The 112341-nt window shown below is 41.1% G+C and carries 129 protein-coding genes, 4 tRNA genes and 1 pseudogene (2 of these 134 only partly in view); 74 read left to right on the plus strand and 60 right to left on the minus strand.

Annotated features, from left to right (window positions below; translation table 11 throughout):
- From ydiJ to HFU86_RS07825, 9 genes are all read left to right on the plus strand, one after another.
- Positions 1-1038, plus strand: partial view of a D-2-hydroxyglutarate dehydrogenase YdiJ gene (gene ydiJ, locus HFU86_RS07785; RefSeq protein WP_187129012.1) — the final stretch only. It extends 2019 nt beyond the left edge of the window; the window shows 1038 of its 3057 coding nt (coding positions 2020-3057); its start codon lies off the left edge, out of view; the stop codon is at positions 1036-1038.
- On the plus strand, positions 1035-1451 hold the full coding sequence (locus tag HFU86_RS07790) for a hotdog fold thioesterase (RefSeq protein WP_036950426.1): 417 nt from the start codon (positions 1035-1037) through the stop codon (positions 1449-1451). Before ydiJ ends, HFU86_RS07790 begins: the two co-directional genes overlap by 4 nt.
- 383 nt (positions 1452-1834) lie before the next feature.
- Complete coding sequence (gene sufA / locus HFU86_RS07795) at positions 1835-2203, plus strand: Fe-S cluster assembly scaffold SufA (RefSeq protein WP_036950521.1); 369 nt, start codon at positions 1835-1837, stop codon at positions 2201-2203.
- A 16-nt stretch (positions 2204-2219) separates the two neighbouring features.
- Positions 2220-3719 (plus strand): Fe-S cluster assembly protein SufB, encoded by a 1500-nt coding sequence (gene sufB, locus HFU86_RS07800; protein WP_132494846.1) that lies wholly within the window; start codon positions 2220-2222, stop codon positions 3717-3719.
- A gap of 45 nt (positions 3720-3764) precedes the next feature.
- Positions 3765-4511: a Fe-S cluster assembly ATPase SufC gene (sufC, locus tag HFU86_RS07805; RefSeq protein WP_036950422.1), complete on the plus strand. Its 747-nt coding sequence runs from the start codon at positions 3765-3767 to the stop codon at positions 4509-4511.
- Positions 4486-5793 (plus strand): Fe-S cluster assembly protein SufD, encoded by a 1308-nt coding sequence (sufD, locus tag HFU86_RS07810; RefSeq protein ID WP_187129013.1) that lies wholly within the window; start codon positions 4486-4488, stop codon positions 5791-5793. Before sufC ends, sufD begins: the two co-directional genes overlap by 26 nt.
- Positions 5794-5797: 4 nt before the next feature.
- On the plus strand, positions 5798-7036 hold the full coding sequence (gene sufS / locus HFU86_RS07815) for a cysteine desulfurase SufS (RefSeq protein ID WP_132494850.1): 1239 nt from the start codon (positions 5798-5800) through the stop codon (positions 7034-7036).
- 72 nt (positions 7037-7108) lie between these two features.
- Positions 7109-7525, plus strand: coding sequence for a cysteine desulfuration protein SufE (gene sufE / locus HFU86_RS07820; RefSeq protein WP_132494852.1), 417 nt, complete (start codon positions 7109-7111; stop codon positions 7523-7525).
- 250 nt (positions 7526-7775) lie between these two features.
- Positions 7776-8831, plus strand: coding sequence for a L,D-transpeptidase family protein (locus HFU86_RS07825; RefSeq protein WP_132494854.1), 1056 nt, complete (start codon positions 7776-7778; stop codon positions 8829-8831).
- A gap of 107 nt (positions 8832-8938) precedes the next feature.
- On the opposite strand, the gene HFU86_RS07830 is transcribed toward HFU86_RS07825, so the two are convergent.
- The 6 genes from HFU86_RS07830 to HFU86_RS07855 all read right to left on the minus strand — a co-directional run bounded on the left by HFU86_RS07830 (position 8939) and on the right by HFU86_RS07855 (position 13340).
- Entirely contained in the window at positions 8939-9175 is a 237-nt protein-coding gene (locus HFU86_RS07830; RefSeq protein WP_004263789.1) for a major outer membrane lipoprotein, read from the minus strand.
- Positions 9176-9632: 457 nt separating this feature from the next.
- Positions 9633-11045, minus strand: coding sequence for a pyruvate kinase PykF (gene pykF / locus HFU86_RS07835; RefSeq protein ID WP_036950412.1), 1413 nt, complete (start codon positions 11043-11045; stop codon positions 9633-9635).
- 448 nt (positions 11046-11493) lie between these two features.
- A tRNA-Val gene (locus tag HFU86_RS07840) sits at positions 11494-11570 on the minus strand.
- 42 nt (positions 11571-11612) lie between these two features.
- Positions 11613-11689 (minus strand) — tRNA-Val (locus HFU86_RS07845).
- Positions 11690-11730: 41 nt separating this feature from the next.
- Positions 11731-11807 (minus strand) — tRNA-Val (locus HFU86_RS07850).
- Between the two features lie 159 nt (positions 11808-11966).
- The gene (locus tag HFU86_RS07855; RefSeq protein ID WP_036953546.1) at positions 11967-13340 is read right to left on the minus strand and encodes an MATE family efflux transporter; all 1374 of its coding nucleotides are present in this window, start codon (positions 13338-13340) and stop codon (positions 11967-11969) included.
- Between the two features lie 283 nt (positions 13341-13623).
- On the opposite strand from HFU86_RS07855, the gene HFU86_RS07860 reads away from it, so the two are divergent.
- Positions 13624-14301 carry a riboflavin synthase subunit alpha gene (locus HFU86_RS07860; protein ID WP_132494856.1) on the plus strand — a complete coding sequence of 226 codons (678 nt, stop codon included), beginning with the start codon at positions 13624-13626 and terminating at the stop codon, positions 14299-14301.
- Positions 14302-14382: 81 nt separating this feature from the next.
- Here the strand turns inward: HFU86_RS07860 and HFU86_RS07865 are convergent, their stop codons facing one another.
- The 3 genes from HFU86_RS07865 to punC all read right to left on the minus strand — a co-directional run bounded on the left by HFU86_RS07865 (position 14383) and on the right by punC (position 16832).
- Complete coding sequence (locus tag HFU86_RS07865; protein WP_036953541.1) at positions 14383-14655, minus strand: putative quinol monooxygenase; 273 nt, start codon at positions 14653-14655, stop codon at positions 14383-14385.
- A 24-nt stretch (positions 14656-14679) separates the two neighbouring features.
- Positions 14680-15435, minus strand: a complete 756-nt coding sequence (locus HFU86_RS07870; protein WP_036953538.1) for a helix-turn-helix transcriptional regulator — start codon at positions 15433-15435, stop codon at positions 14680-14682.
- Between the two features lie 173 nt (positions 15436-15608).
- Entirely contained in the window at positions 15609-16832 is a 1224-nt protein-coding gene (punC, locus tag HFU86_RS07875) for a purine nucleoside transporter PunC (protein ID WP_187129014.1), read from the minus strand.
- Between the two features lie 122 nt (positions 16833-16954).
- Between punC and punR the strand changes: the two genes are divergently transcribed.
- Positions 16955-17860 carry a DNA-binding transcriptional activator PunR gene (punR, locus tag HFU86_RS07880; protein WP_132494860.1) on the plus strand — a complete coding sequence of 302 codons (906 nt, stop codon included), beginning with the start codon at positions 16955-16957 and terminating at the stop codon, positions 17858-17860.
- A gap of 15 nt (positions 17861-17875) precedes the next feature.
- Here the strand turns inward: punR and purR are convergent, their stop codons facing one another.
- Entirely contained in the window at positions 17876-18901 is a 1026-nt protein-coding gene (gene purR, locus HFU86_RS07885; protein WP_006660078.1) for an HTH-type transcriptional repressor PurR, read from the minus strand.
- A gap of 267 nt (positions 18902-19168) precedes the next feature.
- On the opposite strand from purR, the gene cydH reads away from it, so the two are divergent.
- Positions 19169-19252: a cytochrome bd-I oxidase subunit CydH gene (gene cydH / locus HFU86_RS20295; protein ID WP_108479009.1), complete on the plus strand. Its 84-nt coding sequence runs from the start codon at positions 19169-19171 to the stop codon at positions 19250-19252.
- Between the two features lie 88 nt (positions 19253-19340).
- Here the strand turns inward: cydH and sodB are convergent, their stop codons facing one another.
- Positions 19341-19919, minus strand: coding sequence for a superoxide dismutase [Fe] (gene sodB, locus HFU86_RS07895; RefSeq protein ID WP_036953529.1), 579 nt, complete (start codon positions 19917-19919; stop codon positions 19341-19343).
- Positions 19920-20518: 599 nt separating this feature from the next.
- Between sodB and HFU86_RS07900 the strand changes: the two genes are divergently transcribed.
- Positions 20519-20866, plus strand: coding sequence for a Grx4 family monothiol glutaredoxin (locus HFU86_RS07900; RefSeq protein ID WP_036953526.1), 348 nt, complete (start codon positions 20519-20521; stop codon positions 20864-20866).
- 90 nt (positions 20867-20956) lie between these two features.
- Here the strand turns inward: HFU86_RS07900 and rnt are convergent, their stop codons facing one another.
- Entirely contained in the window at positions 20957-21601 is a 645-nt protein-coding gene (gene rnt / locus HFU86_RS07905; RefSeq protein ID WP_132494862.1) for a ribonuclease T, read from the minus strand.
- Between the two features lie 128 nt (positions 21602-21729).
- Positions 21730-22137, minus strand: a complete 408-nt coding sequence (gene gloA / locus HFU86_RS07910) for a lactoylglutathione lyase (protein WP_132494864.1) — start codon at positions 22135-22137, stop codon at positions 21730-21732.
- Between the two features lie 184 nt (positions 22138-22321).
- Between gloA and HFU86_RS07915 the strand changes: the two genes are divergently transcribed.
- Positions 22322-22561 carry a DUF1289 domain-containing protein gene (locus tag HFU86_RS07915; protein WP_132494866.1) on the plus strand — a complete coding sequence of 80 codons (240 nt, stop codon included), beginning with the start codon at positions 22322-22324 and terminating at the stop codon, positions 22559-22561.
- A 507-nt stretch (positions 22562-23068) separates the two neighbouring features.
- Positions 23069-23503 (plus strand): transcriptional regulator SlyA, encoded by a 435-nt coding sequence (gene slyA / locus HFU86_RS07920; RefSeq protein WP_036953515.1) that lies wholly within the window; start codon positions 23069-23071, stop codon positions 23501-23503.
- 455 nt (positions 23504-23958) lie between these two features.
- Here the strand turns inward: slyA and HFU86_RS07925 are convergent, their stop codons facing one another.
- The gene (locus HFU86_RS07925; RefSeq protein WP_036953512.1) at positions 23959-24426 is read right to left on the minus strand and encodes a glycine zipper 2TM domain-containing protein; all 468 of its coding nucleotides are present in this window, start codon (positions 24424-24426) and stop codon (positions 23959-23961) included.
- Positions 24427-24949: 523 nt separating this feature from the next.
- On the opposite strand from HFU86_RS07925, the gene anmK reads away from it, so the two are divergent.
- The 4 genes from anmK to pdxY all read left to right on the plus strand — a co-directional run bounded on the left by anmK (position 24950) and on the right by pdxY (position 29158).
- Positions 24950-26074: an anhydro-N-acetylmuramic acid kinase gene (gene anmK / locus HFU86_RS07930; protein WP_255425954.1), complete on the plus strand. Its 1125-nt coding sequence runs from the start codon at positions 24950-24952 to the stop codon at positions 26072-26074.
- A 20-nt stretch (positions 26075-26094) separates the two neighbouring features.
- The gene (pdxH, locus tag HFU86_RS07935) at positions 26095-26748 is read left to right on the plus strand and encodes a pyridoxamine 5'-phosphate oxidase (RefSeq protein ID WP_187129015.1); all 654 of its coding nucleotides are present in this window, start codon (positions 26095-26097) and stop codon (positions 26746-26748) included.
- A 160-nt stretch (positions 26749-26908) separates the two neighbouring features.
- Positions 26909-28183 carry a tyrosine--tRNA ligase gene (gene tyrS / locus HFU86_RS07940; protein ID WP_187129016.1) on the plus strand — a complete coding sequence of 425 codons (1275 nt, stop codon included), beginning with the start codon at positions 26909-26911 and terminating at the stop codon, positions 28181-28183.
- 111 nt (positions 28184-28294) lie between these two features.
- Complete coding sequence (gene pdxY, locus HFU86_RS07945; protein ID WP_132494874.1) at positions 28295-29158, plus strand: pyridoxal kinase PdxY; 864 nt, start codon at positions 28295-28297, stop codon at positions 29156-29158.
- Positions 29159-29244: 86 nt separating this feature from the next.
- Here the strand turns inward: pdxY and gstA are convergent, their stop codons facing one another.
- Positions 29245-29859 (minus strand): glutathione transferase GstA, encoded by a 615-nt coding sequence (gstA, locus tag HFU86_RS07950; protein WP_036953499.1) that lies wholly within the window; start codon positions 29857-29859, stop codon positions 29245-29247.
- Positions 29860-30149: 290 nt separating this feature from the next.
- Between gstA and HFU86_RS07955 the strand changes: the two genes are divergently transcribed.
- The gene (locus HFU86_RS07955; protein ID WP_222717608.1) at positions 30150-31016 is read left to right on the plus strand and encodes a DUF817 domain-containing protein; all 867 of its coding nucleotides are present in this window, start codon (positions 30150-30152) and stop codon (positions 31014-31016) included.
- A gap of 49 nt (positions 31017-31065) precedes the next feature.
- On the opposite strand, the gene sapF is transcribed toward HFU86_RS07955, so the two are convergent.
- From sapF to pspF, 6 genes are all read right to left on the minus strand, one after another.
- A complete protein-coding gene (gene sapF / locus HFU86_RS07960) occupies positions 31066-31869 on the minus strand; it encodes a putrescine export ABC transporter ATP-binding protein SapF (RefSeq protein ID WP_036953493.1) in 804 nt (267 codons plus the stop codon).
- The gene (sapD, locus tag HFU86_RS07965) at positions 31869-32864 is read right to left on the minus strand and encodes a putrescine export ABC transporter ATP-binding protein SapD (RefSeq protein WP_036953491.1); all 996 of its coding nucleotides are present in this window, start codon (positions 32862-32864) and stop codon (positions 31869-31871) included. Before sapD ends, sapF begins: the two co-directional genes overlap by 1 nt.
- Positions 32864-33754, minus strand: coding sequence for a putrescine export ABC transporter permease SapC (gene sapC / locus HFU86_RS07970; protein ID WP_036953488.1), 891 nt, complete (start codon positions 33752-33754; stop codon positions 32864-32866). Before sapC ends, sapD begins: the two co-directional genes overlap by 1 nt.
- Complete coding sequence (gene sapB / locus HFU86_RS07975) at positions 33741-34706, minus strand: putrescine export ABC transporter permease SapB (RefSeq protein ID WP_132494878.1); 966 nt, start codon at positions 34704-34706, stop codon at positions 33741-33743. The genes sapC and sapB overlap by 14 nt, the downstream gene beginning before the upstream one ends.
- Positions 34703-36388 carry an ABC transporter substrate-binding protein SapA gene (sapA, locus tag HFU86_RS07980; RefSeq protein ID WP_187129017.1) on the minus strand — a complete coding sequence of 562 codons (1686 nt, stop codon included), beginning with the start codon at positions 36386-36388 and terminating at the stop codon, positions 34703-34705. The genes sapB and sapA overlap by 4 nt, the downstream gene beginning before the upstream one ends.
- A gap of 373 nt (positions 36389-36761) precedes the next feature.
- Positions 36762-37763: a phage shock protein operon transcriptional activator gene (pspF, locus tag HFU86_RS07985; RefSeq protein WP_132494882.1), complete on the minus strand. Its 1002-nt coding sequence runs from the start codon at positions 37761-37763 to the stop codon at positions 36762-36764.
- Between the two features lie 285 nt (positions 37764-38048).
- Here pspF and pspA point away from each other — a divergent pair, with 285 nt between their 5' ends.
- The 8 genes from pspA to HFU86_RS08025 all read left to right on the plus strand — a co-directional run bounded on the left by pspA (position 38049) and on the right by HFU86_RS08025 (position 44794).
- The gene (gene pspA / locus HFU86_RS07990; RefSeq protein ID WP_006660058.1) at positions 38049-38714 is read left to right on the plus strand and encodes a phage shock protein PspA; all 666 of its coding nucleotides are present in this window, start codon (positions 38049-38051) and stop codon (positions 38712-38714) included.
- Positions 38715-38787: 73 nt separating this feature from the next.
- Complete coding sequence (gene pspB / locus HFU86_RS07995; protein ID WP_132494884.1) at positions 38788-39018, plus strand: envelope stress response membrane protein PspB; 231 nt, start codon at positions 38788-38790, stop codon at positions 39016-39018.
- Positions 39018-39374, plus strand: coding sequence for an envelope stress response membrane protein PspC (gene pspC / locus HFU86_RS08000; protein WP_036953477.1), 357 nt, complete (start codon positions 39018-39020; stop codon positions 39372-39374). Before pspB ends, pspC begins: the two co-directional genes overlap by 1 nt.
- A gap of 92 nt (positions 39375-39466) precedes the next feature.
- Positions 39467-40864, plus strand: coding sequence for a YcjX family protein (locus tag HFU86_RS08005; protein ID WP_187129018.1), 1398 nt, complete (start codon positions 39467-39469; stop codon positions 40862-40864).
- Positions 40861-41916, plus strand: a complete 1056-nt coding sequence (locus HFU86_RS08010) for a YcjF family protein (protein ID WP_187129019.1) — start codon at positions 40861-40863, stop codon at positions 41914-41916. Before HFU86_RS08005 ends, HFU86_RS08010 begins: the two co-directional genes overlap by 4 nt.
- 231 nt (positions 41917-42147) lie before the next feature.
- Positions 42148-43713 carry a transcriptional regulator TyrR gene (gene tyrR / locus HFU86_RS08015; RefSeq protein ID WP_187129828.1) on the plus strand — a complete coding sequence of 522 codons (1566 nt, stop codon included), beginning with the start codon at positions 42148-42150 and terminating at the stop codon, positions 43711-43713.
- A 1-nt stretch (position 43714) separates the two neighbouring features.
- The gene (locus HFU86_RS08020) at positions 43715-44146 is read left to right on the plus strand and encodes a hypothetical protein (RefSeq protein ID WP_230082495.1); all 432 of its coding nucleotides are present in this window, start codon (positions 43715-43717) and stop codon (positions 44144-44146) included.
- Positions 44147-44419: 273 nt separating this feature from the next.
- A complete protein-coding gene (locus HFU86_RS08025; RefSeq protein WP_132494892.1) occupies positions 44420-44794 on the plus strand; it encodes an ATP-binding protein in 375 nt (124 codons plus the stop codon).
- A gap of 86 nt (positions 44795-44880) precedes the next feature.
- Here HFU86_RS08025 and tpx read toward each other — a convergent pair whose 3' ends face one another.
- Positions 44881-45381 (minus strand): thiol peroxidase, encoded by a 501-nt coding sequence (gene tpx, locus HFU86_RS08030; RefSeq protein ID WP_132494894.1) that lies wholly within the window; start codon positions 45379-45381, stop codon positions 44881-44883.
- A 460-nt stretch (positions 45382-45841) separates the two neighbouring features.
- Between tpx and HFU86_RS08035 the strand changes: the two genes are divergently transcribed.
- Both HFU86_RS08035 and zntB read left to right on the plus strand, forming a co-directional pair.
- Entirely contained in the window at positions 45842-47464 is a 1623-nt protein-coding gene (locus HFU86_RS08035; protein WP_132494896.1) for a peptide ABC transporter substrate-binding protein, read from the plus strand.
- 362 nt (positions 47465-47826) lie between these two features.
- Positions 47827-48810 carry a zinc transporter ZntB gene (gene zntB, locus HFU86_RS08040; protein WP_036953465.1) on the plus strand — a complete coding sequence of 328 codons (984 nt, stop codon included), beginning with the start codon at positions 47827-47829 and terminating at the stop codon, positions 48808-48810.
- Between the two features lie 267 nt (positions 48811-49077).
- Here zntB and ttcA read toward each other — a convergent pair whose 3' ends face one another.
- The 6 genes from ttcA to HFU86_RS08070 all read right to left on the minus strand — a co-directional run bounded on the left by ttcA (position 49078) and on the right by HFU86_RS08070 (position 56637).
- A complete protein-coding gene (gene ttcA, locus HFU86_RS08045) occupies positions 49078-49992 on the minus strand; it encodes a tRNA 2-thiocytidine(32) synthetase TtcA (protein WP_154627965.1) in 915 nt (304 codons plus the stop codon).
- A 404-nt stretch (positions 49993-50396) separates the two neighbouring features.
- Positions 50397-51047, minus strand: a complete 651-nt coding sequence (locus HFU86_RS08050; protein WP_132494988.1) for a DUF421 domain-containing protein — start codon at positions 51045-51047, stop codon at positions 50397-50399.
- 8 nt (positions 51048-51055) lie between these two features.
- The gene (locus tag HFU86_RS08055; protein ID WP_036953459.1) at positions 51056-51502 is read right to left on the minus strand and encodes a DUF3290 domain-containing protein; all 447 of its coding nucleotides are present in this window, start codon (positions 51500-51502) and stop codon (positions 51056-51058) included.
- Positions 51503-51824: 322 nt separating this feature from the next.
- On the minus strand, positions 51825-53144 hold the full coding sequence (locus HFU86_RS08060; RefSeq protein ID WP_132494990.1) for a cytochrome c: 1320 nt from the start codon (positions 53142-53144) through the stop codon (positions 51825-51827).
- An 11-nt stretch (positions 53145-53155) separates the two neighbouring features.
- Positions 53156-53722, minus strand: a complete 567-nt coding sequence (locus tag HFU86_RS08065) for a (2Fe-2S)-binding protein (protein ID WP_036953454.1) — start codon at positions 53720-53722, stop codon at positions 53156-53158.
- Entirely contained in the window at positions 53719-56637 is a 2919-nt protein-coding gene (locus HFU86_RS08070) for a molybdopterin cofactor-binding domain-containing protein (RefSeq protein WP_187129020.1), read from the minus strand. Before HFU86_RS08070 ends, HFU86_RS08065 begins: the two co-directional genes overlap by 4 nt.
- A gap of 559 nt (positions 56638-57196) precedes the next feature.
- Here HFU86_RS08070 and HFU86_RS08075 point away from each other — a divergent pair.
- The 3 genes from HFU86_RS08075 (at position 57197) to HFU86_RS08085 (ending at position 59597) form a co-directional block, all read left to right on the plus strand.
- Positions 57197-58192 carry a YbgA family protein gene (locus tag HFU86_RS08075; protein ID WP_187129830.1) on the plus strand — a complete coding sequence of 332 codons (996 nt, stop codon included), beginning with the start codon at positions 57197-57199 and terminating at the stop codon, positions 58190-58192.
- A 390-nt stretch (positions 58193-58582) separates the two neighbouring features.
- Positions 58583-58795 carry a transcription antiterminator/RNA stability regulator CspE gene (gene cspE, locus HFU86_RS08080; RefSeq protein WP_036954791.1) on the plus strand — a complete coding sequence of 71 codons (213 nt, stop codon included), beginning with the start codon at positions 58583-58585 and terminating at the stop codon, positions 58793-58795.
- Between the two features lie 346 nt (positions 58796-59141).
- Complete coding sequence (locus HFU86_RS08085; protein ID WP_187129021.1) at positions 59142-59597, plus strand: Hsp20 family protein; 456 nt, start codon at positions 59142-59144, stop codon at positions 59595-59597.
- 772 nt (positions 59598-60369) lie between these two features.
- Here HFU86_RS08085 and HFU86_RS08090 read toward each other — a convergent pair.
- Positions 60370-60603: a DUF1161 domain-containing protein gene (locus HFU86_RS08090; RefSeq protein WP_036954782.1), complete on the minus strand. Its 234-nt coding sequence runs from the start codon at positions 60601-60603 to the stop codon at positions 60370-60372.
- Between the two features lie 169 nt (positions 60604-60772).
- Positions 60773-60904, minus strand: coding sequence for an entericidin A/B family lipoprotein (locus tag HFU86_RS08095; RefSeq protein WP_036954779.1), 132 nt, complete (start codon positions 60902-60904; stop codon positions 60773-60775).
- 365 nt (positions 60905-61269) lie between these two features.
- On the opposite strand from HFU86_RS08095, the pseudogene HFU86_RS08100 reads away from it, so the two are divergent.
- Positions 61270-61437 (plus strand): annotated as a pseudogene (locus tag HFU86_RS08100) (DUF4113 domain-containing protein); the annotation flags it as partial.
- Between the two features lie 43 nt (positions 61438-61480).
- On the opposite strand, the gene HFU86_RS08105 reads toward HFU86_RS08100, so the two are convergent.
- On the minus strand, positions 61481-61825 hold the full coding sequence (locus tag HFU86_RS08105; protein WP_036954774.1) for a hypothetical protein: 345 nt from the start codon (positions 61823-61825) through the stop codon (positions 61481-61483).
- Positions 61826-62005: 180 nt separating this feature from the next.
- Here HFU86_RS08105 and HFU86_RS08110 point away from each other — a divergent pair, with 180 nt between their 5' ends.
- A complete protein-coding gene (locus tag HFU86_RS08110) occupies positions 62006-62374 on the plus strand; it encodes an MmcQ/YjbR family DNA-binding protein (protein ID WP_132494996.1) in 369 nt (122 codons plus the stop codon).
- A gap of 163 nt (positions 62375-62537) precedes the next feature.
- Entirely contained in the window at positions 62538-62681 is a 144-nt protein-coding gene (locus tag HFU86_RS08115; RefSeq protein WP_165906925.1) for a hypothetical protein, read from the plus strand.
- Between the two features lie 82 nt (positions 62682-62763).
- On the opposite strand, the gene HFU86_RS08120 is transcribed toward HFU86_RS08115, so the two are convergent.
- Both HFU86_RS08120 and HFU86_RS08125 read right to left on the minus strand, forming a co-directional pair.
- Positions 62764-63000, minus strand: a complete 237-nt coding sequence (locus tag HFU86_RS08120) for a helix-turn-helix domain-containing protein (RefSeq protein ID WP_036954760.1) — start codon at positions 62998-63000, stop codon at positions 62764-62766.
- 131 nt (positions 63001-63131) lie between these two features.
- Positions 63132-63830 carry an aspartate/glutamate racemase family protein gene (locus HFU86_RS08125; RefSeq protein ID WP_132494998.1) on the minus strand — a complete coding sequence of 233 codons (699 nt, stop codon included), beginning with the start codon at positions 63828-63830 and terminating at the stop codon, positions 63132-63134.
- A gap of 391 nt (positions 63831-64221) precedes the next feature.
- Here HFU86_RS08125 and sra point away from each other — a divergent pair, with 391 nt between their 5' ends.
- From sra to HFU86_RS08150, 5 genes are all read left to right on the plus strand, one after another.
- Complete coding sequence (gene sra / locus HFU86_RS08130; RefSeq protein WP_255425955.1) at positions 64222-64440, plus strand: stationary-phase-induced ribosome-associated protein; 219 nt, start codon at positions 64222-64224, stop codon at positions 64438-64440.
- 267 nt (positions 64441-64707) lie between these two features.
- Positions 64708-65487: a YaeF family permuted papain-like enzyme gene (locus tag HFU86_RS08135; RefSeq protein ID WP_132495000.1), complete on the plus strand. Its 780-nt coding sequence runs from the start codon at positions 64708-64710 to the stop codon at positions 65485-65487.
- A gap of 486 nt (positions 65488-65973) precedes the next feature.
- Complete coding sequence (locus HFU86_RS08140) at positions 65974-66402, plus strand: universal stress protein (RefSeq protein WP_006660028.1); 429 nt, start codon at positions 65974-65976, stop codon at positions 66400-66402.
- A gap of 117 nt (positions 66403-66519) precedes the next feature.
- A complete protein-coding gene (locus tag HFU86_RS08145) occupies positions 66520-66858 on the plus strand; it encodes a hypothetical protein (protein WP_036954745.1) in 339 nt (112 codons plus the stop codon).
- A gap of 188 nt (positions 66859-67046) precedes the next feature.
- Entirely contained in the window at positions 67047-67496 is a 450-nt protein-coding gene (locus tag HFU86_RS08150) for a universal stress protein (RefSeq protein ID WP_154627980.1), read from the plus strand.
- Positions 67497-67566: 70 nt separating this feature from the next.
- Here the strand turns inward: HFU86_RS08150 and HFU86_RS08155 are convergent, their stop codons facing one another.
- Positions 67567-67860 (minus strand): DUF5339 domain-containing protein, encoded by a 294-nt coding sequence (locus HFU86_RS08155; protein WP_036954805.1) that lies wholly within the window; start codon positions 67858-67860, stop codon positions 67567-67569.
- A gap of 296 nt (positions 67861-68156) precedes the next feature.
- Between HFU86_RS08155 and HFU86_RS20100 the strand changes: the two genes are divergently transcribed.
- A complete protein-coding gene (locus tag HFU86_RS20100; protein ID WP_255425956.1) occupies positions 68157-68516 on the plus strand; it encodes a hypothetical protein in 360 nt (119 codons plus the stop codon).
- Here HFU86_RS20100 and HFU86_RS08165 read toward each other — a convergent pair.
- Positions 68511-69149 (minus strand): TetR/AcrR family transcriptional regulator, encoded by a 639-nt coding sequence (locus HFU86_RS08165; protein WP_132495002.1) that lies wholly within the window; start codon positions 69147-69149, stop codon positions 68511-68513. The two genes, HFU86_RS20100 and HFU86_RS08165, sit on opposite strands and share 6 nt — an antisense overlap.
- A gap of 148 nt (positions 69150-69297) precedes the next feature.
- On the opposite strand from HFU86_RS08165, the gene HFU86_RS08170 reads away from it, so the two are divergent.
- From HFU86_RS08170 to phoH, 4 genes are all read left to right on the plus strand, one after another.
- Positions 69298-70110, plus strand: coding sequence for a threonine/serine ThrE exporter family protein (locus tag HFU86_RS08170; RefSeq protein WP_132495004.1), 813 nt, complete (start codon positions 69298-69300; stop codon positions 70108-70110).
- Complete coding sequence (locus tag HFU86_RS08175; protein WP_080675670.1) at positions 70110-70571, plus strand: threonine/serine exporter; 462 nt, start codon at positions 70110-70112, stop codon at positions 70569-70571. The genes HFU86_RS08170 and HFU86_RS08175 overlap by 1 nt, the downstream gene beginning before the upstream one ends.
- Before the next feature lie 323 nt (positions 70572-70894).
- Complete coding sequence (locus HFU86_RS08180; RefSeq protein WP_222717669.1) at positions 70895-71860, plus strand: endonuclease; 966 nt, start codon at positions 70895-70897, stop codon at positions 71858-71860.
- A gap of 486 nt (positions 71861-72346) precedes the next feature.
- Entirely contained in the window at positions 72347-73132 is a 786-nt protein-coding gene (gene phoH / locus HFU86_RS08185; RefSeq protein ID WP_036954719.1) for a phosphate starvation-inducible protein PhoH, read from the plus strand.
- A gap of 86 nt (positions 73133-73218) precedes the next feature.
- Here phoH and HFU86_RS08190 read toward each other — a convergent pair.
- From HFU86_RS08190 to HFU86_RS08210, 5 genes are all read right to left on the minus strand, one after another.
- Positions 73219-74573 (minus strand): IS3 family transposase gene (locus HFU86_RS08190; RefSeq protein WP_132497260.1). Its coding sequence is split into 2 segments (ribosomal slippage): positions 73219-74111 and positions 74111-74573, totalling 1356 coding nucleotides; the frame shifts between segments, so codons are not numbered across the junction.
- Between the two features lie 73 nt (positions 74574-74646).
- Positions 74647-75486, minus strand: coding sequence for a siderophore-interacting protein (locus tag HFU86_RS08195; RefSeq protein WP_187129023.1), 840 nt, complete (start codon positions 75484-75486; stop codon positions 74647-74649).
- Positions 75487-75640: 154 nt separating this feature from the next.
- Positions 75641-75820 (minus strand): DUF2474 domain-containing protein, encoded by a 180-nt coding sequence (locus HFU86_RS08200; protein WP_071992173.1) that lies wholly within the window; start codon positions 75818-75820, stop codon positions 75641-75643.
- Positions 75777-76787, minus strand: a complete 1011-nt coding sequence (gene cydB, locus HFU86_RS08205; RefSeq protein ID WP_036954711.1) for a cytochrome d ubiquinol oxidase subunit II — start codon at positions 76785-76787, stop codon at positions 75777-75779. Before cydB ends, HFU86_RS08200 begins: the two co-directional genes overlap by 44 nt.
- Positions 76777-78114 carry a cytochrome ubiquinol oxidase subunit I gene (locus HFU86_RS08210; protein WP_187129024.1) on the minus strand — a complete coding sequence of 446 codons (1338 nt, stop codon included), beginning with the start codon at positions 78112-78114 and terminating at the stop codon, positions 76777-76779. The genes cydB and HFU86_RS08210 overlap by 11 nt, the downstream gene beginning before the upstream one ends.
- A 244-nt stretch (positions 78115-78358) precedes the next feature.
- Between HFU86_RS08210 and HFU86_RS08215 the strand changes: the two genes are divergently transcribed.
- A complete protein-coding gene (locus HFU86_RS08215; protein ID WP_132495012.1) occupies positions 78359-79777 on the plus strand; it encodes an aminotransferase-like domain-containing protein in 1419 nt (472 codons plus the stop codon).
- 46 nt (positions 79778-79823) lie between these two features.
- Here the strand turns inward: HFU86_RS08215 and HFU86_RS08220 are convergent, their stop codons facing one another.
- Positions 79824-80435, minus strand: a complete 612-nt coding sequence (locus HFU86_RS08220) for a LysE family translocator (RefSeq protein WP_132495014.1) — start codon at positions 80433-80435, stop codon at positions 79824-79826.
- Positions 80436-80586: 151 nt separating this feature from the next.
- Here HFU86_RS08220 and HFU86_RS08225 point away from each other — a divergent pair, with 151 nt between their 5' ends.
- A complete protein-coding gene (locus HFU86_RS08225; RefSeq protein WP_051422784.1) occupies positions 80587-81111 on the plus strand; it encodes an Lrp/AsnC family transcriptional regulator in 525 nt (174 codons plus the stop codon).
- Positions 81112-81243: 132 nt separating this feature from the next.
- Here the strand turns inward: HFU86_RS08225 and HFU86_RS08230 are convergent, their stop codons facing one another.
- Positions 81244-81702: a hypothetical protein gene (locus tag HFU86_RS08230; RefSeq protein WP_036954698.1), complete on the minus strand. Its 459-nt coding sequence runs from the start codon at positions 81700-81702 to the stop codon at positions 81244-81246.
- A gap of 294 nt (positions 81703-81996) precedes the next feature.
- Between HFU86_RS08230 and HFU86_RS08235 the strand changes: the two genes are divergently transcribed.
- The gene (locus HFU86_RS08235; protein WP_187129025.1) at positions 81997-82989 is read left to right on the plus strand and encodes a hypothetical protein; all 993 of its coding nucleotides are present in this window, start codon (positions 81997-81999) and stop codon (positions 82987-82989) included.
- A gap of 89 nt (positions 82990-83078) precedes the next feature.
- On the opposite strand, the gene HFU86_RS08240 is transcribed toward HFU86_RS08235, so the two are convergent.
- The 3 genes from HFU86_RS08240 to HFU86_RS08250 are packed head-to-tail and all read right to left on the minus strand — an operon-like array spanning position 83079 to position 87654.
- A complete protein-coding gene (locus HFU86_RS08240) occupies positions 83079-84314 on the minus strand; it encodes a c-type cytochrome (RefSeq protein WP_187129026.1) in 1236 nt (411 codons plus the stop codon).
- On the minus strand, positions 84311-84862 hold the full coding sequence (locus HFU86_RS08245) for a (2Fe-2S)-binding protein (RefSeq protein ID WP_036954690.1): 552 nt from the start codon (positions 84860-84862) through the stop codon (positions 84311-84313). The genes HFU86_RS08240 and HFU86_RS08245 overlap by 4 nt, the downstream gene beginning before the upstream one ends.
- Positions 84859-87654: a xanthine dehydrogenase family protein molybdopterin-binding subunit gene (locus tag HFU86_RS08250; protein ID WP_132495022.1), complete on the minus strand. Its 2796-nt coding sequence runs from the start codon at positions 87652-87654 to the stop codon at positions 84859-84861. Before HFU86_RS08250 ends, HFU86_RS08245 begins: the two co-directional genes overlap by 4 nt.
- A 413-nt stretch (positions 87655-88067) precedes the next feature.
- Here HFU86_RS08250 and HFU86_RS08255 point away from each other — a divergent pair, with 413 nt between their 5' ends.
- Complete coding sequence (locus HFU86_RS08255; protein WP_187129027.1) at positions 88068-89279, plus strand: tyrosine-type recombinase/integrase; 1212 nt, start codon at positions 88068-88070, stop codon at positions 89277-89279.
- Between the two features lie 246 nt (positions 89280-89525).
- Here the strand turns inward: HFU86_RS08255 and HFU86_RS08260 are convergent, their stop codons facing one another.
- From HFU86_RS08260 to HFU86_RS08330, 15 genes are all read right to left on the minus strand, one after another.
- Entirely contained in the window at positions 89526-89843 is a 318-nt protein-coding gene (locus tag HFU86_RS08260) for a hypothetical protein (RefSeq protein ID WP_132495028.1), read from the minus strand.
- Positions 89830-90078, minus strand: coding sequence for a hypothetical protein (locus HFU86_RS20105; RefSeq protein ID WP_132495030.1), 249 nt, complete (start codon positions 90076-90078; stop codon positions 89830-89832). The genes HFU86_RS08260 and HFU86_RS20105 overlap by 14 nt, the downstream gene beginning before the upstream one ends.
- A gap of 236 nt (positions 90079-90314) precedes the next feature.
- Positions 90315-90887 carry a hypothetical protein gene (locus tag HFU86_RS08270; protein WP_132495034.1) on the minus strand — a complete coding sequence of 191 codons (573 nt, stop codon included), beginning with the start codon at positions 90885-90887 and terminating at the stop codon, positions 90315-90317.
- A complete protein-coding gene (locus HFU86_RS08275; protein WP_132495036.1) occupies positions 90887-91309 on the minus strand; it encodes a Lar family restriction alleviation protein in 423 nt (140 codons plus the stop codon). Before HFU86_RS08275 ends, HFU86_RS08270 begins: the two co-directional genes overlap by 1 nt.
- Before the next feature lie 9 nt (positions 91310-91318).
- A complete protein-coding gene (locus tag HFU86_RS08280; protein ID WP_132495038.1) occupies positions 91319-92050 on the minus strand; it encodes a Rha family transcriptional regulator in 732 nt (243 codons plus the stop codon).
- Positions 92051-92052: 2 nt separating this feature from the next.
- Positions 92053-92268, minus strand: a complete 216-nt coding sequence (locus tag HFU86_RS08285) for a hypothetical protein (protein WP_105880979.1) — start codon at positions 92266-92268, stop codon at positions 92053-92055.
- Positions 92261-92554 (minus strand): ANR family transcriptional regulator, encoded by a 294-nt coding sequence (locus HFU86_RS08290; protein WP_132495040.1) that lies wholly within the window; start codon positions 92552-92554, stop codon positions 92261-92263. The genes HFU86_RS08285 and HFU86_RS08290 overlap by 8 nt, the downstream gene beginning before the upstream one ends.
- Positions 92551-92892, minus strand: coding sequence for a hypothetical protein (locus tag HFU86_RS08295; RefSeq protein WP_132495042.1), 342 nt, complete (start codon positions 92890-92892; stop codon positions 92551-92553). Before HFU86_RS08295 ends, HFU86_RS08290 begins: the two co-directional genes overlap by 4 nt.
- 74 nt (positions 92893-92966) lie before the next feature.
- Entirely contained in the window at positions 92967-93377 is a 411-nt protein-coding gene (locus tag HFU86_RS08300) for a hypothetical protein (protein WP_132495044.1), read from the minus strand.
- 4 nt (positions 93378-93381) lie between these two features.
- On the minus strand, positions 93382-93633 hold the full coding sequence (locus HFU86_RS08305) for a hypothetical protein (protein ID WP_132495046.1): 252 nt from the start codon (positions 93631-93633) through the stop codon (positions 93382-93384).
- Between the two features lie 2 nt (positions 93634-93635).
- Positions 93636-93869 carry a hypothetical protein gene (locus HFU86_RS08310; protein WP_132495048.1) on the minus strand — a complete coding sequence of 78 codons (234 nt, stop codon included), beginning with the start codon at positions 93867-93869 and terminating at the stop codon, positions 93636-93638.
- Complete coding sequence (locus HFU86_RS08315; protein ID WP_132495050.1) at positions 93862-94056, minus strand: hypothetical protein; 195 nt, start codon at positions 94054-94056, stop codon at positions 93862-93864. The genes HFU86_RS08310 and HFU86_RS08315 overlap by 8 nt, the downstream gene beginning before the upstream one ends.
- A gap of 420 nt (positions 94057-94476) precedes the next feature.
- Positions 94477-94671, minus strand: a complete 195-nt coding sequence (locus HFU86_RS08320; RefSeq protein WP_132495054.1) for a hypothetical protein — start codon at positions 94669-94671, stop codon at positions 94477-94479.
- Positions 94650-94889 (minus strand): host cell division inhibitor Icd-like protein, encoded by a 240-nt coding sequence (locus tag HFU86_RS08325; RefSeq protein ID WP_132495056.1) that lies wholly within the window; start codon positions 94887-94889, stop codon positions 94650-94652. The genes HFU86_RS08320 and HFU86_RS08325 overlap by 22 nt, the downstream gene beginning before the upstream one ends.
- A 178-nt stretch (positions 94890-95067) precedes the next feature.
- The gene (locus HFU86_RS08330) at positions 95068-95775 is read right to left on the minus strand and encodes a LexA family protein (RefSeq protein WP_132495058.1); all 708 of its coding nucleotides are present in this window, start codon (positions 95773-95775) and stop codon (positions 95068-95070) included.
- 94 nt (positions 95776-95869) lie between these two features.
- On the opposite strand from HFU86_RS08330, the gene HFU86_RS08335 reads away from it, so the two are divergent.
- From HFU86_RS08335 to HFU86_RS08445, 24 genes are all read left to right on the plus strand, one after another.
- Positions 95870-96097 (plus strand): Cro/CI family transcriptional regulator, encoded by a 228-nt coding sequence (locus HFU86_RS08335; protein ID WP_132495060.1) that lies wholly within the window; start codon positions 95870-95872, stop codon positions 96095-96097.
- Between the two features lie 37 nt (positions 96098-96134).
- The gene (locus HFU86_RS08340) at positions 96135-96371 is read left to right on the plus strand and encodes a hypothetical protein (RefSeq protein WP_255425957.1); all 237 of its coding nucleotides are present in this window, start codon (positions 96135-96137) and stop codon (positions 96369-96371) included.
- A 219-nt stretch (positions 96372-96590) separates the two neighbouring features.
- Positions 96591-97352 (plus strand): hypothetical protein, encoded by a 762-nt coding sequence (locus HFU86_RS08345; RefSeq protein WP_132495062.1) that lies wholly within the window; start codon positions 96591-96593, stop codon positions 97350-97352.
- A gap of 117 nt (positions 97353-97469) precedes the next feature.
- Positions 97470-99047, plus strand: a complete 1578-nt coding sequence (locus HFU86_RS08350; protein ID WP_132495064.1) for a DEAD/DEAH box helicase — start codon at positions 97470-97472, stop codon at positions 99045-99047.
- Positions 99044-100021: a DUF7146 domain-containing protein gene (locus tag HFU86_RS08355; RefSeq protein WP_132495066.1), complete on the plus strand. Its 978-nt coding sequence runs from the start codon at positions 99044-99046 to the stop codon at positions 100019-100021. The genes HFU86_RS08350 and HFU86_RS08355 overlap by 4 nt, the downstream gene beginning before the upstream one ends.
- The gene (locus tag HFU86_RS08360; RefSeq protein ID WP_132495068.1) at positions 100021-100824 is read left to right on the plus strand and encodes an antitermination protein Q; all 804 of its coding nucleotides are present in this window, start codon (positions 100021-100023) and stop codon (positions 100822-100824) included. Before HFU86_RS08355 ends, HFU86_RS08360 begins: the two co-directional genes overlap by 1 nt.
- 391 nt (positions 100825-101215) lie before the next feature.
- Positions 101216-101290 (plus strand) — tRNA-OTHER (locus tag HFU86_RS08365).
- A 370-nt stretch (positions 101291-101660) separates the two neighbouring features.
- Complete coding sequence (locus HFU86_RS08370) at positions 101661-101864, plus strand: hypothetical protein (RefSeq protein WP_132495070.1); 204 nt, start codon at positions 101661-101663, stop codon at positions 101862-101864.
- A 115-nt stretch (positions 101865-101979) separates the two neighbouring features.
- Positions 101980-102396 carry a putative holin gene (locus HFU86_RS08375; RefSeq protein WP_132495072.1) on the plus strand — a complete coding sequence of 139 codons (417 nt, stop codon included), beginning with the start codon at positions 101980-101982 and terminating at the stop codon, positions 102394-102396.
- Complete coding sequence (locus tag HFU86_RS08380; RefSeq protein ID WP_132495074.1) at positions 102396-102764, plus strand: hypothetical protein; 369 nt, start codon at positions 102396-102398, stop codon at positions 102762-102764. The genes HFU86_RS08375 and HFU86_RS08380 overlap by 1 nt, the downstream gene beginning before the upstream one ends.
- Entirely contained in the window at positions 102761-103117 is a 357-nt protein-coding gene (locus HFU86_RS08385) for a D-Ala-D-Ala carboxypeptidase family metallohydrolase (protein WP_132495076.1), read from the plus strand. The genes HFU86_RS08380 and HFU86_RS08385 overlap by 4 nt, the downstream gene beginning before the upstream one ends.
- Complete coding sequence (locus HFU86_RS20110) at positions 103102-103491, plus strand: hypothetical protein (protein WP_255425958.1); 390 nt, start codon at positions 103102-103104, stop codon at positions 103489-103491. The genes HFU86_RS08385 and HFU86_RS20110 overlap by 16 nt, the downstream gene beginning before the upstream one ends.
- The gene (lysC, locus tag HFU86_RS20300; protein WP_442959162.1) at positions 103409-103633 is read left to right on the plus strand and encodes an Rz1-like lysis system protein LysC; all 225 of its coding nucleotides are present in this window, start codon (positions 103409-103411) and stop codon (positions 103631-103633) included. The genes HFU86_RS20110 and lysC overlap by 83 nt, the downstream gene beginning before the upstream one ends.
- A 473-nt stretch (positions 103634-104106) precedes the next feature.
- A complete protein-coding gene (locus HFU86_RS08395; RefSeq protein ID WP_132495078.1) occupies positions 104107-104286 on the plus strand; it encodes a hypothetical protein in 180 nt (59 codons plus the stop codon).
- A gap of 440 nt (positions 104287-104726) precedes the next feature.
- A complete protein-coding gene (gene uilS, locus HFU86_RS08400; RefSeq protein WP_132495080.1) occupies positions 104727-105593 on the plus strand; it encodes a UilS family quorum-quenching N-acyl-homoserine lactonase in 867 nt (288 codons plus the stop codon).
- Positions 105594-105674: 81 nt separating this feature from the next.
- The gene (locus HFU86_RS08405) at positions 105675-106235 is read left to right on the plus strand and encodes a hypothetical protein (RefSeq protein WP_132495082.1); all 561 of its coding nucleotides are present in this window, start codon (positions 105675-105677) and stop codon (positions 106233-106235) included.
- A gap of 1 nt (position 106236) precedes the next feature.
- Positions 106237-106575: an HNH endonuclease signature motif containing protein gene (locus HFU86_RS08410; RefSeq protein ID WP_132495084.1), complete on the plus strand. Its 339-nt coding sequence runs from the start codon at positions 106237-106239 to the stop codon at positions 106573-106575.
- 1 nt (position 106576) lies between these two features.
- Positions 106577-106789, plus strand: coding sequence for a hypothetical protein (locus tag HFU86_RS08415; RefSeq protein ID WP_132495086.1), 213 nt, complete (start codon positions 106577-106579; stop codon positions 106787-106789).
- A 110-nt stretch (positions 106790-106899) separates the two neighbouring features.
- Entirely contained in the window at positions 106900-107367 is a 468-nt protein-coding gene (locus tag HFU86_RS08420) for a phage terminase small subunit P27 family (protein ID WP_115164397.1), read from the plus strand.
- Positions 107321-109057: a terminase large subunit gene (locus tag HFU86_RS08425; protein WP_132495088.1), complete on the plus strand. Its 1737-nt coding sequence runs from the start codon at positions 107321-107323 to the stop codon at positions 109055-109057. Before HFU86_RS08420 ends, HFU86_RS08425 begins: the two co-directional genes overlap by 47 nt.
- On the plus strand, positions 109057-110325 hold the full coding sequence (locus tag HFU86_RS08430; protein WP_132495090.1) for a phage portal protein: 1269 nt from the start codon (positions 109057-109059) through the stop codon (positions 110323-110325). Before HFU86_RS08425 ends, HFU86_RS08430 begins: the two co-directional genes overlap by 1 nt.
- A 17-nt stretch (positions 110326-110342) precedes the next feature.
- Positions 110343-111011 (plus strand): HK97 family phage prohead protease, encoded by a 669-nt coding sequence (locus HFU86_RS08435; RefSeq protein WP_115164394.1) that lies wholly within the window; start codon positions 110343-110345, stop codon positions 111009-111011.
- A gap of 3 nt (positions 111012-111014) precedes the next feature.
- On the plus strand, positions 111015-112187 hold the full coding sequence (locus HFU86_RS08440) for a phage major capsid protein (RefSeq protein ID WP_132495092.1): 1173 nt from the start codon (positions 111015-111017) through the stop codon (positions 112185-112187).
- A gap of 36 nt (positions 112188-112223) precedes the next feature.
- Positions 112224-112341 carry the start of a head-tail connector protein gene (locus tag HFU86_RS08445; RefSeq protein ID WP_115164392.1) on the plus strand. Its footprint extends 185 nt past the window's final position, so only the first 118 of its 303 coding nucleotides appear in the window; the start codon lies at positions 112224-112226; its stop codon lies off the right edge, out of view.

Raw genomic sequence — 112341 nt, forward strand, 5'->3', positions numbered from 1 at the left:
TTAGCCTGTAAAGCGTGCTCGACTCAGTGTCCAATTAAAATTGATGTGCCGTCTTTTCGCGCAAAATTTCTTGCGCTATATCATAGCCGTTACTTGCGACCGGTTCGTGATCATATTGTGGCGAATGTGGAGGCCAGTGCTCCGTTAATGTCAAAAGCGCCGGGCATTTTTAACTTCTTCTTACGTCAAACGGTAGTTCAGAAACTTAGCGAGCACGCCATTGGTATGGTGGATTTACCGTTATTTTCTCAACCGACGCTGAAACAGGAGTTATCAGGGCATACAGCGACTTCCATGACATTGGAACAGCTTGAAGGTATGTCTGCCAGCCAGCGTGAAAAACATGTGCTCGTGGTGCAAGACCCGTTCACTAGCTACTATGATGCAAAAGTGGTGGCGGACTTTGTTCGTCTGATTGAAAAGTTGGGCTACAAACCTGTGTTACTCCCATTCTCACCGAATGGCAAAGCACAACATATCAAAGGTTTCTTAAGCCGTTTTGCGAAAACCGCACGTAAAACATCGGATTTTTTAAATCGCGTTGCTAAACTGCAATTACCAATGGTGGGTGTCGACCCTGCATTGGTGCTGTGTTATCGCGATGAATACCATGAAATTTTAGGTGAGGAGCAATGCCAATTTACGGTAATGCTGGCTCATGAATGGCTAATCTCATTACCGGAACAAACCAAGAATGACGGTACAGATGAGCAACCTTGGTATCTCTTTGGTCACTGTACCGAATCAACGGCATTACCAAATAGCGCCAACCAATGGGCGGCACTGTTTTCCCGTTACGGGCGTAAACTCACTAACGTGAGTGTTGGATGCTGTGGAATGGCGGGAACATATGGTCATGAAGTCGCTAACCTTGAGAATTCAAAAGGTATTTACAATCTATCGTGGAAACCTGCGATAGAAAAACTGCCCCTAGAGCGCTGCTTAAGTTCGGGATATTCTTGTCGTAGCCAAGTAAAACGAATGGAAAAAACGGCAATCAAACACCCAATTCAAGCCTTACTGGAGATTGTTTCATGATTTGGAAGCGTCAATTTAACTTGCAACAAATGGCGGCGATGGCTGAAAGCTGTATGTTAGGCCATATAGGGATTGAAATTACAGGCTTTGGTGATGACTACCTTGAGGGTACCATGCCAGTCGACCATCGCACCAAACAGCCTTTTGGTCTGCTACACGGTGGTGCTTCGGTTGTATTGGCTGAATCCTTAGGCTCAATCGCAGGCTACTTATGCAGTGAAGGTGATCAGCGTGTAGTTGGTGTGGAAATTAACGCAAACCATATTCGTGCTGCGCGAGAAGGTGTGGTGAGAGGCGTATGCAAACCGATTCATCTAGGGCGCCGTCAGCAAGTGTGGAATATCGAAATTTTTAACGAAAAAAACCAACTGTGTTGCACTTCCCGTTTAACAACTGCCGTATTGTTTGAATAATCAGCAGTTTGTTTCTTCTGATACCCTCAGTTTATTTGAGGGTATCAATCCTATATTTATCTTTCATATCAATTCTTTATAACTTATCTAATTTATTCATTCTTATTCAATGAATGTGGTACTAAACCGAATATCACTTTATTAATTTGTGTTATTTTTATGTACTCAATAATACATAAAAAATATTATCATGAATGAGATTTATTTCTTAATTATTAATTGGTTAGATATTTCCATAAACTAAAATCCTGTCAGTAAACCGTTCTCATCGCTATAACCTCTTAAAACAAATGGTTGAAGTCATATGGGTAATCATTACCATGTCATATAGAGAAGAAATCGCTGATAACAGGCTGAAAAACCATAAGAAAAGTGAGGTCAATATGACTGGTGGTGTAGAAACATTTTCATTGGATGAAAATTCATGGCAGGGCGTCAGCCTAACCCCAAGTGCCGCTAAACAGATCAATAAGTTAGTTCTTCAAACACCGAATAGTAAAGGTCTATCCCTCGGCGTGAAACAGTCGGGATGTGCAGGTTTTGGATACGTCTTCGAGATGATTGAAAACCCAACCGATGACCACTTAGTGTTTGAACTCGATGGCGCACACCTGTATGTGCCTAAAAAAGCAATGCCATTCATTGATGGCACGGTAGTGGATTATGTCCAAGAAGGGCTTAACCATATTTTTAAATTTAATAACCCGAAAGCTCAACATGCCTGTGGGTGTGGTGAAAGCTTCGGCGTTTAACTTGTGAAGCTAGATTATGTCTCAGAGCAATGTAGAAGTTGGCGAAGATGTTCAAAGCTGGCTTGATGAAAAACGTTATAAAGAAGGCTTTTTTACCCAAGTTGCCACCGATGAGATGGCAAAAGGGCTAAATGAAGATGTGGTTCGTGCTATTTCTGCGAAGCGTAATGAACCTGAGTGGATGCTACAATTTCGTCTTGATGCCTTTAATCACTGGAAAGGCATGGAAGAGCCACACTGGCTGAAAGCCCATTATCCAAATTTGGATTACCAAGATTATAGCTATTATTCCGCGCCATCTTGCGGGTCGTGTGATGATGCCTGTGGTTCACAACCCGGCGCGACGCAATCAACAGGCGCTGCGGAAGAAGCGAATTACCTGACGAGCGAAGTTGAAGATGCCTTCAATCAGCTTGGTGTTCCTGTCCGTGAAGGCAGTAAAGTGGCGGTAGATGCGATTTTTGACTCCGTTTCTGTATCAACAACCTACCGTGGTGATTTAGCCAAGCACGGGATCATTTTCTGCTCGTTCAGCGAAGCTATTCAAGAATACCCTGAGCTGGTTCAAAAATATTTAGGTAGCGTCGTCTCGAGTCACGATAACTTTTTTGCTGCACTAAATGCAGCCGTGGCATCGGACGGAACTTTTGTTTACATCCCGAAAGGGGTGCGTTGCCCTATGGAGTTATCGACTTATTTCCGTATTAATGCGGCAAAAACAGGGCAATTTGAACGCACAATATTAATTGCCGATGAAGGCAGTTATGTGAGTTACATCGAAGGGTGTTCAGCACCAGTGAGGGATAGCTATCAATTGCACGCAGCTGTTGTGGAAGTGATTATCCATAAAGATGCCGAAGTGAAGTACTCGACAGTTCAAAACTGGTTCTCGGGTGGTGATAGCGAAACGGGGGGAATTCTCAATTTCGTGACTAAGCGTGCCCTATGCGAAGGGGAAAACTCTAAAATGTCATGGACACAATCCGAAACAGGTTCTGCCATTACGTGGAAATACCCAAGCGTGATTTTAAAAGGGGATAACTCTGTTGGGGAATTTTTCTCTGTCGCGCTGACCAACGGTAACCAACAAGCGGATACGGGCACCAAAATGATCCACATTGGCAAAAATACCCGCTCAACGATTATCTCAAAAGGGATTTCGGCAGGTAAAAGCCAAAATAGTTATCGTGGGCTCGTCAAAATACTTCCTAGTGCCCATAACGCTCGTAATTTTACCCAATGTGACTCCATGCTGATTGGTACCCAATGTGGCGCTCATACCTTCCCGTATGTGGAAGTGAAGAACAATACCGCGCAACTAGAGCATGAAGCGACAACATCGCGCATTGGTGAAGACCAGCTGTTTTATTGCTTGCAACGTGGGATCAGCGAAGATGACGCTATCTCAATGATTGTTAACGGCTTCTGTAAAGATGTTTTCTCAGAATTGCCACTAGAGTTTGCCGTTGAGGCACAAAAATTATTGGCTATCAGCTTAGAACACAGTGTGGGCTGATCCTAACCGAGTTTAGTTGCGCTTGAGCGCTAAAGGCATGTTGATATGTTAAGTATTAAAGATTTACATGTAAGTGTAGAAGGTAATGAAATCTTAAAAGGGCTGTCTCTGGAAATTAAACCGGGGGAAGTTCATGCCATTATGGGACCAAACGGTTCGGGTAAAAGTACCTTGTCCGCAACCCTAGCAGGCCGTGAAGATTACCAAATTGATAGTGGTGAAGTGACGTTCAATGGTAAGGATTTACTTGAGTTAGATCCAGAGGAACGCGCGGGTGAAGGGATTTTTCTTGCATTCCAATATCCGGTTGAAATTCCGGGTGTGAGTAACCAATTTTTCCTGCAAACGTCAGTGAATGCGGTGCGGGAATATCGCCAGCAAGAGGCGTTAGACCGCTTTGATTTCCAAGATTTTATCGAAGATAAAATCGAATTGTTGGATATGCCACAAGACCTGCTTACTCGTTCAGTTAACGTAGGTTTCTCCGGTGGAGAGAAAAAACGGAATGACATTTTACAGATGGCAGCGTTAGAGCCTAAGTTATGTATTTTAGATGAAACCGATTCGGGTTTAGATATCGATGCGCTAAAAATCGTCTCCAATGGCGTGAATTCACTACGTACACCAGAGCGTTCATTTATTATCGTGACCCACTATCAGCGCATTTTGGACTATGTAAAACCTGATTTTGTTCACGTCCTGTATCAAGGAAAAATCATCAAATCCGGTGATTTCAGTTTAGCGAAAAAACTGGAGGAGCAAGGCTATGGCTGGCTTATTGACCAACAGTGAAAGAGCGGAAAAACGCGCTGCGGTTGATGCTTTAAATCAGCAGGCAATGCGCCGTTTTGAAACGCTATATGAGCAAGGATTAGGTGGAAAATCTCAGCACGCTCAAACCCATTGGAGCCTCGCTAAACACGTAGGGCTGCCCGCTTTTCGTCATGAAGATTGGCACTATACTCCGTTAAATAGTGTGCTAAATACCCTCTACCGTTTTAGCTCGCAAGAACAGCAGGCTCCGCTAAGTGATGCGCTCGCATTAGCTATCGATGCTTATCGTATCGTGCTGGTGGACGGACGTTACAATGCGGAGTTGAGCTCTGTCGATACGGGAGAATTCCAAGTTTCTCTGCTCGATAGCCAAGACTGGCTACCAGATGCGGTGAACAGCGAGATTTTCTTACATTTAACGGAATGCCTAGCGGCTCAACCGCTTATCATCCAGTTAGCTGCCAATAAAGTTGCGACTAAGCCACTCTATTTACTGAATATCTCCAGTGGTAGCCATGATGAAAACTCGATGAACATGAGCCAATATCGCTACCATTTAACTCTGGGGAATAATAGCCAGTCTCAAGTGATTGAACACTTTGTCAGTTTAGATGACCAAGCACATCTCACTGGAGGGCGTTTAACGGTCGAGGTGGGTGATAATGCTCAGCTTACCCATTTCAAGCTGATGACAGAAAATCCACAGTCGCAGCACTTTGCTCATAATGACATTGTGGTGGGGCGTGATAGCCAAGTAAAAAGTAGCAGCTTTTTATTAGGCGCAGGGCTAACCCGTCATCATACAAGTAGCCGTCTTGACGGTGAAAATACGGAATTTGAGCTAAACAGCCTGTTGTTGCCGCAAGGTAATGAAATTGCTGACACACGCAGCTATCTTGAACACAATGCGGGTTATTGTAATAGCCGACAGTTGCATAAAGTGATCGCCATGGATAGCAGCAAAGCGGTATTCAACGGGATGATCAAAGTTGACCCTAACGCACTGAAAACAGACGGTCAAATGACAAACAATACCCTGTTACTGGGTGAAAAAGCGGAGATTGACACTAAGCCTCAACTGGAGATCTATGCTGATGACGTGAAGTGTGGTCATGGGGCAACGGTTGGGCGCATCGATGATGAGCAACTCTTTTATCTACGCTCTAGAGGGATTGATAGTCAAGCTGCTAAGCAGATGATTATCAATGCATTCGCAGCTGAATTAACCGAATCTATTACTATTGATGGGTTAAAACAGGCCGTGATGGCGAGTATTCATCAACGCTTAGCGGAGGTGTAAACCGATGCCATTTGATGTTGAATCGGTCAGGCAGGATTTTCCTGCCTTAGCGCAATCCGTGAATAACCATCCATTGGTCTATTTAGATAGCGCGGCGAGTGCTCAAAAGCCTCAGCAGGTTGTGGATGCAGAGAGTCAATTTACGTTGCATCAATACGCGGCAGTGCACCGTGGGGTTCATACGTTAAGCGCGAATGCCACCACGCTAGTGGAAAATGTTCGCCAAAAAGCCGCGGATTTTTTGCATGCGGCTTCCCCTGAAGAGATAGTGTTTGTCAAAGGGACGACGGAAGGGATTAACCTTGTTGCTAATAGCTTTGGGCGCCAGTTTATCCAGCAAGGTGATAATATTATTATCACTGAAATGGAGCACCATGCGAACATTGTTCCTTGGTTTATGTTGGCGCAAGAGCGTGGTTTTGAAGTCAGAATCCTGCCTATCCTTGAGGACGGTACCCTCGATACCACTCAGCTCGCACAACTCATCGATGCGCGTACAAAACTCTTCAGTTTCACTCATATTTCCAATGTGCTTGGTACCGTTAATCCGGTGAAAAAATTGGTCTCACAAGCGCGTGAAATTGCAGAGCAGTATGAAAATAGGCTGGCTATCCTGGTGGATGGTGCGCAAGGGGCGATGCATCAACAGGTGGATGTACAAGCGCTAGACTGCGATTTTTATGTTTGTTCAGGTCATAAGCTATATGGACCAACAGGTATTGGGATCCTCTACGGCAAGAAGGCATTGCTTGAGAAAATGCCACCTTGGGAAGGGGGCGGAGCGATGATCCGCCAAGTCAGCCTGAAAAAAGGAGTCACATTTGCGGACATTCCATGGCGATTTGAAGCTGGTACACCAAATATCAGTGGTATCATTGGGTTAGGCGCAGCTTTAGACTATCTCAATGAGTTAGGATTAAGCGAAACTTTTGCGTATGAAAAGCAATTGATGCAATATGCGACGGACTTGCTTAAGCAAGTGCCTTCCCTTCATTTATATGGGAATGACCAGCGTGAAGGCGTGATAGCCTTTAATTTAGGTAAACATCATGCTTATGATGTTGGGGCATTTCTGGATAGATATGGGATTGCTATTCGTACTGGACACCACTGTGCGATGCCATTAATGGAACATTATCAAGTTCCTGCGATGTGTCGGGCATCTATTGGTGTTTATACGACTAAGCAGGATATCGATGCTTTGTATAATGCGTTACTGCGCGTTAAACAATTACTCGGCTAGACACCAACGATATATCGAAGTCACCGTATTTCAGCAAATAGAGATTGTAGCAAATAGAGAGAAGGAAATATTATGTCGGCGTTACCCGATGAAGCGAAGCTATTACGCAATTTTGCACGTTGCCAAGATTGGGAAGAACGCTATTTGTATATGATTGAACTGGGTGGGCGGTTACCTGCGTTATCTGAAGCTCAACAGGTGGATGATAACTTGATAGCAGGTTGCCAAAGCCAAGTGTGGATTGATATGCAAAAACAACCGGATGGTCATGTTGTTCTTGCCGGAGATAGTGACGCCGCTATTGTTAAAGGGTTAGTGGCGATTGTGATTATTCTCTTTCAAGGAAAAACACCTGAACAGATCCTTGCTGTGGATGTAAAACACTTTTTCCAGCAATTGGCGCTTGAGCAGCATCTTACGCCTTCTCGGACTCAAGGTTTAAATGGCATGATCAAGTCGATTTTAGAGCGAGCGCACCAACTTCTTTAAGTACTCAGTGGGAAATTGTCAGAATTTCCCACACTTTTCTTTTCTTCCTATTATTCTTATCCTAGAAAATATACCTAAGTAACTCACTGTATTTTATTGCTAAACTAACAATGGCGAGACAAAGTTAGCTCACATTCAAATTATTAGCAGACTAAAATATTTATTAAGTATTAAAGATATTCGAGATAGTTGCTATTATGAGCGATATTGTTTGAATTTTGTAATGAATCTTATTTTCCTTGGAGTAGGTATGAAAAGAGTTTTGACGGCGGTAAGTCTGTTTGTCATGAGTGCGGTGCTGGCACCAGCGCAGGCTAAAGATTATCCATTACCCAATAACAACACACGCCTGATCGGGGAAAATATCACCTATGTGGTGCCTAACGATGGGCGCCCACTGGAAGCCATCGCAAGCGACTATCAGATTGGTTTGTTGGCGATGTTAGAGGCGAACCCAGGAACAGACCCTTATTTACCTGAAGTGGGTAAGCCACTGATTATTCCTGCTCAAATGTTATTACCTTCGACACCGCGTACCGGTATCGTGATTAACTTGGCGGAAATGCGTCTTTATTATTACCCTGAAAATAGCCATAAAGTGGCTGTGTATCCGATTGGTATTGGTCAGTTAGGACGAGATACACCTGAAATGGTGACGTCCATTAGCCAATTGATTAAAGATCCTACATGGACACCAACCACCAATATCCGTAAACATTATGCACAACAGGGGATCACACTCCCGGCGGTGGTGCCTGCTGGCCCAGAAAACCCGATGGGGCTGTATGCGTTACGGCTGTCTTATGGTCGTGGGGAATACTTGATCCACGGTACTAACGCCAATTTTGGTATTGGTATGCGTGTTAGCTCTGGCTGTATTCGTCTACGCCCAGATGATATCAAAGCACTGTTTACTAACGTACCAAAAGGAACGCGTGTTCAAGTTATCGATCAGCCAGTTAAATATGCAAAAGAGCCAGATGGTAGCTATTACATTGAAGTGCATCAGCCATTGTCACGTAAAGACAGTGATGACCCACAGACAATGCCAATCAAGCTGACTGAAGATTTCCAAGCGTTTTTAGCGAGTAACCCAGGCATTGATAAAGCGAAAGTTCAAGCAGAGTTGTCTAGACGTTCAGGATTGCCAGTAAGGGTGAATATTGGGGATGATTCAGAATCGATGAAACGCGATTATCAGCAATTAAAACCAATTGCGCCATTCACGATTACTCAACCACAACCTGTGTTTGAAGGGGAAGTGAAATCTTCTATTCCTACGAAATATCAGTCATTTAAAAGCTAATGACTGCCTACCTTAAATGAGTTTTGAAGTAAAAAATAAGGGCCTATAAAATAGGCCCTCAACAATAATTCAGCTATTAAGCTTTTCTAGATAACATCAAGCCGGACTTATTTTTTGTAAGTACGTACTTGGTTGTCCAGACGTTGGTTTGCACGAGCTGCTTCTTCTTGTGCAGTTTGTACATCAGAACGCAGAGACTGAACGTCGTTGCTCAGTTGGTCAACTTTACCGTTCAGAGTTTGCACGTCTGAAGAGAGCTTTTGCACTTCAGTGCTGTTAGAACAACCCGCCAGTAATGCTGAAGCTAATACGATAGAGCCCAGTACAATTTTAGTACGAATCATTATTTTACCCTCTAGATTGATTTATCTTGAAAATATAAAAGCAAGTAACCAAAAAATAGACTTAAGAGCGTTATCTTAAAGCTACCTCTATCCCTTTAAAACAACCTAATGTAAATTAGGGTATGGTACTTACTAAGTCTTATGCTAGTACGTAATTCAAAGTTTTGCTAGAAATACTTTATATTTAACAGGGTGAAAACGAATAAAAATTTCAATTAAGGGTGATTTAGTTTGAAATTTGAGCGAATGGTTATCGTTTTATGATTTATTTTGTAAATGCCTTGTAATCAAAATCTGGGTGAATTATATCTTCGCGGATCATAACGTAACCTATTGAAATTATGTTTCGCACGGATTGCTAAATTTCAGTTATTCCAGATAATAAAAACCCTACTGTCGTGAAGCAATAGGGTTAATGTCACGCTAGATTATGCAGGACAACTGTGATGCAAGGTAACTACAGAACATGTACTGATGAGGTATTTGTTGTACCACTTTGTACTAATGCTCCGGATACCATCACGACGGCATCACCTTCAACCGCTAAACCACTTTCCAACGCTGCACGTTTGCCTTCACGATAGAAATCATCTGTGGATTCGAAAGGACCCACGATCATCGGAATAACGCCTTTCACTAACAGTAACTGGCGAGCAGTTTCTTCGTTAGTTGTCAGAGCCAGAATCGGTGCGGTAGGGAAGTATTTACGTACTGATTTTGCGGATTTACCACCATAAGTTGCGACAACGATTAATGGCACGTCCAGTTTTTCAGACATTTCAACGGCACCACGGCAGACAGCTTCAGTCACACGTAAGCGCTGGGTTGGTTTTTGATTTTCAATACGTGTTGGCATAACGCGGTCAGTACGTTCACAGATAGTTGCCATGATAGTCACAGCTTCAACTGGATACTTACCTTTCGCACTTTCCCCAGACAGCATAACAGCATCTGTACCGTCTAAGATGGCGTTTGCAACGTCACCAGCTTCTGCGCGGGTAGGGCGTGGATTTTTGATCATTGAATCTAGCATTTGAGTCGCAGTGATAACGACTTTGCGAGCTTTAACACATTTTTCAATCATCATTTTTTGGGCGAAGATAACTTCTTCTACTGGGATCTCAACCCCTAAGTCACCACGAGCAACCATGATACCGTCAGAGGCTTCAAGAATTTCGTCGAAGTTATTTAAACCTTCTTGGTTTTCGATTTTAGAGATAATTTGAATATTTTCGCCACCGTGTTTTTTCAGGTGAGCGCGAATTTCTTCAACGTCTGAACGTTTACGGATAAATGAAGCGGCAACAAAGTCGACGCCTTGTTGGCAACCGAAAACGAGGTCTTCTTTATCTTTTTCTGCCAGCGCAGGTAAGCCAATAGAAACGCCCGGTAAGTTAACACCTTTTTTCTCACCAAGATCGCCATTGTTTAATACTTGGCAAATGACTTCAGTTGCAGTGATGTTGGTTACGGTCATACCGATTAAACCATCATCCACTAAAACGGTGTCACCCACTTTCAGGTCTTTGGTTAAGCCAGGGTAAGTGACTGCAACGCGTTCTTGGTTGCCGATAACGGAAGTATCTGTTGTGAAAGTGAAAGTTTGACCTGCAACGAGAGAAACATCATTGCCGCCTTCCAGTTTCATGGTGCGGATTTCTGGACCTTTAGTGTCCAGCAGAATAGCTGCTTGTTTACCGGTTTTTGCACAGACAGAGCGGAGGTTGTTGATACGTTGACCGTGTTCTTCATAGTCACCGTGGGAGAAGTTAAGGCGCATGACGTTCATGCCTGCATCCAATAACTGAGTTAATTTCTCTTCTGATTCGGTTTTTGGACCGATGGTACAAACAATTTTGGTTTTTTTCATGGCAGTCTATCTAATGGTTATAAAGGAAATCGGTATTGCCGCCGATGCTTAATGCGCAAGATAGTCTATGTTGCGCAACTCATTTATAAGAATAGGCGACAGTCTGGTATTCAAAATCTGGTTATTTAAAAAACGTCACTTTTTGACTCTTATTATAGTGTAGATGACATTTTTCATTAAAGCTAACATGCTGATTTGTCTTTGTTGAAACCTTTCAGCTTGTGGGATTATTATAAACAACATCAAACTGTGAGACAAATCAAATTTTGCTAAATTTGATGCAGAAGTAATTAAGATCAAACAACAGCGAGATTTTCAGTTGAAAGTGGGTTGCGCAACAAAATAAGGGAAAACAAAATCACAATCAAGATAAATATGATATTTGAAAAAAGCACTTTAATCAGGGTAAGTAGGGCTCAGGATAAATAATGATTCGGAATAAGTAGAATGGTGCGTCCGAGTAGACTCGAACTACCGACCCCCACCATGTCAAGGTGGTGCTCTAACCAACTGAGCTACGGACGCACTGAGATGAAGCTTTGGTTTGTCACTGATGACAAATTCAAATGGTGCGTCCGAGTAGACTCGAACTACCGACCCCCACCATGTCAAGGTGGTGCTCTAACCAACTGAGCTACGGACGCACTGAGGTGAAACTTTGTTTGTCGCTAGTGATGAATTTAAATGGTGCGTCCGAGTAGACTCGAACTACCGACCCCCACCATGTCAAGGTGGTGCTCTAACCAACTGAGCTACGGACGCATATCAATTATTACTGCTCTAACGACGGGGACGAATATTAACGTTCTGCTGTCAATCTGGCAAGGGGAAAATGTAATTTTGCGAGAGTTTGCTCGTATTTAAAACTATTCGCAGAAAAACATTTACCGCCTTACCATAAAATGCTGAAAATTACGCCAATTATCGCGTTGAACGTAATAAAACGACGCTGTCAGGTTGGCGATGGATCCACAAAATTCGTGTTGCCATACCAATAGCCGCGGCGGTGAGCCCGATAATAAATCCTAACCAGAAACCTTTTGGTCCCATCGGTTCGGTAATGAAGTCGGTTAACGCTAAAACATAACCAGACGGTAAACCTAGAATCCAATATGCTGTAAAGGTAATAAAGAAGATTGAGCGAGTATCTTTATACCCACGTAACACACCAGCACCAATGACTTGAATAGAATCTGAAAGCTGATAAAGCGCTGCATAGAGCATCAAGCTAGATGCTAAAACAACTACTTCAGGATTCTTGTTATACATCATGGCGATAGGTTCGCGGAACGTACTGGTAAAGATAGCCGTTAAGCAAGCTAAACTTAATCCTACCGCTAAACCAGTATAGGAAGAGACTTTTGCGGCATCGGTAGACTGACGTCCCAAGTTATAGCCAACTCGAATAGTGACGGCGATACCCATTGATAACGGGAACATAAACATCACAGAGCTAAAGTTAAGCGCCACTTGGTGACCTGCGACCGCAACAACCCCTAAAGGAGCGACCAATAGGGCAACAACTGCAAACAGGGTGACTTCAAAGAACAACGCCAGACCAATCGGTGTTCCGAGCACAATAATGCGTTTCAGGATATCTGGATTTGGTGCGCCTAATGGCTGAGCAGGGCGAATATCTCTCTGATTTGGTGCGTGTTTAACATACCATCTCATCATCAGGCACATTGCCCAATACACTGTTGCTGTCGCCACGCCGCAACCAACACCACCTAAGGCAGGTGCGCCAAAGTGACCATAAATGAAGATATAGTTCACTGGAATATTGACCATCAAGCCAAGAAAACCAATGACCATGCCAGGTTTGGTTTTTGATAACCCTTCACACTGGCTACGGTACACTTGATAAAATAGGTAACCTGGGGCTCCCCACATAATCGCGTGTAGGAAACGAACTGATTTATCGGCTAACTCTTGGTCAATATGAGGCATGTTACTAATGATCAATTTACTGTTATACAACAGTAACATGATACTGACGCCTAAAATAAAGGCTAGCCACAAGCCTTGTTGAACTTGGTCGCCAATCAGGTTTCTGCGACCTGAACCGTTCATTTGAGCGATGATTGGCGTGAGTGCCATGAGAATACCTTGCCCTAATAAAATAGCAGGCAACCAAATAGAAAAACCAACAGCCACAGCTGACATTTCGATTTCGCTAACACTTCCCGCCATGATGGTGTCCACAAACCCCATTGCGGTTTGGGAAAATTGGGCGAAGAAGATAGGGATACCGAGAGCCAACAAGCTACGCGCTTCTGTAATATATTTCTGCACGCATACACCTTCACAATAAGTTTCGAATTAAGAAAAAGAAAAAAGCGGAATGAAAATCTATGATTTACTAAAAAATCAGATAGTTAATGCTAACCCCTTATTCTATCTCTTTTATGTAACCAATCCAACATAGTTATAGATAAGAATAATAAAACAGCAGATTAGTATAGAAACCGTTTAAATGTTTTGTGATGGCAGCATAAATATAACCACTCAAATAAGATAGATCTCTGAAAATTCTTAGGTAAACTGAGTTCATTAATTCACTGCACTGAGAGTCATTATGTTTACAGGCATTGTTCAAGGAACCGCTCCAATTATCTCAATCACGGAAAGAGCTAATTTCCGTACTCATGTCATGAAATTCACACCGGAATTATTAGTGGGTTTAGAAACCGGTGCATCCGTTGCGCATAACGGTTGCTGTTTAACGGTGACTAAAATTGAGGGGGAGAACGTTAGCTTTGATTTAATCAAAGAGACATTGCGCCTCACTAATTTAGGTGAGTTAAAAGAAGGGGATGTGGTTAATATTGAACGTGCTGCGAAATATGGTGATGAAATTGGCGGACATGTGGTTTCGGGTCATATTGTAACCACAGCGGAAATTAGCAAAATTTTCACTTCCGAAGATAATCATCAAGTTTGGCTATCTATTTATGATAAAGCCTTGATGAAATATATCTTACATAAAGGATTTGTGGCGATTGATGGAATTAGCTTAACGGTCGGTGATGTTATCAATAACCGTTTCTGTGTGCATTTGATCCCAGAAACGTTGGCGAGAACAACACTGGGTAGCAAGCGACTGGGTCATAAAGTCAACATTGAGATTGACCCACAGACTCAGGCTATTGTTGATACTGTTGAGCGTGTTTTGCATCAAAAAGAGCAAGAAATATTATTGAAGCAGAAACAAGAAAGTGAAGACTCAGTAGACAGCGAGAAATCATCAATCTAGTTTTGATTTGATAAGGTTATAGCTCTATGTAGAGCTATAACCTGTTGAATCGGTAGGTAATAAATTCACCGGGATATTCTATTACTTCTCACTAAAATTGACCGAAAAAATGGCATTGTCACGTTCAATCGCGTCGACAAGTTGTTTGAAATGAGCGCTTTTTTGATACATTTCTAATGCTTGTGCATTTTCCCACTCTTCAAACACAATGTAGCCATTTTCTTTTGCCATTAGGTCATACTGCAAACATCCTTTTTCCATCCGGCTGCGTTTGGCAATTTCGCTAACGATTTTCTTCGTTAAATACCCGTCCTTTTTTTCGGTAGTGATTTGGGCATATACAACAATACTCATACCATTCTCCTTATGTACTCAGAACTATCTTAATGGAGACTTTGTTTTTGTATTGTAAAAAAGCGAATAATTTGACTTTAAAAACGCCGACGGTGTCATGGTAAAGTAACGCTTAAAATCGCGATAAAAGTGGGATTGGTCATAATAACCCGTTTCAAACCAACGATAAGTATCTTGTTCCTTTACCATGGTTTTCATCACTTGCTCTAAGCGACAATTGATCTGGTACCGTTTTGGCGTGATCCCAAATTCTTTTAAAAACTCTTTTTGAACTAAGCGTGCGCTGTAGCCAATATCATCGGCAATTTCGGTAATTTTTTTATTTGGATTGCGATAAAGGGAATCGATAACTTGGTCAATAAAATGGTTTTTTTTAGTTGCTTTAGTGACATAAAAACACGAATTCAACTCTTTAAAAGAAGAATTGGCCAATGCTTTAAACCAGTTATCACTCCAAACTTGGCTAAGCGGAGTAGGGATATCCGTATAATTTAACGTGCGTTGGGGAAGTAAAAAACGTAAGGCATCGTGGCGAATACGTAGAACCATCACGCTGGCATTATTCGGGATAGCCGTAAATATATTGACTCTAGGGATGATTAACTGAAATGGATTGACGGATGTATGTTCGTGAGTCGACATACTGATATTTTCAGTCGAAACCCATATTTCAGCACCTGTGCCTGGGAAGATCTTAATAGCATCAGTAAATTTCTTGATAATCAAAACTGAACTAACAAATTCTTTTAATTCATCAGGAGGATAATACTGTTTCAGCATGGCTCTTCAAAACGTCATAATTGAATATGCTAATAATAGCGTGTTATAGGGAAAAAATTAACTCTATAAACGATATATTCACCAAATAACGTATTTATTAAAAATCAGTTCCGTTATTAATAATAGTAACGGAACTGATTATTATGATGCCAAAAAATAACGTTAACTAACGATTAGTCATGCTGATATTCAGTGTGCTTAATCGCATTATTGGACTTGCTAGCACAACGCTGCATGAAATAGCCTATAATCATTGGGATTACAGTAAATGCCATCACGCCAGTTGTAGCGAGTAAAGGGTCAAATGTAAGAGCAGACACTAATAAACTAGCTAAGAAACATAACCCTAACTGTAAAGCATTTTGTAGTGCAGCAGCCTTACCACTAGCAGATGGGAACGTATTGAGGGCTTTGGCGACTGCAATTGGGTATGATGCTCCGTTCATTGCTGCCATAAAGCAAAATGGAACCAAAATCATGGTTAATGTTGGCTGCGTATAAATCGCCATCACAAAGAGAATAATCATACTAACGGCATAACCCGCTAGCAAGATTGGGAACAACGTTTCAGCGCGAACTTTAGCTAATACGAAGCGGCAGCCGTATCCCCCGACAATAAATGCCAGTGTTTGAGGAATATAACTCAGGCCGATATCCGCAGGGTTAAATCCCATATTACGTAGAATAAACGGCGAACCCGTTAGCCATGCAAAAAAGCCAGCGCTACATGCTGCGTACACAAGTACGTTACCACTGAAAACAGGGGAGCTTAGCAAGGTAGCAAAGGAAACTTTGGTTTGTGGCTGGTTTTCTTCTGCGATGACTTTCGGTGCCACTTTTTTTAGCATCAAAGTCGGTAGCAGGAGTAAAACGCCCACCATCATCAGCACGATGAAGATAAATTCCCAGTTTTTGTGTTCAAGCACCCAGGCACCTAAAAGTGGCGCTAATGCAGGAGAAAGCGCCACTAAAGGCATAATAGAGGCAAATACTTTTTGGGTATCAGCTTCGTTATAGCGGTCGATAACGAGAGCCTGCCATAAAACCGCAGCAGAACAAACGCCAACGGCCTGCAAGAATCGAAGAATTAATAACTGAGTGGCATCGGTGACCCAAATCATTGCTAGACAGCTAACAATGAACAGCGAGAGCCCCACAATGAGGATAGGTTTGCGTCCTAATTTATCTGAAAGGGGTCCCCATAATAGCTGGGCAAACGCGAAGCCCGCTAGAAAGATACTTAATGATGCGCTGATAGCGCCTTCAGTCGTATTTAAGGTTGTTTGCATTGAACCAAAGGCAGGCAGATACATATCGATGGCTAAAAACCCCAGCATACTTAGGCCAGCAAGATAAATCAAAAATCCAGAGGAGTTTTTTGTCGCAGTATTTGTCATAGTTTTTGCTTAATCTATATTTAAAATAATGTTGATAGTTATCTTATTGTATAGGCTATTTTTTTACGTTGTGAAACGGTAATATTTGGACTCTGCTATCAAATAATTTGAAAGGAAAGAAAATGTGGTCAGCTCATGCACTTGAAGTCATAGACGCAGTTGCTCGAACGGGAAGCTTTAGTGGTGCTGCGGATGAGCTGCATCGAGTCCCTTCAGCGATCAGTTACACAGTAAAACAAGTCGAAGAATGGTTAGCAGTTCCGCTATTCGAACGTCGTCACCGTGATGTGGTATTGACGGAAGCCGGGGTTATCTTTATTAAAGAAAGTCGAAGTGTTATCAAAAAAATGATTGATACTCGACATCAATGCCAACAAGTCGCCAATGGATGGCGCGGACAGTTCAGTATTGCTGTTGATTGCATCGTAAAACCGCAGCGTACGGAACAGCTGATTTTGGATTTTTATCGTCATTTCCCTGATATTGAACTGTATATCCACCCTGAAGTGTTTAATGGAGTTTGGGATGCTTTAGCCGATGGACGTGTGGATGTTGCGATTGGAGCGACCCGTGCTTCACCAATTGGAGAGCGCTATAGTTTCCGTGATATGGGCTTTATGTCGTGGCGTTGTGTTGCGAGCCCCGATCATCCATTAGCAAAAATTCAAGGCAAACTGACGGATGATCAAATGCGTGAATATCCAAGTTTGTGTTTAGAAGATACCTCAAGAAGCTTACCGAAAAGAGATACTTGGGCGCTGGATAACCAACGTCGCTTAGTTGTGCCTTACTGGGAAAGTGGTTTAGCGTGCTTGGAAAATGGCCTGTGTGTGGGAATGGTTCCTGAGCACCGTGCAGCGCCATTGTGTGCAGAAGGCAAGCTTGTTGAGCTGAAATTAGCACAGCCGTTTCCTGAAAGCCCTTGCTGCTTAACGTGGGTTGAGAATGATACCTCTCCAGCGTTGAGATGGCTTCTTGACTATCTTGGTGATAGCGAAACGCTCAACGCGGAGTGGTTTACGAGCTAATGTGCTGAGGTAGACTTAGCGGCGATAATCAATAAATGGACCGTCAGCCACGGAACGGCGCTCAACTAAACGCGGATGAACTTCAATCGTTTGCGCATCTTCGCGTTTATTCACAATACGATCGAGCAACATCGCAAACGCCATTTGACCTAAACGCTCTTTTGGCTGGTGGATTGTGGTTAATGCAGGCGTGAAATAGCGTGCATTACGCACGTTATCATAACCAATAATGGAAATATCTTGAGGGACACGTAATCCCATCTCGTCAGCCGCACAGATTGCCCCCATCGCCATGATGTCTCCACCACAGAAGACTGCCGTTGGGCGGTGCTTGTTACTGAGGATCTGCATCATCGCTTTATAGCCTGATTCTGGCTCGAAATCCCCTTGAACAATCCATTCATCTTTTAATGTGACTTTGGCTTCTTCCATGGCTTTTTTGAAGCCGGTTAAACGCCCAATACCTGTATTTCTTTCGAGAGAGCCAGGGATCACGCCAATTTCACGGTGACCACGGTCAATAAGGTAACGACCCGCTAAGTAACCACCGTGGAAAGAGTTATCAATAATACTGTCAGTGAAATCCCCGCGAGAGGTACCCCAGTCCATGACGACCATTGGGATATTTCGGTAATCTTCCAACATACCTATCAAGGTGTCAGGATATTCTGAACACATCACAAGTAGCCCATCGACACGTTTTTGTGCCAACATTTGCAAGTACGCTTTTTGCTTACCTAAGTTATTGTGAGAGTTACATAAAATTAGAGTATAGCCTTTCTCATAGCAACTATTCTCGACAGACTCGATCACTTCTGCGAAATAGGGGGCTTCACTTGATGTTGCCAACAGACCAATTGATTTGGTGTGGTTGACTTTTAAACTACGCGCAACCGCACTCGGAGAATAATTGAGCTCTTTGATGGCGGCCCAAACGGCTGTTTTTGTATCATCAGCGACAAAACGCGTCTTGTTGATAACATGGGAGACGGTTGTGGTAGAGACGCCCGCACGTTTCGCCACATCTTTAATTGTTGCCATGAGAAGAAAAAACTCCTAACCAAAACTTGGTCTCTAAAATAATTCTAGTTAAATAATTACCTGCATATTGATGCATAGTACCTTTGCTGGCAATAATTTAGCGATTTGTTGTCGATTTTGTCTGATCTAGCGCAAAAACGAAAGAAATAATTGATGTTATAACATGTGATATAGACACTGGTTTTACGTTTTTGTGCATGTATACTGAAATAACCTTTTTATTTTATGGTTATTTGATAATTCAATTTCTTTATATGAGAGGGTCTCATGGATACAGATTTTAAATATGGATTGCTAGCTGCGTTTGGCTCTTTAGCTGTAATTATTTTGTTTGCTGTGCACATTTTCTGATTTCATTTCCATCCTATCTACTAAGGATGAGAAATAATTAAGGGCGAGTATTATACTCGCCCTTAGTCATTTTAGATCTGAACTAAAATTAAGCCAGATTTTCTTCAACAAATTTCCAGTTAACCAACGCCCAGAAGTTTTCTAAGTATTTTGGACGTGCGTTACGGTAGTCGATGTAGTATGCGTGTTCCCAGATATCAACAGTCAGAACTGGCTTATCGTCACCAGAAATTGGTGTTGCCGCGTTAGACGTGTTAACGATAGCCAGGCTGCCATCTGCTTTCTTCACTAACCAAGTCCAACCTGCACCGAAGTTTTTAACTGCGGCATCAGTGAATTGCTCTTTGAACTGAGCAAATGAACCGAATGCTTTGTTGATAGCTTCTGCAACTTTACCAGTTGGCTCGCCACCTGCATTTGGAGCCAAGCAGTGCCAGTAGAAAGTGTGGTTCCAAACTTGAGCCGCGTTATTGAATACGCCAGCTTCAGAAGTTTTAATGATTTCTTCTAAAGACAGACCTTCAAATTTGGTGCCTTTGATCAGGTTATTCAGGTTAACAACATAAGTATTGTGGTGCTTACCGTAGTGGTATTCTAAGGTTTCAGCAGAGATATGAGGTTCTAAAGCATCTTTAGCATAAGGTAGAGCTGGTAATTCAAAAGACATTGCGTACTCCTTGATTGCTTTTATTCAGTGTTTAGGGTGTTTGCTCGTAAAATGAGCGAAATTAAATGTACTTCTATTAATTAATCTACTTCTAGTGTAGTGACGTCGAACCGTGGTGAGCTATTGCGCCGCATTGTAAGTCATGATTTATCATAACAGAATACAGGTTACAGTAAGAAAAAACCTGTTCCATGATGCTATTTATGCCTTAATTGTTAGTAAGTTGCATAATAATTATTCCACTGCGTGTCGTTATTGTCATTGGAGAGCAGGGAAATACATCAAGTGTTATTAATTTGCTAATATATTAACAAATAACTCCCATGATTACACGGCAAAAACACCCAGAGTGAATTTTTTATAGTAAAAAGAAAACGTTGCTATTTGCTTTTCACCTTTTGAGTACAGCAAATAGGAGTGCTATAGTATTCACCTTATAAAACTGGCATATTGTATGAAACAATCACGGAACAATTTGCGATGTTTTGACTATGCCGGCGATTACACCGGTCAATGTGTTCTGTCTAATGAGTTGCCTTGCAAATGATTCAAAGTGGCTCAGTGACTGCAAAATCAGCACCCACGTTTTAGGATATAAAATGACAACTATCGAAAAAATTGAGCGCCAAGTTAAAGAAAATCCAATCTTATTATACATGAAAGGCTCTCCAAAACTGCCTAGCTGCGGTTTTTCTGCTCAAGCTGTTCAAGCTCTGTCTTCTTGCGGTGAGCGTTTTGCTTACGTTGATATTTTACAAAACCCAGATATTCGTGCAGAGCTACCAAAATATGCTAATTGGCCAACATTCCCACAGTTATGGGTTGATGGTGAGTTAGTTGGCGGTTGTGACATTATCGTTGAGATGTTCCAACGCGGCGAATTACAAGCTCTGATCAAAGAAACTGCAGACAAATACCGTCCAGCAGATGAAACCATCACTGAGTAATTAAATGGTTGAATAGGCTTTAATGCTTATATTGATGAAAACCGTATTAGCCTAAAACTAATACGGTTTTTTTGTATTTAGGGGGCGAGGTTATTGAGGCTCACTAGGTAGTGGCCATCCACCTAATTTTTTCCATTTATTGACTAACTCGCAAAATAATAGCGCGGTACGGTTAGTATCGTATAGGGCACCGTGGGCTTGCTTGCCATCAAATGGAATACCTGCGGTGACACACGCTTTTGCAAGAATGGTTTGTCCAAAAACTAATCCACTCAGTGCGGCGGTATCAAAGGTTGCGAAGGGATGAAATGGGTTACGTTTTAACCCAGAGCGTTCTGCCGCATTCATAACAAAGCTGTGATCAAAATTTGCGTTATGAGCCACCATGATCGCGCGATTGCAATCGGTATTCTTCATACCTTTTCGAATTGTTTTAAAAATGGCATGTAATGCTTCATATTCACTCACTGCACCACGTAGGGGATTCGAGGGGTCAATACCTGTGAACTCCAGCGCAGAGGGCTCCAAATTCGCACCTTCAAATGGTTCTACATGAAAATGCAGCGTTTCATCAATGGCTAGCCAGCCATCTTTGTCCATTTTGAGTGTAATGGCCGCTATCTCTAATAGACCATCAGTTTTAGGGTTGAACCCACCAGTTTCAACATCTATAACGACAGGGTAGTAACCCCGGAAGCGGTTAACCAGTGAGTTAGGGTTGTTTTTTTCAGACATTAGGCTTTCAATTTACAGTTTCTGGTTGGCTTTCATTATGCCAAAGGGAATGCATTTTTGCAGGTAGATACTGAAGATATTTTAGGTGATGGTTATCACCACCTAAAATATAAAATGTATGTGAGGGATTAATTTCCTAATCCTTTGCTTGCACTTTTGTTTTCGATAAGCTCAATTTTATAGCCATCTGGATCTTCAACAAATGCGATAACGGTTGTACCACCTTTGACTGGACCAGCTTCACGAGTGATATTTCCACCTGCTTGACGAATGTCTTCACAGGTTTTAGCAACATCATCAACACCTAATGCAATATGGCCATAAGCATTACCTAAGTCATATTCTGTTACGCCCCAGTTATAAGTTAACTCGATAACAGCACCTTCACTTTCATCACTGTAACCGACAAATGCTAAAGAATATTTGTATTCTGTATTTTCGCTCGTGCGCAGTAAGCGCATACCTAATACTTTGGTGTAAAAATCAATGGAGCGTTGCATGTCGGTAACACGGAGCATGGTATGTAGTAAGCGCATAATAGTAGTTTCCCTATAAATTCTTCAGGCAATAATACTTAAAGTCGAATCGATTTATCTATTAATATAACGTGACAATATGACTAAATACAGCGATTGAGGTTTATTTTTTAGTCATATCATGGCTATACTCAATTCGAGGGAGTATATCATAATTTTATGTTTATATTACGGGTGGTTAACGATGGCAGAACAACTTGAGTTTTTTGATATTCCAAGCCCTTGCCGTGGGATATGCCAGACCAACGAGCAGGGATATTGCCGAGGTTGTTATCGAACCCGAGATGAACGTTTTGGTTGGTTGCAGCTAACTAACGCAGAAAAACGTCATGTCATCCGTTTATGTCGCCAGCGATTTTTAAGAGTAAATAATAAGAAAGTGGCTCAAGAAGAGATGAATGATCCTCAACAACCTCTATTTTGATTGATAATAAAACTATTAAAAATAAGATAATTCAATCAAAAATCAATTCATTTAGATTAATTCAAGTAGTTACATTTCAATAAAATTTTATTTATTCAAAACGATGATGAAGTTCATTTAAATCAACTGTAAATGACATAATTTTAAGAATAACTATATTACTTTGTTTTTGAAGGGTTTATTTGACATTGCATTTTTTATTGTTAGTTGTAATTACTATAAGGGTTAAAATAGATAGATTCGAAAGAAGAGTAAGGCTATTCTTATTAATAAGATAATTGATAGATTGTCTTATTAAGTGATTATATTGTTTTTATATGAAAAATCATGGAGGAAAGTAAGATGTATATCACTCAATGATTTATTGATGCTCACTATATATAGGTATTTATGAGGTATTGGCTCAATAAAAGGTTGTAAAGATAAAAGGGAGTTAATATATAATTCAAAAAATAATATGTATTTGGTATATTTTTTAGACATTATAATTATATAAAGGAGGGTAAATTGGAATCTCAAATTGGAACTGAATTATCTCGTGTAGTCCGTATGTGGCGAGCATTGATTGACTATCGCCTCAAACCACTTAAACTCACGCAAACACATTGGGTAACACTGCATAATATTAGCCAGTTACCGCCCGAGCAGTCGCAGATTCAATTGGCAAAGGCAATTGGTATTGAGCAACCTTCCTTGGTCAGAACATTGGATCAATTAGAAGAAAAAAGGCTCATTTCTCGTCATACATGTGCGAATGACCGACGTGCTAAGAGAATCAAACTCACAGAGGAATCGGAGCCTTTCATCAAAACGGTTGATCAAGTGATTAATAATACTCGGACAGAAATTTTAAGTAATATTAGTCATGATGAACTAAGTCAGTTATCTTTATTACTGCTAAGATTGGAGAAAAATATTCTACGCTTACAGAATGATTCATAGATTAATAATTGTATTTTATAATTTATTTTTCATTCGATGAATATAATTCGCATAAACATATATTAATCTAATAACTATAGCCACCATTCACATAATATGTGCTTCTATCTAGGTACATGATTTTATTATGTGAGGCGGCTTTGTATTTCACTACTATGAGTTGATTTTTAAATATATGGGATATTAAGGTGTAAAAATATGAATAAAAAATGTGGCTCAAGAAAGATAGAGAATTCAAATTGTATAAATTACATTTTACTTGAATGATATCAATCACAAACATTTAATAAATTTCCGCAGTGGAACTCATAGACAAAAAGATAGTAAAGAGCTCAGATTCGATAAAAAATATTATTAATAAGCTAAAAAGTAAAACGATAATTATGATTTAAATAAAAAATGCGTTCATCGATTAATTAGTCGGTGAACGCATTTTATCTTAAACTTATATCAAATTAGCGGGGTGACACAGTAACTGTATTTCCGCTGTTTGCGATCATAACACGCTGACCTACACGGAAAGCGGCAGGATCTTGTTTTTGAACCACAACAATGTTTTTACCACTGTCTAAACGGATTTCAAGCTGCACACCTTGGCTTTTATTTAGGGCACCTTGTGCTTGTTGACCCGCTAAACCACCCGCGATTGCACCAGCTGCTGTTGCTAGCGTTTTACCAGTACCGCCACCGACGGTATTACCCAATAGACCACCGATAACTGCACCACCAATTGCTCCAATCACGTTACCATCTTCGCCCGCTTGAATGGTAACTGGGCGTGCATTGAGTACCGTACCATAAGTTACAGTTTGGACTTGTTTAGCATCTTGAGCTGAAATAGTATCACCAGAAAGCGTACTTGTATTGACACAGCCAGATAACGCAACAACCGCAGCAACACCTACAAAAACTTTCTTAAGCATAATAACTCCTATGAGACTTGCTGTTCGTGGTAGTAACGTAGTATCGAAGATTTGTTCTTACCATAAGCACAACAACATCAAAATTTGTTTTAGATAACAGAGCCTAGACTACTAATTTTGAATTAAATAATTCATCAACACTAGGTAAAATATCTCAAATTCCACCCAAAATCCCAATTCAAGGCACCCTTTGCTAAAGAGTCATCTATTTGTTGACTATTTTAGAACATCAATTTATGGCAAAGGCTAAATATGGAATTTTCACCTGTAATAAAAACTACTCACCTTAAGGTGTAGCAGATAATTACAGAATGAACCATTATAAATCAAATTAAATAAATGAGAGATAGCAAAGTGACTCATTGCTGCTATTTTGCTCACTATTTTAATCTCTTCTATCAATTATTTATTATTCCTGCGAAGCGCTACGAGAAATTGAATCGATCAGTTGACAAATTTTTCTCTAAAAGCACAATCTTTCCTAGTTTATCTCATCGAGTGAATAGACACGTTAAAGGGAATAATGATGATTAAATCGGGTCGCTATATCGGTGTTATGTCAGGAACCAGCCTAGATGGTGTTGATGTCGTATTAGCTGCAATTAATGATAAGTTTGTTGCAGAGCAAGCTAGCTTGAGCGCCGCATTTCCGATTGAGCTGAAAAAGCGCATTCTCAATATCTGCCAAGGGCAAGAAACAACACTTTCTGAATTGGGAAAAATAGACAGAGAACTTGGCACAATATATGCCGATGCCATTAATCAGCTGCTTCATCAAACGGGTCTATCTCCCGAAGATATTATTGCGATTGGTTGTCACGGGCAAACGGTTTGGCATGAACCTGATAGTGAAACACCATTTACTATGCAGATTGGTGATAACAATCGCATAGCGGCATTAACGGGAATAACGACTGTGGGGGATTTTCGCCGCAGAGACATGGCTTATGGTGGACAAGGTGCTCCGTTAGTTCCTGCATTTCATTTAGCCGTATTAGGGCATCCGACAGAAAAACGTATAGTGCTTAACATTGGCGGGATTGCTAATGTTACTGCATTGCTGCCAAATGCATATGTAAAAGGCTATGACACAGGGCCTGGTAATATGTTAATGGACACTTGGGTCTGGCGTAACAAGCAACAAGCGTATGATAAAGATGGTGAATGGGCAAAAACAGGAACCGTGAACCAAGCATTATTAAATGTGATGCTTAATGATAGTTATTTTAAACGTTCGGCTCCTAAAAGTACTGGGCGTGAATATTTTAATATGCAATGGCTAGAACAGAATTTGGCGCATTTTCAATTGCTATCTCCTGAAGACGTTCAAGCAACATTGTGTGAATTGACCGCCGTATCTATAGTGGATCAAGTTAAGTTATGTGGTGGCTGCGAGCGATTAATTGTTTGTGGCGGCGGCGCTCAAAATAAATTCTTAATGTTGCGATTAGCAACATTACTGCCGGGTATTGAAGTCGCGCCAAGTGATAAATATGGGCTGAGTGGTGATGATATGGAAGCTCTGGCATTTGCTTGGCTTGCCGCTCGCACAGTTTCAGGCTTATCAGGTAGCCTTGCATCAGTAACGGGCGCAAGCAGAGATAGTGTATTAGGTGCGATATACCCCGCGAATGTTGATATAAAATAACCGCTTGAAAGGACAGTAAAATGAACGAACTTGAAGAGATCGATCTTGCTGCGGTACGACGTGAATATACAAAAGGTGGATTGAGACGCAAAGATTTAACGCCAGATCCTATTCCATTGTTTGAGCGCTGGTTAAAGCAAGCCTGTGAAGCGCGATTAACTGACCCGACAGCAATGTGTGTGGCAACAGTTGATGAAACAGGGCAGCCTTATCAACGGATCGTATTATTAAAGCACTTCGATGAAAACGGATTAGTCTTTTATACCAATTTGGGAAGCCGTAAAGCACAGCATTTAGAGCATAACAATAAAATCAGTTTGCATTTTCCATGGTATCAATTGGAACGCCAAGTTCATTTTACAGGTGTTGCTGAGCGTTTAAGCCCTATTGAAGTACTGAAATATTTCCATAGCCGCCCAAAAGATAGCCAAATCGCCGCTTGGGCATCAGCTCAATCTTCACGGATTTCGGCGCGTGGAATCTTAGAAGGGAAATTTTTAGAACTTAAGCAGAAATTCAAAAATGGTGAGGTTCCATTACCGAGTTTTTGGGGGGGCTATCGCGTTGTTTTTAACAGTGTCGAATTTTGGCAAGGTGGCGCTCACCGCCTGCATGACCGCTTTCTGTACCAAAGAGAAGGGGATGGCTGGGTAATTGACCGATTAGCCCCGTAATAAATGGTTTTTTAGCTGGCGCTTAATTGATATGCGCTTTATGCTATAGCCTCGTTTAAGAAAATTGACAAATCATACTGGCGAGCCTTTGAGCTAAGCCTCATTTTGTCAATTTTCTACATTAAAATAGATAGACAAAATTCAACTGATGGAGTCATTGATGTCTAGCAATAACCTGATTAAACAATTGCAAGAGCGGGGCCTCGTTGCCCAGGTAACGGATGAGGATGCGTTAGCAGAGAGACTGGCGCAGGGCCCTATCTCTCTCTATTGTGGCTTCGACCCTACCGCCGATAGCTTGCACTTGGGACATCTGGTTCCTTTGCTGTGTTTAAAACGATTCCAACTAGCCGGGCACAAGCCTGTGGCGTTGGTCGGTGGCGCAACGGGCCTTATTGGCGACCCGAGCTTTAAAGCTACTGAACGTAAATTAAACACCACAGAAACCGTTCAAGAGTGGGTAGAAAAAATCCGTAACCAAGTTTCACCATTCCTTAGTTTTGATTGTGGTGAAAACAGCGCACGCCTAGCTAACAACTATGATTGGTTTGGCAAAATGGATGTGCTGACATTCTTACGTGATATTGGTAAACATTTCTCCGTTAACCAAATGATCAACCGTGAGTCTGTTAAACAGCGTTTAAACCGCGATGATGTAGGTATCTCTTTCACTGAATTCGCCTATAACCTATTACAAGGTTACGATTTTGCGAACATGAATAAAGAAATGGGTGTTGAGTTACAAATTGGTGGTTCAGACCAATGGGGTAACATTACATCTGGTATTGATTTAACTCGTCGTCTGCATCAAAACCAAGTGTTTGGTTTAACTGTTCCACTGATCACCAAAACAGACGGTACCAAGTTTGGTAAAACCGAAGGTGGTGCAGTATGGTTAGATCCGAAGAAAACCAGCCAATATAAATTCTACCAATTCTGGATTAACACAGCGGATGCTGACGTTTATCGTTTCCTGAAATTCTTTACTTTCATGGAATTAAGCGAAATTGATGCGTTGGAAGAAGAAGACAAAAATAGCGGTAAAGCACCACGTGCACAGTATGTATTAGCGGAAGAAGTGACTAAATTAGTTCACGGTGAAGCGGGCCTCGCGGCTGCAAAACGTATTACTGAAAGCTTATTCTCTGGCGCAGTATCTGATTTAACTGAAGCTGACTTTGAACAGTTAGCTCAAGACGGTATGCCGTGCATCACCCTAGAAGATGGTGCAGATCTCCAGCAAGCATTAGTTGATTCAGAACTGGCACCTTCTCGTGGTCAAGCAAGAACGGCAATCAGCTCAAATGCAGTATCTGTGAATGGTCAGAAACAAACTGAACCAATGTATGTATTCACTGATGCTGACCGTTTATTTGGTCGTTATACACTTATCCGCCGCGGTAAGAAAAATGACTGCTTAGTTAACTGGAAATAGCTCTGACGAACCTTTGTAATATATAGCCCGGAAATCTCCGGGCTATTCATATTGGCAAATGGCTACTCACTGATTTCTCTTCATTCGACATAACAATTCTCTGGGTTTCCAATGAAAAGCGTATTATCAATTCAATCCCATGTTGTTTTCGGCCATGCAGGAAACAGTGCTGCTGCATTCCCTATGTGCCGCATGGGCGTAGATGTGTGGCCACTTAATACAGTGCAATTCTCCAACCATACTCAGTATCCACAATGGACGGGCTCAGTATTTCCAGCTCAGCATTTGACAGATATTGTCGAAGGATTAGCAAAAATCCATAAACTGGCAATCTGTGATGCCGTGTTAAGTGGTTATATTGGTTCTGCTGAGCAAGGCAATGATATTCTAGCGATTGTCCAAAAAGTCAAAGCGGCGAATCCGCAGGCACTCTATTTTTGTGACCCAGTGATGGGACATCCAGAGAAGGGATGCATCGTTGCACCAGGTGTCGCTGAGTTTCTTTGCCAACAAGCGCTAGCGGCGAGTGATGTGATTGCACCTAACTTATTAGAGTTAGAAACTTTAGCGAATGAAAAAATCACGACGGTAGAGCAAGCGGTTCAAGCGGCACGTCAATTATGTCAGCAAGGCCCTAAAACTGTATTAGTTAAGCATTTAAGCCGTGCTGGCTATCGTGCAGACCGCTTTGAAATGATCTTAGTCACTGCGGAACACAGCTGGCATGTTAGTCGCCCATTAGTGGATTTTGGTGAAAAACAGCCTGTGGGAGTCGGCGACTTAACGAGTGGTTTAATGTTGGTCAATATCTTAAAAGGTGAGCCACTCGATAAAGGCTTAGAGCATGTTGCCGCAGCAGTCTATGAAGTCATGCTGAAAACCAAAGAAATGGGTGAGTATGAACTTCAGTTAGTTGCAGCCCAAGATTTGATGGTTAGCCCTCAACATAAATTCTGCGCTACTCAGTTAGACTGATTGAGCATAGTAGTAACTTATTAAATATAGTAATAAAAAACAGCACCGAATGGTGCTGTTTTTGTAAATGTATTTCATACAATAGATTACTTTTTCAGTAACCCTTCTGCTTCTAATGCCTCTTGTACTTTTGGACGCTTCGCAATCTTCTCACAATATTCATTCAGATGGCTTAATGCGCTGATATCAACGCCAACTAAACGAGTCCAGTTGGTGACGGTAAACAGATACGCATCAGCAACACAGAAATCACTTTTAGCGACAAAATAAGGCTGATTTTTCAGAATATCATTCACATACTGGAATTTTTTCAGTAAATTTGCGCGAACAACATCTTTATATTCTTCAGGGGTATTTGGCGCAAATAATGGGCCAAAATTCTTATGCAGTTCAGTAGAAATGAAGTTTAGCGCTTCTAACTGATGGTAGCGCTTCATTGAACCAGGCAGGGCAATTAAGTTTCTATTTGGGTTTTGATCTGCAATATATTGAACAATCACAGCACCTTCAGTTAATTGCTCATCATCATCTAAAACAAGAGTAGGAACTTGACCTTTCGGGTTAATCTCTAAGAAGTTTTCACCCGTTTCTGTGATTTTCTCTTTTAAGTTAACACGAACAATACTGAAATCTAATCCTGCTTCACGCAGAATGATATGAGGAGAAAGTGAGCAGGCACCGGGAGCGTAATACAATTTCATCATAAAACTCCTAAGTCATAGAATGGTCATCATTATTGTTCTTCCAAGTATACACCAGATTTAAAAAGAGAATTGCCAAAGGATGCGGGATGGCTCTCAATATCTAAAATCACACTAATATATGGCAAGCTTACGATAGACGAGTATTTCTTAGGGAAATTGTCTATTTAATTGATAATTCATTAAAATTAAGAATGTTACAGGAGAGGTCTCTGAGAGGGTTCTGTTATAATTTTGTCTCTCATTGAGCTATTCTCTCAATCCTTAGTCACATTTTATGAGCTGTCAAAATGGCATCCATTTTTAACAATCTTAATTACTTAACCAAGCTAGATGCCATCTTAATGGCTCATAAACCGAATAGTAGTAAAGGATTAAAACGCTTTATTCTTGAATTTTGGTTTTTTGGTTTAATTAATGCTCGTTCTTGTCTGTTTGCTGGATTCTTCTTTTTGGCTTTATTCCTAGTGCCAGCGAAAGGGATTCTAGGTATTCCTCGATATGATGTTTTGCTGATTTTCGCAGTCTCTTTTCAAGCACTTTTAGTATGGTCAAAGTTAGAAACGTGGGATGAGCTAAAAGCTATTTGTGTATTCCATTTAGTGGGCTTTATGATGGAGTTATTCAAAACCTCGGCGACAATTGGTTCATGGCAATATCCTGATGAGGCGTATACCAAACTTTGGGGAGTTCCACTGTTTACTGGGTTTATGTATGCGGCAGTTGGTAGCTATATCATCCAATCATGGCGTTTTTTTAATGTCAGAATTGAACATTATCCACCTTATTGGATGGCGACATTAGTGGCTTTAGCCATTTATATTAACTTTTTCAGCCATCACTATATTGATGATTATCGCTGGTACTTAACGGCGTTTATATTTGGTTTGTATGCCCGCAGTGTAGTGTTTTACACCCCATTAGATAAAGAACGTAAAATGCCGCTATTGCTTGCATTTATGCTGATAGGGTTCTTTATTTGGCTGGCGGAAAACTTCGGGACGTTCTTTGGTGTTTGGCAATATCCAAATCAAATCGGAGCATGGTCGATGGTACATGCGGGGAAATGGGGGGCATGGTCGTTACTGGTGATCGTGACTTTCACGATTGTGGTGCATCTCAAACACATAAAAAGTTGTGTATCCATAGCGCGCTAGCAATGAACTTTTGTTAAAGACGGAGGTAATTTCCCCCGTCTTTTAGCCATTACAAATCTTGTCGCCACGCATCAATGGATAATGGCTCCCCAAAATGGCTTTCAATCAGACGACGCGTCACATCATGAAGTGGGGCCGCTAATACTTCAGCTGTATTTCCTCGCTCAACGACTTCGCCTTTATCCATCACGAGCATTTTGTCACTAATATGCTTCATCATGCCTAAATGTTGGGTTACGTAAATATAAGCGATATCTTGCTTAGCTTGTAAATCGAGCATTAAGTTGATTATCTGCGAACGCATCGACATATCTAGCGAGGCAAGTGCTTCATCTGCCACGATAATTTCTGGTTGCAGAATTAACGCGCGGGCGAGGGCGATCCGTTGTTTTTGACCCGATGCTAGCATATGTGGGTAATATTCTGCGTGGTCAGCCAGTAATCCTACTTGGCGTAATGTCTGGATAATGCGTCTTTCCCGCTCAATACCAGTAAGGTTAGTATTCAGTTTTAAGGGCAATTCCAGGGTTTGACCAATACGCTGGCGCGGGTTTAATGAAGTACTTGGGTCCTGAAATATCATGCGAATACGTTGGCTTCGGTAGCTATAATCCCCAAAATTTAACCGTTGGCCACGGATCAAAATCTCTCCGCCAGAAGGCTCTGTCACCCCAGACAACATACGAGCAAGCGTGGATTTCCCTGAGCCATTAGCGCCGATGATAGCTAAAGTCTGCCCCGCTTGTAGGTTGAAACTCAGCGGTTTGACGGCTTGTAATTCATGGCGACGAAATAACCCCTCACGAAAACGGAACGTTTTTGTCAGGTTACGTACCTCAAGTAACGTTTCCATTAGGGTTGTTCCTCGGTATTCAGTGGATAATGGCAGGCAACCAGATGCCCCTTAATACTGCGTAGTGGTGGTGCATCGATACAGGTTCGTTGCGCATAGGGGCAACGAGGCCCCAAACGGCAGCCAATCGGTAAGTGTTCCAATGAAGGGATAGCCCCAGGAAGCGTATTTAAACGACCTTTATGAGGGATCGGGCTTTCAAAATCAGGAATAGAGCGAATCAGTGCCTGCGTATAAGGGTGGCGAGGTCGCTGTAAAATATCATTCGGTGTGGCGCTTTCTACAGTCTGACCGCAATATAGGACATTAATTCGGTCAACCAATTTAGACATCATTTCCATATCGTGGCTGATCAGCAAAATTCCCATATTATTGTTTTGGTTTAATTTATCTAATAAACGGAAAATTTGTGCCTGCGTGGTGGATTCCATCGCGTTGGTGGGCTCATCCGCAATCAACAAGCGAGGCTGATTGGCAATCGCAATGGCGATCATCACTTTTTGGCATTCACCATCCGTCAGCTCGTACGGATAACTATGCATAATGTCTTTGTGATCTTTGATACCGACACGGTGCAATAATTCAATTGCGCGGCGTTTTCGCCAATTAAAGCGCTGCCACCAACGCCCTTTGTATGTCCAGCCGGGGATTGATTGAATCAGCTGTTTTCCTATATCGGCAGCAGGGTCAAGACAGGATTGCGGCTCTTGGAAAATCATCGAAATATTATGACCAATCAGGCGACGACGCTTACGTGGGCTGAGCTTTAATAGATCAATGTCTTGGAAGCGAAAACGGTCAGCAGTCACGCGGATATTATCTTTGGTGATCCCACAAATGGCTTTAGCAATTAAGCTTTTACCTGACCCAGATTCACCCACTAAGCCACGAACTTCTCCTTCAGATAAGGTCATGGAGACACGGTCAACGGCTTTGACGGGACCATTAGCTGTCATAAACTCAATAGTTAAATTACGAATATCAAGTAATGGCATTATTCCACCCCCGAATTAATCGCTCGGTGCAGTCCATCACCCAGTAAGTTCACAAATAAGACACTCGACATAATCGCAACGCCGGGCAAAATGACTGTCCACGGTGCCACATAAATCAACTCTAACGTATCGCCTAGCATCGCACCCCATTCAGATGATGGGAGTTGCGCCCCTAAATCTAAAAAGCCTAATGCCGCAATATCCAAAATTGCAATGGAGAGGGCGCGGGTTAATTCAGTGACCAAAATAGGGGTGATATTTGGCAGTACCGTGTACCACAAAATAAAGATGTTTGATGCGCCATCTAAACGTGCCGCCACGATGTACTCTTTATCTAGCTCATCATGCACGGCAACATAGATAGTACGCACCATACGGGGGATCAGCGCGAGGCAAATCGCAAGCATCGCATTGGTTAAGCTGGCACCCATAAATGCTACCACGATGATCGCCAATAGTAGAGAAGGAATCGATAGCAAGGTATCCAAAACGTGGTTAAAGACAGCGGACTTGAGTCCACGGGTCATACCCGCGAGGCAACCTAACACTAAGCCGATTATTGTCGCAATCGCAGTGACCAACAAGGCTGAGCCGAATGTGGATTTAGTACCAATTAAGAGACGGCTTAAAATATCACGTCCTAAATCATCCGTACCAAAGAAGAAAGCCACTTCACCATAGTGTGACCATGATGGTGGCGTAATTTGGTAACCTAAAAATTGTTGGTCGATGGCATAAGGTGCTAAATAAGGGCCCGCAAAACAGAGGACGATTAAAAAAATCACCCCAAAAAAGCCGATCATTGCCAGTATGTCGGAGGAGAAAATATTCCACACCACCCGTGTCGGGGATGGCATTTTCTGTTCACGATAAAAATTATCTGAGGACATACCAATCCTTATGTTTTAACGGGTCCATCATTGCGCCTAAAATATCGGATAACACGTTCACGGTGATCACCAATGCGCCAATTAACATCACGCCAGCAGAAATCGCTGAGTAGTCTCCTTGACGGATTGCAGTGACCAACCAGCGACCTAATCCCGGCCAGTTAAATACTAATTCTGTCACCATGGTTAATGTTAGCATCGTGGAGAATTGCAGCCCCAATTTCGGGATAATTGGCGGTATTGCGTTATGAAAAATATGGCGGCGAATAATTTTAAAGCGAGAAAGCCCACGAGTAGCAGCGGCTTTAACATAGTTACTGCTAGCCACTTCATCCGTACTAATACGGACTAAGCGAATGACTTCTGTGGTTGGCGCTAAGGCGAGTGTGAGTACTGGCAGGATCATATGTTCTAACACATTGATAATCATATCTTTACGGTATGGCGAATCCGAAAGCCATGCATCCACAAGGGCAAAGCCTGTTACTGGCTTCAGGTTATAAAGTAGGTCGATTCGCCCAGAAACGGGCAGCCATCCTAAGTGAAGCGAGAAAAATAGGGTTAGTATTAACGCTAAAACGAATACAGGCACGGAAAAGCCCAATAGGGCGAAAGTGCTGATTGCAATATCAACGGGTTTGTTTCGCCAGAATGAGGCAATCATCCCTAGTGGGATCCCGACAAATAACGCAAATAAAAAGGCGAGAATACACAGTTCCATAGTAGCAGGGAATGTGTCTTTTAGTTGCTCGGTGATAGGCTCCCCATTAATGCTAGAGACGCCGAAATCGAAATGCAATAAACCATCAAAATAGAAGATATATGCATCAATGAGTGATGCGCCGCTAAGAGGCGCATTTGGCGTGAAGTAACTTAAGCTGAAACTGACCAGCGACAAAAAGAAGACCGTCACCAGTAATAGCAGAAATCGTCTCAGTGAGTAGATGATCATGGTTGCGGCTCCTGCTGCCGAGGTGGTGCTTTTTTCGGCTCCTGCATTTCGCGATAAACGCCAGCAAATGAAGTATTGCCGAACGCGCTGATCACCAATCCTTTCATATCAAAACGATAAGCTTGTAAACGCAGCGAGTAAGCTAATGGCAATATAGGCAGTTCTTCCGCGAGAATTTGTTGCGCTTGATGATAGTAATCAATGCGGTCTGCCAGCTCTTGCGTCAGTAAGGCTTTATGCAAAACGTCATCAAATTTAGAATCACACCAATGGCTTAAGTTGGTTTGTGAACCAATGGCGGCGCAACTGAGCAGTGGGCGGAAGAAACTATCTGGATCATTACTGTCCGTTGTCCAACCCGCTAGTGTCATGTCATGGGAGCGATCCATTAATTGATTTTCTTGGAAGCGACCTTCCACTGAGCGGATACTCATGACGATCCCCACTTGGGCAAGGTCTGCTTGAATTAATTCCGCCATTTTCAATGGGCTAGGGTTATAAGACTGGGAGGCGACAGGAACCCATAATTCCAATTTTAATTTTTCTAACCCCATTTCCTGCAGCATTTGTTTGGCAAGTTCAGGATTGTAATCGGTTATTTTTGTTTGATTATCAAATGCCCAAGATGCACGGGGGAGAATCGATGATGCCGTCTCTGCGGTACCATAATAAATGGACTGCATGAGTCGCTCATTATTAATTGCATAAGAAATTGCTTGGCGAACCTTGAGTTGGTCGAGAGGCGGCTTGCTTGTATTAAACGCAAGATACGCAATATTCATTCCCGAACGCATGGAAATACGTAGGCGAGGGTCATCACGTAGCACTTTTAACTGACTTGCGGCTGGGTAGGCGAGGACATCGCACTCACCAGTGAGCAGCTTAGAAATGCGTCCTGTACCACCCGCTCCCATATCCACCACCACTTCTTCCATGCGTGGTTCACCTTTCCAGTAATCTTTATTACGCAATAAACGGACAAACTGTCCAGCTTGGTAATCATCAAAATAGAATGGTCCAGTACCTACAGGGCGCCAATCAATCATCTCTTGGCGATTGCTAGCCGAAAGCTCATCCGCATATTCCGCAGATAAAACGGGCGCGTAGTGAGTCGCCAAGTGCCATAAAAATGAGGCATCTGGGGATTTTAATCGAAACTCAACGGTGTAGTTATTCAGTTTTTTAATACTTTCGACGCTGCTCGCAAATTGCAAACTGTCAAAATAGGGGTAGCGCCCGCCATTAATGAAATGGTAAGGATTGCTGGTTTCAAACATGCGGGAAAAACTGAATACCACATCATCTGCATTCATATTACGCGTTGGTGTAAACCAAGGTGTGGTTTGAAACTTAATGTCCTTTCTCAGATGTAGCCGATAGGTCGCACCATTATCTAAAACTTCCCAGCGGGAAGCCAACTCTGGGATCAGGCGATATGTAAAGGGGTCAACATCCAGTAAGCGGTCATACAGTTGTGCGCCTAGGGGATCAATAATTAACCCGCTACTGGCGAGTTGTGGGTTAAATGTGGTGACAATGCCATTGACGCAGTAAATAAAGCCATTTTGGCGAATATCGGCCGGGACATCATTGGCAATGGTGTCTTTGTAGCTTATGTCTGTTTGCTCTGCCAATGTTGAAAGAGAAACAGTAAATAAAAACCAAAGAGTTAAAAGGCGCATAGAGCTAATATCGTTGACCTGAATTGCCTTATTGTAGCGTAAAAATAGGGTAACAGGGTATAAGCAAAATTTGTGGTGATATTTTGTACATAGCGCTGTGGGTAGTGAAGATTTTTAACTGTAAATGAGAATCAACAAGTTTATATCTAATTGTAATGGTTACTATTATTTTTAATTTAATCTTAATGAGAAATAATCGCATTAAAATGCTTTACAAATGATACTAATAACCATTATCATCAATTCAGTCTCTTGAGTGCTTAGCTTTAGCAGACAAGGCATGACATTGCTCACATTGCTTCCAGTGTTTTATTGCTTTCAGTGTTTTAGTTATATAGCCAGCTCGGGTGCTGGCTTTTTTTTTGCATAAAAATCAGCTTTCCAAGCTAATGTGATGTTTTTTAATTAATCCTCGAAATTGGTCATAACTCAGTGATAAGCATTGGGCTGCTTTACGCTGATTAAAATTGGCTTGGCGTAGCGCCTCTTCAACATATTGTTTTTCCGATTCTAATTGCCATTGGCGTAAGTCAAAGGGAAAAACGGGTGCTAATTTTGGGTTTTCTGATGATGCTGCGGGTATCTCATGAAGCTCTGCTAGTTTCTCACCAAAGGGATCTAAAATAATCGTATCCACCGGTAAGTCACTTTCCCCATGCCGATAAACTGAACGCTCGACAACATTTTTCAGTTCGCGAATATTACCTGGCCAAGAATAGCGCATCAGTGTCTGCTGGGCGTTGTCAGAAAATCCAGTGAAATAATCACGCTTTAGCTCACGTACCATACCAATGGCAAAGTGCTCAGCCAATAACAGAATGTCAGGAATACGTTCACGTAATGGCGGCATGCGGAGCACTTCAAAGGCAATTCTATCTAGCAGGTCAGCGCGAAAAAGCCCTTGGCGAGCCAATTCTGGAAGGTTGGCGTTAGTGGCACAGACCAAACGAACATCCACTTTTAATGACTGACTTCCGCCTACACGCTCTAATTCGCCATATTCAATCACACGTAACAGTTTTTCTTGTACAGACATCGGCGCGGTTGCCAGTTCATCAAGGAACAATGTGCCTTTATCTGCACGTTCAAAGCGACCTTGATGGCGTTTCTGGGCCCCGGTAAACGATCCTGCTTCATGTCCAAATAATTCAGAATCCAGCAAGTTCTCATTGAGTCCGCTGCAGTTTAAGGAGATAAAAGGCTCTTGCCAGCGGGGAGATAGATAGTGAAGGCGATCCGCGATTAACTCTTTACCTGTTCCTCGTTCGCCAATAACAAGGACAGGTTTATTTAGCTTGGCAAGCTCAGAAGCTCGTTCTAGGACATCGAGGAAATTACTCGATACACCAAGAATAGTATTGTTAGTCTCTTTCATGGTTATTTTTACCAAATTTTGGTTAATTTTACCTGTGGTTAACTATAGTACAAATAACCGCCGATAGGTATCGAAATGATATTTTTGTTATTTATTAGCTGGTTATGTAATTCTGGAAAAGTTGGCACGCCAATTGCTATCTTAGAGTTGTAAAAGATTTTGATTGAAATAATTATCGGTTTAATAATTTCAATTTTATATTCATGGAGCATCACGTATTGGTTGGACGCCAACATCGGGTTGAGGCTCTACAGAAAGATAACATCCATCAAGAGGATATAAATTATGGGTATTTTTTCACGTTTTGCCGACATCATTAATGCCAACATTGCTTCACTGCTTGATAAAGCTGAAGATCCGCAGAAAATGATCCGCCTGATGATTCAGGAAATGGAAGACATGTTAGTGGAAATCCGTTCCACCTCAGCACGTACCTTAGCTGAGAAAAAAAGTTTAGAGCGCCGCGTTGAGATGGGCGAAAAACAGATTGCTGAATGGCAAGAAAAAGCGGAGTTGGCATTAATCAAAGATAAAGAAGATTTAGCTCGCGCAGCATTGATTGAAAAACAAAAAGTCAGTGCCATGGTCGATACGCTAAAACATGAACTGATTATTGTTGATGAAACGCTGACTCGCTTAAAAGGCGAAATTACGGAATTAGAAAATAAATTGCAAGAAACGCGTGCAAAACAGCAATCAATGACCGTACGTTTAGAAGCGGCACAATCAAGCCGTAATGTTCGTCGCCAGTTAGACAGTGGTAAACTGGATGAAGCAATGGCGCGTTTTGAACAGTTCGAACGTCGCATTGACCATATGGAAGGCGAAGCGCAAAGCTACGGTATTGGTAAACAACGCTCTTTAGAACAGCAATTTGCTGAGTTAAAAGCGGATGATGAAATTAGTGCACAGTTAGCCGCGCTTAAAGCTAAAATCAATAAAGACGAATAATATTAACACGCAAGGCGCAGTGATTTCATTGCGCCAGTGCGCTAGGCTAAATAACCATAAATAAGGAAATGTGATGGGCTACGTTTTACTGTCTCTCGTATTAATCATTTTTGTCATTTTTGTTCTGCCGATTTGGTTGTGGCTCCATTATGGTAAGAAAAACAATGTGCAGGGAAGTCAGCTTACTGAAAATGAAGTACAACGTTTGATGCAATTGGCAGAGCAGTCATCGCGTATGCAGCAACGCATCAAAACGCTGGAAGATATTTTAGATGCAGAGCACCCAAATTGGAGGCAAAAATAATGACTAATCTACGCAACCGCAAGTTATATCGCTTAACGGATAAACGTGTTTTTGGTGGTGTTTGTTCCGGTCTCGCTGAATATTTAGAGTTACCGGTTGCTTTGGTCAGAGCATTAGCTGTACTTGCCCTGTTTATGAGTTTTGGATTGACCTTGATTGTCTATGTGGTGATGTGTTTCTTTGTGGAAGCTGCGCCAAGCGGTTACCGAAGTGAACAGGACATTGGGCCAGAAGTCACAACCCTATTGAACCAAATTGATGCTCAGCTACAAGCTGGGGAAATGAAACTGCGCCAAATGGAGCGCTATGTCACCTCGGACACTTACGCTGTGAACAGCAAGTTTCGTCATCTATAACAACTGATTTGCACCATCACATAAATGGGAATAGAGTTTAATGACTGTATTCCCTTTATATTTTTATTGGGAGAGCGAGAACTAGGAGCATTATGAAACGGCTACAAAATGAATTAACTGACTTAATGAACCGTAGCGTTGACCGCCATGTAAGGCTTGCTGTCACTGGATTAAGTCGCAGTGGAAAAACCGCATTCATCACTTCTCTCGTTAACCAACTTCTTAACACCACCACGGGGGCGCGCCTTCCGCTATTTTCAGCGGCGAGAGATAAACGAATTTTAGGGGTAAAACGCATTCCACAGCGCGATATGTCAATTCCGCGTTTCGCTTATGATGAAGGAATTGCATCACTTTATGGCGATCCCCCGCAATGGCCGACGCCTACCCGCGGAGTGAGCGAAATTCGCTTAAAAATTCATTACCGTTCAAATGATTCGTTTGTTCGCCATTTTGTCGATAACTCCTCCCTGTACTTAGAAATTGTCGATTATCCGGGGGAGTGGTTACTGGATTTACCGATGCTAGATCTGAACTATTTAACATGGTCTAGCCAAATGAAAGTGCTACTTAAAGGTAAGCGTGGGGAGCTCGCGAATGAATGGCTACAGCTTTGCCAAAAATGTGACCCATTAGCTCCTGTCGATGAAAATTTATTGGCTGAAATTTCCAATGCTTACACCGCATATTTGCATGAATGTAAGCAACAAGGGCAGCATTTTATTCAGCCTGGTAGATTTGTTTTACCCGGAGAATTAGCGGGAGCGCCGGCATTACAATTTTTCCCATGGCCAGATATCGAAAAATATGGTGAAAAACAGTTAGCGCAGGCGGATAAAAACACTAATATCGGCGCATTACAGCGTCGCTATCAATACTATTGTGACCATGTGGTAAAAGGGTTTTATAAGGACCATTTCCAGCGCTTTGACCGACAAATTGTGCTGGTGGACTGTTTGCAGCCTTTAAATAGCGGTGCAGACGCCTTCAACGATATGCGAATGGCGCTAACGCAGTTAATGCGCAGCTTTCATTATGGAAAACGCACATTGCTCAGACGCATGTTTTCTCCATGCATTGATAAGCTACTTTTTGCCGCCAGTAAATCGGATCACGTCACACCCGATCAACATGCAAACTTAGTCTCATTATTGCAGCAGTTAGTCCAAGATGCTTGGCAAAATGCAGCATTTGAAGGGATCAGCATGGACTGTGTAGGGCTGGCGTCTATTCAAGCGACGGAAAGCGGTATTGTAGACTACAAGGGTGAAAAATTACCGGCTTTAAAAGGTGAGCGACTCAGCGATGGGCAACCCTTAACGTTCTACCCAGGGGATGTCCCTAAGCGTTTACCTAATGAACAGTTTTGGCAGCAGCAAGGCTTTCAATTTGAAAATTTCCGCCCTCGGCCAACGCCGTTAGATCAACCGCTACCACATATTCGCATGGACAGTGCTTTGGAATTTTTGTTAGGAGATAAACTGAAATGAGTGAACCTCTAAAACAGCGCGTAGACTTTGCCGATAAAGCCGATAAGCCAGCCATGGAGCCATTAAAACAAGCGCAAACCTTTGATGAGAAAGCGTTTGAAAAATTTGTGCCGGTCGATATACAAGAAGAACAAGATAGCCTAGATGGTGAAGTTGAAAGTCTTATCAACGAAGCCTTAAAACCTAAACGTAGTTTCTGGCGCAAGCTAGTCGGTGCGGCGGCAGGTATTTTTGGGGTGAGCGTTGTCGCTCAATTAGGCCTTTGGATCCATCAATCATGGATAACCCAAGACTGGACAGCGTTAGGCACCGCGGCGGCGGGGGGCTTAATTGTGGTCGCTGGTGTGGGTTCAGTCATCGGCGAATGGCGTCGCTTGTATCGGCTCAGAGAACGTGCAGAGGAGCGTGATTTTGCACGTGAATTGCTTCATAGCCACGGCATGGGGCAGGGTAAAGCATTCTGTGAAAAGCTCGCCAAACAATCTGCATTACCGATGCAACATCCTGCTATTCAAAGCTGGCAAGCCACGGTTCATGATTCGCATAATGACCGCGAGGTTATTGAACTGTATAGCAAATTAGTTCAACCGATCCTGGATGAGCAAGCGCGTAAAGAGATCAGCCGTTCATCAGCAGAATCTGCCTTGATGATAGCGGTCAGCCCATTGGCTATTGTCGATATGGCATTTATCGCGTGGCGAAACATTCGTTTAATCAACCGCATTGCAGCCATTTATGGTATCGAGCTGGGCTACTATAGTCGGATCCGCTTATTCCGTATGGTGCTGATTAATATTGCATTTGCTGGCGCTTCTGAGCTTATTCGTGAAGTCGGGATGGATTGGTTATCTCAGGATATTACCGCACGCTTGTCGACACGCGCGGCACAAGGAATCGGCGCTGGGCTTCTGACCGCCCGATTAGGCATTAAGGCGATGGAGCTATGCCGTCCATTACCTTGGATAGAAGACAAACCGAAACTGGGTGATTTTCGCCGTCAATTAATTGGCCAGCTGAAAAATACCATTCCCTCAAAAAAAGAGAATCCATAAGCTGTAAATTTGGCTGGCAGGATGAGTTGACAGTTTTAATCATTCTGCTAGTCATGTCTAAAAGGGTAATTCCCTGTCGAATTAATCAACAATCCTCATATTAAAGAAAGAAATGCTGCTGATATTTATTAGAAACTAGACGAGTGTCAACAATATGTGACACGGCTCTGTATTACTGCCCTGTTTAACGCTAAAATATGAGTAATTATGTTCTCTACAAAAGGTTTCATCATGCGCCTCGAAGTGACCTGCCAAGACCGTATCGGTTTAACGCGTGAATTACTTGATCTTTTAGTCCTACAAAACATTGACTTAAAAGGCATTGAAATTTCAGCTCAACGTCGAATTTACCTGAACTTTGCACCTGTAGACTTTCAGGTTTTCAGTACGCTAATGGCAGAGATCCGCCGCATAAACGGGGTAATTGATGTTCGTCGTATCTACTTTATGCCATCCGAACGTGAGCATAAAGCGGTGTGGGCTTTACTCAATTCTTTCCCTGAGCCAGTTTTATCCATTGATAATAAACTGAATATTGAGCTGGTTAACCCAATGAGCTTGCAACTTTTTGGGGTTGATGAAACGAAAATCAAACAGAAATCCTTCTCCCAGTTAATCCCTAACCATGGCTTGCAGCGCTGGTTTGAACGTGAGTCACCAGAACCTTACACCGAACGCATTTCGGTCAAAGGCAGCGATTATTTAATGCAGGTCACACCAATTATTCTCGCCGATGAAGATGGGAAATCTCACTGTACAGGTGCGGTGATCTTACTCAAATCCGTGGCAATTCTTGAAAATCAACGTAAGCAAGTGGCTGAAGTTGATATTGAAAACCGTGGATTTAGCCAGATTGTGGCGGTCAGTCCTGCGATGATCCAAGTCGTTGAGCGAGCTAAACGTGTTGCTATGCTGGATGAGCCGTTGCTGCTTGTCGGGGAAACTGGAACGGGTAAAGACATTCTGGCAAAAGCCTGCCATTTGCACAGTGCTCGTGGTAATGCGCCATTTTTAGGATTGAACTGCGCTTCTATGCCTGATGATGTCGTTGAAAGTGAATTATTTGGTTATGCAGCAGGGGCTTATCCAAATGCGGTTGAAGGGAAAAAAGGCTTTTTTGAGCAAGCTAATGGCGGTACCGTCTTGCTGGATGAAATTGCTGAAATGTCCCCTCAAATGCAAATTAAACTATTACGTTTTCTGAACGATGGAACTTTCAGACGTGTTGGCGAAGAACATGAAGTCAAAGTCAATGTACGCGTGATTTGTGCGACACAGAAGAATCTACCTGAGCTAGTGGAACAGAAAAAATTCCGTGAAGATCTCTATTACCGCTTGAATGTTATAACGCTCACGATCCCACCATTAAGAGAGCGTAGCGAAGATATTAAACCGCTCACGAAAGTCTTTGTGTCTAATTTTGCCAAAGAATTGAACATTGATGAGCCAAAAATCTCACCAGCATTAATTGAATCACTCAGCTCTTATTATTGGCCGGGTAATGTTAGACAATTACGCAATGCGTTATATCAGGGGCTATCTCAATTTAATGGTAATATTCTGGATGTTGATGATATTCAACTTCCTGATGCAGTTAACGCGCCTGCGATTGCTTTAGATACATTAAATGGGTCACTGGATGAAATAACCAAACGCTATGAAGCCTCGGTGTTGGCGAGATTATATCGTGATTATCCGAGTACGCGTAAATTGGCTAAACGTTTAGATATTTCTCATACCGCTATCGCGAACAAATTGCGAGAATACGGGCTCAGTACCAAGAAAGAGCAAGATTAACATGATGAAAAAGCTGTTTAAATTGGGTCTACTTAGCGTATTAATGAGTGTGAGTATTAGCACTGTTGCACAAGAAAAACCGAATAATAAGTTAATTGATAAACTCTGTAAAAATGCAGAGCAATCCATGGAAGATGTGTATGAAAATGGCGCATTAACTCAGTGTCATTTCCCTAATAGCTCGCTACTAAGTGCTTATCAAGAATATCGTAATCTGCTTGGTGATGATAAAAAGTTTTTAGAAGCTAAGTTAGAACCAAACAAAAACAAAGAAGTGATTTGCTCGAATGATAACTGTCCATCTATTATTTATCGATGGAGCGGGGACAAAAAACTAGAAATTGAGCAAAGTTTTCCAGGGGGAGAAACGTACCTCCAATTTATTCAAAATAATAAAGGCACTTCGCTCGAAATAAGATATTTTCCTGACTAACGCCCATTCAGTTAGTTCCAATGAAACATGCCAGATAAATAAGCTCACTCATTCAAAATCAGTTAAAAGAATGGAGTGAGCTTACTAGATTAAACTAAATTTACATATTTTTCATCGTAAAACGACGTCCTGATCATTGCGGGTTGGTTGTTTTTTCTGCTATAAAAATGGTGAGCAAAGCTTTAATTTTTAAATTAACGATAAAAAAATGCTTAAGTCGTGCATTGATTATTAATATTAGCAACGCGGGTTTTATACCTTTAAGGAGTTGCAATGGAACAATTTACGATTAATTTTATTGTCAATTTCAAGCTACGTGAATATATGTCTAAATGTCACTATCAAGGTGATATGTTTGAATCCGCGAATACCGCCGCAGAACTTTATTTAATGAATAAGGCTGCTGCCAATTATTTAGCGAAAAAAAATCGTTTTACGTGGGATGCGTTAGTCAAAAATGGCGTTAAACCACGGGATTTGATTATTGATATTCTCACGTCTTGTTGCCCTGTGACCCAAGAGCAGGCTCAACGGATATTAAGTACGTTGTCGCATTCGTTAGTGAGTATGATGAAAGGAAATATGATTTTTACTAATGTGGTCAACGCGAAAAATCACAAACCACTATTTTGGGCTTATGTTGACTAAAACATGATCGATAACCCCACAACCCCTATCAAATGAAGCCACAATCACCGAAAGCATCGGCGATTGTGGTTCTTCATAATATAAGATTATTTCAGGCTATTTAGCGCGTTGTCATAATCAGGTTCTTCAGTAATTTCAGGCACTAATTGGCTGTAAATCACTTTGTCATTCTCATCTAATACAACGACAGAACGAGCCGTTAAACCTTTTAATGGGCCAGTGGTCATTTCAACGCCGTAATCGTGGGCAAAATCACTACGGAATGAAGATAATGTCACCACATTGTCTAAGCCTTCTGCACCACAAAAACGTGCTTGAGCAAAAGGTAAGTCAGCAGAGATACATAACACAACAGTGTTGTCTAAACCGTTGGCTAATTGATTGAATTTACGCACAGAAGCGGCGCAAACACCGGTATCTACGCTAGGGAAAATATTCAGAACTTTGCGTTTGCCTTGGAACGTTTCTAAGGTTGCTTCACTTAAATCTTTAGCAACTAAAGTGAAAGGTTTAGCTTGAGAGCCCGCTTGTAAAAAAGTACCTGCAAGTGAAATGCTATTACCTTTGAGTTTTACTGTCTGTGACATTTGTTTTTCTCCCGTTTATAGGTTGAGTTACAGAAGATGAAAATATTAAATGATTTTTAAAATCAAATTATTACCAGTTTCACATTCTGAGATTTCTGTTTTTAAATCCTATTATTGACCAAATTGCATTGTTGCCTTCTCGGCATGATAAGTAAGAAGGTTACGCTGCATTATACAAGTAATAAGCCCTATTAAGAGTTTATGTTTTTTATTATGTATCATCCTAAAATACCATATTCAACACGATAAAAAGAGCGCTTTGTGCCGTGTTTTACTTGTTATATGATGAAGTGAAAGCTAATTTTAAACTGACAATCAAGTCAATGAGTTATTCGCCTATCACGGCTAATGCCTTGGCATGTCAAATATCAATTTAGCAGTTTGTAATGGGTTAATTCATCAAAGCTTAGCGAATAACGCTGAGCGATCCTCTTTTTGATTAATAGATAGAAATAATAATATGCATAAACGTTCATTGACCTCTTTAGCTGTATTCATTTCATCACTTTTCCTTTCTACACCGGTTATCAGTGCGACGGTTCCTGCTGGTACTGTTTTAGCTGAAAATCAAGAAGTTGTACGCCATCTGAAAGATGAGCCGGCATCATTAGATCCGATAAAATCTGTTGGGTTGACTGAAGCTCAAGTGATGCGTGATTTGTTTGAAGGCTTAGTTAATCAAGATAATCATGGAAAACCGATACCGGGTGTCGCACTAAATTGGCACACCGATGACAATCGAACTTGGATTTTTCAGTTACGCCCTGAAGCGGCATGGTCGAATGGTGAGCCTGTTACCGCTGACGATTTCGTTTACAGTTGGCGTCGTTTAGTCACGCCAGCCAATACTTCGCCATTTGCTTGGTTTGCAGCATTAGCGGGAATTAATAATGCACAGGATATTATCGATGGTAAGTTGCCACCAGAACAGTTAGGGGTGGAAGCTGTCGATAAACACACACTGAAAATTGTGTTAAATAAGCCAGTTCCTTATTTCCCATCATTAACCGCAAACTTCAGCTTATTTCCGGTTCATCGCGGAACCGTTGAACAATATGGCGCAGACTGGATTAAAGTCGGTAATTTAGTTGGAAACGGTGCATTTGAACTTAATGACCGTGTTGTTAATGAGAAAATCGTATTAACACCAAATCCGCACTATTGGGATCATAAAAATACGGTGATCACCAAAGTGACTTTTGTTCCCATCAACCAAGAATCTAATGCGACTAACCGCTATTTGGCAGGGGATTTAGATATTACGGAATCCTTTCCAAAGCAGCGCTATCAAAAATTATTACAAGATATTCCGAACGAGGTTTTTACGCCGGATCAACTCGGTACCTATTACTACGCATTTAATACCCAGCGCGCGCCGACCAATGATGTCAGGGTCCGACAGGCATTATCAATGGCAATTGACCGCCAATTGATTGCTAGCAAAGTCTTAGGAACAGGGGAAAAACCCGCTAATTATTTTACGCCTGATGTGACGGCAGGTTTTAAGCCACAAAAAGGGCTGTATCAGACTCATAAACAAAAAGAGTTAGACCAACAAGCTAAAACGTTATTGAAGCAAGCAGGGTACAGTGAAGCGCATCCTTTGGAATTAACGTTGCTGTATAACAGCTCGGAAAACCACCAAAAAATTGCTATCGCTATTGCTTCTATGTGGAAGAAAAAACTCGGGGTGCAAGTTAAATTAGTTAACCAAGAGTGGAAAACATATATCGATAGCCGTAATACCGGAAATTTTGATGTAATCCGTGCTTCTTGGATTGGTGATTTTAATGAGCCATCTACATTCTTATCACTGCTAACTTCTCAACACAGTGGCAATATTCCTAAGTTTAATAATCCGCAATATGACGCACTAATGACTTCAGCTAGCATTGAAACGAATGATGCGCAGCGTAATGTGTATTACAACCAAGCCGAAGCCATTATTGCAAAAGAAGCGCCAATTGCACCAATCTATCAATATACGAATGCGCGCTTGATTAAGCCGTGGTTAAAAGGTTATCCGATTGAAAATCCAGAGGATGTGGCATACAGCCATAGCTTCTATATGATTAAACATTAAGAATGAAATTTAGCCAGTGCAGGTGTGCTGGCTAAATTTTGGGAGACCCAAAATAAAAAAAACTCCTTCCACTGGAGAGTCAGAAGGAGGACCAAAAAGGAATAAACACTACAGCGCTAATAATAGGAAAAAACTTTGCGGTTTTATTGCTAATTTGTGTCAATCAAATGGGATCTCTCTAGCAAAAATTGAGAAATTTCATTGGGCTATAAATCTTGCATAACATCTTATTTTTATGCTTTTATTTTCCTTTGCTTAACACCTACTTAAACTTTGTATTTTGATTTTGTTATTGAAATCATTGCAATATTCCCTTTAATCAACTAAAAATACCTTACTTTTCAATTTAAGGAGATAATTGCATGGCGTCGACCTATGGATCGCAATTTCAACACTCTAACCCCGTTCATGCCTTTCAGTTAGATGGAGATGGCGGTGTTCTTCCTATCGATTTAAATGCCACTGCAACACAGCAATCTCCATTTTGGCTGCATTACGATTATAAAAATAAAGAGACGTCTAGCTGGATCCAACAGACTGATTTGTTTAATGACCAAGTGAAGTCATCATTGACGGGTAAAATGAATCGTATGCGGATGGTGCGTATTGGTGATGGCGTTCTGCTGACATTACAAACTCTGAATAACACCGCAGGGCAGCGCCCAGAGCAATTGGTGGCATTTCGTATCTTTATGAATAGCCGTTTGATTGTTTCATGTCGTCACCGACGTGTTCACTCATTAGATTCTGTTATTGATGATCTTAAACAAGGCGTCGGTGCGCAGAGTACCGGTGAATGGCTTGCCGATGTCACGGATGCAATGACCGATGAAATTAGTGATTTCACCGATTCTCTTCACGAACGTCTTATTGAAATGGAAGATTTGATATTACATGGCGAAATTCCTGAGCGTGGGGAATTAGCGTTATTGCGTAAACAAATTATTGTCGTGCGCCGTTATATGGCGCCACAGCGGGATATGTTTTCTCGATTAACCGCTGAAAAATTATTATGGCTAGATGATAACGACAGACGTCGTTTACAAGAAATATCAGACAGATTAGGGCGCTGTATTGAAGATTTAGATGGTTTTATTGCACGTACCGCCATTATGTCTGATGAAATTACGAATATGATGACGGAAATGATGAATCGCCGAATCTATACCATGTCATTAATGGCGATGATATTTTTACCAACCACATTTTTAACTGGCTTATTTGGTGTGAACTTGGGGGGTATCCCCGGTAATGAATTTAAGTTTGCCTTCAGTGCGTTCTGTTTATTACTCGCCTGCTTAATCGCTACAGTATTTTGGTGGTTAAAAAGAAGTCGATGGCTATAAGAAAGGTGAATTGTTCTGGATAATGGGCGCTAGTTTGAGATAAATCAATAAAGGGTATAGGGTTTTAAGGCAATATTACTCCCGCAGGTGAATGCAACGTTGAGCGATGAACGTTGTGCTCCATAATTGTAGTTTTTCTCATATTGAGTTCTTATACAGAATAATTGACCACTGTAATGCCGATGTATTTTACATCGGCTTTTTTTTGCATAAACTCTGACGCCACCCCTGAATTTCTCCAGAGGTAGCGGATCAATTTTTATTATCTTACTTAACTTCAATCACATCTAAGCGGTCAGCACTGTAGTCTGGCTGATCATCTTCATCAATCATTGGCTGAGCGGGCAATTCTTCGCGGTCAAAAGCCATATCACCGCCATTGATCACGGCATCACCATGTGAAATATTTTTAAAATCAAATAGTTCAGTATCACATAAGTGGGATGATACGACATTCTGAGTCGCTCTAAACATAGTTTCAATGCGCCCAGGATAACGCTTATCCCAATCGCGCAGCATTTCTTTAATGACTTGGCGCTGTAAATTAGGTTGGGAACCACACAAATTACAAGGAATGATAGGGAATCCTTTGGCTTCAGCAAAACGCTCAATATCTTTTTCGCGGCAATAGGCCAGAGGGCGAATAACAATGTGTTTGCCATCGTCACTCATCAATTTTGGTGGCATGCCTTTTAATTTACCGCCGTAGAACATGTTTAAAAACAGGGTCTGTAAAATATCGTCGCGGTGATGGCCGAGTGCAATTTTGGTCGCGCCTAACTCTGTCGCCGTGCGATATAAGATACCGCGACGTAAGCGAGAGCACAGGGAACAGGTGGTTTTTCCTTCAGGAATTTTTTCTTTTACGATGCCATAGGTGTTTTCTTCGACAATTTTATACTCAACACCGAGTTCGTCTAAGTAAGCTGGCAAAATGTGTTCAGGGAAGCCTGGCTGTTTTTGGTCTAAGTTAACAGCGACCAAAGAGAATGAAATTGGGGCACTTTTTTGCAGGCTTTGCAAAATAGACAGCAGGGTATAGCTATCTTTTCCCCCAGACAGGCAGACCATGATACGGTCGCCTTCTTCGATCATATTAAAATCGGCGATGGCTTGCCCAACATCACGGCGGATTCTTTTTTGCAGTTTGTTTAAGTTGTATTGCTCTTTCTGTGTATTCATTCTGTACTATTCTGTGTTGTCGCTGATAATTTAACTTTATAAAAAATAAAAGAAATTTTGTTTTTTCTGTTATTGCTTTTCAGACTAAAGTCTATAGAGACAAAAGCCACGATGCATAAAGGCATTTACGAAACAGATAAAAAACAGAAGCTCATTTATGGAGGTGAAGTTTTCAGGGGCACATGATAGCAGATGGATGAGGATTTTTGATACAGGTTAGTGAAAAAGGTTCTATCTCATCGTCATACTCTTACCGATTTGAAGGTAAGTTAAGTAGGACAATATCCTGATTTATCACTGAAACAGCCGCAAGACAAGCTTAGAGCGATTTTGGCTTCAGAGCATGACCCAAATACCAAAAGCGGTAAGCATTCCTTCAGTCCTATATAAGGCGTAAATCTAACTTAATCTGCGTTATTCTTTCTTTCATATCCATATAAATTAATCCTGCCAGACAAATACTCACCTAAATATATTTCACTGATTTTATTGAAACCTTGTTTCGAAATATTGTCTTCTAACCACTCAATGTCTTTGCCGATGATTTCGAGTAAGTCATGGTTAGCTAAGCCATCGACGATAATTGGATAACGTATATTCTCATCGCCACTTTGGATAATAGTCAATTGCCCATTTTGTTCGAGAACAACGCGTTTTAGTTGCTCTATTTCGTATATGCCATTTGATCTTAGTTTGAACATCAAATCATTAGCGGAAACACCATTTTTTAGACATTCTTTAACGTTAACGCTGCCATTATGTACCAAGGTTATAGGTTTGCCGTCAATAATTCGTTTAATAAAGGGATTATTCTCTTTTAAAAATTTAAGGGCAAAAACAAGTAAAGTCCATATGATTAACACGAGTATAAATTGCAGTACTGTTATTGATTCATTGTAAATGACACCACCAATAATACCGCCTAGAACATAGTTTTGAACTTGATCCATTGCAGATGAGGGGGCTAAATTTCCTTTGCCCATGAGGTTTATTTGAACAATCAGGCATAGGATCCCTAATCCAAGCTTTATAATAATAGGTGTATAAATAATCATTTTATGCCTTATTTTTTTATGATTTTAATTTCGGGATTTGTTAACCAAACTTTTTCTAAGCTGTAAGTTTGTTGATCTACGCTTAGATGAATACGGTAATAACGGTCATCAATTTTAATGATGATGCCATCGGATAATTGTACCGAGTTAGAAAATATAGAATTTATATCTACGCCTTTTTCTTTTGATAATAACCTTACGAAATTAACCATTTGGGATGATTTTGAGTGTATATTTTGACTATCGGTATAATCTTGATACTGAATGCCTGAAATGAAGAGTAAAAATAAGAAGGCGATAATCGTTAAATCCCGATATTTAGTTTGTAGGCGGTGACGCATATATAGGATGAAAAAAACGATTAAAGCAAATAAAGTGCCAAAAATAATAATATATTTAAAATAATCATTTATATTAGACTGCGCTTGCAAGTAATCTATCCCATAAAAATTCATATAAAAATCATTCCTGATTGTTCACTATATCCATCTTTATTATAGTGACTTATTCGCATTTTAGCTCTGAGATTAAAATCTAATTTTGAGTTATCGGTCATTACCCAAGATCTGTCATTGATTTTTATGTTGAAGTTAAAAATTGTCGATGGTTTCAGTATTTATCAAAGGACGCATTTTGAAAACCTGCTTGTGGGATTAATTCAAGATCGGTTTTTAGATAACAAAAATATTAATTGAGATTTTATTCAAATATCGTAATGAAAATAATAATGTCGCTTCTCTTCAATAAATAAGTCATTTGAAGAGAAGCGATGAGTGATTATTGAGCCGCCTTTTTCAGTTTTTCAACTTGTTCGGCAGTGACGGGTTTACCTTGCCCCCCCCATTCGGCGCGCGCCCATGATATTAAATCAGCCATTTCTTGTGGCGTTAAATCATCGGCAAAGCTTGGCATAGCATACATACGCTGCCCATTAGGGAAAGTGGTGGTTGGAATACCCGTTAACACTACACTGATAAAGGTTTCGGGGCTGTCCATAGCTAAGATGGCATTACCTTTTAACGCTGGAATGCCATTAGGGACTCCTTCTCCGGTGATCCCGTGGCAACCTGCGCAGGTAGACATATACATTAACCGACCCGTTTCCATGATTTGACTGACATTACCCACGTCTGGTGAGTTTGCCTCGGGCAATGGAGCTGGCGGAGCTTCGGCTCCAAGTATTTTTCCTTGTTTATCCGTCATTAAATAAATTGCCATGTCATTAACATCGCTTTTATTCATCTGGCTAGTAGAAAAATGAGTCACTGTGCTCATATCTGCAAATGCAGAGCCTTGCGGGGCATTCCCTGTAAGCAGGAATTGGCGCAAAGAGGCGGTATCGTACCCATGTTTGGAAAGCGCTTCGGCTGTAATATCAGGGATTGCTAAACCGGCTTCTTCACCCCCTTGAAGTGACCGTGAAAACTCGACACCCATCATTAAATTACGTGGTGAGTGACAAGCGCCACAGTGTGCCAGACCTTCAACAATATAAGCTCCTCGGTTCCACTCGGCAGAACGTTGTGGGTCATGAGGCGCATTTTGTTTAGGGAAATTGAGTAAAGTCCAGAAGTTCATAAATGGGCGAACGGGTAGGACAAATACACCTGTATTTTCTTTATTTGGTACATTGATTGGCGGAAGTGACATCACATAAGCATACAGGGCATCAATATCATCCGATGTCGTCATATGGGTAAATACAAACGGCATGGCAGGGTAGAGATTGCCTCTTTCTTTACCAATTCCGTCCTTCAAAGCACGATGGAAATCAGCACGGGTATAGTTACCGATACCAAATTGCTTATCAGGCGTGATATTTGTGGAATAAATGGTACCAAAAGGGGTTCCGATAGCACGCCCACCCGCAGCCAATGGCCCTTCAGGTAATGAGTGGCAACCAAAGCAATCACCAGCAGTTGCCAACTCTTGCCCTCTTGGCAGCAATTTGGCGACTTCTTCTGAGGTCAGCGGTTTATCTAAATCAGGACCGATACTGGAGGTACGAAAAGCACCAAATAGGATCGCAAGCATTAATATGATGAATAATAAGATAATAATATAAATGCTTTTACGTAGAGAGCTGGATTTAGCCATGAGGTTTCTCCCTAGTCGATCACGCAGCCAGGAGTGTCTAGAGCGACTTTCCTCACTGCTTCATAATAGCGAACATAGCCTGTACAACGGCAAATATGCTCATTGAGGGCTTCTTCAATCGCATGTTCGAGTTGGTCTCGTTTCACTGGGTTTTTCTTCAGTTTATCAAGAAATACCGTCGCACCTGTGACGAAACCGGGGGCACAATAGCCACACTGGAACGAAAAGTTTTCGATAAAAGCTTGTTGAATTGGCGTTAATTCAACAACTTTGCCTTGCTCATCCAGTTTGGCTTGCCCTTCGATGGTAACAATATTTTTATTGTTGAAATAATGGGCACCAAAGATACAAGTACGGCTTTCAACCGTTGAGCCATCGGGCTGAATTTCCATAATGGTGCAAGCATGGCAGATCCCTTGCCCGCAACCAAAGTGGGTGCCTGTGAGGTCAAGGTATTCATGTAAAAACTCAATCATTGGCATCCCAACAGGAACATCAATAGGACCAATTTTCTGGCCGTTAATGGTCAGTGTTAGTGGCTTGCGCTCAATAATCGGAACGGCATGGTTGATTTTCATGAGAGTGCCTTTTTAATTTTATCTACCGTGATAGGGAATTCATAGAAACGCTTACCTGTCGCATGGGTTAATGCGTTACTCGTCGCAGGTAAGATAGGGATCATTCCCAGTTCTGCCATGCCTTTTGGTGGCGAAGTTTCTGATAGAGGAGGTAAGTAATCAATGGTTTGTTGCCAAACCGCAACATCTTTTGCGCGTGGCAGAACATAGCGATTAAAGTTCCATGTTCCATTACCTGGCCCATCTTCATACAGTGGCAATTCTTCCATCAATGCGTGACCAATACCCATCGCGGTACCTCCTTGAATTTGGCCTGAAACCAATTCAGGGACAATCATCGTACCGGGATCCATAATCATATGGTGGCGCATGATATCGACCTCACCCGTCATAGTATTGACGTTGAGCTCGACGAGGCAGGAAGCTGGTGTGACCGTAGTTGGGTCAGCTTTTGCGCGTTGTGTTGGTGGGTAATAGGCAATTTTACGTTTAATAAAATGGTAACCGCCAGTTGTCATCTGCTTTTTCAGTTCTTGTGGAGCACCCTCGCCATAACGAACGGATATTGCATCGAGAGGGAGATTTTTCAATCCTACAGTTGGAATATCGAACTCTGCGCGAGCCCACTGCCAGCTTGAATAGCCGTGAACAGCAACTCCGATGATTAGCCCCATCTCATGGGCTCTTTTGGCTAAAATGTCAAAAGGAATGGGCTTCATCCCACCACCGCCAATACCATCTGGTCCGACACGAATATCTGCAAATTCAACATTTAAGCCATTGAACGCTCCTCCGCCAGGACCTTCACTCCAAATGCTTTTGGCCGCAGGCCATAGGGTATTTTCTAATAAAAAATGACCCGCTTGGCGTGTACCAAATCCAATGTAATAAACGCCGCTCGATGAGCTCATGTCAGGGATCAGCGCAGGTGTCCAATAGGGATCAGTTTTTGACAGTTCATCTTGTTTTTTCTGATCTGCCCAACTGGTTTTGAGTGGTAGTTCTGCAAATTCAGTTACCCCAAATTCAACCACATCAGGGGCTTTGCTGAGTGCTTGCCATACCATAACTTGTTGTGCGGTTGTACCACCGGTACCAATCTCTTGCATACAATGGCGCATTGTTAGCTTGCCATTCGCATCAAATTCAAGAGAAAGAATCGTTGGAACACCGCTAGAACCATAAACTTGCTGCACTTGCGCAAAGCCAACGCCGTATAACTTGCCGGGGTTTTTTGCTTCATAATCGACTTTATTTTTTTCACGATCGACCCAAATCGGGTGTTTTTCCGCAAGATTTAACATTTCGACATTGCGAGGGTCACCCGCTATTACACCACCTTGTGTATTCGGATAACCTTCTAATATGGCATTACGGCGGCGCAGTTCAATTGGGTCAATATTGAGGTTATGAGCGATTTCATCGACCATCAATTCAGTGACTGCCATCGACTGTAAGGAACCAAAGCCACGCATTGAGCCCGCTTCGACTGCCGGGGTGGCCATGGCGAGAGCGGTGAGGTCAGATTTTGGGAAATAATAAATAGATTGGGCACCACGTACCGCAACGTGTGATACGGCAACCGAGAGGTTTTCACGACCTCCACCATTACAGTTATAAGTACCTTTTAATACATCAAATTTGCCCGTTTTTTTATCACCGATAATGGTGACATCCATCTCAATAGAGTGACGTTTCATTCCCATTTGGAATTGTTCATAGCGGTCATTTGCCATACGAACAGGTAAGCCATCAGCATAGAAACTGGCGACCATCGAATAGAAAGGAAAAACCGAATAGTCTTTTGAGCCATAACCGACGGTAGAACCTGTTAATAACACAATGTTCTCGACAGAAAAATGTTTGTTGTGCTTCGATAACTCAGCAGCGGCGTTGACGACTCCTGCAGGAGACTGTGTCGCGGTTAAAATATGCAGTGTTTTAGTTTGTGCATCATACCAAGTATTACAGTTATCAGGCTCCATTGCGCAAGGGTCAATGGATTGTGAAAAACCATGGCGCTCAATCACAAATTTATCGGGATTCTGGCGAGCTGCAGCGATTTCTTGTTCAATTTGCCGTGCGTAATCCATCGCTTTTTCTTGTTTATCAGGGCTTTTTTCTGCCTGATGAAGGGCTTGAATAAAACCACCACCACGATCTTTACGGATCACTGGTGGAATAGAAATGGCATGTTTGGGGTCATATGGAGGCCAAACAGGTGTATTGCCATCGAACCCACCTTTAATACCTGAATCTTGATAAGGGGAAAAGATAGAAGGTGAAAGTGGGGTATCACCACCGATACGTACATATCGCGCTGCACCATAGTTAGCGGGCGGTTTTGGTCCAGTCACCATTCCATATTTTACGGTGTTTGTCGCAAAACGTAACATACGCTGTGCTGCGCTGTATTTATCGAAATCATGATAAATCAAGATGGCAACAGGGTGGCCAATAATCGGAGGAGTGTCCCCTAGAGGCACTAAAATATTGGTGCCATAGAAGCCTTTTCCCATACTGGTGTCTTGAGGAATATTTAAGCCATCACGGATAAGGTCTTCTTGTAAAACAACTTTATCAGGCTGTAAATTTGGACCTAACATTGAAATATCAATGCCTTCAAAGGTTTTATCTGCTTCTGTTGCTTTTAACATAAAGGCATAGCTTTGTTTTTTAGGCCAGCCGGGAATGTCTTTAGCGCGGTAATCACGAGCAAAATTTTTACGGCCGGTGACCTTTTCAACACCATCCCAACGAAAGCGTGCTTTACCATTTTGACCTATCCAATCGGTTGATGGAGAGTCAGAATCGAGCTCCATTGCTATCGCAAAAGGGAGTTTACCCACCATCACTGCAATGCCTGCAATAGTGCCTAGTTTGATGAAGTTACGTCTAGAAATATGACCCGACATAGTGTGCTCCCTGATTATATTTTTAGGGTTTTTATTATGAGCAATGGAAGTCAATAATATTTTTTAGCCACGCATTATAAGATTGTTTTATTTCGATTTAATTTGTTCGCAATTTGATGGCTAATATCAGATAGCTCAGTAAGTTACATAAATAGTATGGGTATCTGTATTGATATATCAAGAACGAGTAAAGGGATTTAGACAAGAAAGTGAATAATACTGTTGGGGTCATCTTAATATGACAGTATTGAATAAAATAACTGAGTTTTATTAGAATGTAATTTATTTAAATGATAGTAATTCTTATTAATGAATAATTAAATCAATATGTATTTTATTATATAAAGCATATGATTATGTCGATATCGTGATAAGAGTGACTACAACGTCGACAGCTTAAAAGCCTAATATTTGTGGGTTTTTCTGTTTGTTTATTTTATTAGAGTATAGAGTCGTGGTTTATAAAGCTAGTAAATAAAGTGCAATGTTACTAATATGAATTCCAATTATTACTATAAATCAATTTTGTATATAAGTGATTTTATATAAGGTGGCAATGATGGTTAATATTCTTACCTCTAGTGATAAGAGCAATACATCAGGTAAAAAAATCACTGTAGGTATTAGCTCATGCTTATTGGGTGATAGTGTTAGATTTGATGGTGGTCATAAGCGCTTTCATTTTGCTGTAGATGAGTTATCAGATTATTTCGAATACCAACAAGCATGCCCGGAAATGGCGATTGGTTTACCAACACCTAGACCCGCATTGAGGCTAGTTAAATCTGACGAAAATAGCGTTAGGCTCAAATTCAGCGATGGTCGTGAAGGGGATTTAACTGAAGAGATGATTCAGTTTTCGACCACTTATTTGAGTGGGCTTTTAAATTTAAGTGGTTATATTGTATGTAAAAACTCACCTAGTTGTGGCTTGGAAAGGGTTCGAGTATATGATTCTGTTGGCAATGGTAATAAAAAGTCTGGAATGGGGCTTTTTACTGAACAATTACTCAAAGCAATGCCTTGGTTGCCTGTTGAGGAAGATGGCAGGTTAAGCGATCCCCATATTCGAGAAAATTTTATTATACGGATATTTGCTCTTCATGAGCTAAATGAATTAAAGAAAAACGCATTTAATCGTCATTCATTAATCGACTTTCATACTCGATATAAGCTCCTTTTATTAGCGCATTCACAGCCTCTTTATCGAGAACTTGGTCGTTTTGTTGCTAGTAACAATGAATGGGATTCAATCGATTCTTATTTTGATGAGTATCGAAATAAGTTTATGAATTTATTACAACACCAAGCAACTAGGCGCAATCACACTAATGTGCTTATGCATATCCAAGGTTACTTTAAACGCTATCTGACATCAAACCAAAGACAAGCATTGAGCACGTTAATCCTCGAATATCGCCAAGGAACACAGCCTTTATTGGCTCCATTAACATTAATTACGCACTATTTATCTGAATATCCTGATAACTATTTGAATAATCAAAAATACTTTCATCCTTATCCTCAGTCATTAAGATTGAGATATGGGTTATGATATTAAAATACTACTTCAGTATTTTAAAGTTGCTCATATGATTGGTTATTCCAATCATATGAATATTGAATCTAAAGACCATGTTGGCTATCTATGTGATTTATTTGAAAAATTATTGCTAATGAATGGATGGCACACTAAGCAAAATCTCCCCTTTTGCCATGAAATTGAAAATTAAATTTGTTATCCCAGTGTTTGTGTGGCTTAATACTTCCACTGGTTTGGAAGTACAGACCTATTTATGAAAGCAAGTTTTGAAAAGTTCCCCGTTTAGCGTTATCCCACAGATACCCATTCGTAGTGAATTCCTTCTAATTAGTTCCATAAGTATCAAGAAAAATCAAACCTATATGCCATGTGGCAACAATTAAAAATTCAAAGGAATTCAATATGTCTAATACAATGACTGGTTTAGTAAAATGGTTTAACGAATCTAAAGGCTTTGGCTTTATTTCTCCTGAAGATGGAAGCAAAGATGTGTTTGTTCACTTTTCTGCAATCCAAAGTGATAGCTTTAAAACTCTTAATGAAGGGCAAAAAGTCAGCTTCTCGGTAGAAAATGGTGCAAAAGGTCCAGCTGCTGTAAATGTAGTGGCTCTTTAAGATCGATCTCTTTATGAGATGTCCTTGAAATAAAGGCTCTCTATATAGACTCTATCATTTTGAAGCAACCAAAAGTAACCCTTCCGGTGTTAAATGCACTTTTGCAAAAGTACCATTGAAAGCTCAGGCATGTTAGTCACCAGATTGGATATTTTTAAAAACCTCGCTATGGCGGGGTTTTTTTATGCTTGCTTACATTTAATGTAAAGAATTGTAAGTGTTGAATTGAGATTTTCATTAGCGACACTATATAAGTTATGCACCAAGATAAAGAGTTAATCCATACGGGCGAATAGCTAATGGTGCTTATGTAATAGGTAGTTAGTTTGATATTGAAGGAGAAATTATGTCTAACATTAGATCTTTTTCACTACTTCCAACATTATCTGATAACCTGCTTTCTAGCAGGTTTGACCAAATGGATCGTTTATTCAGCCAATTAACTGGTAATCGGCCATTAACCTCAGAACATCCATATAATTTAAAACAAATAAATGAATCAAATTATCAATTAACTGTCAGTGTTCCTGGTTATAAAGAGGATGACTTAAGCGTATCCTTAAAAGGTGGGAAACTCTATGTACAAGGTGAGCAATCAACTGAATTAGTTAATGATTCAGAGAAATGGATCCATAAAGGGATAACACACAATAAATTTTCTCTTGAATTTAATCTCGGTAAGAATGTAAAAATTGAAAGCGCAGAATTATCAAGCGGTTTGTTAACATTAAATATTGAATATGAAATTCCGGAAGAAGAGAAACCTCAGATCATAGCTATTGAAAATAAAGATACAAAATAATTTTTCTGTATTTTTTAACCCGTCAGCAATGGCGGGTTTTTTTGCCTAATACATGTTAGTGCAGGGAACATGAAAGCCAGCTGTAAAAAATCGTAATTGTTACTGCCACTGGCTTGGATGATGTAATCATTGCCCGACCTACTGACTCCGCTACCCGAAATTATTGGTTACTCAGACAACGAATCGCGGAGTCCAAGCAAACGTTAATACCAATCAGTGAACGCTCTTGCGAAAAAAATTAAATTTATGAAAGCCAGAGTGCTTAACAAGTAGATAGAGAATTTTAAAAAAAGTGTCATTATATCTGGTTGTTTTTTATCTTGAGCAATAATGAATAGGATGCAGGCAAGGGCAGGGATAAATACGAGTAAGAGAATAATGGGGTTAGTATACATATATATCGATACCGCTCCCTTATGTAATGAAAAATTTATTCAATAGTAAAGTATATTTTTAACAGGAAAGCAATATGGGAAATTGAACAACAACGAATTTAACAATAGAGTGGTCAACAAATCCAATTGCTTAAATTGTTAATATGCCAACAATTAATATAAAAATTTCACCAATACACAGATATCACTTCATAGCGGATCGAGTAATTTAACTTAAAGGGGGCTTGGTTACAATCGCGATAGTGGCAGTGAACTTTACAAATTCAACCAACATAAATCAATTTGTGGTTGGTGACCATTTGCAGGAAGATGATTGCGTCTTATTAAGTTGGTAATGAGAAATGAAAGGGCTTTGTAACAAGCCCTTTTGGGGAGAATTATTTTTTTGTATAAATAATTTTTTGTGTTTCATTAGAACAATTACCTACAACAGTACCTTGTTGTGAGGCTGCTTCTTCATTTGAAACGACGGTAATGGTAAAGCTCTCTTCAGGAACGCCATTGTTAATAATTTTTTGCGTAATTTCTTCAACAACGCTTTCGCATGACGCACTCGCAATCGCTGGAATAAATAATGTTATTAATGTAGCAATAATTATTCTTCTTTTCATATGCAATATTCCTTATAAGCTGGAGTCATTTAATAGAAATTCTTTTAAAAAGCTTAATAAGTATACTTAAATGAAATATTTAAAGCTATCCGTTGATAGTTGTAAAACACTAGAAGGTATCTTCATCTCTAACCCGCTAGTGTTTTATTAATCTGTTAAATGTAGGTTTTTACTGGGCTACTCTCTGTATTGCCTTACCTCCAGCCTCTATGTCTTCACCAACACCTTTAGTGGTGTTACAGGCAGTTAATGTGAAAACAACAGCTAATGAGCAAATAAGAAAACTGATTTTTTTCAACATATTTTCTTCCTTTTAGGTGTGAAGTTATAAGTTACAAAAGATCATTTTTAATTATAGCAGAACAACTTGATTGATATTTTCACTTGCATAGAGCTGTCATATTAATATTAACTTCTATCATTGTGAAGCATAAGGTCAGTGATATCTGGCAAATGAAAATGAGCTGCCATATTTTTAGTGTTAATCCCTTAAGTGTTAACACTTATTATACTATCAATCAACATTAGCAATGAAGGGTACATTCTATGAAATTAGAAGAGATATTTATCTGTATGCTTAATGTTTTTCAATGCTGTTAGTCGGTATTCTTTTAATATTATCATCAATCGCCTTACCACTCTGGTTAGGGCAATCAAAAACTATTTAAGAACGGCGATGAGCTTATGAATACATTAGACACAATAAATAATAGTGGCCTAGGTAAAATCTGGTTTGCTGCGAAAGGAAGCGATAGTGGATATCAAATGAAGCGCGAAATGTCGTCACCAGCGTACACGACAAATTTTGATGAGTTGCCTGTGGCGAGCGCTTGAAAAGATCATGCCTTGGGTCATGGAATTTAACCAGACGTTTTTTTTACTCATCATCTAAATGGAATTTGTGTAACATTCGATGCGCAATAGGTGCAAATATCAATCCTAGAGTGGTCATAAAAACCAGACTGGTGAATACACCATAAAAAGCGAAAAAAATCTTTCCTGAAATGTTTTGCGGAACAATGTATGGACCAATTCCATTAGCTATAAAGGCACTGTTGAATGTGGCATCATGCCAACTTATGCTCGAATCAAAAGCTATATGCCCGACAATGCCAATGAGTAAAGTGGTAACGATAAGTGCAAAAGCGTAACCAAAATGTAATAGCATTCGCTTTAAAAAAGCGCGGAAAGAAATTAATGGCATATTTTTAGATTCAAACATAATTTTTCCTAAAAAGTAATTTAGTGAGGTAATTACATAATAAACTTATGTAAGATTACCTAAAATTTTTATTTTGACAATAGTGTCATAAGTTAGGCTAAATTCGCGCATTTTTTCGTTTGTTGCAATTTATATTCTCGCTAAGTTAGCATAACTGAAACTTATCAGTGGGATGGTGAGATGAACAAAAATGAACTTATGGAGTATATCCAGAGTAATTATGGCGCTGTCGCTGAGTACCCATGGGCTAAGTTTCCTAGTTACATTATTTATAGGCATAAAAATAACGCAAAGTGGTTTGCTGTCATTCTGACGATTTCATCAAAGAGATTATACGAAAGCGAGAGTGATGAGATGGTTAATATTATAAACCTCAAATCTCCTCCTGAATTAGTTGGTTCGTTGAGGTTAAAGGAAGGGGTATATCCAGCATATCACATGAATAAAGAGCACTGGATTACTATAAAGTTGGACAGTGGATTTCCTGAAGATGAGCTTAAAGCATTGATTGACGAGAGTTACAAATTGACTGCAAAGTCATTAAGGTAGCCCGTCTTTGGGCTTCTGCTTTAGTGCCATTCGATTGGCATTGTTATTTTCATCATTTGAAGAGAATACACCTGCCATAACATGTTTATTAGAAGTAATTTGCACTTAATCCTATAGGCGGAATTACCTAGCTAAGATAGTGTGTCCGAAAAGGAGAATATATATGCCTGTATTTAACCCAATAGAAATGATCGCAGAAGCGATGATGAGCTCTATCAGTATGATTGCAACGCCTGTGGAATACCTACTTTATAGTGGAAAAATAACAGAAATATTTATGATGAGTGTATTTTATATTCAACCCTAAGGGCGTTCTCAAATATATCAATAAACGGGACTTAGCATAAAGTGAAAGCTAAAGGCTTTATGCTAAGAGGAGAGTTTAAATATTATGATTCTGGATTTAAATAAGCGTCGAGCAGTGTGTGAAGTTCAACATTTAATACTGAGCTTAGTGCAATAAGATGCGCAACATATATAGACGAGGAGCCGTCTTCATATTGGGAGTATGTGCGCTCTGAAACTGAAATGGCTTTGGCTATCTCGGTGACAGTTATTTGACGAGCGAGACGCTGTTCTTTGATGAATTGACCTAAAGAGAGGTTGTTAAGTTTTCTTTCGTTCATCGGTACAGCCCTAAAATTAGTGGTGGACAATAAATAACATAGATATGTTAAACGTTAATAGGGAAGTATCTGCATTTTGGTGATGATAGGATAATTTTATGATAATTATCCTAATGTATGGTAATTCGCTATTACTGGTTTTTTAGTGCGTATTGAACCGCACTTTGCGCATGAATTGCCGTGGTATCAAAGACGGGCACGGAAGTATCATCTCCATTTACCAGCAATGTAATTTCAGTACATCCAAGAATAATACCCTCAGCACCTTGTTCAACGAGTGATTTCATAATGCGTTGATACTCGGCTCGTGAAGTTTCAGAGATAACGCCTAAACACAGCTCATTGTAGATAATATCGTGAACGATTTTTCTGTCTGTCTTATTCGGCGTGATAACACTTAAATTAAATTTATCAATTAGACGATCTTTATAAAAAGCTTGCTCCATGGTAAATGCAGTACCTAACAACCCAATAGTTTTAATACCTGATTGTATTATTTTTTCGCCTGTTGCATCTGCAATGTGAAGGAGAGAAAGGTTAGATTTTTCTTCGATTTGGGAAGCAACTTTGTGCATCGTATTTGTACACAAAACTAAAAAATCAGCGCCAGCAGCTTGTAAACTCATCCCTGCTCTTGCTAAATGTTCAGCAGCAAGCTCCCATTGACCGTGAGATTGAAAATGCTCCACTTCAGCAAAATCAACACTGTATAAAACAATCTTAGCGGAATGCAACCCTCCTAGTTTTTGCTTAACGCCTTCATTTATTTGCTGATAATAGAGTTGAGTTGATTCCCAGCTCATTCCCCCGATAAGTCCTATAGTCTTCATTGCTAAGTACCTTATATGTGTTTTTTTCTTACTATACTGAGCGTATTTATGGGGAGTCAATCCGTTAATATCAGTTTTTATCAATAATATAAATAAAGCTGAGATTATTTTTAACTGATAACTATCTTACTAGTTTTAATATTGGAGTTATCTTTCTATAATTAATCGTATATTAGAGATTAACTTCATTTTTATTTTTTGAAAGATTAATTGATAACGCACAGGGACTGTCCAGTAAATCTTCATTAAATAATATTTTATTGCTGCTATACTACTAAAGTTACTTATTTTATTTTTTAGATAACTAGTAAGTAAAATAAACCTAGTGACCTACACTGACTATTTTTTTGATGTTCAGTTTATGAATTTAAATTTTTTAGTTAAGGAGTTTATGATGGTAAGTAATAATCAGGCTCGTCGTTTATTAGGGATGCCGTTTAAATTAAGTCGTTCTAAGCGTAATATTCAAGTCTCTGTGATTGCAAAGGAAAATGCTACGGCTTTACCTGAAAATCTGAAGGATAAGCCATTTGTTGCGGTACAGAAAAATAAAGCAACCGAGAAGAAAACCTATCATTCTGTCAGCGTATTTTATCCAGAATATATCTAAATTAATTTCAGGGTAAGATGTGACCCTCTAGATTGACTAGAGGGTTTATGTTCCGAAATAATAAATTCCCTTCATATACTCATATCTTTTTTTGAATTATCTGATGGCATTTTATCATTGGAATGGTTCATGATCATTCAATGATTTTTTGTGATCGCGACTAAGTTTCTATCTATTAAAGAAAATAAAATAGTGTGATGGTCATATTCTGTCGATAAAATCGAGAACGAGAATAATGATAAATACAACTAAAATGGATATGTGTAGATGAAATTATGCCAATGGATGCTATTTTTTTGTTTTCTATTTATAAATGGTTGTTCAACGCAATTTAAAACTGACGATGAGTCAAATAAGCTGAAGTTTAGTATTCAGCACGCTAACACGATCCCGATTAAGGATTCCGTTGAAACATTGACAGTGGCGGATATGCTGCCCGGAGATATCCTTTTGTCTTCAGCTACGGGGGTGAATTCATGGGGGATCCGCTTATTTAGCGTGAGTGGAGTGAGTCACGCTTCTATTTATTTAGGATTTGGTCAGGTGGCAGAATCGGTTGGGAGTGGAGTCAGAATTATTCCTCTCGACCAAGCAATCACGGATTCTAATAATATGGTTGTATTACGGCATAACTTATTAACGTCATTTCATGCAGAAAAACTGCGTGAGTTTTCTACTGCTAATGACGGAGGTAAATACAACATGAAAGGGATCATCATGATTGCGCCGTGGATGCTGACAAAACGCGTGTGCGAATTACCACTAATTGGACAGACTATCCGTAATTTTTGCCTTAAAACACTGGCTACAGTGCAATTAGGGGATGATATTGAACAAGCCAACGGTTTCTTTTGTTCGCAGTTTGTCCTAGATGCGTATAAATATGCCGGTGTACCACTGTTTGAAGGGAACTCATCATGGATTACGCCTGCTGATATTTTGCACATGCGTTCGGGGGATGTACCAACCTTTATGCCGACAGAACGTTTAACCTATGTTGGACATTTAAAAAACTGGAGCTTTGGGGGGGCGATCCTCAATAAGTGATGGGGTATTGCAGGCGAAGTTTTGATGAAATGCTGTTTGCCATAAAGTAAAAAAAAGGCCAACTCAAATGAGTTGGCCAGCTAAACTGGAAGCAATGTGAGCAATGTCGTTGTGAAAAGACCGAGTAATTTACTCAACTATTCACGAGATAAAAGATAACTATTCTCATTTAAGAAATCAACCCCTTTTTTCATATAACTATTATAATTTTTTATCCCATCAGAAATCCCAAAAGTGCTTAAAAAACAAATTGATTAATAGTTTTATTGGCCTGTTTTACTGCAATCTCAATTAATTCCTACGAAAAATATTTAACATTTTTTGCTTTTTCTCTGAGTGATGAAGTGAATTTTAGTGCTGATAAAGAAATAATGTTGTTAATTTGTAGCCGGAGATCTCATTTATCTTTTGAGATAAGAGACATTTACGTACAGTTGATTATAATTTTATTGTTAATGTTTATTCGATAATTTATCAGGAGGGCTTATGTACAAAACGATTTTGGTCCCTATCGATCTCACTGAAGAAGAGTTGACCAGTAAAGCGGTTCGTCATGCGGTAAATTTAGCGAAACAATCTGGCGCAAAAATTCACCTGATCCACGTATTGCCTATCTCTTCGGCAATTATTAATGCGTATGCGCTGGGGTATATGGAAATTAAAGACCGCGCGACAGTGAAAGCAGAAGAAGACATGAAAATGCTGATGGATTCGATTGATCTTCCTCATGATGATGTCAGTTACACGATTACGTTTGGTTCACCTCGTGATGAAGTGATTAACACCGCAAAAGATATTAATGCCGATATTATTGTGATTGGCTCTCGCCGTCCAAATATTACGACTCACTTGTTAGGTTCTACTGCGGCAGGAATTGTTCGTTACGCAGAAACATCCGTACTGGTTGTTCGTTAATTTATTGTTTTTTAAAACCTATGCAATGAAGTTCCCGTAATGTTGCATAGGTTTTTTTATGTCGTTTGCAAGGTCATTGTTGAATTAGCATATCGGCATGGACTGAGTAGGATTTTTATGGAGAAATTCACTAAAGAATTAATGCGCATGGAACATTTTGTTTTACGAGTTCTGCGTTTTTATTTTTTAGCGTTATTAGTGTTTTTTATTGGCTTACTGCCTGGGATTATTGGTTTTTATTTTATTGAAGGGCATTCGATAATGGAATCTATGCTGAATGCATTATCAATGCTGAGCGGCCAAGCAATTGAGCCGGCACCAATCACCCAAACAGGTCGTTTCTTTATCGCTATTTACGGTTTATTTTTACAAAGTGTATTCATTATTAGTATTGGCTTAATCGTCACGCCGTTTATTCATCGCATATTACATAAGTGGCACTTAGAAGAGGATTAGATTGAATAAATTGCCAAATGTTGTGGTTATTTTACTGAATTGATTTTCAGATTAGTAAACCAGTTCACGACATTTTGATTTTATTCAGACTATACTTTTATTGGCAAAAAATAACCATTAAACCGCTATCTCATCTATTCAAAAAACGAATAAATTGAATGAGAGATACATCCTTGAGAGGGGCTTATATGAATAAAACTATTTTGGTTCCCGTTGATATTTCTGAAGATGCATTGACTGATAAAGCGTTAAAGCAAGCCATTCATTTAGCAAAAATGGATAACGCTAACATTCATCTATTTCACTCAGTGCCGGATGTTTCAAGATTTTCGATGAGTTATAGCTATCATTATGATTTGCTCACATCATTTACGAAAAAGGCCATTGAGCGTTCGGAAGAACAGCTTGTAGAACTGGTTAATCATATTGTGAAAGATATGGATTTCCCAGCAGATAGGATCTCTTATAAAGTGGAGTTCGGCTCTCCAAGAGAAAAAGTGTTAGATGAAGCTGAGAAGGTTCACGCCGACCTTATTGTGGTTGGCTCGCGTAACCCAAGTATTTCAACACATTTATTAGGTTCGAATGCTTCAGGGATCGTCTCTTATGCAAAAATATCTGTTTTAGTCGTAAGATAGTTTTATTGTTTAATACACTGATTGGATTCAGAGAAAGACCTGAGCTATCAGGTCTTTCTCTTTAGGGCAATTAAGATTTATTGACCGTTTCTTTAGCATGCTCAATAGCTGTTAATGCTTGGCTACATGCTTGCTCTTGTGTATCTTCAGGATAACTTGCGAGAGTTTTTCTCGCGTCTTCTAATTGTGATTTCATTAATGCGATTTGTTCATTCGCATTAGGCTCATTTTTATATTGTTCTTCAGCTTGTTGAACTAGCGCATTCATTTCTTTGAAATATTTGTCACAAACTTGTCCTGCATTTGCATTCAATGCAGTCAGCGAAACAAATAGACCCAATGCAATTGGCAGAATATTTTTCATCATATTTTCACTTTCAAAAGTCATATTTCGGTCAGCATAGCATCCCATTTTTTAAAAAGACATCGACCAATGATGAATATTTCAGTGAGTTTTAATTTTTATCAAATTAATCATGCCAATATTAAAGGAAGTGGCTATAGCATAAATTGCAAACTATAAATGAGAATCATTCTTGACTAGGTGCAATAATAAAGTGTACATTCCAGTACACTTTATTGAGCTAATAACCCAACGTAAGGAATGCTAATGAATAACTGTATTATGATTAATACTCTCAGAACTGGCCTGTCTGTGCGATGAATACCTTTCCAACAACAATGATGGAAACTCAGTCATGGTTATCGGAACTTGAGCAATTATTAGCGAAAAAGACGCCATTTGTTTTAATTTATCCGCCAATGGAACCGAAAGGAAAACCGACAGCAGAAGACATGGAGTGTATGAAATTTGTACGTCGTTGGTTGAAAGAAGGAAGAGAGGCGATGGCAGAATATTGTCGAGCTATGGTGATCACATTACAGCCAGATGGGAGAGACAAAGATGAAATGGAGCGTACAGCACCGGTTATTTCATCTCTGTATGGGCCTGAAGTCTTTTTAGTAGGGAGCTCTCAAGCTGCGCAACAGCAAGCCACTGAAATTTTAAATGGATTATGATTTACTGGCACTAATTTTACGAATATAGCTAGCGATGATATCCACGGAAAGCCCAATTTGTTGATGGATAAATTCATCGCTAGGTTTAAAGTTTTCGACACAGAAAGTTTTGATAAAAACATCCGCTTTTAGCATCTCTAAATAACGGGATGAAATACTTAACAGCATGTCTTTATCGACTTTGACAGTCGGAATTTGTGCAAGCTTTTCGGCAAGGCGCTGATAGCTTTGTACGGGACCTTGTTCAAAAAAGAGTTGGCTAATATCAGGGAAGCGGTTGTATTCCCCTAGTATTAAGCGGTATAGCCCGATAGATTGGGGTTTAATCACATTGACTAAAAAACGCGAACCATAAAACGATAATACCGCTTCAATACTGTCTAAAGGCGGCTCTTTATGGTCTGGTTCAGTAAAAATATCGTCTATCATATATGCCACAACTGCGGCAAATAAACCTTCTTTATCCCCAAAGTTTTTATATAACGTTGAACGGGAACCGCCCGCACGTTCGATGATCATATCTAATGTCGTGCCTTCAAAACCATATTGCAGAAAAATATCCGCCGCAGCCGTAATAAGTGCTTGGTGGCGACGCTGTCCTTTTGGTGTTTTGGCTGAACTTGTCTGGTTCATGAAATCAATTTCCTAACAAAATGGCGGCACGAGGCTAAATTATCTGAAAGAGGTCATAATTCAGTTTGTTATTTTCCTCTATGATGTATATGAATATTATCATGTTTAAATCAATATCTGAATTTTTGTCAAATCCTTGGGGGAGAGAATGAAGGATTGCACCGTTGATGAAAAAACGCAGGGAGAAGAAAAGATTGTTGATACACAGAGAGAAATTACGAAGCTGTGTATTGAATGCGGTTTGCTGCTATTACAGCATGGGGCTGAGAGTATGCTGGTTGAGCAATTAACAACACGCTTAGGTATCGCTTTGGGCGCTAATCAGGTAGATAGTGCGATTTCATCTAACTCACTCGTATTAACCACAATCATCGATGGGCGCTGTTTAACATCGACTCGGCGGATTATTGACCGTGGCATTAATATGCATGTGGTGACTGAAGTTCAGCATGCGGTGATCCTCGTTGAGCATCATTTACTTGACCGTAAACAGCTACAAAAAAAATTAGCAGGTATCAAACCATTACGTTATCCCCGCTGGTTAATGGTGGTGATGGTGGCGCTTTCTTGTGCTTGCTTCAGTTCCCTTAACGGTGGTGGTTGGGAAAGTGCGTTGATCACCTTTATGGCGAGTGGCTGTGCGATGTATATCCGTCAAGTGTTAACATCTCGCCAGATTAACCCATTGATTAACTTCTGTATTACAGCATTTGTCGCGACATCCGTTTCGGGGTTATTACTCAAAGTACCTTATTTAAATGTGACTGAAACCATTGCAATGGCGGCAAGTGTGCTGCTGCTAGTCCCAGGATTTCCATTAATTAATGCGGTGGCGGATATGTTTAAAGGCCATGTGAATACAGGGATCGCTCGTTGGATGATGGCGAGCTTATTAACGCTGGCAACTTGTATCGGCGTGGTACTGGCAATGATCATTTGGAATCTAAGGGAGTGGGCCTAATGTTTTTCATTGAGCTAATTGAGAAAATGGTCTTAGCGGCTGTCCCCGCCGTCGGCTTTGCAATGGTATTTAATGTGCCTGTGAGGGCGCTGAAATATTGTGGGCTATTAGGCGCGATTGGTTATGGTTCACGAATGATTTTAATGTCGCTGGGTTTGCAAATTGAATGGGCGAGTTTTCTTGCTGCGATTTTAATTGGCATGATTGGCATCCAGTGGTCGCGTTGGTGGCTGGCTCATCCAAAAGTTTTTACCGTTGCAGCGGTTATTCCTATGTTTCCGGGGATCAGCGCTTATATCGCAATGATTTCTGTGGTGAAAATTTCTCAATATGGCTATACCCCAGAGTTAATGGAAACGCTGGTTACTTACTTTTTAAGGGCATCTTTTATTGTCGGTGCGCTCTCTATCGGCATTTCATTACCGGGATTATGGCTATATCGCAAAAAACCAAGTGTTTGATGCTCAAGAATATTTCATTGTTTGAAGTCATTAAGCAGTAAACCACGTCATAGCAAAAGCGTTAATTGATAGTGATTAACGCTTTTTGTTAATAAAGTTTGTTATCTATTCTTTGTATATTATTGCACAAATTCCGATATTGCTTTTGATGTAATAAAATTGAGTACCAATTGATATCAAAAAGACTTATATTTCATTCAACTAGCGAGTATACATAGCGTATTCAGCAATTTTTGTATGAATAACTTGCGTGTTGTATTTAATAAATTGCTTTTTTTCCTATCAATGGTGTTATTTTGAAACAGATTTTTTATTTTTCGCGCATGATCATTGCGTTAGTATGTTTTTCCTCGTTATTTATCTCTTCCGTTTATGCTGCACCGAACAACTTCACTGAAGCGAAAACGTCCAGTAAAAGTCTCGTTTATGGTGATCAAAATCATCAAGGACAAGGAACGCTATACTGTGGCTGTGAGTGGGAATGGACCGGTAAAAGTGGTGGGCAAGTTGATTTAGCCTCCTGTGGCTACCAAGTGCGCAAGCAGCAGAGCCGTGCGGAGCGTATTGAGTGGGAACATATCGTTCCTGCTTGGGTGTTTGGTCATCAAAGACAGTGCTGGCAGAATGGCGGCCGTAAAAATTGCGTCTCAACTGACCCTGTGTTTTCTCGAATGGAGGCCGATATGCATAACCTCGCGCCTTCAATTGGGGAGGTGAACGGTGACCGCAGTAATTGGAGTTATGGTCAGTTACCTGCTAATGCCCCTTATTCTTATGGTGCATGCCGCAGCCGCATTGATTTTAAACAGAAAATCTTTGAGCCACGCGATGAAGTGAAAGGGCAGGTTGCACGGGTTTACTTCTATATGCATGACCGTTATAACTTATCCATGTCACGCCAACAGCAGCAGTTATTTATGGCGTGGGATAAACAGTACCCAGTGGATGAATGGGAACAAAAACGTGACCAGCGCATTGCTAAAATGATGGGGCACCATAACCCATTTGTGACGGGCGAAAGAACATGGAGTTTAGGACACAAAAATAGCGGCGATGGTTTAAATATGAGTGATAAGCCCAGCGAAGTAGTCCCTATGTCAGCCCCTCAATCTTCCCCAAACAAGGAAGGTGAGACGCAGGTAAAAGGTAACCGTAATTCAAAGAAATATCATTTATCCCACTGTTCTGGCTTTAAAACCTTATCGGATAAAAATGCGGAATTCTTTGCTAATGAAGCGGACGCTCAAGCAAAAGGCTATCAGCTTGCGGGTAACTGTAAACCGCGCTAATCAAATTTAAGCTGTAATAATGCAATGTATTGATGAGTTATTGCAGCTTTTATATGATATTTCTCACATTTTATCTGATGGGTAGGTGAATTTACACATTTCCTGTTAATTTAATGTTGCAATTCAAAAAAAACACGCGCTATATTTAATATAAGAAAACGTTGTAGGTTGATGATATTCGGGTCAATGTAATATTTATAGTGCGAGTGAATTATTTTTTATATTGTCATAATATTGTCATGCAGATTCTTTAGTTTACGAGTATCGCCTGTATAGGAGAAACTAATGAGAACTAGGTGTTTGTTAATCAATGTGCGAAGCCGGTTACCACTCCATCATGAAACTGACATGATGAGATTGCTAACCGGTTTTTTTATACCCAAATTATCAACCTAAGTTACACAAGAGCTTGAAGGGAGCTCCTCTCTGTTTTGAATAGTTCGTCATCTGAAATTGACATCATCGATACCTGGAAGGGTTAATACTATGAGTAGACAGAAAGCTGCAACAAAAGCACGTCGTGAAATGAAACGTACATCACGCAAAGATCGTTCAGGGAGGTATGATATGAACAACGTTACCTCCTTCGCTGAATTTACGGGCATTGAGCCGATAGGTATGGCGAAAGAACGTCGCGATGAAACTCCGATAACACCACGTAATGAAGCCCAAAAGCTCTATATTAATTCCATCAAACACAAACAACTGATTTTTGCTAATGGTGAGGCAGGGTGCGGTAAAACCTATATTAGTACTGCGTTAGCCGCAGATGCCTTGATTAACAAGGAAATCAGTAAAATCATTGTGACCAGACCGGTATTGCAAGCGGAGGAAGATCTTGGGTTCTTGCCGGGAGATATGTCTGAAAAGTTTGCGCCTTATTTCCGACCCGTTTATGACGTATTAATGAAGCGATTAGGCGCTTCGTTCCTGCAATATTGTTTACGCCCTGAGATTGCTAAAGTCGAAATAGCACCATTTGCTTATATGCGCGGTCGCACATTCGAAAATGCCATTGTTATTCTCGATGAAGCGCAGAACGTCACAGTCACTCAAATGAAGATGTTTTTAACCCGTTTGGGGGAGAACGTAACGGTAATTGTGAACGGTGACGTAACCCAATGTGATTTACCAAGCGGCGTTCAGTCAGGTTTGGGGGATGCGTTACAGCGTTTTAGTAGCGATGAAATGGTCTCGATGGTCAACTTCACGATTGATGACTGTGTAAGATCTCAGCTGTGTCACAAAGCACTGATGGCTTACAATGACTAATAACTAGTTTAACCCACTACACAGGCTAATTAATGCATGAAACTGCCCCAGATTTGAAGTGAACCCCATATATTGGATATATTTATTTAATTGGCAGTCGATTTGGTCTGAGCTCGATATTGCACAGGGCTCAGACCATTTAATTTGGTTTTGATTCTTTCGTTGTTGTAATAATGTATATATTCATCTATTGCCACTTTAAGTTCATCTATGCTTTCATACTCTTCATGATACCAACATTCTGTCTTCAAAAGACCAAAAAAATTCTCTATCACGGCATTATCCAGACAGTTCCCTTTACGCGACATGCTTTGCGTTATGCCTTTAGCTTTCAGCGTATTTTGATAACTCGCCATCTGATATTGCCACCCTTGATCTGAATGTAAAATGGGCTTATCGACAGGAGATAGTTTTTGAAAGGCATCTATCAGCATATTTTTCACTAAGTCTCCAGGCCGTGTTGCCATCTTCCAAGATATTATCTCACTGTTAAAAAGATCTAGCACTGGCGAAAGATATAATCTCGACCCTTTAACCTTAAACTCTGTAACATCTGTGACCCATTTCTGATTTGGCGCATTTGCCTTAAAATCTCGGTCTAAAATGTTTGGAAACACTTTACCATAAACACCTTTAAATGATTGATATTTCTTGACTCTTAGGCGTGATGCTAACCCCATGTTACACATTAGCTTTCGGACTGTTTTATGATTTATAAAGTAACCTTCATTTCTCAAAGCCAGAGTTATACGTCTGTAACCATAGCGACCTTTATGGTGATGAAATAATGAAATTATTCTTCGTCGTTCACTCTTGTAGCGAACTCCTTTCGTACTTGATTTTGTGTGCCAGTAATATGTGCTACGAGCCAGTCCTGCTATATTCAGTAGCATTTTCAGTTTATGATGGTGCCTTAATTCAGTGATTATGACTGCTTTGTCTTCTGCTTTTCCCGAATCAAGGCTTGGAGCTTTTTTAGGTAAGCATTCTCAGCACGTAGATATTCAAGCTCTTCTTCAACATCTTTGAATTTAGGAAGAGAATTGGACGTTTCTTTATTTAAAGCGTTATATTTATCTAACTTCATCAAACTATCTCTGCGTTTATCTCTTAGTGCGATGATACCACCTTCATTGTAGAGCCCTTCCCACTTGCTAACAGTGCTAGCTGCTGAGATACGAAAATGCGCTGCAGCTTTGCGAGATGATAGATTATGTTCTTTCATCCAAAGAACAACTGATTTTTTAAACTCTGCAGTGTAAGTTTTAGTCCTAATGGCAAAGCCTTCTTCTCCACTAACTTTCCAATGTTCAGTCCAAAGCCGAACTGCTCCGCGGTCAATGTTAAATAATTTGGCTGTTCTTTGAGCGCCATCGCCACTGTTTATATAGTGCAAAGCAACTTTCTTTTTAAATTCAACCGAATATTTTTTTCTTCCCATTTAAAGATAAAACCCCTAATAGTTGATTGTCCAACTTTCGGGGTTCACTTCAGATTAGGGGCAGTTTTTTTAATTAGTCGTCGGGGTTATCCATGACGGCATGACGTTCATGATGATAACCCTCCTCATCATAGCCATATCGCCAGTAAGGAATCGCGTAGATATCATCGCGACCAAAACCTTTTTCACGTCGAATAAAGCGGCGTAATTCACGGATAATTTGGTCTTCACCAGCAATCCAGAAGCCCACATCGGATTCTGGAATATCCCACGATTTGAATGTATTAATCAGATTGGTAGTCTGACTAATATCTCCACAAATCCAATCAATTTCGATGCCAGCTGGCTTGATTAACTCGCGAATATCCGTTTGATGGTCAAGGCGTAAAACGACACGCCCTGTCGCGGTAGCTGGCATTTTTTCCAATAACGCCGCAATAGCAGGCAAAGAACTAGAATCACCTGCCATAAAGTAATGTGCGCGGATAGGTAGTAGTGGATCTGGACCACCAGGGTTGGTGATCCCCAGCCAATAACCCGGTTTTGCATCACGAGCAAACAGATAAGCCGGACCTGTTACTCCTTCGTGCATGGCAAACTCAATATCGATTTCGTTGAGCTCCGGGCGAATAGCGCGAACGGTGTAAGTGCGTACAAAAGGACGCGGTTTATCTTCTGGCCAGCTACGTCCTTTTTCAGTGAGAAAAGGAAGCGCGGGTTGGCTTTGATGGTCAGGGGCAATAAAAATTTTGAGATGACCACCTTCACACGCCGTTGGGTAATTGGCTAATTTTTCACCCGTAAATGTGATGCTGCGAATAGAAGGGCTGATATCGACAATGGATTTAACTTGAATGAGTTGTGGGGGCGCTGGGCGGTAAATATTTTTTTCAACAGTCTGTTCACTAGCCACTAACCGTCTCCTTTCTTAATGATAATATTATTATATGTTAATTATTATCATTATCATATCATGAATGTTTATAGGAAAACTATTCAAAAGATGCAGGATTATTGAGCGTCTAATTATAAATATGCCGCAGCATTTTAATGCTGCGGCAACGAGTTTACTTCACTTTCATGCCGGCGGCAGTCATCAACAATCTAAATAAGGAAGAAAAGGCGAATAGTGCCAATACGCTTCCTAACCAAATTGCCGCCATCCAGCCGAGTTTCTTCCACCAAGGTGAGCGGAGAGTTGTATCAGTGATAGCCTTGGTCTGGGGTAATTTTTCCTCTGAAGACATAGTAACTCCAATAGGTGTAAACCAAAATAACAGGGATGATGAACAGGGCGCCAACAAGCATAAAGCCTAAGCTTTCTGAAGGACCGGCCGCATCGCGGAAGGTAATTGCTGGCGGAATTAAACTTGGCCAAACGCTGATGCCTAATCCTGTAAATCCTAAGAAAATCAGCATGAGTGCAGCAAGAAATGGCACGCTATCGTAACGTTGGCGTTTGGCACTTTTTAAAATCAGCCATACACAGCCAAGCACTAATAGAGGAACGGGTAAAAAGAAAAACAGGTTTGGCAAGCTAAACCAGCGTTCATAAACGGCGTCATTTAACATTGGCGTCCATAAACTGATAACGCCAATCACTGCTAACATGACCAGTGTTAATGGGGTTAACACGCGATACATGGTTTTGCGTAGGTGTCCTTCTGTTTTCATGATCAGCCAACCACATGCCAGTAAGGCATAAGCGATGACTAAACCGAATCCACAAAATAGAGGGAAAGGTGCGAACCAGTCAAAATAGCCGCCCATATACACGCGGTTTTCAACGTGGAAGCCTTGAATAAACGCGCCAATCACAATCCCTTGGGAGAATGTGGTAAGAATCGAGCCCCAAATAAAGGCGTGATCCCAGCGGCGGCGATGAGATTCATCGGCGCGGAAGCGAAACTCAAAGGCGACCCCGCGAAAAATCAATGCCAGTAACATAAAGGTTAGTGGAATAGATAGCGCATCTAAAACAATGGCATAGGCTAATGGGAATGCCCCAAATAGCGCCGCACCACCAAGCACTAACCACGTTTCATTACCATCCCAAACAGGCGCCACACTGTTCATCATCAAATCTCGGTCTTGGCTCTCTTTTAAGGCTGGGTACAAAATACCAATACCTAAGTCAAAACCGTCCATCACGATATACATCAACATACTGAAGACGATGATGACAAACCAAATTAGTGGTAAATCAATGCCCATGAGTTGCCTCCTCGGAGATACCTTTACGAATTAATTTCATCATGTACATGTAGCCAATCCCAAATACGCCGCCGTACACCACAAAGAAGGCTAGCAAGCTCACGCTCATGTGCATTTCACCATGGGCGCTCACGGCATCTGCGGTACGTTGTAACCCGTATACAACCCAAGGCTGACGACCGATTTCGGTGGTAAACCAACCGGCTAAGATGGCGATTAAACCTGATGGCGCCATGACGAACATAAAACGCAGGAACAGTTTGGATTCATACAGTTTTTTACGCGAACGCAGCCATAATCCCCAAATACCAGCGGCAATCATTAACATGCCTAAGCCCACCATTACGCGGAATGACCAGAACACCATAAACACATTCGGTCTATCTTCAGGTGGAAACTCTTTTAGTGCTGGAACCTGTTTGGTGGTGCTGTGTGTCAAAATCAGGCTCGCCATGTAGGGAATTTCAATGGCATATTCGGTTTTTTCTTTTTCCATATTAGGAATGCCGAAAAGGATCAGCGGGGTGGCTTCGCCGGGTTTATTTTCCCAGTGACCTTCCATTGCCGCGACTTTAACAGGCTGATGTTTTAGGGTATTTAACCCGTGAGCATCGCCGATAAAAGCTTGGACTGGCGCTAAAATCAGGATCAACCACAAGGACATGGAGAACATTTTCTTCATGGCGGAGGATTTATTGCCTTTAAGTAAATGCCATGCGCCGGATGCACCAATAAAAAATGCCGCTGCCAAGAATGCCGCAGTGGTCATATGGAGTAAGCGGTATGGGAATGATGGGTTAAAGATTACCGCTAACCAATCGACAGGGACAATTCGCCCATCGATAATTTCAAAACCTTGAGGCGTTTGCATAAAGCTATTGGATGCAAGGATCCAGAAGGTTGAAATGATGGTACCGAGTGCAACCATGCAAGTCGCAAAGTAGTGAAGCTTTTCGCCCACGCGATTCATACCAAATAGCATGACACCGAGGAAGCCAGCTTCTAAGAAGAAGGCGGTGAGCACTTCATAGGTTAAGAGTGGGCCGGTGATGCCACCTGCAAAATCTGAGAAGAAACTCCAGTTAGTTCCAAATTGGTATGCCATCACCAATCCAGAAACGACCCCCATACCGAAATTAACGGCAAACACTTTTGACCAAAAATGGAACAGCTTTATATAGTCAGTATCGCGGGTTTTGAGCCATAAACCTTCGAGTACTGCCAAAAAACTGGCAAGCCCGATGGTGATGGCAGGGAAGATAATATGGAACGATACCGTAAACGCGAATTGAATACGGGCAAGCTCCAGCGCAGTTAGTCCAAACATATTGACCCCTGAATGGAATTGATTTCGACACGCCACATTTCCAGCCATTGCGAAGCAATTGTGGGCTGTTCCTTAGCAATAAATAATTGATTTCGCTGGATTGTTAACACTCATAAATCCAACTAAAAATGTTTTGTGGTTATAGTTAAAAAAAGTCAGGTGAATGTGTGGATAAGTAGAACATGAGACGATAAACTATAATAGTAACAATTTTTAGCAAATCACCTATAACAGTGAGGCGGGAATGACGAGATACGAACAGCTAGCAGCACAAATTCGTCAACAGATTGAAGATAATATTTGGCAAGTAGGTGACAGGCTACCTTCACTGAGAGAGAGCGTTAAGCAATCGGGTTTAAGCTTAATGACGGTGGTACAAGCTTATCAATTACTGGAAAGTCAGGGGTGGGTCGCTGCGCGCCCGCAATCTGGCTATTATGTTGCAAATCGCAATAATGCATTTGCCGCCGCAAAAGGGGGAAAAGGACTCCATCTAAATGAAAATGTGGAGATTAACGCCTCTATTTTCGGTGTACTACAAGCGTGCAAAGACCCAGATATTATCCCATTTGGCTCTGCTTTCCCAGAGCCCGCTTTACTGGATGACCCAAAACTAGCCAAGTCTCTCGCGTCGGTGGCGCGTCGTTTATCGAAAACTAATACGACCACCAACTTACCGCCGGGGAATGAACAGCTACGCCGCAATATTGCCCAGCGCTATGCAACGCAAGGGATCCACGTCGCCCCTGATGAAATTGTGATCACGGCAGGCGCGATGGAATCATTGGTGCTGAGCTTACAAGCGGTTACTCAACCGGGTGATTGGGTAGTCATTGAATCCCCTGCATTTTATGGTTCCTTGCAGGCGATAGAGCGCTTAAAACTTAAAGCGATTGCCATCAAAACTGACCCATTATTTGGCATTGATCTTGATGCGTTAGAGGACATCGCGGATAAATACCCGATCAAAGCTTGCTGGTTGATGACACACTACCAAAACCCGTTAGGCGGCACGATGCCTCCAGCTAATAAAAAGCGGTTAGTGAATATTTTGAACAATCATAAAATTGTGTTGATCGAAGATGATGTGTATGGCGAGCTTTATTTTGGTACTCAGCAACCTATTCCTGCAAAATCACTTGATTCACAAGGAAACTTTTTCCACTGTTCATCATTTTCGAAATGTTTAGCGCCGGGGTACCGTGTTGGGTGGGTAGCAGCAGGGCATCACGCGAGCAAAATTCAGCATTTGCAGATGATGAGCACCGTTTCGGCTAGTGTGCCAACCCAACTGGCGATCGCGGAATACTTATCTCAAGGGGGGTATGATAGTCATCTGCGTAAGCTTCGCCAAACGATGGAACAGCGGCAACATTTAATGCTAAGTGCAATCGCGAAATATATGCCGTCCACGGTTAAAGTGAATACCCCAAAAGGGGGCTATTTTTTATGGTTGGAATTTGAACCGCCATTTAATGCCATCCAGCTGTATCAATTGGCGTTGAAGGAAGGAATTAGCATAGCGCCGGGGAGCATGTTTTCTACCAGCGATCAATTCAATCATGCATTTCGCTTAAATGCGTCATTTGCATGGAATGACAGGCTTGAACAGGCGATGCAAATTTTAGGGCGTTTATGCCATCGATTAACAGGGCTTAAATAGGGAAAATAGGGTGAGCGTGGAGGTCGCGCTTACCCTTAAGAGTTGCTTAGCTACTTGCAAGTCCGATAGCTGCAAAGGTTAACATTCCACCAGCAACACCTTCGGTAATGCGACGTTTTTTATCGTTATATTGTTGGCGATTATGCATTGATGCGAATATCATGCCGATGGCACCATAAATAATGATGCATGATGTGATGAAAGTCGCTGATAATATTAAAGATTGTATTGCAACACTTTCGGAAACATGGATAAAATTAGGCAGAATAGCGAAATAAACTAGTAACCCCTTAGGGTTAAGGAAGCTAGTGAGAAAAGCTTTGCCAATCACAGCTTGTGTGGAAACGGTATTAATTTGAATCTTTCTCGATTTCATGGCCGATAACAGCATACGGACAGCTAAGTAAGCAACATAGGCGACCCCCACCCATTTGATGGTTTGGAAGATAATTGGTGAAGTTGCAACAATAGCCGCGAGCCCAAGAGCGGCTAAAATGGCATGGGCTACATAGCCGAGAATAATACCCAAATTGGCTTTCCATGCAGCAGAGATTCCGCCTGATAACCCTTGTGATGAGATAAATAAAATATCGGGACCTGGTGTACAAATCAAAGGAATGACAGTTGCACTAAACAGCAATAACGTTTGTAGATCCATCCAAACACCTCTAATTTATTATTATTTTCTTATGAAGAGAACAAAGTTTGGTTATTATAGCTATTTCCCGTTGAAATTTGGTTGTTTTGTTGCTTGTCATGGATGCTTATTTGACATTTAATATCAAAAAATAAAATCAAAAGAGGTTCGAATGCCAAAGAATACTGGCTCGCATTATGCAGAAAAGCATGAGCTGGAACATAGCAGCTCATCCGCCATCAAATTAGATGCGATTGATAAACATATTTTGCAGGTGTTGCAACGAGATGGAAAAATCCAAAATGTTGAACTGGCAAAAGAGGTTGGTTTATCCCCGTCACCTTGCTTAAGGCGCGTTAAGTTGCTGGAAGATGCTGGCGTAATCAAACGTTATGTTGCGGTGTTGGATGGTACAAAGATTGGCGCAGGTTTGTCCCTATTCGCACGCATTTGGTTTAAAACCCAAGATGCGCAAACTATTAATCAATTTGTAGCCGATATTCAGCAAATGCCAGAAGTGGTGGAGTGCCATTTAATGGCGGGTGAATGTGATGCGCTGATCCGTATTGTGACAGAAGATATGGCATCTTATCGTCGTTTTCACGCTGACTATTTGACGCAAATAAGCAGTGTGCAGAGCATCAAAACAGAAGTGCCTATGGAGACCGTCAAAGTCACGTATGCACTTCCTTTATAAGCTTACGAAATCCATCTATTTACCACGCTATACTGCTCAATAATCTCCATCAATATTATTGAGCAGCTTGCTGATTTGTATTGATTACCTTACAAAAGCAGTAATATCGTCGTAAAAATCTCTCCGAGAATATTAATAAGGGCGCTCAGGCAGATCGTAAATATGTTCACTGAGATTATCGACAATGGTGTTCGGTAAACAGTCGATTGAAGCAATCGATTTACCTTTATTGTAAACATCAACTCCACCCGCGCGTTTTGTTCCTAGATAGTCAGAGTGAACGGTATATACGTATGTCCCATTTTTAAAATCTAGCTCCATAATTTGGGCGTGACCTGTATCCGTATCGGCGGCTTGCGTTTTTAATAAATTTTGAGTTAGTTGTTGTGGTGAGCGAACAATTTCAATATCGGGAATATCATCTATTTTTCCAAAAGCATATCGATACTGACCATCAACGTATGTCACGCGAACTTGTTTGTTATTTTTGTTTACACACTGAAAAACAGTAACAGTATAGGCGTCAGCCAGTGCTGGGGCAGACATGAGTACAGGTAATGCTAGTGCTAGTAGTGTACGGCGAAGTTTCATGGGATCCCTACCAAAAAAGAGTTATCAATATTGATATTATCGGCATCGTATTCGGATGCTCTAGAGAGAGTTTAGCATTTAAAATTAAGCTAAATGTATTGATGACTAAAAAGCAGATTATTCCACACGGTATGTTGTCAATATTAGACAAAGTGCACGAATGTAGCAGGTAAATGGCAAAATTTTCTCAGACTTTCGGCAAGGATTAGATTATTGCAATGACGTTTGTTAAATTAGGAGGGTAGTTTCAAAGCACTAGGGTGATAATCGAATAATGATAATACAAGGTGAAATATGCGTGATGGAACTCGTGCTATGCAGGTGAAAAATCGTCATTTACCGAATTGGCAAACATTAAAATTAATATTGAGTTCTTTAATTGTTTTTAATTTTTATTTAAATGTTAATCCAACCGTGAAATCCGATTATTCAATATTGATTGAAATATTTGATTGGGTATTAATTCCGATGTTTGTTTTTATCGCTGCATATTTAAGCAAAGGAATTTTATGGCAAGGTTGGCGTGCCCATTTAATCCCACCTTTAATTATCTATTTCACGTTTCAAACGATAGATGCGATCCCGCTTTATTTTACAAACCGATTAACTATCGCAGAATATTTACTGTTCCCTCAAAATGGTGTTTGGTTTTTCTTAGCGGTACCGATATGGCAAGCCGTTTTTTTATTACTGCCTTCATTTATAAAGAATAATGTCGGGGGAGTGACTGTCACCTTGCTGTTATCCATCATCATTGCGTTTTTCTCCAAGATACACTTATCGGATGTTACTGGTTTTTCGGCGATTATTCAGTATTTTCCATTCTTTGTTATGGCTTACTTTTGTGATGATAAGAAAATAGTTTGGCTCAGAAAAAATGTATTTTTTATCGTATCCGCAGTAATCGCCTTGGTTGTTATTTATATTTATACCCCAGTAGACATTGAATCTGAGCTAATAAAGATTTTAGGGGGAAACCAACTTGCTTATCGTTTCTTTGAGCATGTTTTTACATTTCTAATGGGCGTGTTAATTTCAATTGCAGTGATGTGTATTGCATTATCGACTGAGCGATTTGTGAAAACAGCAAATAACGCATTAGGAGTGTATTTAATTCATCCGATCATCTGTTTCTTACTATTAACTGGGTTAAGTTCATTCCATATTGAAGCGGGTTTACCGCTTTTAATTTTGCTCACGCTCTTCACCATTACGTTAGCGTTATTTCTAGCCAAAAATTCGACCATTCATTGGTTTTTAAACCCTGAATTAAAGTCGAGAAAATAATAGAGAATAGTAAGATTAGAAACGGAAAGGGTTTATAAAATAAGGCTTACCGAATAATCTCGGTAAGCCTTTATTAAGAGTAAAATAACTTATTTACGCAGGGCTTTAACTTGCTCAGGGGTCACATCACCGGCTTGTCCACCCCATTGAACACGCAGGAAGTTGACCAAATCGGCAATTTGCTGGTCGTTAAGCTTGTCGGCGAAACCTGGCATACTTTGCATGTTTTGGTTATTTGGGAACGCTTGCTCCGGCAAACCATCTAATACGGCATTAATAAGATTAGTACTGTCCACATCACGCAAGGTCGAATTACCTTTCATCGCCACTGCCACATTAGGTTTACCGCTGCCATCATAGGAGTGGCAACCAGAGCAACTTTCCAGATAAACCTGTTTACCTGCTGCGTTGCCATCACCCATCTTGAGCGGTAATGTGGCTGGTGGGTTATCACCCATTAGGTAGGTAGCAATGGCCTTGTTATCTTCCGGGGTTAAATGTTGCGTGCTGAGGTAAATAACCGGATGCATATCACTGTAGGCTGAACCTTGCGGCGCTAAGCCAGTCATAAAGAACTGCTGGAGATCTTCTTTTGTCCAACCACGGGCAGCGAGGGCGTCAGGGGTAATGTCAGGGGCAGTGAAACGACCCAATGCACCACCTTTCATATACTTATCTAACTCCATTTCGCCGAGCGCTCCTCTTGGTGTATGACATTCAGAGCAGTGTTCAAGCACATTGACTAAATATTTTCCTCGCTCCCATTCAGGAGAACTGCCTTGGGAGCTATTTGGCAATGGTTTGTCATTGAAAAATAATAGGTTCCAGCCAATCATCGCCATACGCTGGTTTAACGGGAAAGGCAGCGAATTTTCTGGTGGTGCGACATCTACCGCTGGGCGGCTCATTAAATAACTGTAGATAGCATCAGAATCACTGCGAGTTATTCCTTTATAGGAGGTATATGGCATCGCAGGGTAGAGGTTTTTGCTTGGTGGCGAAACACCTTCAGTTAATGCTTTATGGAACTCTTCTTTTGTCCAGCGACCAATCCCATAATCAGCAGAAGGTGTTAAGTTACTGCTATAAATAGTACCAAAGGGGGTATCGAGAGGAAAACCACCCGCTAGAGGTGCGCCATTTGTGCTGGTATGGCATGCCGCACAGTCACCGGCAAGTGTTAAGTAACGACCCCGCTCAATCTCCTCGGCGCTCGCGGTGACTTTTTGTACTGGACCGTCAGGTTTGCGACTCTCATACCAATACAGAATCGCCCAGACGACAATAGCTATCGCTATCAACCATAAAATAATACGTTTGATCATTTTATCGTCTCCTTGATTAGTCCCGGAGTACTCATCACCACATCTCGTACTGCTTCATAATAACGAACATAACCCGTACAGCGGCAAATGTGATTATTTAAAGCTGTTTTGATGGCTTCTTCTAGCTCTTCTTCGGCAATCGGGTTGCGTTGTAATTCCTCAACGAAAATCGTTGCCGCATTGACAAAGCCTGGGGTGCAGTAACCACATTGGAAACTAAAATGGTCGATAAATGCTTCTTGTACAGGAGATAATTTAACGTCACCATTTTCTTCTTTGGTGGCAGCCCCTTCAATGGTACGAATGCTTTTGTTGTTGAAAAAGTGTGCGCCTGTAATGCAGGTGCGAACTTCTTCACTTGTGCCTGATGGGTTATCCAAAATCACCACACATGCGTGGCAAATACCTTGACCACAGCCAAGTCGTGAACCCGTAAGGTCAACATACTCATGAAGAAAATCAATCATCATGAGACCTTCAGGTACATCCATCGGTCCATATTGTTGACCGTTAATGTTGATGGTAAGTGGCAGAAAATTTAGGCTCATGATAATACCTCTAGAATATCGTTAGGGCGAACAGGCAGACTCAAGAAATGGTGCCCCGTTGCATCAGCAATCGCATTGACGATGGAAGAAACGACAGGGATCATAACAACTTCAGCGACCCCTTTTGGTGGGTCGGTATCGGATAACCCCGGCAGGATTTCGCTAGTTTGTTTCCAAACCGCAACATCATTTGCGAGGGGTAAGTGGTAACGGTTAAAGTTCCACGTTCCATTTCCGGGTCCATCTTCGTAGAGAGGTAAATATTCATGGAGCGCGTGACCAATCCCCATCGCTAATCCACCTTGGATTTGCCCTGAAACCAATTGAGGAACAATTAAGTTTCCGCATTCAACGACGGTATGGTGGTCGAGTAATTCGACATGACCGGTGGCCTTATCAATGGCAAGTTCAGATAAGGTAGCGACGGCGCTGTAATAGGTAACGCCAGCATTGTTTCGTTGAGTATCAGGGTAATACGCTTTTTCGCGATGCCATACTTGATAATCTTTGTCTGCAAATCGTAGGGAAAGACCATCAACAGGAAGGCGGCGGGTTTCATCATTAATTTTGAAATCTGCTTCAGCCCATTCCCAGCGGTTAAAGACATGGCAAACTGCGCCAGTTAAACCACCCATCTCAAATGTGCGGTCGATTAAGCGTTGTAAGCTGAGCACTTCTAGTCCATCAGCGGTGAGACCATTGGCAACCCAACGGGCATCCTCACGACGAACCACGAGCGGCGCTGCTTGCCCACCACCAATACCCTCTTGCCAAATTGACATTGCCGCAGGCCACAGACCATATTCAAAGACTAATCGTGCGGCTTCTTCAGTACTGTGGGTGAAATAATAAGCGGAGTTACTGGCGCTGGCTGGGGAGCAGTAATTCGGGGTCCAAAGCGGGTTAGTGGCGAGGCGTTCTTGTTCATCTTGAGCCATGGCAAATGGGTTTCCTGTCGAAATCATCGGCAGAACTGACCAATCCACAACCGAAAAATGAGCTTCTTCCGCAGGCTTACCTAACCATTTGGCACAGACCACGGCTTGGGATGTGGACATCCCGGTACCAATCTCAGCACCACTATGATAAATAGCTATTTTCCCTTCAGGTGTGAGTTCAACGCGCGCAAAAGAGGATTCAGCACCTGTACCGAAGTCTTTTTGAACGCAAGAAATGCCGGTACCAAATAATTTGCCTGCATTTTTAGCTTCAAACTCGGCTTTACGTTTTGCTCTTTCTTTCCACATTGGGTGCTCAGCGCAACGGCTCAGCACTTCATCCGCACGAATTGCGCCGCCAGGGATAGCCCCTTGGGTATTTTTCATTCCTGATTTGATGATGTTTTTCAGGCGAAACTCAATAGGATCGGCTTTGAGTAATTTTGCGGCTTCTTCCATGATCATGTCAGTGGCAGCCATGGCCTGTAACGTACCATAACCACGAGCAGATCCCGCATCGACCGCGCGAGAAGCGATACCCACAGCCGATAAATCACTGCGAGGAATATAGTAGATGGCTTGTGCGCCAGTGGCTGCAACCATCACAACGGAAGGCGTAAAGTTACATCGACCGCCGCCATCCCCAATAAATGAGGCGGAAAGTGCTTCAATTTTATGGGTTTTCTTATTGACGGCGAGGGTGTAATCCATGTCAAACGCATGGCGTTTGATGGTAGATTGGAACTGTTCATAACGGTCGTTGGCTAGGCGGATCGGAACGCCATCACCATACAGAGTTGCCATCGCACCATAATAAGGGAATGGGGTGTGATCTTTCGAGCCATAACCCACCGTAAAGCAAGGGTGTAAGAATATTTGCTTAATTGGGAATTTAGATTTCGCGAGCATTTCTGGCAGTGATGCGGCAACTTCTTGCGGGGACTGTGTTGGGATCACTAAATGGAATGATTGTGTTTTTGCATCATACCAGCCATTGGCGTTATCGGGTTCGAGCGCTGAGGTATCAATAGATTGCGAAAAGTATTTACGCTTGATAACCAGCCAATCTTCCGGCGGATTTTCTAACTGTTTTGCGAGTTCATCCGCATAATACATGCCTTCTTGATCAAGCTTTCCACCTTCACGACCTTCAGGCCAGATTGGGAGATGCTTTTTCATTCCAATCGGGGAGATAGGCATATCTTTCATGCTGGAATATGTATCAGGTGAGAATGGTGTTTCTCCGCCGATACGAACCCCACGATAAGTTCCCCAAGGATCTCGCTGTAATGGTCCCGTATAAGCACCATATTGGATGACATCATCGTGGAATTTGAGTGTCTCTTTAGCGAAGTTAAATTTGGCAAAATCATGATAAATCAGTAATGCGACGGCTTGCCCTAAGTAAGCAGGGGTTTTTCCTGTCGGTAATAGTAAATCTTCACCATAGAACTCAGGGAAGGCGACGCCATCTTTTTCTAAATCACTGGCAGTAACAATACGGTCAGGCATTAAGCCATCATTAAGTCGTTCGAGATTAAAACCTTCGTAGATTTTATCGGCTTGGGTGACGCGTAGAAGAAAGGCGTGTCCTTGTTGTTTGGGCCAGTGAGGGATATCGCGGGCTCGAATATCTCTGGCAAAAACTTTTTCACCTTGCACTTTGGCATAGCCATCAATTCGGAATTTGATTTTTTTATCGACAGGGTTCCAGTCGGGAGCCTGAAGAATTTTTTCCTCGAATAGCACATCAAAAGCTCGGCTATACAAAGGGGCGATATAACAAGAGATCCCCGCAACAACAGCACATTTGATAAAGTGTCTGCGGGATAGTCCGACATGGTTATTGCTCATAATATACCCTTACACTTATTTTCATTGCTTCAATTATTATTTTTTATTTCATTGCTAGTTTCGTGATATAAATATTTATATATCCAATGGTTCTATATCGAAATATGAGTAGAATTGGATGGATAATAAAAATGATGACGATTAGCATAATCTGCATATTATTATTTATAATATAAATTGCAAGTAAGGTTATCAAAGCGTCATTAACTTACATTAACTATGCACCAATTTGATATACTTGAATGTATTTATTGTATTTTTATTGTTTTTAACCTCCGATTTGTTCATGGGTGTTCCTTAAGTTTTATAGGTGCATCATTTTTATTATGTACATAATCGTGTACATAATTTACGTACATATCGACGAATATGTTTTATAGTGTAGACCTCTTAAGTAAAAAGAAAAATATATTATGGCCATCACAGATTCATACCTCAGATCAATTAATGGTAAGCAGCAAGACAGAGTTATAACAAAGGCAGACCGTGATGGCCTATCCATTCGCATAAGCCCGAAGGGAAAGGTTGTATTTCAACTAAGATATCGGTGGGATGGGAAAAATGAAAGGGTTGATATTGGCAGCTATCCTGCAACAAGCCTGAAAGAGGCTCGTGATTTGGCTGTATTTTATCGTGGCGAGATTGAGCAAAACCGTAACCCAAAAGTGGTGAAGAGGGTTAAAAAACAAAATGTAATTCAAGCTCAAACAGTCGAGTCATTAATTAGATGCTGGTGGGAAAAATCCCTAAAAAATAAACAAGTCAAAGCCGAGCAAATTTTACGATCATTTGAACTTTATTTATTTCCTAAAATTGGACATCTTCCACACGATGAAGCTAACATTCATGTTTGGCTCTCGGTTATAGAAGATCTATCCAAGAAGGTGCCAACTATTTCAGAGAGAATATTGCGTTATTCAAAAACAGCCCATAGATGGGGTGTTAGAAGAAGCCTTATTGAATTAGAGCCATTATCAAACATAAACGTCCAAGACATAAGCACTAAGACCAGCCAAGCGGATAGGATCCTCTCTAATGATGAACTGGTTCTGTTATTTAGTCTTATTGATGCCCCTAAGTTTAACAAGCGTAATGCATTGCTTATTAAATTGTCTTTGCTGCTAGGCTCAAGGGTGGGGGAGTTATTTGGTGCTGAAATAACTGATTTTGATTTTAATGAAGATATATGGACGATACCGCCTAATAAACATAAAACAGGATCTAAGTCAGGAAAGCCGATTACCAGACCAATCATACCGCAAGTGAAATCTCTTCTTCTGCAGGCGTTTGAAATTAGTCATTCAGATAAATATCTTTTTTCTGTAGCGACTGGGAATAGAGTTACGGCTTCTGGCCATAATATGATGATTAAGCTTCTCAATGAAAAAATGGCTCCTCACTTTGATAACTATACCACTTGGTCGATTCATGATTTGCGTAAAACGATGAGAACGGGTATCTCCGAACTAACGGAGCCACATATTGCTGAAATCATTTTAGGGCATAAGTTACCAGGAATATGGCAGGTGTACGATAAGCACACCTACCTAGATGAACAGCGAGAGGCGTATGAGAGATGGTGGGATAAGCTGACTAAAATCGTTTACCCCGCTCCCAGTCGATAATATCGGACAGCCTAAACTGTAACTCTCTTAATCTGTGGCTAGGCTTTGGGAAGCCTTTTTTTGCTTGCTTCCCATCGCTAACCCATACACGTAATGTATGTGGCTGTATGCCTAGACGGTTCGCAAGTTCTTTTGTACCAATGAATGTTTTACTTTTTTTCTCACAACTTGATGTTTGTGGTGATCGTTCGTGGTAACTTACTGAATAATTAACCTTTACTGGTTTGATATTATTTTCACCATACGTCACTTATCACCTCCTTTCACGTATCCATTCTTTAACACCATTGCCGCAACTTCAGCGGGTACACCCAAAGACATAGCATCATCGATAATGGTGTTTAAATTTCCCATACTGAGACTTTCAACTGTTTTCGGCCATACATTTTGCGGGACGCCATAATAAACACAATCGGCTATCTGGCTGGTGGTCATTTGAATGATTTCCTCTATGGTAAAATTCATTCGTTGATAGCCGGCATCCCAAACAGCATTTGTTACATCACCCGGATCCCCACCTGCGTTTGTAATGATATTGACGAGGTTAAAATCAAGCGTTGTCATCTTTCACCTTCCTTGCGCGTTTTTTCTTTTTGGTGATCGGGATTAACTTTGGTGCAGCGATTTTTGGTGCTGGTGATAGAGGAGGGCATATACCCATCCTGATATAACAGCGCTGTCGAATTCCGTGAATAATTCGAGCAGTCCAATCGCAACCGTCATCAACATGGTGTACGGCTTTGAGGATTGGAGAGTCATATTCATTAATTTCGTGTTCAGTGTTATCTTGTTCAATCACTTGTTAGCCTCCTTGCAAATGCCTTTATAAGCCCGTAGAACGTGATTTGCCTTACCGTAAATCGTCGTCACTCGGAAAAAGAAACCTATCGTTGATTCGTGAACTGGCGCCCGAAGTAGGGCCATATCAATTAAGTGGTTTAGCTTTCTGCATTCGGTAATGAAAGACAGGATCACTACTTTGGCTGTGTTGCCTGTTTCGCTAGCGATATATTCAATTTTCATTTCCTACCATCCTTAATGCATAGTTGGCATAGCAGGGAAACCACCTTCGGATTCCAGTGCACGGATATAGTCATCATGAAGAATACAAAGGCCTTCACGTCCCATCGCTGATAGGCGTGGGCCATATTCAAGCGAGATATCAAGAAAGCCAACGTATGCTTTAATGGTAAAATCAGCCCAATATTCTTTGCCAAACTGTTCAACCATGATGCTTTCAAAATGGCTCATAAGGCTGAGCCGTAATGATTCAGGGTAGATACTTAGCGTTGATTTACCGTTGCTATAAATAGTTGCTAGGTCTGTGCCACCGTTCGGGTTCGGCACCTCTATTGTTCCGTTTTTATCTTGTTGCTCACGAATAAAGCAGGTGGCAACCACCCAGCGCCATATAGAAACACGCTGTTCAGGTGTTAGTGTGTCGGCCTCGTCAGCTAACTTACCCACCACGGCAGCAGCCAAATACAAGCCCTTTAGCAGCTCTTGGTCGTAGTGACCGCACTCGAGCGTCTTAACTGCGTCAGAATAAGAAATCAAGGTGCCATCGTCGGCAATGACGCCATTACCTGCATCAGTAAAATAAGCCATTATTTAGCCTCCGTTACTGGCGTTGCTTCACGCTGGTTCCAAACGAGAACGGCGGTGTCTTGATAATCTTCGGGCTGCTTGGTGCCACAACAATCACAATGAATCACAAACATATCTTCACCGTCCCAACCGGAATAATTCAATTCAACTTCATCATTGCCGCAGAATGGGCAGGGAAGTAGCTTAATTTGGTCTTTTGGTGGGCATAGGTTAATCTCTGCTAAAGTGCACATACCAAAACCAGCCGGAACTACTGAATAAAGGGTGTGGTTAGTTGATTTGATATCACTGTCACTAAGAATTTCTTTTGATTTTTCGATTGCATCAGAAACCCCGAGCGCTTTAATTTCCATTGATAATGTATGACGGTGTCCGCAAGGGTAATCACCTAAATAAGTCACTTGGTAGCTTGTCATTTCCATTTTATCCCCTTACTTTGAACCGAATAATTTTTTAAGATCAACATCATGAATTTCTAGCCAAGCTTCAGCGGGCCATGACTTAACACTACCGAACCGAGGGTCGGGTACTATCTCAACCTCAATCCCTCGCTCTTTGCACCACTTGCGCATCGGGTAAGGGCTATGTTTGATGCCAGTTGCATTCTGTACTGCGGTAATAGTTGCGTGTTTTACACTTTCACCCAGCCGTTCGGATAATTCGCGGTTCTGGCGAGTAGCGGCACTCAATTTTCCAAGTGCGGAAGCTTCACGGCTGCGACTGATTTGTGATTTAGTACGTTCAGCGATGTCGGCTCGCTCTTTTTCAGCAATGCGACCGGCTTCTGACTCCATAGCCATTTGAAGAATTTCCATTTTACTGAGTACAGGTTGTGAGACTGTTGGTTTAATCAAGCCTGTCTCCAATTCACGCCAGCGTTTTGCTATCTTATGGCGCAACTGGACTTTGTATCCCATAGTTAGGGTGACGGTTAGATCCTGGTCTAAGTCGATGGATTCAATGACATCACGACCACGATAAATACCTCGGTTTATAAAAAAGCCTTTAAAATCATTAATGTCCATTTTTGGACAATTAAGCCCAAGGTCGGTAAGCATTTTTTCTATATCCCGGACCACATGCCGATGCTCTTTTTCTGTTAACTCAGCAATCTCTCGGCTGTTCATCATTGGTGAGTGATTTTGTGCAATTAATTCGCTCATAATTAAACCTTCTTAATATCAATTTTTAACTTTTTGGCTAATCGGCGTTGCTGTCTATTTAATGGCATTCGAATGTCATCGCCGTTTCTTTCAAATTGGGATAGGTGTTTGCAAACATTGGCATAATCTTTAACTTCATTTCTTTCTAAACTAAGCCCTTGAGCAATAGTCATGCCTGCAATCCCCTGTTGAGTTCTACTGCGTTTTCTTTTACTCACAGTCCACCTCCGAAGTTTTATTAATATTTGCTTCCAGTAATTCAGCTTCTTTTTTAAGCTTATATTTCTCACGTGCCTTTCTGGCTTGTTCTGCTAATTCAGTCTCACGAGCAGATAAAGAATGGCGTAATGTATTATGTTCAAAGCGATATTCAGCCCATTTGCGAACAGCGTCGCTTTTAGTTAAGTTTTTAGCCTGTCCCCATAATTGAGCAGCTTTTGAGTAATCACCTTCACGTTCGGCTTCCGCTGCTTGATTAGCGATATTTAAATAAGTTAATTTCATTTATTCACTTCCTTTTGATGTAAATGTTCAGCAATGAGCAAAGTAATATCACTAATGAATTCCTTACCTTCATCAGTTAACTTTCCGTGTTTATTGTAAAAACTATCGTAGACTTCAATTATTTGCTGGTCGGTTGCTCCAGCTTCTTTACGACAGATGTTATTTTCATACAATGTGATTAATGATTGCTTTAATACTTCAGCATCTAAATCAACTCGGTATTTAATGCCATCAACAGTACGCTCGAATGTTGAAGCTTTCTTTTTTCTTTTTAGGTAATCAAAGGTTGCATCAATAAAATGTTTTCTTCTTTTATCTAATAAAGTTAATTTTTCCATTTTCTCAATCTCGAATTTAGATAAGGGGATTCCCTCAGCATTGACGCTGATTTAAATTTAATTTGGTTGTTTAATTATAAGTATTGAGCAGCCATTAATTTTTTATATACTTCATTAGCTACGATATCTGCATCTTTGCATTTATCTTTTGCTTTTTCGTATTCCATTTCAAGGCGTTTAATTTCACGTTCTTTTTTTAGCTTTTCGTTCAACTCAGTATATTTAGATTCTTTACGCTCCATGAAATGTTCTGTTGGCTCACCTCGTTTGTGTGCAATAGTACCGTTTTCAAGGGTAATATGTTCATCTTCATAGTTTGTTTCAATACCTTCTTCACGGAACTCACGTTCTGTTAGGATGCTAGATAATTTATTGAGAGCTGCACGCTCACTGAGATATGCACGTTTGGCGCCATTAATAATATACACAGGACGCTCGACAACCTGAATCTCAAATCCTGTTGCTAATTCAATTGCTTTAACCATGATTTTATTTCCTTAAAAGTGACAAGACACTTTGTTTAATTGCTGGGGATATTCCCATAATTTTTTTTGCTTCACTTGAGGCTTTCTCATATTTAAAAAATGAATCCACTAAATGATAGTTTTCACCGACTAGTTTATAAATGTTACATTCCCAATTTAAATCACCAGCGTAATCTTCTGGGATGTTAATATATTTTGGTAGTGGCTTGTTTTGAATCTTGCACAAAGCAATAACGTTATAAGTTGCATTATTCATAATTAATCCGTTTTAATTGCGTGCTCTATTCCTGCTAGGGTCGCGCTGGTCATTAAATCAATTTCATTAAGTAACCCAATAAATCTACCCGCCTCTTTAGGGTAGGTTGTGAATAGCTTATTTAACAACGGCTGCATTTCTAATTTTAATTCTCTGGTATACCTTTGAGCGCATAATGCGGTTTTATGTAAATTAGAATTATTGCCCTCAACAGGGGGTAACATTAAATTATGCATTTGGAACCTCGATATTTATCTGAGCTACATTGTCATTTGCCTTTTCGATTAACTTCAAAGCTGCTTCTAAAGTGTTTTCTATATCTTCATTGTCTAAGATGGCTGAGTTTAAAATAGTATTTATAATTGCTCTGGCATAAGTTAGTTTTGTGTTTGCAGAGTTTCTTAATTCAATGTTACTTGTCATTTCTTACTTTCCTGTTTCAATATCACAGACTTCGAGAGATACAATAACTTGAACACCGTGAAGCCAGTAATGTAAGTTTTCCACATCAATAATTTCATTATTGGATAAAATATTTAGTTTAATGTGATTAAGTAAGGTGCTTATTTCAATTAATCATCGCTCTCGCTTAGTTTTAAAGTTCGTTTTTCTCACACCTTCAATAAGCAAATTAATTTCATCTTGAACTGCATTAAACTTATCAATATTAAGCATCGCCCCCCCCCCCCCAAACACCTTTCTATTTCATCCTCAGCCTGACAAATTAACTCATTAGCAATGTGACGTTCTCCTGAATCCCTATTTAGAAATTGTGCTGCAACCAGAAAAGCTTTAACACGATGCATTGTGTCTATAAGCTGACTGGTATCAGTCGTTATTAATTTATTCATGTCCATTATCTCGTTGTGCATTTTCTTCAATTAACCAACCTGCTACAGGGTTTGATAGTTCATAAGCTAATTCAATTAAACTATCCATAATTGGATCACCTGCAAATTGACTGTTGAGTTGGAACAAGACCGCATTCAATTGGGCACTTTTTTTTGCGGCGACACTTAATTTAATTTCGTGTGACATGTCACGGCTCCTGCTGGTATTTGTGATGCCAGTGATAAAACATAATCACGAACAAGTTGTAATTTTGCTGATTTCAAATCCGTTGCATAAACCTCTTTGCGTTCGCCTTTGGCTTGTGGATCACTACGCTTTATAGCAAAGAAGCAGAACTTAAACAGACCTGTACGGATATCAGGTTTAACTAAAGTTAAATTTGGTGAATAATGTATATTCGGCATTTTTTAAACCTTAAAATTATGACGTGCTTTTAGTATTACCACTAGTGATAAATAAGTCAACACCGCAGGTGATATTATTTTATCACCAAAGGTTATATGTTTGATTTTGAAAGGGATAAAAAGTAAAAAAGCCCGGCGTATTTATCGCTCGGGCTTGGGGATTTGATGTGTTGGGGAGTTAAAACGTGTCGTCAGGCCACTGAGACTTAACTACTTTGCCAATAATATGGCAGTCAACTCCACAAGGTATTAGTTCATATCTAGGGTTCAGTGGTTCAAGATATGGTCGCCCCGCATCTCGAATTAATCGTTTAAATGTGAACTCATCACCATTCATTCTAGCGATACAGAAGTCCCCCGCATCAACAGGCTCTTCAGGATCAACAAGTATCAGCATCCCTTCAGGGAAGCTAGGGCGTCCACCTTGTGGCGCTGTCATTGAGTGACCTTCAACCTCTAACCAGAATGCGCTGTCGCTTGCTTTTCTAGCTGTAGGAATCCATGCAACAGCATCTTTTTTGGTGTAGGAATGTTCATTTTCAGTGAATGAACCCGCTTGTACCTTTGAAAGCAAAGGGTATTCGTAAGTATTAATAATCTGTTCTGAGTTTGATAAGACGGATTGATAAACCTCCCGAATTTCTTTAGCTAAAAATGGGCTTATGTCCTCAACGGGGACGTCCAATATTTTAGCAAACTTAGCTGCATGCTCATGATTAATGGCATTTACACCATTTAACAATTGAGCAACTCCGCTTTGTCCCATTCCAAGCATTTCACCAAGAATTTCTTGCGAAAGCCCCAGATCTTTTTTCTTAGATTCAAAAATAGATTTTAGGCGAATGGCATCTGCTTTCTGTTCATCAGTCAACGGTTTCTTTTTCATGTGGCAATAATATCACCTCTGGAGATAAAAACAATCACCGCAGGTGTTGATTATTTTATTATTAGCGGTGATAATCCTCTAAGGAGGGACGTTCATGGAAAAAATTGAATTGTCAGTATTAGTTTCAACGCTGGGGCAAAAAAAAGTTGCTGATTTGTTTGGTATTCAGCAAAGCGCGATTAATAAGGCCATAAAAACTAATCGAAAAATTTTCGTCATTAGAGTTGATGGCGAAGTCGTCGGCGCAGAAGAGGTTAAGCCTTTCCCTAACAAGCCTAACAGTGATTTTTATGCACCAGACACACAACATACCAATGCCTAAGCATTACTTTCCTGATGACACTAAGTGGATTCAGGAAATGTTATTGCAACTGTCACCGAGTGCGAGAAATAGGGCGCTGGTGGCTTATTCAGAAGTGTATCAGGAGCATTGGGAATTAGAGCCTGTTTCATATCGCAAGGTTAACAAAGCGAGACATGAAGCGAACTCAAGGCTAAGGCTGTACGTGAGACGTTATTCGAAGGCAATGCAAGGTTATACCTCAGCGCCGTTGTTAGTGTCGGATCGCCCAGCCAAGAGCCAAGCCCAAATTTGATGTTTCTTCAGGGTAGGTGCTCACAGGAATCACCGAATTGGGGCATGTCCTTGGAATGGGATCGGTGGGTGAGGTGATCACGATGGGTAATCAAAAAACACAATAGCGAATGATTATCAAAAGTGAATTTCAGAAAAAAACAGACAAAAACAGGGTGAGTGGGAAAACAGAGTAAATATGTACCCCCCTATTTTTTTCGACTAAATGAGAATAGTTATCATGGATAAGAAAGCAGAATGGATCATCAAAAAGCACCTTGCTCAGAGCGAATGGAAACCTGCTCGCATCATTTCGGATTTAGTAAAAACTGGGATGAGCAACGATGAAGCAGAGGCGTTAATGCGCGCCAATGCACCAGAGCGCAAAGAACACAAACCGCACAATAGTCACGCAAAACCGATACACCTTGACGATTTGAGCACTCACTACATTGTGGTAGGCGATTACGATTTATTGAGTCGTGAACATCAAGATGCTCTGATTGCCGCCGTTCGTAACAGCAAAGGTAAAAGTTCACTGAGAGACGAGTATGTTTCGGTGACACTATTCAACCTCGTCAAAGCTTACCCGGTTATCACCACCACTGAAGTTAACAAGTTCATCAATCGTGGCGCATTCATTGACAGCATTCCACTGTACATCGACGGTGAAACTTTCGACGGGGAACCAATGCCCTCAGCGAACAATGATGAAGTTAGAACGGTTTTCCGCGCCGTGAAGCAGTTGAAAAAAATCACCGATCATTTTGCTGAAACAGGAACGTTAGATTTCAAAAAATACTTAGACCGCGTTCCGACTGATGAAGATGTTGCTCGTGCGGTGGGGATCGTTATGCCTGTTATCCGCAACCCGTACTACAAAAACATTGACTACTCGAAATCATACGCGGATATGCCAGCACCTGAGCACAAGCAAGATACCAAGAGAATTATTCGTGAATGGAAGGCTGAGTTAAGCCGGAAGGGTGGCAAGAGTTTGTAGCGCTGTATTTGGGGATACGAAATGAACAAACTCCTGCCGTAGACAAAATCTGAGAAGAAATGGTCTAGGTCTGATTCTGACACAACAGACTGAAAAATGAAATAGTGAGGTGAAATCATGTTAACAATCACACCTAATTTTGCTCAAGAGCGCGGGCTCAGCATGCTACGTAGTGAGTGGAAACAACATAACTCTTTCATGGTTTACGCTCCCACAGGGGCAGGAAAAACAGGGTTAGCGGCGTTTTTGACAAACGGTTACCTCTCTCATAGAAAGAAAATAATGATGGTATGCCCCTATACGGTATTGATTGAGCAGACCGCTCAAAAATTTATTGAGTATGGTTTGCCTGAGAATGAAATAGCCTACATCTGGAGAGACCACGAAAAACAAGACGCAAGTAAAAAAATACAAATTGCCTCAGCGGACACGCTCATTCGTCGTGATTTCCCGCAAGATATTGATCTGCTGATTATCGATGAAGCTCATTTAAGACGTAAAAAACTCTTAGTGGAAATAGAACGCCTGACCAGTGAAACCAACTGTAAAGTTGTGGGGCTCTCTGGTACACCGTTTTCTCCCTTTCTCGGTAAGTACTATCAGAGTCTAATCAAGCCAACCACAATCAAAGAGTTGATCCAGCGTGGCGACCTCAGTAGTTATGAGTTTTATGCACCGACTAAACCTGACTTAACCGGGGTGAAGTCCGTCAGCAGCATGGAATATGGCAGCGATTACAAAGAGGAAGAAATTGCCGCCATTATGTGCGGGGCTGATTTAGTGGGTGACGTGGTAAGCAGCTGGCTAAAACTGGGTGAAAACCTGCCCACCATTTGTTTTTGCGTCAATGTCAGTCATGCTAATTACGTCACGATGGAATTTAACCGTGCTGGGGTGAATGCTGAGGTGATGACTGCTAATACGCCACATGATGAAAGGCAGGTGATGATCCATCGATTCGAGCAAGGCGCCACTAAGATTTTGGTTAATGTGGGCGTACTTGTTGCGGGTTTTGATAGTGACGTTAGGTGCATCATTTACGCACGACCCACCAAATCAGAAATTCGCTGGTTGCAAGCAATTGGGCGCGCCTTGCGTCCAGCAAAAGGCAAAGATAAAGCAATCATTCTAGATCATTCCGGTACGGTCCATCGTTTGGGCTTTCCTGATGATATCGAATATGACGAATTGCCGAGCAAAAATGACGGTATGAAAGAGGTTAATAGTTTTCGCGAGCAAGAAAAACGTGAGAAGAAACCGAAAGAATGTACCTCCTGCCACTACATGAAGCCAGCAGGTGTTTACGTTTGCCCTAAATGTGGATTTAAGCCACTCGCCGGGGAAGACGTAGAAGTCGATACGACACGCAACATCAAAAAATTAGGTAAGACTGAAAAAGTTTATACCCAGCAAGAAAAGCAAAGTTTCTATTCCCAACTTAAATATTACCAAGTGCTCAGAGCAAACGAAGGTAGACCAATCAATGCCGGTTGGGCTTATCACACCTTCATTGAAAAGTTTGGTGAAAAACCCTATGGGCTACATGACGCCCCGCAAGAAATCACCCCTGAGGTCAGTAATTACATTAAACACAAGCAGATTAAGTGGGCAAAAGGCAGAAAGAGAGCCCAACAACACATTACCAACATTAAAACTCAATTGAGTAACACACCACAGCAAGGAGCACTATTGTGAATACAATTGAAGCCGCAAAAGGGCATTGGGAAAAGATCCTCTCTTATTACGAGTTACCGCCGATCACTGGGAACAAGCATTACCCGGGAGAGTGCCCATTGTGCGGTCGAAAGGGGAAATTTCGCATTGACGACAGGGATGGAAGAGGGACATGGATTTGTACCTGTGGATCAGGTAGCGGCATACAGTTACTTGAGCGGGTCACAGGCAAGAGCTTTAAAACGCTAGCTGATGAACTGGATAGCATCTTAGGCATTGTGCGTGAAAAAGATGTGAATTATCCAGCCAAGGTTGATAGCACTGAGGATAATCGGACCCGATTTGTCAATGCCTATTCTCGAATGCCAAATTTAAAAGACACATCTGCTGCAAAGTATTTACAAAATCGTGGAATTTTCATTCTCCCCATGGATCAAGTCAGATTTTGCGCCAATCAGCCGATACACGGCTATTCAGGTAAGTTTCAGGCTATGTGGGCACTTGCAACCGACGCAAGAGGGCAGTTGTGTTATGTGCACCGAACGTACCTGCAGGGTGATAAAAAAGCCAATGTGACACCCGATAAAAAAATGGATTCACTGCAGGGAAAAAGCTATCTCCAATATGCAAAATCTGTCGCCATTCGTATGTTTCCTGTGAGCTCAACCTTGGGTATTGCAGAGGGAATAGAAACTGCCTTGTCGTGTAAACAAATTTATGGCGTCAACACATGGGCTGCAATGAACGCTGGATTCATGGAGAAATTTGTTGCACCCAAAGGCGTTAAGCACTTGATTATTTTTGCTGATAACGATTGGAGCGCAACGGGTGAGGCGGCGGCTTACACTTGCGCAAATAAAAACCTGTTATCAAATAATGATATCGAGAAGGTGAGCGTGAGATACCCTGATCTTGGTGACTTTAATGATTTATTGACCCAGGGCTGTGAAGCAAGAGAACGTATTTTTATTCGGAAACAGAGAGAGGCGGCTTAATGAAACTCGAAAATGCACTTAAAAACTTTCACCCTAAGTCACCTACATTCGGCAATGTAGCAGGTTGCACATCTCCTGATCGAATAACAGGAACAGATATCATGGCTGCTATGGGGATGACTGAATCACAGGCTAAGTTTGGCATGACGGCTTTTCTGGCTAAAAATGATGTCAGCGAAGAAGATAAGTTTTCTACGGTAGAGGCGCTAACTCAATATGCACTTAAAGTAGCACCTAAACTAGTTCGCAAAGCTGCGGGTAAAAAACTGGGTTACTGTTTAATTATTCTGGCCAAGATGGCATTTGAAGATTATGCTCGGTCAGCGGGTTCGGTTTGCCAGTGTTCAGCGTGTAGTGGTAAAGGGATGATTGATAAAAAAGTCATCACAACAAAGTACTCAACGAGGGAGGCTATTTTTCCATCATTTTCAAGGAGCCAGCCCAAGCGTTATACCAACACAGAACGCGATGTCGTGGAAACTGAAAAAGTAATCTGTGAGTCATGTAATGGTAAGGGGCAACTAACACACCGTTGTCGCTGCAAAGGGAGAGGCAAGGTATTAGATGAGATTCAGACTAAGCAGCAGGGCGTTCCCGTATTTAAAGATTGCCCCCGCTGTGCGGGCAAAGGTTTCAGGCGAGTACCTTCATCTATGGCGTATAATGCAATAAAGCACTTGGTACCTGACCTTAACGAAAGAACATGGCGTAGAAACTGGAAGCCATTTTATGAAAAACTAATTAGCAAATGTGTTCTAGAGGAAGGGATAGCTGAAATGGCTTTTAATAAAGTTATAAAGTAGTTTAATTAAGCTGGTGGTAAAAGTTGCATTTTGACCGAAACTGGCTTATTATCTTCTAATAATGGATATTCTATACCTAGTCACATTAAACCAATTCAAGACCTCGCTATGCGGGGTTTTTTATTTGCAATTAATCGTACGCCCTTTTTATATGTGTGTTATGGTGCTTAAGACAACATACCTCATTGCTATAAACAGCAAGCCTTGCAATCGCAAGTTTTTACCTAAAAAATAGATGTGGTATCAAAGGGTGAGTAAGCACCCAGGGAGTTACCTATGAAGTGGTCGATTATTTACCAGCGTGTACTGACAGTGACGCAAAATATAATTATCGTTGCCCTTCTTCTTATTGCTGTTTTTGCAATATTACATTGGCTTAGGTGATTCCATTCCGCCATTAACTCAACTGGAAGAGTATTTAGTATTAGCAAAACTAAGAGTCGGGGTTCGAACCCTCGATGGCGGATCACTTTAGATGCGTAGATTCACATTGGTGTAGCTACGTTCTAACGAGCCCTTGAAACTAAAATATTTGATCGCATAATATAAATGCACTGTATTTTTTGGACATGTTCATACCGGGTAAAGACCATAACTTAGCAGTGCAGCCCTGTCAGCAATGGCGGTTTTTTTATTGGCAAAAAAAGTTAACCACGAGTCGGTGTAGCAAAATAGCTTAAGACTACCAAGACCATGGGCAAGCAATACTGGAACATTGGTTATTATGTTGTATTGCTAATTTAACTTAAGCTGAGTGTAAAAATGTGATTTTGGTTAGGTGCTAATTATAATCGTTGTGTATAATCACTCCCTCGTAAAATATAATGGGGTGATCTATGAACTATTACATTAATACGATGATTGAGCCGCAAGGGGGGATGCTAATACATAAAGTGGGATGTAAAAATATGCCGGTGTCTTCAAATCGCCTATATCTTGGTAATTTTGCGAATGGCTTACAGGCAATTCAAGGTGCTAAAAATTCTGGCTATAGCCAAGTGAAGATGTGCACATGCTGCATCAGTACCTACCAAAAATAAGTCGCCTAGTGCGGCTTTTTTCGTATACGCCGCCACAGAATTCTAATCACACACACTTAATTGACGCATAGAGATTGTGCGCGGCTATCTATTAACTAAAACACAGGTGTTATATATGCCAAGTACCCTGACAGGAGTAGCCGTTAGTGCTGCGGGCGGTGGCGCTATGGGCGGTGTCCTATTGGGTGCTGATTATGGCGTGATACTTGGTGCGATTATTGGGGCATCTGCTTCTGTTATTGCATCTAAGGATAATAACCTTCAAAAGGTCATCCACTTCTTTTTGGCTTTAGGGTCTGGGGCGCTATTAGCTCATCCATTCTCTGAGATGGTGCAAGAGTTCTGGCAGAAGGATATAAGCCCGAAGATAACGGCGATTATCGTTTCTGCTTTACTAATTCCTATTCTGGTTTTAGGTGCCAACAAAGATAACCTTAAAAAGTTATTTGGTCGTGTAGGCGCATCTATTGATAGGAACTTCAGTAGCATTACTCAAGCCATAAAGGACTGGCGCAACAAAGGAGGTAACTAATGGAAACCTTCCTTGCTCGCATTAATCAGCTAATTGATTGGATGTATTTGAATCCTTGGGATGCAGCTGATGTTGGCTTAATGATGGCGTCAGCGTTGATAGTTTTCTTTTGTCGCTATGAGAAGCGAAGAGATTCAATAGTTGGAACGATTTTATTCATCTGCTGGATTTACCAGATATATGAGACGGTAATGGGTAAGCGGATATCGGCTCCGTCTGACGTTGTGTTTGATGGTGCTCTCTTCATCGTTATTTTCTCAGCAGGTGGCAACATCATGTCCATTGTTGTCATTAGTAAATTAGTGACCCGAATCAAATCAATCTGGCGGCTAGTTAAGTTGCCTTTTACTTTTATGGTGAAGAAATGAAATTAAGTGAACATTTCGATAGTAAAGAATTCGCATGTAAAGACGGGTGCGGAGCAAATCAAGTAGAACCCAAGTTGGTTGAAATTCTTGAAGGCGTTCGTTTGCACTTTGATAAGCCAGTGATAATTGTCAGTGGTCGTCGTTGTGTTAATCATAATAAAAATGTTGGCGGTGCACCTAAATCACAACATCTTTTAGGAACAGCGGCAGACATTAAAGTCAATGGTGTCACGCCGAAAGAAGTTGCTGATTATTTGGAATCTCAGTTTCCTGATAGCTACGGCATTGGTCGCTATAAGACATTCACGCATATCGATGTGAGAGGATATAAAGCACGATGGGGCAGCAACTAAAAATACTCACGCATCCGCTCACTGGTTGGCTTGCTGCATTTTTGTTTTTCTCCATTTGGATTCTATCAGCACTATCCCATGAGAAGCAGTTAAGCGACCAGAAAGACCAAAAGATTATAGAGAGTAACCGCATTGTATTTAATGTGTATCGGACGCTCTCTATATTTGACCGAATTTCACAAGCCAACGTCAAAGCAAAGCAATTAGAGGACTCAGAACATGTCACAGTTAAGACTGTTATCAAAACAGTGCTCAAAGACAATGAGTGCGCTAATACTGCTGTGCCTGGCGATGTTGTTAGTGAGTTGCGGAAGTACAAAAGAGGTATTGATTCCCGTTCAGTCTCCACCGATACCAGCACAATTAACCGCTGATTGTTCTCAGCCTGATATTCCTGAGAATTTTGTTTGGGGTGATATGCCGCAACTGCTAGTAGATGCGATGAACTCAATAGCAAAGTGCAACTTGGACAAGAAAGCAATACGGGAAATTGAACAACAAAGAAATGCCCCATAGATCGGGGCTAAATGAGAATAACTACTTATGAATGAGCGTCACTATACGTTAATCGTAAATGACCACAACCTTAAAAAGGTAGTAATCTCAAGCAGATATTACAAATATGAGCCTCGTTAAATGCGGTGCTTTTTAATAGGCAAAAAAATAGCCCACAGAGATTTGGGCTAAAAAGAACAGCGTTAACACTTAATATGATATCCATATAAAGCATAGTAAGTAATTTTAAATTAGCAATTTAGTTCAATAAATCTACGCAATGGAGAAATACCACAGCAACACAGGGCTTCGATAAACCAGAAAAATTTCGTGAAGAGTTGGATGAATGTATTCTGAAGCGATAAAAAAATCCCCTTCTATTAAAAGGGGAGTATTCAAGAGAAACTCATAATTATTGTAGGACCAGTCATCCTTGACCAGCGGCGAAATAATATCACTCTTTATTTCTTAATCCAAATCGGAGAGTCAATTAAATGAGTAAAATTGAATTGACACCGGAGCAAATCAAATCACTACATGAATTTTCACAAGAAGAGGGATGGACGTCTTACACAATTGAAGTAGGAGCTATCTGTGATGGTGACGACATTATTTATGAAGGTCTGATTGCTTATTCAGGCTCTGAAGATCATGGCGTTCTGCAACTAGAATAATTGTGAGCGAGGCGCTGTGTTGCCGCAGTCTTGTACGTTAACTGTGACCCGCGGTCTCTAAGCAGATAGTGTATGTTGAGAATCAAAAACAACGAATCCGAATGAGGATAGATTCATGCGGTAGAACGTCAGCTATTGGATAAGAAGCTGGGTGACTAATGGAGAGACATAATTTTATTTAATTCTACAAATGCTATTTATTGAGTTGCATTTGTTGGGTTTATATATGTTTTACATTCTACTGGGAAAATCAAACAAATGAATAATAATCAAGAAGGGGTAAGCTAAAAGCTTAACTATTATAGATTATTTTTTAATCGCAAACGGCAGTGTGTGATATTTTGCCCTGAAAATTTCACCTAAATTAAGACTTGTGTTTATTTATTTTGTCAAGAGGTGCTACTATTCACTTTTATTTATCACTTGATAAGGCTAGATAAATGAGGGAAATAAAGGTAGATAAACTTACGAATGGTATTTCTGCGACACTTAGGACTGAAAATCTTCAGGGGAATTCTCCTGTTGTGATTTTGTGTCATGGATTTGGTGGGATACAAGAAATATTACTACCTGCATTTGCAGATGCTTTTTTAGCGGCTGGATTTTCTGTAATAACATTTGATTATCTTGGTTTTGGTGTTAGTGATGGCGAACGAGGTCGTTTAGTACCAGCACTACAAATTGATAACATTGTTAATGTGATTGATTGGGCTAAGTCATTGCCGAGTATTGATAATACTAAAATTGCGTTATGGGGAACCTCTTTAGGGGGCGGGCATGTTTTTGGAGCGGCAGTTAAACGACCTGAATTGAAATGTATCATTAGCCAGCTAAGCTTTGCCGATGGAGAAAAGGTTGTGACGGGCAATATGACTCAAGAAGACAAGAGATCTTTTTGCTCAACACTAAATAAAATGGTTGAAAAGCGTGAAAACACAGGTAAGGAAATGTTTGTTCCTATTACTAAGGTGTTAAGTGACTGTGAATCAAAGGCATTTTTTGATGCTAATAAGGATAAGTATCCGTTAATGGATATCAAGATCCCGTTCCTTACCGTACAAGAAATGATGCTCTACAAGCCTTATGAAAGTGCAAGAAATATTAATTTACCTGTAATGATTGTCGTTGCGGGCAAAGATATAGTGAATCCACCAGAGCAAGGTATAGAACTATATAATGCCGTAGGTAGTGATGATAAATTATTATATGTTGAGGATGATGCAAGTCACTATGATGTGTATGAAGGGAAATGTTTTGATAATGTAATTATCCATCAAATAGAGTTTTTGAACAAATATCTAAAATAAGCATTCCATTTAAAAGTGTTTAAGATTTATGAAAAAGCCACCAGCTAATCATGGGTGGCTTTTTCATTTGTGGAGAAAGTCATGTCAGATAAAAAAGAAGTCACTGAGTTAAGTATCAAGGTATCAGTCGATACTACTGAGTTGGATAAGCTAGAAGCACAACTGAAGCGCATTGCAGGGTTAATGGTTGATGTAGGCCTAAAGAATAAGGCAGAGTTTAAGATTGATGTTGCCAGTGGCAACGCCGAATTCACAGGCATAACAACTGCAATAACCCAAGCTAAGGTGTTTGTTAATGACGTCTTCATTGATAAAGCAGTAGTACATGACGCTGTCTGTAAAGCGGCGAGTCGCGAGTTATCAAAAATTATGTGTCGAGTGGGTGATATGACATATATGCGTGATGGCTCGGTATTGCTTGGTTCAGAAGGATACATTGGTAAAGCAGACTCTGATGCTGCTATGGCTTTTAAATTGGAGTTATTAAATCAGGGATTGAAGCGATTAGCAGATAATACCCAAAAGAATCAAAAGCAAATGGAAGAGCTAACACGAGTGTTTAATGATGCTAACGCTGCTATAGCTGATAAGTTTCGACAGGTTTCTATTGATGCCATGCGTAACAGTTCAGGCTTTGCTTGATATGAAGAGACCCAATGTTTACGGCGGCAGATGGGCGAAGGTTAGGCTTAGCTTTCTCAACGAGAATCCACTATGTGTCATGTGCAAAGAGCAAGGGCGCATCACGGCGGCGACAGTTGTTGACCACATCACCCCGCATCGACTACGAGATGCGCTCACATCCGGTGATACCGAATGGATAGCGAAAGCCCAAAAGCTCTTTTGGGATAGAAAGAACTTTCAAAGCTTATGTGAGCCTCATCATAACTCAACCAAGCAACGCATGGAGAAGAGCGGTGTCGTCGTTGGTTGTAGTGAGGATGGTATACCACTTGATCCTAATTCACATTGGAATAAATAAAATGACTGAAACAAAGCAAGTGAAGTTATCCAAGCTGTTCAAGAATGGTAAGTGGATTGGTTACTGTCTAACAGTTGATGGTCAGATGCTATCAGCTCAACGTCAGTTAAGTATTAACAGCACTCCATTAGGTGCTAACAATTCAATTGATGTCGAGTTTGCGTGGCTTGAATCAATGGTCACAGATGCACCAGACATCCATTTGAAGTCTTAGCGGTATGGTTGGGGGTGGGGTAAAAGTTCAAAACCTTTCCTTTAAATTACCGACCGTAGTCATTAACGTGCACAACCGCGAAATGAAAAGTTTTTTTCTGGGAGGTTCCGATGGCAGGAAGGCGCCCGAAACCGACCCACCTAAAAGTGGTTACTGGTAATCCGGGTAAACGAAAACTCAATGACAAAGAGCCTAAACCCCGACGCGAAATTCCTAGCCCACCAGAACACTTAACCGACTGGGGAAAAATAGCGTGGGCAAAATTAACCTTGTTACTTGATGGCATGGGGGTTTTAACCATTGCTGATTCTTTGGCTTTGGAAAGGCTTTGCGATATCTACGCTGATATTCTTCAGCTGCGCGACACGATAGCGATTGAAGGTCGCACTTACACAACGAAAACCCAATTGGGTGATTTTCTGATTAAAGCACACCCCGCAGTCGCAATGCTGGGGGATGCGGATCGTCGCTTCAAAAGTTATTTAGTCGAGTTCGGTTTGACTCCGGCTGCTCGCTCAAAGGTGAAAATCGATGGTGGAGAAGAAGAGGAAGACCCGCTCAACGCGTTCTTCGGTTGATCCTGCAACGCAATATGCACAGGACGTCAACGAGGGGAAAATTCTTGCTGGTCCTGATATCCGAAACTCATGCGCAAGACACTTAAGAGATCTGAATGAAGCTAAGCAGCGAGGTTTAGTTTGGGACGTTGAGGCTGTTCAGCGTGCCATAGACTTTTTTGCCAAAGTGTTGAAGCTCAATGGTGGTGAGCATGAGGGTAAGCCATTTATTTTATTGCCGTGGCAATGTTTCGTTATTGGCTCAATTTTCGGTTGGAAAATGGAAGATGGCACCCGCCGTTTTCGCATGGTGTATGTCGAATCGGGAAAAGGGTCTGGCAAGTCACCGTTATCAGCAGGCGTTGGTCTCTACTGCTTAGTTGCAGACGGAGAGCCTCGCGCTGAAGTTTATGCAGCAGCTACCAAAAAAGATCAGGCAATGATTTTATTTCGTGATGCGGTTGCAATGGTTGACCAATCACCGGCACTCAGCCAGCGGGTCATGAAGTCTGGCGGTGCAGGAAAAGAATGGAACCTCGCTTTTTTAAAGGCTGGGTCGTTTTTTAGACCAATTAGTGCTGATGATGGACAGTCGGGACCTCGTCCTCACTGTGCGCTCATTGATGAGATTCATGAGCACAAAAATAACAATGTCGTTGAAATGATGCGAGCCGGCACTAAAGGGCGACGACAAGCACTGATATTCATGATCACCAACAGTGGACATGATAAAACCAGCGTGTGCTACGATTACCATGAATACGGTCGAAAAGTCGCTGAAGGCTCAGTTGAAGATGACAGTTTCTTTTCTTATATCTGTTCGCTTGATGAGGGTGACGATCCTTTTAAGGATGAATCGTGCTGGGGAAAAGCTAATCCCTCTTTAGGCTATACCTTCACTGACCGTTATTTACGGGAGCAAGTGACTCAAGCTCAAGGTATGCCAGCTAAAGAAAGCATTGTCCGCCGTCTTAATTTCTGCCAGTGGGTGGATGCAGATAATCCGTGGATCAATGGTGATACGTGGATGAGTTGTGAGAAAGAATTCACATTAGAGGACTTGCAAGGCGAGGAATGCTATGGCGGACTTGACTTATCAGGGACACGAGATTTAACCGCGTTAGCGCTTTATTTTCCTCGGCTCAAACATCTGTATGTCGAATTCTGGACACCGAAAGACACTTTAATGGATAGGGCTAAAACTGACCGCGTTCCTTATGATGCGTGGGCTAGAAAAGGCTTCATTCATACCCCTCCTGGTAATGCAGTTAAATATGAGTTTGTTGCTGAGCGTATTGCTGAAATAACAACACACGTGAATCTGCTCACCATTGCATTTGACCAATACAGAATCAAATACTTAGAGCCTAAATTAGATGAGGCTGCAGTTACCGTTCCTTTGGTTCCTCATGGGCAAGGTTATTACAAGGCAAAAGATTCAGGCTTGTGGATGCCACACTCAATCGAACTGTTTGAAGGGTTAATTGATGACCAGGTCATCGTTATTCATGCAAACCCCTGTTTGCGGTGGAACGCGGCATCAGCCGTAACGGAAGCAGATCAAAAGGAAAACCGCATATTTGCGAAAAGGAAGAGTACGGGACGTATCGATGGTGTTGTGGCTTCCGCAATGGCAATTGGTGCTTCCGAGGGTGAGGTTGATGATAATGGCAACCTTGATGATTTTTTCTCTAATCCACTGAGTATGTGATGACAGATAAACAATATTCAATCGATTTGCGCACTAACAATAGTTGGTTTGCACGTCTGGCTTCCTTCTTTGTTGGAGGGAGACTTGTCACTCCCGATCAGGGTTCGCAAACGGGTCCCGTTTCGGCTCAAGGAACGCTGGGTGACTCATTGATAACCGATGAACGTATACTGCAAATATCGACAGTTTGGCGCTGTGTCAGTTTGATATCAACATTAACGGCTTGCCTGCCACTCGATGTTTTTGAAACAGATCAGGTAGGCAATAGAGCTAAAGTAGATTTAAGTAATCCATTAGCGCGTTTACTTCGTTATTCACCAAACCAATATATGACAGCTCAAGAATTCAGAGAAGCAATGACCATGCAACTTTGTTTTTATGGCAATTCTTATGCTTTGGCTGAACGTAATCGCTCCGGTGATGTGATCAGCTTGCTTCCACTCCTTTCAGCAAATATGGATGTGAGAATGGAAGGAAAAAACCTTATTTATAAATATCAAAGAGATAAGGAGTTTGCGAAGTTTAAACACTCTGAAATATTCCATTTAAAAGGATTTGGTTTCAATGGGTTAGTGGGATTATCTCCAATTGCACATGCATGTAAAACGGCAGGAACTGCCGTGGCAATGGAAGATCAGCAGCGTGAGTTTTATGCGAATGGCGCTAAGTCTCCAAAAATACTCACTACTGGCGATAAAGTGTTAAGTAAAGAGCAGCGAGCACAGGTTGAAGAAAACTTCAAAGAAATAGCTGGTGGGCCAGTTAAAAAGCGGCTGTGGATATTGGAGGGCGGCTTCAAGGCAGACGATATTGGTGTGAGCCCTCAAGATGCTGAAACTATGGCTTCTCGTAAGTTTCAGGTTAGTGAACTTGCTCGATTTTTTGGCGTTCCTCCTCATTTGGTTGGTGATGTTGAAAAATCAACAAGCTGGGGGACGGGGATTGAACAACAAAACTTAGGTTTTCTTCAATATACATTGCAACCATATATCTCCCGATGGGAAAACTGTATAGCGCGATGGCTTTTAAAGCCCGGTGATGTTGGTAAATATCATGCTGAACATAATTTAGATGGATTGCTGCGAGGTGACTCCGCTTCCCGCGCAGCATTTATGAAAGCGATGGGTGAATCAGGGCTACGTACTATCAATGAAATGCGGCGACTTGATAACTACCCACCTCTTGAAGGGGGCAATGTTGCATACCGACAAGCGCAATATGTACCAATTAATCAACTTAGCAAAGAGCCTCACGAAAGTGGGGCTTAATTATTTATGGGGGCGCAATGTCCGATATCAGAAAAACACTCGCTTTTGATGAAGCGGAGATCAAATTCTCTGGCGATGGTACGCAAGGTATTTTTGAAGGGTATGCTTCAGTGTTCAGTAATACTGATTCAGACGGCGACATTATTTTGCCTGGTGCATTCAAAAGTGTGCTAGCAAACCAAAAACGCAAAGTCGCCATGTTTTATAACCATCGCGCATGGGAACTGCCTGTCGGCAAATGGGATCACATGGAGGAAGACTCAAAAGGTCTACTTGTTCGAGGTCAACTTACTCCTGGTCATAGTGGCGCCCAAGATCTAAAAGCCGCTATGAAACACGGTACTGTAGAAGGTATGTCAGTCGGTTTTGGCTGCGTTCGTGAGGATTTCGATGTGACTTCCTCCGGTCGTATTTTTAAAAACATTTCCATGCTACGGGAAATCAGTATTTGTACTTTTCCTGCTAATGAACAGGCACAAGTCTCGTCACTAAAAAGCGTTGATGGCCTGTCCACTATTCGTGATGTTGAAGATTGGCTGAGAGAGTCAGTGGGTCTATCAAAATCAGAGGCGCTTGGTTTTATCTCTCGCTTCAAATCAGCTATTCGGAGTGAGTCCGATGGCACTCAAAAATCTCAAGTAGATTCCATTATTAACCAAATTAATTCATTTAATCTGAAAGGATAAATTATGTCTGATTTAACCCAAATTCAAAAAGCCATCGAAGAGTCACAAGCTAAAGTCAAAGAGTTATTTGATGAGCAGAAGAAGCAAATTGAAGAAACAGGCACCATTTCAAAGCAGTTACAGAGCGATTTAACCACGGTTCAAAACGAACTGAAAAAAGCGGGGGAACGCCTGTTTGATTTAGAGCAGAAAGGCGCAGCGGGCGCGGATGATCCAAATGCTAAAAAAGACTTTTCTGAGCGTGCATCAGAAGAGCTCATTAAGTCATGGAATGGTAGCGCGGGAGCCTATGAAGTTAAAACATTCAATAAGTCACTGGGTAGTGATGCGGGCTCGGCAGGTGCATTAATTCAGCCAATGCAAGTGCCGGGTATTGTTATGCCGGGCATGCGCCGTTTAGTTGTTCGTGATTTATTAGCGCAAGGTTGCATTTCCAGTAATTCTCTGGAATATGTGCGTGAAAAGCTGTTTACCAATAGCGCAGCACCCGTAAAAGAAAAGGCTCAAAAGCCTGAATCTGACCTGACTTTCGAAAAACAAACCACTAACGTGATCACTATCGCGCACTGGATTCAGGCGTCACGCCAAGTTATGGACGATGCGGCGCAGCTTCAGTCTTACTTGAATACTCGTTTGTTATATGGCTTAGCGCTAGTTGAAGAAAATCAACTGCTTAATGGTGATGGTTCAGCGGATAACCTGACAGGCGTTAACCAAGTCGCCACAGCGTACGATACTACGCTAAATGCTACAGGGGACACGCAAGCTGACTTGATCGCCCATGCTATTTATCAGGTAACAGAGTCTGAATTTAGTGCATCGGGGATTATTTTAAACCCTCGCGACTGGCACACCATCGCGTTAATGAAAGACAAGGAAGGTCGTTATATTTTCGGTGGTCCTCAGGCATTTACCTCTAATGTGATGTGGGGCTTACCCGTTGTGCCAACAAAAGCACAAGCACAAGGTGAGTTTACGGTTGGTGCGTTCGATTTAGCATCTCAAGTATGGGATCGCATGGATGCCACTATCGAAGTGAGCCGTGAAGACCGTGATAACTTTGTGAAAAACATGCTAACCATTCTTTGTGAAGAGCGCTTAGCGTTGGCTCATTATCGCCCTCAAGCCATCATCAAAGGTTCCTTTGCTGCCGCGGAAGGTAAGTCAACTAAATAATAAGGTCGGGGTGGGTAACTACCCCGTATTACTTCAATGGATATCTTAGATGTTATTCCGCTTTCACTGTTAAAGCAGCACATTGAATATGATGATAATGATCGTGATGAGCAGATTACATTTTATGCTCAGAGTGCTTTGGATTATTGCCTAA

The organism is Providencia sp. JUb39, assembly GCF_012272845.1.
Lineage (GTDB): Bacteria > Pseudomonadota > Gammaproteobacteria > Enterobacterales > Enterobacteriaceae > Providencia > Providencia lanzhouensis.

Bases quoted from the DNA above. Each gene is read 5' to 3' on its own strand.
- pspC (WP_036953477.1), top strand. From the start codon at position 39,018: ATGACTAATCTACGCAACCGCAAGTTATATCGCTTAACGGATAAACGT.
- HFU86_RS07860 (WP_132494856.1), top strand. From the start codon at position 13,624: ATGTTTACAGGCATTGTTCAAGGAACCGCTCCAATTATCTCAATCACG.
- pspA (WP_006660058.1), top strand. From the start codon at position 38,049: ATGGGTATTTTTTCACGTTTTGCCGACATCATTAATGCCAACATTGCT.
- sapA (WP_187129017.1), bottom strand. From the start codon at position 36,388: ATGCGCCTTTTAACTCTTTGGTTTTTATTTACTGTTTCTCTTTCAACA.
- HFU86_RS07865 (WP_036953541.1), bottom strand. From the start codon at position 14,655: ATGAGTATTGTTGTATATGCCCAAATCACTACCGAAAAAAAGGACGGG.
- HFU86_RS07870 (WP_036953538.1), bottom strand. From the start codon at position 15,435: ATGCTGAAACAGTATTATCCTCCTGATGAATTAAAAGAATTTGTTAGT.
- HFU86_RS08090 (WP_036954782.1), bottom strand. From the start codon at position 60,603: ATGAAAAGAAGAATAATTATTGCTACATTAATAACATTATTTATTCCA.
- sufC (WP_036950422.1), top strand. From the start codon at position 3,765: ATGTTAAGTATTAAAGATTTACATGTAAGTGTAGAAGGTAATGAAATC.
- HFU86_RS08135 (WP_132495000.1), top strand. From the start codon at position 64,708: ATGAAATTATGCCAATGGATGCTATTTTTTTGTTTTCTATTTATAAAT.
- anmK (WP_255425954.1), top strand. From the start codon at position 24,950: ATGATGATTAAATCGGGTCGCTATATCGGTGTTATGTCAGGAACCAGC.
- sufA (WP_036950521.1), top strand. From the start codon at position 1,835: ATGACTGGTGGTGTAGAAACATTTTCATTGGATGAAAATTCATGGCAG.
- HFU86_RS08430 (WP_132495090.1), top strand. From the start codon at position 109,057: ATGACAGATAAACAATATTCAATCGATTTGCGCACTAACAATAGTTGG.
- HFU86_RS08280 (WP_132495038.1), bottom strand. From the start codon at position 92,050: ATGAGCGAATTAATTGCACAAAATCACTCACCAATGATGAACAGCCGA.
- HFU86_RS07915 (WP_132494866.1), top strand. From the start codon at position 22,322: ATGGCAGAACAACTTGAGTTTTTTGATATTCCAAGCCCTTGCCGTGGG.
- sufB (WP_132494846.1), top strand. From the start codon at position 2,220: ATGTCTCAGAGCAATGTAGAAGTTGGCGAAGATGTTCAAAGCTGGCTT.
- HFU86_RS07830 (WP_004263789.1), bottom strand. From the start codon at position 9,175: ATGATTCGTACTAAAATTGTACTGGGCTCTATCGTATTAGCTTCAGCA.
- HFU86_RS08350 (WP_132495064.1), top strand. From the start codon at position 97,470: ATGTTAACAATCACACCTAATTTTGCTCAAGAGCGCGGGCTCAGCATG.
- HFU86_RS07955 (WP_222717608.1), top strand. From the start codon at position 30,150: ATGGCATCCATTTTTAACAATCTTAATTACTTAACCAAGCTAGATGCC.
- HFU86_RS08155 (WP_036954805.1), bottom strand. From the start codon at position 67,860: ATGAAAAATATTCTGCCAATTGCATTGGGTCTATTTGTTTCGCTGACT.
- HFU86_RS08360 (WP_132495068.1), top strand. From the start codon at position 100,021: ATGAAACTCGAAAATGCACTTAAAAACTTTCACCCTAAGTCACCTACA.
- HFU86_RS08200 (WP_071992173.1), bottom strand. From the start codon at position 75,820: ATGTCTTCAGAGGAAAAATTACCCCAGACCAAGGCTATCACTGATACA.
- HFU86_RS08270 (WP_132495034.1), bottom strand. From the start codon at position 90,887: ATGGCTTATTTTACTGATGCAGGTAATGGCGTCATTGCCGACGATGGC.
- HFU86_RS08260 (WP_132495028.1), bottom strand. From the start codon at position 89,843: ATGACAACGCTTGATTTTAACCTCGTCAATATCATTACAAACGCAGGT.
- HFU86_RS08020 (WP_230082495.1), top strand. From the start codon at position 43,715: ATGATGAAAAAGCTGTTTAAATTGGGTCTACTTAGCGTATTAATGAGT.
- pdxY (WP_132494874.1), top strand. From the start codon at position 28,295: ATGAAAAGCGTATTATCAATTCAATCCCATGTTGTTTTCGGCCATGCA.
- HFU86_RS08145 (WP_036954745.1), top strand. From the start codon at position 66,520: ATGGAGAAATTCACTAAAGAATTAATGCGCATGGAACATTTTGTTTTA.
- cydB (WP_036954711.1), bottom strand. From the start codon at position 76,787: ATGGGCATTGATTTACCACTAATTTGGTTTGTCATCATCGTCTTCAGT.
- HFU86_RS08150 (WP_154627980.1), top strand. From the start codon at position 67,047: ATGAATAAAACTATTTTGGTTCCCGTTGATATTTCTGAAGATGCATTG.
- HFU86_RS08065 (WP_036953454.1), bottom strand. From the start codon at position 53,722: ATGAAAATCAACCATGCCGTTCCGATTATTGAGCGCAAGCCACTAACA.
- uilS (WP_132495080.1), top strand. From the start codon at position 104,727: ATGAGGGAAATAAAGGTAGATAAACTTACGAATGGTATTTCTGCGACA.
- HFU86_RS08005 (WP_187129018.1), top strand. From the start codon at position 39,467: ATGAAACGGCTACAAAATGAATTAACTGACTTAATGAACCGTAGCGTT.
- HFU86_RS08070 (WP_187129020.1), bottom strand. From the start codon at position 56,637: ATGTCGGGTCATATTTCTAGACGTAACTTCATCAAACTAGGCACTATT.
- HFU86_RS08245 (WP_036954690.1), bottom strand. From the start codon at position 84,862: ATGAGCCTAAATTTTCTGCCACTTACCATCAACATTAACGGTCAACAA.
- HFU86_RS08255 (WP_187129027.1), top strand. From the start codon at position 88,068: ATGGCCATCACAGATTCATACCTCAGATCAATTAATGGTAAGCAGCAA.
- HFU86_RS08275 (WP_132495036.1), bottom strand. From the start codon at position 91,309: ATGGAAATGACAAGCTACCAAGTGACTTATTTAGGTGATTACCCTTGC.
- zntB (WP_036953465.1), top strand. From the start codon at position 47,827: ATGGCGTCGACCTATGGATCGCAATTTCAACACTCTAACCCCGTTCAT.
- HFU86_RS08395 (WP_132495078.1), top strand. From the start codon at position 104,107: ATGAGTAAAATTGAATTGACACCGGAGCAAATCAAATCACTACATGAA.
- HFU86_RS08315 (WP_132495050.1), bottom strand. From the start codon at position 94,056: ATGACAAGTAACATTGAATTAAGAAACTCTGCAAACACAAAACTAACT.
- HFU86_RS08220 (WP_132495014.1), bottom strand. From the start codon at position 80,435: ATGGATCTACAAACGTTATTGCTGTTTAGTGCAACTGTCATTCCTTTG.
- HFU86_RS08210 (WP_187129024.1), bottom strand. From the start codon at position 78,114: ATGTTTGGACTAACTGCGCTGGAGCTTGCCCGTATTCAATTCGCGTTT.
- HFU86_RS08060 (WP_132494990.1), bottom strand. From the start codon at position 53,144: ATGGCTAAATCCAGCTCTCTACGTAAAAGCATTTATATTATTATCTTA.
- HFU86_RS08435 (WP_115164394.1), top strand. From the start codon at position 110,343: ATGTCCGATATCAGAAAAACACTCGCTTTTGATGAAGCGGAGATCAAA.
- HFU86_RS08440 (WP_132495092.1), top strand. From the start codon at position 111,015: ATGTCTGATTTAACCCAAATTCAAAAAGCCATCGAAGAGTCACAAGCT.
- HFU86_RS08405 (WP_132495082.1), top strand. From the start codon at position 105,675: ATGTCAGATAAAAAAGAAGTCACTGAGTTAAGTATCAAGGTATCAGTC.
- HFU86_RS08180 (WP_222717669.1), top strand. From the start codon at position 70,895: ATGATCATTGCGTTAGTATGTTTTTCCTCGTTATTTATCTCTTCCGTT.
- HFU86_RS08085 (WP_187129021.1), top strand. From the start codon at position 59,142: ATGTCTAACATTAGATCTTTTTCACTACTTCCAACATTATCTGATAAC.
- sapC (WP_036953488.1), bottom strand. From the start codon at position 33,754: ATGTCCTCAGATAATTTTTATCGTGAACAGAAAATGCCATCCCCGACA.
- pspF (WP_132494882.1), bottom strand. From the start codon at position 37,763: ATGAAAGAGACTAACAATACTATTCTTGGTGTATCGAGTAATTTCCTC.
- HFU86_RS08250 (WP_132495022.1), bottom strand. From the start codon at position 87,654: ATGAGCAATAACCATGTCGGACTATCCCGCAGACACTTTATCAAATGT.
- pykF (WP_036950412.1), bottom strand. From the start codon at position 11,045: ATGAAAAAAACCAAAATTGTTTGTACCATCGGTCCAAAAACCGAATCA.
- HFU86_RS08420 (WP_115164397.1), top strand. From the start codon at position 106,900: ATGGCAGGAAGGCGCCCGAAACCGACCCACCTAAAAGTGGTTACTGGT.
- HFU86_RS08375 (WP_132495072.1), top strand. From the start codon at position 101,980: ATGCCAAGTACCCTGACAGGAGTAGCCGTTAGTGCTGCGGGCGGTGGC.
- rnt (WP_132494862.1), bottom strand. From the start codon at position 21,601: ATGTCTGAAAAAAACAACCCTAACTCACTGGTTAACCGCTTCCGGGGT.
- HFU86_RS08345 (WP_132495062.1), top strand. From the start codon at position 96,591: ATGGATAAGAAAGCAGAATGGATCATCAAAAAGCACCTTGCTCAGAGC.
- HFU86_RS08235 (WP_187129025.1), top strand. From the start codon at position 81,997: ATGCGTGATGGAACTCGTGCTATGCAGGTGAAAAATCGTCATTTACCG.
- HFU86_RS07900 (WP_036953526.1), top strand. From the start codon at position 20,519: ATGACAACTATCGAAAAAATTGAGCGCCAAGTTAAAGAAAATCCAATC.
- HFU86_RS08340 (WP_255425957.1), top strand. From the start codon at position 96,135: ATGTTATTGCAACTGTCACCGAGTGCGAGAAATAGGGCGCTGGTGGCT.
- sodB (WP_036953529.1), bottom strand. From the start codon at position 19,919: ATGTCTTTTGAATTACCAGCTCTACCTTATGCTAAAGATGCTTTAGAA.
- sufD (WP_187129013.1), top strand. From the start codon at position 4,486: ATGGCTGGCTTATTGACCAACAGTGAAAGAGCGGAAAAACGCGCTGCG.
- HFU86_RS08325 (WP_132495056.1), bottom strand. From the start codon at position 94,889: ATGCCGAATATACATTATTCACCAAATTTAACTTTAGTTAAACCTGAT.
- HFU86_RS08170 (WP_132495004.1), top strand. From the start codon at position 69,298: ATGAAGGATTGCACCGTTGATGAAAAAACGCAGGGAGAAGAAAAGATT.
- HFU86_RS08410 (WP_132495084.1), top strand. From the start codon at position 106,237: ATGAAGAGACCCAATGTTTACGGCGGCAGATGGGCGAAGGTTAGGCTT.
- HFU86_RS08415 (WP_132495086.1), top strand. From the start codon at position 106,577: ATGACTGAAACAAAGCAAGTGAAGTTATCCAAGCTGTTCAAGAATGGT.
- HFU86_RS20100 (WP_255425956.1), top strand. From the start codon at position 68,157: ATGAATACCTTTCCAACAACAATGATGGAAACTCAGTCATGGTTATCG.
- pspB (WP_132494884.1), top strand. From the start codon at position 38,788: ATGGGCTACGTTTTACTGTCTCTCGTATTAATCATTTTTGTCATTTTT.
- HFU86_RS08295 (WP_132495042.1), bottom strand. From the start codon at position 92,892: ATGGAAAAATTAACTTTATTAGATAAAAGAAGAAAACATTTTATTGAT.
- tpx (WP_132494894.1), bottom strand. From the start codon at position 45,381: ATGTCACAGACAGTAAAACTCAAAGGTAATAGCATTTCACTTGCAGGT.
- HFU86_RS08290 (WP_132495040.1), bottom strand. From the start codon at position 92,554: ATGAAATTAACTTATTTAAATATCGCTAATCAAGCAGCGGAAGCCGAA.
- HFU86_RS08225 (WP_051422784.1), top strand. From the start codon at position 80,587: ATGCCAAAGAATACTGGCTCGCATTATGCAGAAAAGCATGAGCTGGAA.
- HFU86_RS08050 (WP_132494988.1), bottom strand. From the start codon at position 51,047: ATGATTATTTATACACCTATTATTATAAAGCTTGGATTAGGGATCCTA.
- punR (WP_132494860.1), top strand. From the start codon at position 16,955: ATGTGGTCAGCTCATGCACTTGAAGTCATAGACGCAGTTGCTCGAACG.
- HFU86_RS08175 (WP_080675670.1), top strand. From the start codon at position 70,110: ATGTTTTTCATTGAGCTAATTGAGAAAATGGTCTTAGCGGCTGTCCCC.
- HFU86_RS08140 (WP_006660028.1), top strand. From the start codon at position 65,974: ATGTACAAAACGATTTTGGTCCCTATCGATCTCACTGAAGAAGAGTTG.
- HFU86_RS08425 (WP_132495088.1), top strand. From the start codon at position 107,321: ATGGTGGAGAAGAAGAGGAAGACCCGCTCAACGCGTTCTTCGGTTGAT.
- sapD (WP_036953491.1), bottom strand. From the start codon at position 32,864: ATGCCATTACTTGATATTCGTAATTTAACTATTGAGTTTATGACAGCT.
- HFU86_RS08095 (WP_036954779.1), bottom strand. From the start codon at position 60,904: ATGTTGAAAAAAATCAGTTTTCTTATTTGCTCATTAGCTGTTGTTTTC.
- HFU86_RS08305 (WP_132495046.1), bottom strand. From the start codon at position 93,633: ATGAATAATGCAACTTATAACGTTATTGCTTTGTGCAAGATTCAAAAC.
- HFU86_RS08380 (WP_132495074.1), top strand. From the start codon at position 102,396: ATGGAAACCTTCCTTGCTCGCATTAATCAGCTAATTGATTGGATGTAT.
- sufS (WP_132494850.1), top strand. From the start codon at position 5,798: ATGCCATTTGATGTTGAATCGGTCAGGCAGGATTTTCCTGCCTTAGCG.
- cspE (WP_036954791.1), top strand. From the start codon at position 58,583: ATGTCTAATACAATGACTGGTTTAGTAAAATGGTTTAACGAATCTAAA.
- HFU86_RS08010 (WP_187129019.1), top strand. From the start codon at position 40,861: ATGAGTGAACCTCTAAAACAGCGCGTAGACTTTGCCGATAAAGCCGAT.
- HFU86_RS07790 (WP_036950426.1), top strand. From the start codon at position 1,035: ATGATTTGGAAGCGTCAATTTAACTTGCAACAAATGGCGGCGATGGCT.
- cydH (WP_108479009.1), top strand. From the start codon at position 19,169: ATGGATACAGATTTTAAATATGGATTGCTAGCTGCGTTTGGCTCTTTA.
- gloA (WP_132494864.1), bottom strand. From the start codon at position 22,137: ATGCGCTTACTACATACCATGCTCCGTGTTACCGACATGCAACGCTCC.
- lysC (WP_442959162.1), top strand. From the start codon at position 103,409: ATGTTGTTAGTGAGTTGCGGAAGTACAAAAGAGGTATTGATTCCCGTT.
- HFU86_RS08165 (WP_132495002.1), bottom strand. From the start codon at position 69,149: ATGAACCAGACAAGTTCAGCCAAAACACCAAAAGGACAGCGTCGCCAC.
- pdxH (WP_187129015.1), top strand. From the start codon at position 26,095: ATGAACGAACTTGAAGAGATCGATCTTGCTGCGGTACGACGTGAATAT.
- punC (WP_187129014.1), bottom strand. From the start codon at position 16,832: ATGACAAATACTGCGACAAAAAACTCCTCTGGATTTTTGATTTATCTT.
- HFU86_RS08075 (WP_187129830.1), top strand. From the start codon at position 57,197: ATGGTTAATATTCTTACCTCTAGTGATAAGAGCAATACATCAGGTAAA.
- HFU86_RS08110 (WP_132494996.1), top strand. From the start codon at position 62,006: ATGAACAAAAATGAACTTATGGAGTATATCCAGAGTAATTATGGCGCT.
- HFU86_RS08230 (WP_036954698.1), bottom strand. From the start codon at position 81,702: ATGAAACTTCGCCGTACACTACTAGCACTAGCATTACCTGTACTCATG.
- HFU86_RS20110 (WP_255425958.1), top strand. From the start codon at position 103,102: ATGGGGCAGCAACTAAAAATACTCACGCATCCGCTCACTGGTTGGCTT.
- HFU86_RS07925 (WP_036953512.1), bottom strand. From the start codon at position 24,426: ATGCTTAAGAAAGTTTTTGTAGGTGTTGCTGCGGTTGTTGCGTTATCT.
- HFU86_RS08115 (WP_165906925.1), top strand. From the start codon at position 62,538: ATGCCTGTATTTAACCCAATAGAAATGATCGCAGAAGCGATGATGAGC.
- sapF (WP_036953493.1), bottom strand. From the start codon at position 31,869: ATGGAAACGTTACTTGAGGTACGTAACCTGACAAAAACGTTCCGTTTT.
- HFU86_RS08035 (WP_132494896.1), top strand. From the start codon at position 45,842: ATGCATAAACGTTCATTGACCTCTTTAGCTGTATTCATTTCATCACTT.
- gstA (WP_036953499.1), bottom strand. From the start codon at position 29,859: ATGAAATTGTATTACGCTCCCGGTGCCTGCTCACTTTCTCCTCATATC.
- purR (WP_006660078.1), bottom strand. From the start codon at position 18,901: ATGGCAACAATTAAAGATGTGGCGAAACGTGCGGGCGTCTCTACCACA.
- sufE (WP_132494852.1), top strand. From the start codon at position 7,109: ATGTCGGCGTTACCCGATGAAGCGAAGCTATTACGCAATTTTGCACGT.
- HFU86_RS08335 (WP_132495060.1), top strand. From the start codon at position 95,870: ATGGAAAAAATTGAATTGTCAGTATTAGTTTCAACGCTGGGGCAAAAA.
- HFU86_RS07825 (WP_132494854.1), top strand. From the start codon at position 7,776: ATGAAAAGAGTTTTGACGGCGGTAAGTCTGTTTGTCATGAGTGCGGTG.
- HFU86_RS08025 (WP_132494892.1), top strand. From the start codon at position 44,420: ATGGAACAATTTACGATTAATTTTATTGTCAATTTCAAGCTACGTGAA.
- HFU86_RS08300 (WP_132495044.1), bottom strand. From the start codon at position 93,377: ATGGTTAAAGCAATTGAATTAGCAACAGGATTTGAGATTCAGGTTGTC.
- HFU86_RS08215 (WP_132495012.1), top strand. From the start codon at position 78,359: ATGACGAGATACGAACAGCTAGCAGCACAAATTCGTCAACAGATTGAA.
- HFU86_RS08370 (WP_132495070.1), top strand. From the start codon at position 101,661: ATGAACTATTACATTAATACGATGATTGAGCCGCAAGGGGGGATGCTA.
- HFU86_RS08320 (WP_132495054.1), bottom strand. From the start codon at position 94,671: ATGTCACACGAAATTAAATTAAGTGTCGCCGCAAAAAAAAGTGCCCAA.
- sapB (WP_132494878.1), bottom strand. From the start codon at position 34,706: ATGATCATCTACTCACTGAGACGATTTCTGCTATTACTGGTGACGGTC.
- HFU86_RS08330 (WP_132495058.1), bottom strand. From the start codon at position 95,775: ATGAAAAAGAAACCGTTGACTGATGAACAGAAAGCAGATGCCATTCGC.
- tyrS (WP_187129016.1), top strand. From the start codon at position 26,909: ATGTCTAGCAATAACCTGATTAAACAATTGCAAGAGCGGGGCCTCGTT.
- sra (WP_255425955.1), top strand. From the start codon at position 64,222: ATGATGGTAAGTAATAATCAGGCTCGTCGTTTATTAGGGATGCCGTTT.
- tyrR (WP_187129828.1), top strand. From the start codon at position 42,148: ATGCGCCTCGAAGTGACCTGCCAAGACCGTATCGGTTTAACGCGTGAA.
- HFU86_RS08125 (WP_132494998.1), bottom strand. From the start codon at position 63,830: ATGAAGACTATAGGACTTATCGGGGGAATGAGCTGGGAATCAACTCAA.
- phoH (WP_036954719.1), top strand. From the start codon at position 72,347: ATGAGTAGACAGAAAGCTGCAACAAAAGCACGTCGTGAAATGAAACGT.
- HFU86_RS08055 (WP_036953459.1), bottom strand. From the start codon at position 51,502: ATGAATTTTTATGGGATAGATTACTTGCAAGCGCAGTCTAATATAAAT.
- HFU86_RS08240 (WP_187129026.1), bottom strand. From the start codon at position 84,314: ATGATCAAACGTATTATTTTATGGTTGATAGCGATAGCTATTGTCGTC.
- ttcA (WP_154627965.1), bottom strand. From the start codon at position 49,992: ATGAATACACAGAAAGAGCAATACAACTTAAACAAACTGCAAAAAAGA.
- HFU86_RS08385 (WP_132495076.1), top strand. From the start codon at position 102,761: ATGAAATTAAGTGAACATTTCGATAGTAAAGAATTCGCATGTAAAGAC.
- HFU86_RS08105 (WP_036954774.1), bottom strand. From the start codon at position 61,825: ATGTTTGAATCTAAAAATATGCCATTAATTTCTTTCCGCGCTTTTTTA.
- HFU86_RS08310 (WP_132495048.1), bottom strand. From the start codon at position 93,869: ATGCATAATTTAATGTTACCCCCTGTTGAGGGCAATAATTCTAATTTA.
- HFU86_RS08120 (WP_036954760.1), bottom strand. From the start codon at position 63,000: ATGAACGAAAGAAAACTTAACAACCTCTCTTTAGGTCAATTCATCAAA.